This is a genomic window from Streptomyces sp. NPDC050619, from assembly GCF_040654815.1.
Classification (GTDB): domain Bacteria; phylum Actinomycetota; class Actinomycetes; order Streptomycetales; family Streptomycetaceae; genus Streptomyces.
Map to the genome: position 1 here is coordinate 1 of NZ_JBFAIR010000030.1, position 113,758 is coordinate 113,758.

The window sequence follows — 113,758 nt, forward strand, 5'->3', positions numbered from 1 at the left end:
CGGCAACGTGGTCGTCGTCTCCACCCGCGACTGCTCCCTCCAGCGCCGCCACCAAAAACTCGTCGAGGAAGCCCCGGCACCCTTCCTCACCGAGGACCGAGGGCGACTGGTCGTAGATGACGGCGAGTGTGCGCAGGTCGTCCTGGCGGATCGACAGCACCTTGCCGTTGTAGTCACCGCGCTGGGACTGGATCGTCGCCGCATAGCGCTGGAGCGGGCCCGCCTTCTCGGCCGGCACATGGGCCAGCCGCTCCAGGTCCAGGACCAGCTTCGGCGGCGGCTCGGCGGCGCCGCCCGGCGTGGTGCCCGGCAGCAGCTCCTGCACCGGAACGCCGTAGAAATCCGCCAGCTCGGCGAGGCGCTGCACGGTCACGGCACGGTCGCCGCGCTCGTACGAACCGACCACGACGGCCTTCCAGCGCCCCTGGGACTTCTCCTCGACACCGTGGAGGGAAAGGCCCTGCTGGGTGCGGATGGCCCGGAGCTTGGCCCCGAGCTGCTTGGCGTATTCGCTGGACATATAGCTCCCCGGACACTGTGTCGACGCGGCTGGGTCTTTTCCGTGCCGCGCGGCTGGTAACTCACTGTGAGGTTACGCAGCGTTACTCTGCCGCGTCAAGCCGAATGGTCCACACCGGCTCTTCCGTGGTAACGGTGACCGATTGAGCCAAGGGGGTGATGGAGGGTGTCGGGCGGCCTGCTACCGTGGATGGCGCAAATCCGACGTCCTTTAAGGTCCGTCCCGTGAGGCGGAGAAGGAGGTCCGTTTCGTATGGACACTCAAGCGTCCGATGCAAGGCCCGTTCTCGAAGGCCCTGACATCGCGCGGGTACTGACCCGCATCGCCCACGAGATCGTCGAGCGCGCCAAGGGCGCCGACGACGTGGTGCTCCTCGGCATTCCCACCCGGGGTGTCTTCCTGGCCCAGCGGCTCGCCGCCAAGCTGGAGCAGATCACCGAACGCAAGATCCCGGTCGGCTCCCTCGACATCACCATGTACCGCGACGACCTGCGCATGCATCCGCCGCGTGCGCTGGCCCGCACCGACATCCCCGGTGACGGCATCGACGGCAGACTGGTCGTCCTCGTCGACGACGTGCTCTTCTCCGGCCGTACCATCCGCGCCGCTCTCGACGCCCTGAACGACATCGGGCGCCCGCGCGCGGTGCAACTCGCGGTCCTCGTCGACCGCGGCCACCGCGAACTGCCCATCCGCGCCGACTACGTCGGCAAGAACCTCCCCACGTCGCTGCGGGAGACGGTCAAGGTCCTGCTCGCCGAGGAGGACGGTCGCGACACCGTGCTGCTCGGTGCGAAGGCCTCCCCGACGCGCGAGCAGTAGCGGCGCTCAGTCGTACCTCCCTGAGTGCGCCCCTGCACACCCGCGTTCTCCCGACCTGAACTGCCTTACGGAGCCTGACAGATGCACCGTCATCTCATCTCGGCCGCCGACCTCACCCGCGACGACGCCGTCCTGATCCTCGACACCGCCGAGGAGATGGCCCGGGTCGCCGACCGGCCGATCAAGAAGCTGCCGACCCTGCGCGGCCGTACCGTCGTCAATCTCTTCTTCGAGGACTCCACCCGCACCCGGATCTCCTTCGAGGCCGCCGAGAAGCGGCTGTCCGCGGACGTCATCAACTTCTCCGCCAAGGGATCCAGCGTGTCCAAGGGCGAGTCCCTCAAGGACACCGCCCAGACCCTCGAAGCCATGGGCGTCGACGCCGTCGTCATCCGGCACGGTGCCTCCGGAGCGCCGTACCGCCTCGCCAACTCCGGCTGGATCGACGCGGCCGTCATCAACGCCGGCGACGGCACCCACCAGCACCCCACCCAGGCCCTGCTCGACGCCTTCACCATGCGCCGGCGACTGGTCGGCCGGGACGCCGGGATCGGCCAGGACCTCGCAGGCCGGCGCATCACGATCGTCGGCGATGTCCTGCACAGCCGGGTCGCCCGCTCCAACGTCGACCTGCTGCACACCCTCGGCGCCCAGGTCACCCTGGTCGCCCCGCCGACCCTGGTGCCGGTCGGCATCGAGTCCTGGCCCTGCGAGGTGTCGTACGACCTCGACAGCACGCTGCCCAAGTCCGACGCGGTGATGATGCTGCGCGTGCAGCGCGAGCGCATGAACGCGGCCTTCTTCCCGACCGAGCGCGAGTACTCCCGGCGCTACGGCCTCGACGGCGACCGCATGGCGCGGATGCCCGAGCACTCCATCGTGATGCACCCCGGCCCGATGGTCCGCGGTATGGAGATCACCGCCCAGGTCGCCGACTCGGAGCGCTGCACCGCGATCGAGCAGGTCGCCAACGGAGTCTCCATCCGGATGGCCGTGCTCTATCTGCTGCTGGGCGGCAACGAGTCCGCCGTCAGCCACACCCGTACCGAGGAGAAGTAAGACACATGAGCAAGATCCTGATCCGTGGTGCGAAGGTGCTCGGCGGCGATGCGCAGGACGTGCTGATCGACGGTCCGACGATCGCCGAGGTGGGCGCCGGTCTGAGCGCCGAGGGCGCCGAGGTCGTGGAGGCCGACGGCAAGGTGCTGCTGCCGGGCCTCGTCGATCTGCACACCCATCTGCGCGAGCCCGGCCGTGAGGACTCCGAGACCGTCCTGACCGGTACCCGGGCGGCCGCGAGCGGGGGTTACACCGCCGTGTTCGCCATGGCCAACACCTTCCCCGTCGCCGACACCGCCGGAGTCGTCGAGCAGGTCTACCGGCTCGGCCAGGAGCACGGCTACTGCGATGTGCAGCCGATCGGTGCCGTCACCGTCGGCCTGGAGGGCAAGAAGCTCGCCGAACTGGGCGCGATGTACGAATCCGCGGCCGGCGTCACCGTCTTCTCCGACGACGGCAAGTGCGTCGACGACGCCGTGATGATGCGGCGCGCGCTGGAGTACGTGAAGGCCTTCGGCGGGGTCGTCGCCCAGCACGCGCAGGAGCCGCGGCTGACCGAGGGCGCCCAGATGAACGAGGGCGTCGTCTCCGCCGAGCTGGGGCTCGGGGGCTGGCCGGCGGTGGCCGAAGAATCGATCATCGCCCGGGATGTCCTGCTCGCCGAGCATGTCGGCTCCCGCGTCCACATCTGCCACCTGTCGACCGCCGGGTCCGTCGAGATCGTGCGCTGGGCCAAGTCCCGCGGCATCGACGTCACCGCCGAGGTCACCCCGCACCACCTGCTCCTCACCGACGAGCTGGTGCGGACGTACAACCCGGTCTTCAAGGTCAACCCGCCGCTGCGCACCGAACGCGACGTCCTCGCCCTGCGTGAGGCGCTCGCCGACGGCACGATCGACGTCGTCGCCACCGACCACGCCCCGCACCCGCACGAGGACAAGGACTGCGAGTGGGCCGCCGCCGCCATGGGCATGGTCGGCCTGGAGACCGCGCTGTCGGTGATCCAGGCGACGATGGTCGACACCGGGCTGCTCACCTGGGCCGGCGTCGCCGAGCGCATGTCGTTCAAGCCCGCCCAGATCGGACGGGCGAAGGGGCACGGCCGTCCGGTCTCGGCAGGTGAGCCCGCCAACCTCACGCTCCTCGACACGGCATACCGTGGGTCCGTGGACCCCGCGGGCTTCGCCTCGCGCAGCCGCAACACCCCGTACGAGGGCCGCGAGCTGCCGGGCCGTGTCACGCACACGTGGCTGCGGGGCAAGGCCACGCTCGTCGACGGGAAGCTCACGTGACACCTGTAATGCTGCTGGCCGCCGAGAAGGAATCGGCTCAGGTCACCGACTGGGCCGCCCGCATCGGCTGGCTCGTCGGACTCGCCCTCTTCGTCGCGCTCGTCTACTGGCTGATGCGCGAGGGCTGGAAGTGGCGCGGCACGCTCCAGGGCGACCTGCCCCAACTGCCCAGCGTGCCGGACGACCCCGGCCCGGCGAGACTGAGCATGAGCGGCCGCTACCACGGCTCCACCACCGCCGGGCAGTGGCTGGACCGCATCGTGGCGCACGGCCTGGGCACCCGCAGCCGGGTCGAGCTCACTCTGACGGACGCGGGACTGGACGTCGTACGCCCCGGGGCAACCGACTTCTTCGTCCCGGCCGCCGCGCTGCGCGAGGCCCGGCTGGACAAGGGCATCGCGGGCAAGGTCCTGACCGAGGGCGGTCTGCTCGTGGTCACCTGGGCGCACGGCGACCGGCTGATCGACTCCGGGTTCCGCTCCGATCGCGCGGCCGAGCACAGCGAGTGGGTCGACGTCCTCAACTCCATGATCGAAACCAACAGCACGGAAGGCGCCGAACGATGACGACCTCCACCAGGGGAGCCAGCAAGACTCCCGCCGTACTCGTCCTGGAGGACGGCCGGATGTTCCGCGGCCGCGCCTACGGGGCCGTGGGGGTGACCTTCGGCGAGGCCGTGTTCTCCACCGGCATGACCGGCTACCAGGAGACCCTCACCGACCCTTCGTACCACCGCCAGGTGGTCGTGATGACCGCCCCGCACGTCGGCAACACCGGCGTCAACGACGAGGACCCCGAGTCGAAGCGGATCTGGGTCGCGGGTTACGTCGTACGCGACCCCGCACGCGTGCCGTCCAACTGGCGCTCCCGCCGCTCGCTGGACGACGAACTGGCGGGGCAGGGCGTCGTCGGCATCAGCGGCATCGACACCCGCGCCCTGACCCGGCACCTGCGCGAGCGCGGCGCCATGCGGGTCGGCATCTTCTCCGGCAACGCGCTGCCCGACGAGGGCACCATGCTCTCCGAGGTGCGCCAGGCCCCCGAGATGAAGGGCGCGAACCTCTCCGCGGAGGTCGCCACCAAGGAGGCGTACGTCGTCCCGGCGATCGGCGCGAAGAAGTTCACCGTCGCCGCCGTCGACCTCGGCATCAAGGGCATGACCCCGCACCGGATGGCCGAGCGCGGCATCGAGGTGCACGTGCTGCCGGCGACGGCGACCGTCGAGGAGGTGTACGCCGTCCGGCCCGACGGCGTGTTCTTCTCCAACGGACCGGGCGACCCGGCCACCGCCGACCACCCGGTCTCCCTCATGCGGGCGGTCCTGGAGCGCGGCACCCCGCTGTTCGGCATCTGCTTCGGCAACCAGATCCTGGGCCGCGCCCTCGGCTTCGGCACCTACAAGCTGAAGTACGGCCACCGCGGCATCAACCAGCCGGTGCAGGACCGTACGACCGGCAAGGTCGAGGTCACCGCGCACAACCACGGCTTCGCCGTCGACGCCCCGCTCGACAAGGTCTCCGAGACCCCCTACGGCCGCGCCGAGGTCTCCCACGTCTGCCTTAACGACAACGTGGTGGAGGGTCTGCAACTCCTCGACCGCCCGGCCTTCAGCGTCCAGTACCACCCCGAAGCGGCAGCCGGCCCGCACGACGCCGCCTACCTGTTCGACCGCTTCACGTCTTTGATGAGCACCGTCCAGATGGAGGGCCAGCGTGCCTAAGCGCACCGATATCCAGTCCGTCCTGGTCATCGGCTCCGGCCCGATCGTCATCGGCCAGGCCGCCGAGTTCGACTACTCCGGCACCCAGGCGTGCCGGGTCCTCAAGGCCGAGGGCCTGCGGGTCATCCTGGTCAACTCCAACCCGGCGACGATCATGACCGACCCGGAGATCGCCGACGCCACCTACGTCGAGCCCATCACCCCGGAGTTCGTCGAGAAGATCATCGCCAAGGAGCGGCCGGACGCGCTGCTGCCGACGCTCGGCGGCCAGACCGCCCTCAACACCGCGATCTCCATGCACGGGCAGGGTGTGCTGGAGAAGTACGGCGTCGAGCTGATCGGCGCCAACGTCGAAGCCATCAACAAGGGCGAGGACCGCGACCTCTTCAAGGACGTCGTCGAGGCCGTCCGCGAGAAGATCGGGCACGGCGAGTCCGCCCGGTCCTACATCTGCCATTCGATGGACGACGTGCTCAAGGGGGTCGAGCAGCTCGGCGGCTACCCGGTCGTGGTCCGCCCGTCCTTCACCATGGGCGGCGCCGGCTCCGGCTTCGCGCACGACGAGGAGGAGCTGCGCCGGATCGCCGGCCAGGGCCTGACCTTGTCTCCCACCACCGAGGTGCTCCTGGAGGAGTCCATCCTCGGCTGGAAGGAGTACGAGCTGGAGCTGATGCGCGACAAGAACGACAACGTCGTGGTCGTCTGCTCCATCGAGAACTTCGACCCGATGGGCGTGCACACCGGTGACTCGATCACCGTCGCCCCCGCGATGACGCTGACCGACCGCGAGTACCAGCGGCTGCGCGACATCGGCATCGCGATCATCCGCGAGGTCGGCGTCGACACCGGCGGCTGCAACATCCAGTTCGCGGTGAACCCGGTCGACGGCCGCATCATCGTCATCGAGATGAACCCGCGCGTGTCGCGCTCCTCGGCCCTCGCCTCCAAGGCGACCGGCTTCCCGATCGCGAAGATCGCCGCGAAGCTGGCCGTGGGCTACACGCTGGACGAGATCCCGAACGACATCACGGAGAAAACCCCGGCTTCCTTCGAGCCGACGCTCGACTACGTCGTCGTCAAGGCGCCGCGGTTCGCCTTCGAGAAGTTCCCGTCCGCCGACTCCACGCTGACCACGACCATGAAGTCGGTCGGCGAGGCCATGGCGATCGGCCGCAACTTCACCGAGGCGTTCCAGAAGGCGCTGCGCTCGCTGGAGAAGAAGGGCAGCCAGTTCACCTTCGTGGGCGAGGTGGGTGACAAGGACGCTCTCCTCGCCGAATCCGTCCGGCCGACCGACGGCCGGATCAACACCGTCATGCAGGCCATCCGGGCCGGAGCGAGTCAGGAGGAGATCTTCGAGGCGACGAAGATCGACCCGTGGTTCGTCGACCAGCTCTTCCTGATCAAGGAGATCGCGGACGAGCTGGCCGCCGCCGACAAGCTGGAGCCGTCGCTGCTGGCCGAGGCCAAGCGGCACGGTTTCTCCGACCAGCAGATCGGCGAGATCCGGGGGCTGCGCGAGGACGTGGTGCGCGAGGTGCGGCACGCGCTGGGCGTGCGCCCGGTGTACAAGACCGTCGACACCTGCGCCGCCGAGTTCGCCGCGAAGACGCCGTACTTCTACTCCTCCTACGACGAGGAGAGCGAGGTCGCCCCCCGCGAGAAGCCGGCCGTCATCATCCTGGGCTCCGGGCCCAACCGCATCGGCCAGGGCATCGAGTTCGACTACTCCTGCGTCCACGCCTCCTTCGCGCTGAGCGCCGCCGGGTACGAGACCGTGATGGTCAACTGCAACCCCGAGACGGTCTCCACGGACTACGACACCTCCGACCGCCTGTACTTCGAGCCGCTGACGCTGGAGGACGTGCTGGAGATCGTCCACGCGGAGGCGCAGGCCGGTCCGATCGCGGGCGTCATCGTGCAGCTCGGCGGCCAGACCCCGCTGGGCCTGGCACAGGCGCTGAAGGACAACGGCGTGCTGGTCGTCGGTACGCCCCCCGAGGCCATCCACGCCGCCGAGGACCGCGGCGCCTTCGGCCGGGTCCTCAAGGAGGCCGGCCTGCCGGCCCCCAAGCACGGCACCGCCACCACCTTCTCCGAGGCCAAGGCCATCGCCGACGAGATCGGCTACCCGGTCCTGGTGCGGCCGTCGTACGTCCTCGGCGGGCGCGGCATGGAGATCGTGTACGACGAGACCCGGCTGTCGTCCTACATCACCGAGTCCACCGAGATCAGCCCCTCCCGGCCGGTCCTGGTCGACCGCTTCCTCGACGACGCGATCGAGATCGACGTCGACGCCCTCTACGACGGTGAGGAGCTGTACCTCGGCGGTGTCATGGAGCACATCGAGGAGGCCGGTATCCACTCCGGCGACTCGGCGTGCGCGCTGCCCCCGATCACGCTCGGCGGCTTCGACATCAAGCGGCTGCGGGCCTCCACGGAGGCCATCGCCAAGGGCGTCGGGGTGCGCGGCCTGATCAACATCCAGTTCGCTATGGCCGGCGACATCCTCTACGTCCTCGAAGCCAACCCGCGTGCCTCGCGCACCGTCCCCTTCACCTCGAAGGCGACCGCGGTGCCGCTGGCGAAGGCCGCCGCCCGGATCTCCCTGGGCGCGACCGTCGCCGAGCTGCGCGCGGAGGGACTGCTGCCGGCGACCGGCGACGGCGGCGAACTCCCGCTGGACGCGCCGATCTCCGTCAAGGAGGCGGTCATGCCGTGGTCCCGCTTCCGGGACATCCACGGGCGGGGCGTCGACACGATCCTCGGCCCGGAGATGCGCTCCACCGGTGAAGTCATGGGCATCGACTCGGTGTTCGGCACGGCGTACGCCAAGTCGCAGGCCGGCGCGTACGGTCCGCTGCCGACCAAGGGCCGCGCCTTCATCTCGGTCGCCAACCGCGACAAGCGCTCGATGATCTTCCCGGCCCGCGAACTGGTCGCCCACGGCTTCGAGTTGCTCGCCACCTCCGGTACCGCCGAGGTGCTCAAGCGCAACGGCATCAACGCCAAGGTCGTACGCAAGCAGTCCGAGGGCGTCGGCCCGAACGGCGAGAAGACCATCGTCCAGCTCATCCACGACGGCGAGGTCGACCTCATCGTCAACACCCCCTACGGCACCGGCGGCCGCCTCGACGGCTACGACATCCGTACGGCGGCCGTGGCGCGGTCCGTGCCGTGTCTGACGACCGTCCAGGCGCTGGCCGCGGCCGTCCAGGGCATCGACGCCCTCAACCACGGTGACGTGGGCGTCCGTTCGCTCCAGGAACACGCGCGGCACCTGACGGCGGGCCGGGACTGACACCATGTACCGACTGTTCTTCAGTGTGTTCTTCACCCGCATGGACCCGGAGAGCGCCCATCACCTGGCCGTCGGCTGGATTCGTCTCGCGGCCCGCGTCCCGGTGCTGCGTACGTTCGTCGCGGCTGTGCTGGCTCCGCGCTACAAGGAGTTGCGCACCGAGGCCTTCGGGCTGCGGATGCACGGACCCTTCGGGCTCGCCGCCGGCTTCGACAAGAACGCCGTCGCCATCGACGGCATGTCGATGCTCGGCTTCGACCACGTGGAGATCGGCACGGTGACCGGGGAGCCGCAGCCGGGCAACCCCAGGAAGCGGCTGTTCCGGCTCGTGCGGGACCGGGCGCTGATCAACCGCATGGGCTTCAACAACGAGGGCTCACTGGTGGTCGCCGCCCGGCTGGCCTCGCATACGCCCGTCTTCAAGACGGTCGTCGGTGTCAACATCGGCAAGACCAAGGTCGTACCTGAGGAGGAGGCCGTCCGCGACTATGTGAAGTCGACCGAGCGGCTCGCGCCGTACGCCGACTACCTGGTCGTGAACGTGTCGTCGCCGAACACGCCGGGACTGCGCAATCTTCAGGCCACCGAGGCGCTGCGCCCGCTGCTGAGCGCCGTCCGCGAGGCCGCCGACAGCAGGGTGACCTCGCGCCACGTCCCGCTGCTGGTGAAGATCGCGCCCGACCTCGCGGACGAGGACGTCGACGCGGTCGCCGACCTGGCCGTCGAGCTCGGCCTGGACGGGATCATCGCCACCAACACCACGATCGCGCGCGAGGGACTCGGTCTGACATCCGAACCCTTGGTGGTGAAGGAGACCGGCGGGCTCTCCGGAGCTCCGCTCAAGGCACGCTCCCTGGAGGTGCTGCGCCGCCTCTACGCGCGCGTGGGCGACCGGATCACCCTCGTGGGCGTCGGCGGCATCGAGAACGCCGAGGACGCCTGGCAGCGGATCCTGGCGGGTGCCACCCTGGTCCAGGGCTACAGCGCGTTCGTCTACGAGGGGCCCTTCTGGAGCCGCGCCGTCCACAAGGGGCTCGCCGCCCGCCTGCGCACCAGCCCGTACGCCACGCTTGCCGACGCGGTCGGCGCCGACGTCGTGAGGAAGACGGTATGAGCGCCCACCCGTCGCCCGACCACCACCCCTCAACGAAGCCCTCCGGGCCGCAGCGCCTTTCTGGAGAACCCTTCGGCGCGCGCCTGCGTCGCGCCATGGACGAGCGCGGCCCTCTGTGCGTCGGCATCGACCCGCACGCGTCCCTGCTCACCGAGTGGGGCCTCAGCGACGACATCGCCGGCCTGGAGCGGTTCAGCCGCACGGTCGTCGAGGCGATGGCCGACCGGGTCGCCGTCCTCAAGCCGCAGAGCGCCTTCTTCGAGCGCTTCGGGTCGCGCGGCATCGCCGTCCTGGAGAAGTCGGTCGAGGAGGCGCGGGCGGCCGGCGCGCTGGTCGTGATGGACGCCAAGCGCGGCGACATCGGCTCGACCATGGCCGCGTACGCCGAGTCCTTCCTCCGGAAGGACGCCCCGCTGTTCTCGGACGCGCTGACCGTCTCGCCGTATCTCGGCTACGGCTCGCTGAGCCCGGCCGTCGCGCTGGCGCGGGAGAACGGCACAGGGCTGTTCGTGCTGGCGCTGACCTCCAACCCGGAGGGCGCCGAGGTGCAGCAGGCCGTGCGGACGGACGGGCGCGACGTGGGAGCGACGATGCTGGCCCACCTGGCCGCGGAAAACGCGGGAGAGGGGCCCCTGGGCTCCTTCGGGGCGGTCGTGGGCGCCACGCTCGGCGATCTGTCCTCGTACGACCTCGACATCAACGGTCCGATCCTGGCGCCGGGCATCGGCGCCCAGGGGGCCACTCCGGCCGATCTTCGCGGCGTCTTCGGGGCCGCGGTGCGCAATGTCGTCCCGAACGTCAGCAGGGGTGTGCTGCGGCACGGTCCCGACGTCCTCGCACTGCGCGGGGCCGCGGACCGGTTCGCGGAGGAGATCCGGGCCGCGGTGGACGCCGTCTGAGTCGCTCGAGCCACTCGCCCAAGTCCTCCGATGAGTGGTTCGAGGCCCACTTGAGTCTGAATACATTCTCAAATCCAGGGCAGTATGTCTGAAATGTCCGGCCTGACGGAGGCTGACCAGGACTTTTCCGCTGTTCTCGCTGACTCTGGCGGACTTGGCCGCTAGTCTCCGACGAGTGGGGGCACCTCCCACGCTTTTAATGCAGTGGGGGACAACGGGCAAGCGTGTTGCTCGTGGCTCCCCAGGTGTGGGGCGACTAGGTTCCTCACCGGTCCGTATCCGACAGTTCGACATCCGAGGTGACGTAGGCGTGGCTCTTCCGCCCCTTACCCCTGAACAGCGCGCAGCCGCGCTCGAAAAGGCCGCCGCGGCTCGCCGGGAGCGGGCCGAGGTCAAGAATCGACTCAAGCACTCCGGCGCCTCCCTGCACGAGGTCATCAAGCAGGGCCAGGAGAACGACGTCATCGGCAAGATGAAGGTCTCCGCGCTGCTTGAGTCACTGCCTGGCGTGGGCAAGGTCCGCGCCAAGCAGATCATGGAGCGACTCGGCATCTCCGAGAGCCGCCGCGTACGCGGCCTCGGTTCCAACCAGATCGCCTCCTTGGAGCGTGAGTTCGGCAGCACCGGCTCCTGAACCCGGGTACTCCGGGAAGGGAGTCCCGGGCAGTCCGGGATTGCTGGAATAATCGCTGCATGAGTGAACGTCCGCGGCTGACCGTGCTCTCCGGCCCCTCCGGGGTCGGCAAGAGCACGGTCGTCGCCCATATGCGCAAGGAACACCCCGAGGTCTGGCTCTCGGTGTCGGCGACGACCCGCAGGCCCCGCCCCGGCGAGAAGCACGGAGTCCAGTACTTCTTCGTCACCGACGAGGAGATGGACAAGCTGATCGCCAACGGCGAGTTGCTGGAGTGGGCCGAATTCGCCGGCAACCGGTACGGCACGCCTCGTGCGGCCGTGCTGGAGCGCCTGGAGGCGGGTGAGCCCGTCCTCCTGGAGATCGATCTCCAGGGCGCCCGGCAGGTCCGCGAGTCCATGGCGGACGCCCAGCTGGTGTTTCTGGCTCCTCCCTCCTGGGAGGAGCTCGTGCGCAGACTCACCGGACGGGGCACCGAGCCGCCCGAGGTGATCGAGCGCCGTCTGGACGCGGCCAAGGTCGAACTGGAGGCAGAGCCGGAGTTCGATGTGACCTTGGTCAACACCTCCGTCGAGGATGTGGCTCGTGAGCTGCTAGCCTTGATGGATGTTGTGTGATCACGACTGTTGTGATCACAACCGATCTTTTCCCATCCATCGGAAGGTAGAGCGTGTCCTCTTCCATCTCCGCGCCCGAGGGCATCATCAACCCGCCGATCGACGAGCTCCTCGAGGCCACCGACTCGAAGTACAGCCTCGTGATCTACGCGGCCAAGCGTGCCCGCCAGATCAACGCGTACTACTCGCAGCTCGGCGAGGGTCTTCTCGAGTACGTCGGTCCGCTCGTCGACACCCACGTCCACGAGAAGCCGCTCTCGATCGCCCTGCGCGAGATCAACGCGGGTCTGCTGACGTCCGAGGCCGTTGAGGGCCCGGCGCAGTAATATTTTCGGCTTGCAGTTGGCTTTTCCACAGGCCCGGCAGCGCTACTGCCGGGCCTGTGGTGTGTGATGGGGACGTAGGTTTTCCGAGGTCGCAGGTTTTCCGAGGTCGGGGAGAAGCGGTGGACAAGCCGAAGGTCGTTCTGGGCGTCAGTGGTGGCATCGCCGCGTACAAGGCCTGTGAGCTGCTGCGCAGACTGACGGAATCGGGCCACGACGTCCGGGTCGTGCCCACCGCCTCCGCCCTGCACTTCGTCGGCGCCGCCACCTGGTCGGCCCTCTCCGGCCACCCGGTCTCGACCGAGGTCTGGGACGACGTCCACGAGGTCCCGCACGTCCGTATCGGGCAGCACGCCGACCTGGTGATCGTCGCCCCGGCGACCGCAGACACGCTCGCGAAGGCCGCCCACGGCATCGCCGACGACCTCCTCACGAACACCCTGCTCACCGCCCGCTGCCCGGTCGTCTTCGCCCCGGCCATGCACACGGAGATGTGGGAGCACCCGGCCACCCAGGAGAACGTGGCGACGCTGCGCCGCCGCGGCTCGGTCGTCATCGAACCGGCCGTCGGCCGCCTCACCGGCGTCGACACCGGCAAGGGCCGGCTGCCCGAGCCCGCCGAGATCTTCGAGGTCTGTCGCCGTGTCCTGGCTCGGGGCGGCACCGAACCGGACCTCGAGGGCCGGCACGTCGTCGTCAGCGCCGGCGGCACCCGTGAGCCCCTCGACCCCGTCCGCTTCCTCGGCAACCGCTCCTCCGGCAAGCAGGGCTACGCCCTGGCCCGCACCGCCGCCGCGCGGGGCGCCCGGGTCACGCTGGTCGCGGCGAACACCGGCCTGCCGGACCCGGCGGGCGTGGACGTCGTCCCGGTCGGTACCGCCGTGCAACTGCGCGAGGCGGTGCTGAAGGCGGCTGCGGACGCCGACGCGGTCGTGATGGCCGCGGCGGTCGCCGACTTCCGTCCGCAGACCTACGCGGCCGGGAAGATCAAGAAGAAGGACGGCCAGGACCCGGACCCCATCGTCCTGGTACGGAATCCGGACATCCTCGCGGAGATCTCGGCCGACCGCGCCCGCCCCGGCCAAGTGATCGTCGGTTTCGCCGCCGAGACGGACGACGTGCTGGCCAACGGGCGTACGAAGCTGGAACGCAAGGGCTGCGACCTCCTTGTGGTGAACGAGGTGGGGGAGCGCAAGACATTCGGCTCCGAGGAGAACGAGGCCGTGGTGCTGGGCGCCGACGGCAGCGAAACGCCAGTTGCGCACGGCCCGAAGGAGGCCTTGGCCGAAACTGTGTGGGGCCTGGTGGTGGAACGCCTGAGCTGAGTGTTTCCTTCGGCTCAGCGACCGCTCGGCCCTCGCAGATTGAGGCGTGGCGACCCTGGCCAAGGCCACTGTGGATTGGGCAGAATGCCCGTGCCGCAGGTCACAGCGCTCCCAAGAGGCGAGACAGGGGGCCGGTGGCCGAGCGCGACCGATAAACTGTGCACGGACGACGCCGGGCGCAGCCCCCGTCCCGTCCGCCAATGATCAGCCAGCAGCCGCTGCAACCCCAGGGAGCGTTGTGTCCCGTCGCCTGTTCACCTCGGAGTCCGTGACCGAGGGTCACCCCGACAAGATCGCTGACCAGATCAGTGACACCATCCTCGACGCGCTTCTGCGCGAAGACCCGAACTCCCGGGTCGCCGTCGAGACGCTGATCACGACCGGCCTGGTGCATGTGGCCGGTGAGGTCACCACCAAGACCTACGCACCCATCGCGCAGCTCGTGCGCGACAAGATTCTCGAGATCGGCTACGACTCCTCGAAGAAGGGCTTCGACGGCGCCTCCTGCGGCGTGTCGGTGTCGATCGGAGCGCAGTCCCCGGACATCGCCCAGGGCGTCGACACGGCCTATGAGTCGCGGGTCGAGGGTGATGAAGACGAACTGGACCGCCAGGGCGCGGGTGACCAGGGCCTGATGTTCGGTTACGCGACCGACGAGACCCCCACCCTGATGCCGCTGCCGATCTTCCTGGCGCACCGCCTGTCGAAGCGCCTGTCCGAGGTCCGCAAGAACGGCACCATCCCCTACCTGCGCCCGGACGGCAAGACGCAGGTCACCATCGAGTACGACGGCGACAAGGCGGTCCGCCTGGACACGGTCGTGGTCTCCTCGCAGCACGCCTCCGACATCGACCTCGAGTCGCTGCTGGCCCCCGACATCCGCGAGTTCGTCGTGGAGCCGGAGCTGAAGGCCCTCCTGGACGACGGCATCAAGCTCGACACCGAGAGCTACCGCCTCCTGGTGAACCCGACCGGCCGCTTCGAGGTCGGCGGCCCGATGGGCGACGCGGGCCTGACCGGCCGCAAGATCATCATCGACACCTACGGCGGCATGGCCCGCCACGGCGGCGGTGCCTTCTCCGGCAAGGACCCGTCCAAGGTGGACCGCAGCGCCGCCTACGCGATGCGCTGGGTCGCCAAGAACGTCGTCGCCGCGGGCCTGGCCTCCCGCTGCGAGGTCCAGGTCGCGTACGCGATCGGCAAGGCCGAGCCGGTCGGCCTGTTCGTCGAGACCTTCGGCACCGCCCAGGTCGACACCGAGAAGATCGAGAAGGCGATCGACGAGGTCTTCGACCTCCGCCCGGCCGCCATCATCCGCGACCTCGACCTGCTCCGCCCGATCTACGCCCAGACCGCGGCGTACGGCCACTTCGGCCGCGAGATTCCCGACTTCACGTGGGAGCGCACGGACCGCGTGGACGCGCTGCGGAAGGCCGCGGGGCTGTAGGGGCCAATCGCTTGGTGTGAGGCCCGGTTTCCCTCTGGGGGAGCCGGGCCTCGGCACGTTCCGGCCGGCCGACCGCCGTCGGATGTCAGTGGCGTTTGGTAAGAATGCAAGCGTGAGCAGCGAGGACGGGGCGGTGGGCGGCGGGGCCGAAGGGGCGCCGCCCGAGCAGCTTGCGCTTATCCGGGAGAGTGTGCGGGAGGCCAAGGCACCCCGGGCGAAGCCTCGGACGTGGCGGGGGGCCGCGCTGGCCAAGGAACTGCCGGTCGCGCGGGTGCTGGTCGACAAAGGGGTGCTTCATCTCGATCGGTACTTCGACTACGCCGTGCCCGAAGAGCTCGATGCGGACGCGCAGCCCGGGGTGCGGGTGCGGGTGCGGTTCGGGGCCGGGCGGCATCGGGTGCGGGACGGACGCCGGGAGGGCGGGGGGCTGATCGGCGGGTTTCTCGTCGAGCGGCTCGCGGAGTCCGATTACTCCGGGCCGCTGGCCGCGCTGGCCCAGGTCGTCTCGCCCGAGCGGGTGCTCAGTGCGGAGCTGCTGGGGCTGGCTCGGGCCGTCGCCGATCGGTACGCGGGCAGTCTCGCCGATGTGCTTCAGCTTGCCGTGCCGCCGCGCAATGCGCGGGCCGAGCAGCGGCCCTCGCCCGAACCGTTGCCGCCCCCCGGCGCTCCCGAGGTGGGGTCCTGGGGGCGGTACGAGCGCGGGGCCGCGTTTTTGGAGGCGCTGGGCTCAGGGGGTGCGCCGCGTGCGGTGTGGAACGCCTTGCCCGGGCCCGAGTGGAGCGACGAGCTGGCGCGGGCTGTCGGGGCGACCTTGGCCTCCGGCCGAGGTGCGCTGATCGTGCTGCCGGACGGGCGGGCGGTCGCGCGCGTCGACGCCGCGCTGACGGCGCTGCTGGGGGAGGGACGGCATGCGGTGCTCACCGCCGACGCCGGGCCCGAGAAGCGGTATCGGGAGTGGCTGGCTGTGCGGCGGGGGTCCGTACGGGCCGTCATCGGGACGCGGGCCGCCATGTTCGCGCCGGTTCAGGAGCTCGGGCTGGTCGCCATCTGGGACGACGGCGACGACAGCCACAGCGAGCAGCACGCGCCCCAGCCGCATGCGCGGGAGGTGCTGTTGCTGCGGGCCGCCCAGGACAAGTGCGGCTTCCTGCTGGGGAATTGGGGTTGCACCGTCGAGGCCGCGCAGCTGGTGGCGAGCGGGTGGGCCCGGCCGCTCGTCGCCGGACGGGACCAGGTGCGGTCCGCCGCGCCGCTCGTCAGGACCGTCGGGGACCTGGACCTCGCGCGGGACGAGGCGGCGCGGGCCGCCCGCCTGCCGACCCTGGCCTGGCAGGTCGTCAAGGAGGGACTGCGGCACGGGCCGGTGCTCGTCCAGGTGCCCCGGCGTGGGTACGTACCGAGGATGGCCTGTGCCAACTGCCGGGCGCCGGCGCGCTGTCGGCACTGTTCGGGGCCCTTGGAGGCGCAGGATTCAGGGGCCGCCTTGCGGTGCGGGTGGTGCGGGCGTGAGGAGGGTGCCTGGCACTGTCCGGAGTGCGGGGGACACCGGTTGCGGGCGCAGGTCGTGGGGGCGCGGCGGACCGCCGAGGAACTGGGGCGGGCGTTTCCGGCCGTTCCGGTGCGGACGTCGGGGCGCGAGCAGGTCCTGGACACCGTGCCGTCGGCACCCGCGCTCGTGGTGAGCACGCCGGGCGCCGAGCCCGTCGCCGAGGGCGGGTACGCGGCCGCCCTGCTGCTGGACGGCTGGGCCATGCTCGGGCGGCCCGATCTGCGCGCCGGTGAGGACGCGCTGCGGCGGTGGATCGGTGCGGCGGCGCTGGTACGGCCGCAGGGCGCGGGGGGCACGGTCGTGGTCGTCGCCGAGCCCACCCTGCGGCCCGTGCAGGCGCTCGTGCGGTGGGATCCCGTCGGGCATGCGGTGCGGGAGCTCGGTGAGCGGGCCGAGCTGGGGTTTCCGCCGGTGTCGCGGATGGCCGCCGTGTCGGGGGACGCGGAGGCGGTCGCCGAGTTTCTGCGCGCGGTGGAACTGCCTGGGGATGCCGAGCTGCTGGGGCCCGTGCCGTTGCCCGTCACGCCCGTGGGGCGTCCACGTCGGGTGGGGGGGCCGCCTCCGGGCGAGCGCTGGGAGCGGGCGTTGATCCGGGTGCCCCCGGGGAGCGGCGCGGCGTTGGCGTCCGCGCTGAAGGCCGCGCAGGCGGCGCGGATGGCGCGTGGGGGTGGGAGCGGGGGTGGGGAGGCCGCGGTTCGGGTGCGGATTGATCCGCCCGATATCGGGTGAGTGGGGGGCGAGGTGGTTGTGGGTGTGTGTTCGGGGTGGGTGGGGGTGAGGTGGCTGTGTGTGCGCTCCTGCGAGGGACGGGGGTGAGGTGGCCCTGTGTGTGCGCTCGTGTGAGCGGTGGGGTGGGGTGGCCGGCGTGTGCGTGCGGGTGAGGTGATCTGGCCGATGGCGACATGTGTCTGCCCTCCCGGATGCGTGCCGGGAGGGCAGTGCAGGGGCGGGGAAGGTCAGCCGTTGCGGGGGCCGGGGAAGGCCGTCGGCCTGGCCTCGTCGCGGAGTGCCGGGCTGCCCGCCGTCGGCTGGGTCGGCATGGAGCGGGCGGCGGGGACCGTCGGCACCGTGGAGATGCCGGTGCCCACGTTGACCGTGCGGGAGGCCGAGGGGTCCGTCGTCCGCTCGGTTTCGGCGGCCGCCTGGGCGGTGGCGCGGCGGGCGCCGTACCGGCGGTGCACCGCCTGCTTGGTGACTCCGAGGGCTGATCCCACCGCGTCCCACGAGAAGCCGAGTGAGCGGTCGAAGTCCACGGCGGCCGTGACCAGGGTCTCGACACTGTCCCGCAGTTCCTGGGCGAGACGGACCGTCGGGGCGGGGGCGCGTCCGTAGACGACGAAGCCCGTGGACGGGCCGGAGCGGCGCGGGCGGTAGACGTTGCCCAACTGGGCGGTGAGGGTGCGCAGTGCGTCCACCTGCCGGCGGACCCGCTCGATGTCCCGCACCAGCAAGTGCAGGCTGGCCCGAGCCTGGGCGTCGTGGGTTGCGTGGTCGGCCATGAACAAGCCTCTCGAACCGGCGTTGAAAAGGATCGGGCCGCGCGAATGCGGCCCGCTGTGGTCAACTCTGTCTTGACCAACGCGGATTCGCTCCGCGGGTCACGCATGGGGGGCGCGTGGGGATATTTGTGCGCCCCTGTGTTGGGGGTTCGCGCCTCGGCCTTCGGCCTCGGATTTTTTCCCACCCGTGCACCACCCGTTTCCAGTTGGACGAAGAAGTGGACCTCTCCTGTGGGGCTCACTCGCCGTCGGCGGCTTTCCGCTCGTGGTCGTCCGGGGTCATAGACTTGTGCGCTGGCCCGACCAACCCCGCCCGAGAGGCCCGAACCCACCCATGAAGCTCGTCTTCGCCGGTACCCCCGAGGTCGCCGTTCCCGCTCTGGACGCTCTGCTCGCCTCCCGGCGGCACGAGGTGGCCGCCGTCGTCACGCGGCCCGACGCGCCGGCCGGGCGTGGGCGCAGGCTGGTCGCGTCTCCCGTCGCCGAGCGGGCCGAGGAGGCCGGGATCGAGGTGCTGAAGCCCGCCAAGCCGCGGGATCCGGAGTTCCTGGAGCGGCTCAAGGAGATCGCTCCGGACTGCTGTCCCGTCGTCGCCTACGGCGCCCTCCTGCCCAGGGCGGCCCTCGACATCCCCGCCCACGGCTGGGTCAACCTGCACTTCTCGCTGCTGCCCGCCTGGCGCGGGGCCGCGCCCGTGCAGCACGCCATCATGGCGGGAGATGAGATCACCGGGGCCACCACCTTCCTCATCGAGGAAGGGCTCGACTCCGGGCCCGTCTTCGGGACGGTGACCGAGACCATCCGGCCCACCGACACCAGCGGCGACCTGCTGACTCGGCTTGCGTTCGCGGGGTCCGGGTTGCTCGCCGCGACCATGGACGGAATCGAGGACGGCGCGCTGAAGGCCGTACCGCAGCCGGCCGAGGGGATCACCGTCGCCCCGAAGATCACCGTCGAGGACGCCCAGGTGGAGTGGTCCGCGCCCGCGCTGCGCGTGGACCGGGTGGTGCGCGGGTGCACGCCGGCGCCCGGTGCCTGGACCGTCTTCCGGGGCGAGCGGCTCAAGCTCATCCAGGTCCGGGCTGTGCCCGAGCGGACCGACCTCGCCCCCGGCGCGCTAGCCGTCGGCAAGAACGACGTCCACGTCGGCACGGGTTCGCACGCCGTCGAGCTGCTGTGGGTGCAGGCTCAGGGCAAGAAGCCGATGAAGGCCGCCGACTGGGCGCGCGGGGCGCGTATCGGCGACGGCGAGACCCTCGGCGCGTGACGCGGGGGGCCGCGGACTTACGCTTGGTGCGTATCCCATTCTGAAATCCGGAGCACCTTTTTCGTGAGTGATCAGCCCCGTCGGCCCCGCAAGACCGGCAGCACCAACACCGGCAAGACCGGCAAACCCTACCGTCGGCCCCAGAAGGACCCCGTCCGCCTTCTCGCCTTCGAGGCTCTACGCGCCGTGGACGAGCGGGACGCGTACGCCAACCTCGTCCTGCCGCCGTTGCTGCGCAAGGCGCGGGAAAAGGCGGGACCCGGCAAGTTCGACGGGCGGGACGCCGCGCTCGCGACCGAGCTGGTGTACGGGACGCTGCGGTGGCAGGGGACGTACGACGCCGTCATCGCCGCGTGTGTGGACCGGCCGCTGCGAGAGGTCGACCCGCCGGTGCTCGACGTTCTCAGTCTCGGTGCGCATCAGCTGCTCGGGACGCGGATCCCGACGCACGCCGCCGTGTCCGCCTCCGTCGAGCTCGCCCGTGTCGTGCTCGGCGACGGGCGGGCCAAGTTCGTCAACGCAGTGCTGCGCAAGGTCGCCCAGGACGATCTCCAGGGATGGATCGCGAAGGTCGCGCCGCCTTACGACCAGGACCCCGAGGACCATCTCTCCGTCGTGCACTCGCACCCTCGCTGGGTCGTCTCCGCGCTGTGGGACTCGCTCGGCGGCGGGCGGGCCGGTATCGAGGAGCTGCTGGAGGCCGACAACGCGCGGCCCGAGGTGACCCTGGTCGCCCGGCCGGGGCGGGCCACCACGGACGAGCTGCTCCGGGAGGACGCCGCGCTGCCCGGGCAGTGGTCGCCGTACGCCGTGCGGCTGTCCGAGGGCGGCGAGCCCGGTGCCGTCGAGGCCGTACGGGAAGGCCGGGCGGGGGTGCAGGACGAGGGCAGCCAGCTGGTGGCCCTCGCGCTCGCCAACGCGCCCCTCGACGGGCCGGACGAGAAGTGGCTCGACGGATGCGCCGGGCCCGGGGGCAAGGCCGCGCTGCTCGCCGCCCTCGCCGCCCAGCGCGGGGCGATGCTGCTCGCCGCCGAGAAGCAGCCGCACCGGGCGGGGCTGGTGGCCAAGGCCCTCGACGGGAATCCGGGGCCCTATCAGGTCATCGCCGCCGACGGGACCCGGCCGCCGTGGCGGGCCGGCTCCTTCGACCGGGTGCTGATGGACGTGCCGTGCACGGGGCTCGGTGCCCTGCGGCGGCGGCCCGAGGCGCGGTGGCGCAGGCGTCCGGAGGACCTGGAGGGGTTCGCGCCGTTGCAGCGCGGTCTGTTGCGTACGGCCCTCGACTCCGTGCGGGTCGGCGGGGTCGTCGGCTACGCCACCTGTTCGCCGCACCTCGCCGAGACGCGGGCCGTCGTGGACGACGTGCTCAAACATCGTCCCGAGGCCGAACTCATCGACGCCCGCCCGCTCCTTCCCGGCGTACCGGACCTGGGCGACGGTCCCGACGTACAGCTGTGGCCGCACCGGCACGGGACCGACGCCATGTATCTGGCGCTCATTCGGAGGACTGGCTGACCCGTTCCTCGGGCTCGCGGGTCGCCGGCGCCCCGCCGGCCTCCCTGGCCAGCCGGTGCGGCCACCACACCTTCGGGCCCACGTCCAGGAACAGGGACGTGACCAGCACCGACCGCACGATGAAGGTGTCCAGGAGCACGCCGAGCGCCACCGCGAAGCCGAGTTCGGCGAAGGCGACCATCGGGAGGGTGGCGAGAGCCGCGAAGGTGCCCGCGAGGACCAGGCCCGCAGAGGTGATGACCGCACCGGTCGCGGCCAGGCCCGTCACCGCGCCCTTGCGCGTGCCCTGGTGAGCGGCCTCCTCGCGGACGCGTGTGGTCAGGAAGATGTTGTAGTCGATGCCCAGGGCGACCAGGAAGACGAAGACGAACAGCGGGAAGTCCGTCGACTCGCCCGCGTAGTCGAACACGTACCGGAACGCGAGCGCGCTGATGCCGAGCGCGGCGGCGAACGACAGGATCACCGTCCCGATCAGCAGTAGCGGGGCGATCAGCGCGCGCAGCAGCCCGCACAGGATCAGCAGGACGACGACCAGCACCAGCGGGATGATCAGGATGTTGTCATGGGTGGTCGCCTCGTCCATGTCCAGCAGGGTCGCCGTCCCGCCGCCCACCTGGGCGTCGGCGTCCGGCACCGCGTGCGCGGCGTCCCGGACCCGTTCCACGGTCTGTTTCGCGGCCTCGCTGTCGGCGGGGTCGGTCATGGTGGCCTCGAAGAGCACCTTGCCCTCGAAGGACGGTTCGGTGCCCGGTGGCAGGCCCAGCGACTCGGGGACGACCCCCGGGGTGGCGGCGACCGCCTCGCCGACCTGCCGCGCCTGAGCCTGGTTGCTGATGACGACGAGTGGATCGCCGCTGCCCGCCGGGAAGTAGCGCGCCGAGACCTCCTGGCCGACGATCGAGTCCGGTTTCCCGGTGAACGCGTCCGCGTTGCTGATGCCCTCGGCGCGCAGCTGGATCAGGCCGAGCGAGCAGATCGCCAGCACCGCCGCGGTGACGCCCCAGACCATCCGGGGGCGGCGGGCCATACGGCTGCCCATGCGGGCCCAGACCCCTGTGTCGGCCGGGTTGGCCGCGCCGAGGTGCGGGATCACCGGCCAGAAGATCCAGCGGCCGAAGATCACCAGCAGGGCCGGGAACAGCGTCATCATCGCCAGCAGGGCGACCGCGACGCCGATGGCGGCGACCGGGCCGAGACCGCTCGTCGAGTTCATCTCGGCCACCACCAGCACCAGCATGCTCAGGACGACGGTGGCGCCGGAGGCGAGGACCGCCGGGCCCGCGCGGTGCAGGGCCAGCGCCATCGCCTCGTGCCGGTCCTTGTGGCGGCGCAGTTCCTCGCGGTAGCGGGCGACCAGCAGCAGGGCGTAGTCCGTCCCCGCGCCGAACACGAGCACCGTCAGGATTCCGGCGCTCTGCCCGTTGACGGTCAGGCCCGCGTGCTCCGCCAGGAAGTAGATCAGGGCCTGCGCGGTGAACAGGGCGGCGACCACCGAGAGCAGGGGGATCAGGATGAGGGTCGGGCTGCGGTAGGTGATGAGCAGCATCACGATGACGACGGCCATCGCGGAGATCAGCAGCGTCGAGTCGATGCCCTCGAAGGCCTCGGAGAAGTCGGCCGAGGTGCCGCCCGGGCCCGTGATGTGCACGGCGAGCCCGTCGCCGCCCTTGCCGACCTCGTCGCGGATGGAGTCGACCGCGGGCGCGATCCGCTCCCAGCCCTTCTCGTCCATCGTGATCGGCACGAGGATCTGAGCCGCGCGCGGGTCGGTCGGCCGGTCGTAGACCGGGCCCCGGGTCTCGGCGCCGCGGATGCCGTGGTCGGTCAGCTGTTTGAGCTGCCGCACGTCCTCGGAGATCGCCGCCCGGTCCTGTGCCGTCAGGCCGCTCTCGCGCGCGTACACGACGACCGCGGGGATCTGTTCCGGCCTGAAGTCCTCGGAGAGCTCCAGGACTTGGGTCGACTCGGCCGAGCCGGGCAGCCACGAGGCCGCGTCGTTGTCCTGCGCGTCGGTGAGTTTCTGGGCGAAGGGCGCCATCAGGAACAGCGCCGCGAGCCACAGCACCAGCACCAGCCACTTGGCACGCCGCCCGCACACCAGATACGCGATGCCGCGCTGCCTCTGTGGCTTCTCCTGGATCTCCGCCATGGTGTTACCCCCGCAACCGTGCGTCGAGCCGGTCGGCGGCCCAGCATGGCACGCGCGCGCCGGGCGGAACATCCGATGAACGTCCTAGGTCTGGACCGGCGCGAACCCTTGCGTCCCGGCATGGCAGGCTTGGGGCATGGCCGCGCAGATCAATCCCAGCATTCTGTCCGCCGACTTCGCTCGTCTCGCGGACGAGGCGAAGGCGGTGGCGGGAGCCGACTGGCTCCACGTCGACGTCATGGACAACCATTTCGTCCCGAACCTCACGCTCGGTGTGCCGGTCGTAGAGTCTCTGGCCCGTGCGACGGACACCCCGCTGGACTGCCATCTGATGATCGAGGCCCCCGATCGGTGGGCGCCCCAGTACGTCGAAGCGGGGGCCGGTTCCGTCACCTTCCATGTCGAGGCGGCCGCCGCTCCCGTCCGGCTCGCCCGGGAGATCCGGGCCAAGGGCGCCCGCGCCGCGATGGCGCTGAAGCCCGCGACGCCCATCGAGCCGTACGAGGATCTGCTCCCCGAACTCGACATGTTGCTGATCATGACGGTCGAGCCGGGCTTCGGGGGTCAGGCGTTTCTCGACATCATGCTCCCGAAGATTCGCCGCACCCGCGAGTTGATCAAAAAGCACGGCCTCGAACTCTGGCTCCAGGTCGACGGCGGTGTCTCGGCCTCCACCATCGAGCGCTGCGCGGACGCGGGCGCCGATGTCTTCGTCGCCGGATCGGCCGTGTACGGGGCATCCGACCCGGCCGAAGCGGTACGTGCACTACGCACCCAGGCGGAGGCGACGACCGGCAAGGCATCCTGGGCGTGCGACCACTGAGCCACGGGAACGTGAACGACTCCCATCAGGGCTGATCAAGAGCGCCGGATCTGCGAGGATGAACGGCGAATCAAAAGTGTGAACAGCAGTGAGGAGATCGCCGTGTCGGGTATGTCGGCGGGCCGGTCAGCCATGCGGATGGGACCCGCTGAGCTGGTGCAGGCGGCGGCCATGGCCCGCCGCTTCTACCTCGAGGGCAAGTCCAAGATCCAGATCGCCGAGGAGTTCGGCGTCAGCCGCTTCAAGGTGGCCCGGGTCCTGGAAACCGCCCTCGAACGGGATCTCGTACGCATCGAGATCCGAGTGCCGGCCGAACTGGACGCCGAGCGCTCCGACGCGCTCCGCGCCCGGTACGGCCTCAGGCACGCCGTCGTGGTGGAGTCGCCGGCCGAGGCCGAGGAGACTTCCCCCGACCCCGAGAACCTGGGGGAAGTGGCCGCCGACCTGCTCGGCGAACTCGTCAACGAGGGGGACATCCTGGGCCTGGCCTGGGGCCGGTCCACCATCCACATGGCGGCCGCCCTCGACCGGCTGCCGCCGTGCACGGTGGTGCAGCTGACGGGTGTGTACGACGCCGGGACCGCCGAGCGCGGCTCGGTCGAGGCAGTCCGCCGCGCCGCCCAGGTGTCCGGCGGCGACGCCCATCCCATCTACGCCCCGATGCTGCTGCCGGACGCGGCCACCGCGACCGCGCTGCGCCACCAGACCGGGATCGCCCGGGCCTTCGAGTACTTCGACAAGGTCACGGTCGCCTGCGTCTCCATCGGCTCCTGGGAGCCGGGCATCTCGACGGTGCACGACATGCTCAGCGACGAGGAGCGGGCGCACTACGCCTCGCTCGGGGTCGCCGCCGAGATGTCCGCGCACCTCTTCGACACCGACGGCCGCCGGGTCGGGCGGGACCTCGGCGAGCGGTGCATCACCGTCAAGGCCGACCAGCTCCGCCGTATCCCCGAGGTCGTCGCCATCGCGGGCGGGCAGCGCAAGGGGGCCGCGATCGACGCGGTGCTGCGGTCCGGGCTCGTCACCAGCCTCGTCACCGACACCGCGGCGGCGGACTACCTGATGGCGGCGGGGCCGACGCCGAAGCCGGCGCTCAACCGGACCGACCCGGACGGGATCTGACGGCAGGTCATAAGGGGGCGGCCGTGGCGGGATGGCGCGGTTCGTCCCCCGGGTGGTGGTCCGCCTTTTCGCCGTGGTGACGGGCCGCGCGTCGTCACCGGGCGGGGCGGCGAGATCCCCTACACCGACGATCACTACGACTCGTTCAGGGCGGTACTGAGATGACGGAACGCGTGGTCACGCTGGACCTCGACGGGGTCACGGACAAGGCGGGCCTGATGGACCGTTGTGCCCGCGCCCTGGAGCTGCCCGACTGGTTCGGCCGCAACTGGGACGCGCTGGCCGACAGCCTCCGCGACCACACCGTCTGGCCCGAGGGCGCCGTCGAGCAGGGGCTGCTGATCGTCGTACGGAACTGGCGGCCGTACGAGAAGGCGCGGCCGGACGAGTGGGACGTGGCGCGTGAGGTGTTCGCCGAGGCGGCCGGGCGCGAGTCGCGGCTCACCGTGGCGTTGGCGTTGGGCTGAACCCCGCGTCGCAGTCGGCTGATGGGTTATCAACTCCGCTCTGTGGATAGGCTCGTGCCGGATCGAGCAAGGCTGCGAGGCGAAACGGGGTTGGGCGACGCATGGTGTACCAGATTCCGCCGGAGCCGGCGCACTTCGTCGACCGTGACGAGGAACAGGCGCGGGTTCTGCGGGCCGTGGCCCAGGCACAGGAATCGCAGGAGCGGCGGTCCGGCGCACGCCCGCTGTGCTTCGCGCTGAGCGGATACGGCGGCACGGGCAAGTCGGAGCTGGCCTTCCGGCTGGCCCGCGGTGTCGCGGAGCGGTACCCGGACGGCGTGCTCTACGTCGACCTCGACGACGTGCGCCGCGCCGACGGCGGGGTGGACATCGCCGATGTCCTGGGCGATCTGCTGCGGGCCCTGGGGTCGGACTGGATCGCCCCCGTCTTCAAGGAACGGGTGCGCCAGTACTGGTCGTTGACGCACGGCAAGCGGCTCGTCCTCGTCATCGACAACGCCCGCTTCGGCACCGAGGTCGAGCCGCTCCTGCCCACCTCGGGCGCGAGCCTGGCGATCGTCACCAGCCACGGACCGCTCTACGACCTCCAGGCCGGCGCCGCCGTGGAACTGCCCCTGGATCCACTGGGGGAGGCGCACGCACGGGAGCTGCTGGAGCGCGTGACACGCGACGGCGACGAGCGCCTCGCGGCCGAACCGGACCAGACCCGCCGCCTGCTGCGACTGTGCGCCGGCCTGCCCGCCGCGCTGCACGTGGCCGGCCGCCTGCTGCGCCGCCATCCGCAGCGACCGCTGCCCCGCCTGCTGGGGTCTTTGACCGCGGAACTGCACGAGAAGGGAATCCCGACGGTGGAACGAGTGTGGGACGCGGCCTACGGCGGTCTGAGCGGTGAGGCGGCCCGGCTCTACCGGCTGCTCGCCGACTTCCCCGGCCCGTCCTTCACCCCGGCCGCCGCTGCCGCACTCCTCGGCGGTGACGCCGAGGACGCGTTGGACGAGCTGCGCGAGGCGGGGCTCCTGGACCACCGGAGCGGGGAGGACGGCCGCGCGCGCCTTCCCGAGCTGCTGCGTGCTCACGCCCGGCGGCGGGCCGAGGCCGACGGCGACGAGAACGAGCGGGACGCGGCGCGGCGGCGGATCGTGCGCTGGTATCTGCGCCAGGCGCAGCGCGCCGACCTGCTGGCGGCGGGCCGTCGGCTCACGCTCGCCGCAGTTGTGCCGCCGGTGCCCGGCACGCTGGACGTGCTGTTCGAGCGGCCCGGCGACGAGCCGGGGCCGGAGAAACGGCGGGCCTACCAGTGGCTGGAGGCCGAGCGGCACGCGCTGTTCGCCTGTGTCCGCATCGCCCACGCGGCGGGCGCCGAGGGCACGTGGGGCACGGAGGAGGCCTGGGCGCTGTGCGAGCCCCTGTGGACGCACTTCCTGGATCATCCGCACTACGCCGACCACATCGAGGCCTTCCGGACCGGCGTGGCCGCGGCGCAGCGCGCCGGTCACATCCGGGCCGTCGTCCGCATGCGCTGCCAGCTCGCCCGGCCGCTGTGGGAACAAGGGGAGTTGGAGGCGGCCGACCGGGAACTCGGCCAGGCGCTGCGTGCGGTGGAGGCCGCCCTCGGGGATTCCGCGGACGAGCGCAAACTCGCCGCGTCCGCCATGGAGTTCCGCGGGATGCTGCGCGCGGCGCAGGGCGACTGGGCGGCGGCCGCGGCCGAGTTCGAGGCCTCGCGCGCCGTGCACGCCGGGATCGGCAACGCGTACGGCGTCACGCTCCAGACGTACCGTCTGGGCGAAGCCCTCGCTCACCTCGGCGAGTTGGAGCGCGCGGCGGAGTTGCTGACCGGGGCGCGGGAGGAGTTCGCGGCGGACGGGCGGATCCGCCTCGTCGCGCGTGCGGAGTTCGCCCTCGGCGGTGTCCTGGCGCGACTCGGCCGGGCGGACGAGGCACGTGAGCGGTATCTGGCCGCACTGGCCGGAGCGCGGGGACGTGGCGGTGCCCGCGACGAGATCCGGGTCCTGGACGCGCTGGCCGAACTGGCCGCGGGGGAGGGCCGGGAGGCGGAGGCCGAGGAGCATCGGGCGGCGGCTCGGTCGGTCCGGGAGCGGTGCGGGCTGGAGTGACCCGACCGGGTTTCACAGCGGCAGTGCCGCCTCGTCCGGGGACGCGGGAGACAGCCGTACGGCGAACGTGCGCGGGCCGATCGCGCAGGTGAGGGACGTGGGCGCGGGGCCGGTCCGTTCGGCGACGAGCGCGGCGTGCACGGCGGAGAGCACCGGTGCCGGATCGGCGTACGCCAGCCCGTCCGCCTCCCGGCACGGTCCGATGCGGACCGACAGCAGGGGGCCCGAGCGCGGCCGGACCAGGCAGTAGGTGTCCGAGACGATGAGCGCGGCGGTGCGCCTGCCTCCGGGGTGGTCCGCCAGGACCCGGACGGTCCAGTCGGCCGCCGTTCGTATCACCCGGCCGCCGTACGCGTCGGCTTGGCCGGTCCCGCCGGTCCCGCGGCTTCTGCGGTAGAGGAGGGCGGCGCCCTGCGTGTGGCGCACGCTCGCGGTGCCGACCTCGGCCGCGAGGTGATGGACGGGGGCGGGCGGCTCGAAGTGGGCGGGATGACGCGTCACGTGGAGGACACCCGCGGCGCCGTGCCGGATGCGGACCGCGAACGCGTACGGGGTGACGGGCGCCGGTGCCGGGTCGGGGAGCAGGCGGGGGAGGGCCGGGACCGGGGGCGGCTCGACGCCGATGAGTGCGTACAGCTTCGCGCGCAGCCGCTCCAGGACCTGCCCGTGCTCGGCGAACACGGTGTCGGTGAGGGTGCGGACGCCGCCGGGGCGGTGGGCGCGGATCGCGGTCGCTATGCCGCCGGGGTCGTCGAGGACTTCGGGGGTGCGGGGATCGACGGCGGTGAAACGTGGGACGCGGCTCAGCAGGTCGGCCATCGGGCTGTCCGGGAGCAGCTCGGTGCCGCCGTCATAGGCGGCGAGCACGGGGCGGTCGAGGGCGGCCGGGTACAGGGCCGCCGAGCCGTGGTCGGTGATCACGGCGTCCGCGGCGATCATGACGGCGGCCCACTCCTCGTACGCCTCGGGGAGGACGAGGCCGGCGTGGCGGGCCGGGGCGAGGTGCTGTTCGAGCTGGAACTCGCCCAGTCTGACCCGCTCGTTGGGGTGCAGGACGAAGGCGAGTTGGTACTCGTCGTGCGGCAGGACGGCGGCCAGGTCGGCGGGCAGGGAGGGGCGGCGCGCCAGCAGGGACTCCTCGCCCCAGGTGGACGCGATCACGACCAGGGTGCGGGTGCCGGTGCGCAGGGCGGCCCGGTAGCGGTCCCGTCGGTCGGCGGAATCGAGGAAGCGTTCCAGGAGGGGGTCGCCCACGACCGCACAGCGGGCTGCCGCCTGCGGGCTGACCGCGGCCAGGCGGGCGACCTGGCTGGGGTGGGCGAGCGCGTAGAGGTCGGCGAGGAAGGTGCTGTCGGGGAGCAGGAGGTGGGCCGGGTCGAGTCCGGAGGGGGAGTACTCCGTGCCCTCGTGGCGGATGGACTTGCTGAAGCCGGCGCCGTGGGGGAGCAGCGCGCGAGGGCCGTGCAAGGCCTGGAGGTCGCCCTTGGGGCTGGCGGCCAGGATCAGTGCGAAGCGGCGGCGGGTGGCGTGTGCCCAGGGGAGGGACTGTGCGCCGGCCCGTTCTATCGCGGTGAGGGCGTCGGCGGAGAAGTCCGAGCCGGGGACGAGGGTGAAGAGGCGGTCGAAGCGGGGGTCACCCTCGAAGACCGGGAGGGTGTCCAGCAGCCGATGGAGTGCGTTCTGCGAGCGCGCGGCGAAGAGAATCGCCCGTCGCCCGTCGCCCGTCGCCCGTCGCCCGTCGCCCGTCGCCCGTCGCCCGTCGCCCGTCGCCCGTCGCCCGTCGCCCGTCGCCCAAGTGTCTCTCCAGTCTATCTGCCGGGTGTCCGCGGGTCTGGGCGTTTGCGCAGATCGGCGCCTGTTCGCCGGGACCGTCCGGTGCGGCGAGGCGATGGTACCCGCGGGGCGGTCGGCGCCGATGGGTGTCCCCTTCGGCGGCTCTTCGGTGGCCGCTTGATAGGCGCTTGGCCGGGACATGCAGAATGCGCTGCATGAACGAGTGGCTCAGTGTGCTGTCAGCGGCGCTCATCGGCGCCGGTTCCGCTCTCGCCGGAAGTCTGATCACGGGGCGTTCGACCCGAGAGGCCGGAGAACGGCAGGCCGCTGCCGCCGAGCAGACCATGCGCCTGACGCTCGACGAGCAGCGCGCCGCCCGCATCCACGCCCAGCGCCGCGAGGCGTACGTCGGTTTCCTCCAGGCGGTGAACGCCGTCCTCGTCACCCGTAGGACGGGGGAGGCGCAGCCGAGCGACCTCCCCGACCTCGAACGGGCCTACAGCGTCGTACTCCTGGAGGGCCCCGCGGGTCCCGCCGACGCGGCGCGGTCCCTGATGGCGTTGCTGCCCAGGCATCCGTCCCTCGGTGAACTCGACGCGGCACTGGGGGAGTTCATCGAGGCGGCGCGCACCGCGTCGGAGCGTGGGTCGGCTGCGTAGCGGCCGGGCGCCGACCCCGAGCGAACGCGAAGATCATGTACCGGACAGCCCCTAGGATGGCCAACCGCAGCGCTTGTACGCGTGCAGAGTTGCGTTCACCGCAGGGAGAATGCCCATGGGCACCAAAGAGGCCGCACGTACACCGTCCGACAGCGGGGTCTTGGAAGGCCAGTCGGCCGGGCCCATGGTGCCGCGCTTGGCGCTGGGCGCGCGGCTGCGCGGACTGCGGGAGGAGCGGCACATCTCCCGTGAGGCCGCGGGGCGTGTGATCCGGGCCTCCCGGTCCAAGATCAGCCGGATGGAGGGTGGTCGCCACGGGTTCAAACTGCGTGACGTGGCCGATCTGCTCACTCTCTACGGAGTCACGGACGAGGCCGAACGCGCCACCTTGCTGACCCTGGCCGAACAGGCCAACACCCCCGCCTGGTGGCGGTACTACAACGACGTGGTGCCTGCCTGGATGCAGGTCTACCTCGGGGCCGAACAGGCGGCGAGTGTCATCCGCTGCTTCGAGGTCCAGCGTGTTCCCGGCTTGTTGCAGACCCCCGACTATGCGCGTGCGGCCATCCGGATCGCCCACTCGGACGCCTGTGCGGAGGAGATCGACCGGCGAGTCGCACTGCGGATGACACGCCAGCGGATCCTCCACCGGCAGCCGCCGGCGCAGCTCTGGGCCGTGATCGACGAGGCGGCGCTGCGTCGCCCGGTGGGCGGCACCGGCACGATGCGCGCCCAGCTCAGGCATCTCATCGAGATCTGCCGACTTCCGCAGGTCACTGTCCAGATCATGCCGTTCGCCGCCGGCGGCCACGCCGCGGAAGGCGGTCCGGTCACCGTCCTGCGCCTGCCCGGCGGTCAGTTGCCCGACGTGGTCTGCCTCGAACAGCTCACCACCGCCCTCTATCCCGACAAGCCGGCCGAGATCGAGTGCTACTGGGATGTCATGAACCGCCTGGTGGTCGAGGCCGAATCACCGGACGAGACGGCCACGATCCTCCATCGCATCCTTCAGGAGACCTGATCCGAGAGGGTCAGCGCTTGAGGGCGACACCGCCGTACTGATGCACCTCCGCCGGGAGGTCCCAGGCGCCGGCGTCAGGACGCCAGCGCGAGCACGAGGCCACGCCCGGTTCGAGCAGTTCCAGACCGTCGAAGTAGCGCGCGATCTGCTCAGGGCTGCGGAGGATGTACGGGATCGAGCCGCCCTCGTTGTACTGCTGGATGGCCTGGACGTAGGACTCGCTGGTGCTGGTGCTGTCGTACTGCACGAGGTAGCTGCCGGAGGGCAGGGCGTCCACCAGCTGCCGCACGATCGAGCGCGCCTCGTCGTAGTCCTCGATGTGGCCCAGGATGCCCATCAGCATGAGAGCGACGGGCTGGTCGAAGTCCAGCGTCTTGCCGGCTTCCCGCACGATCGTGCTCGGCTCGCGCAGGTCGGCGTCGACATAGTTGGTGACACCTTCCGGGGTGCTGGTGAGCAGCGCGCGGGCGTGTGCCAGCACCAAGGGGTCGTTGTCGACGTAGACGATCCGGCATTCAGGGACCACCCGCTGGGCGATCTGATGGGTGTTGTCCACATTGGGCAGCCCCGTGCCTATGTCCAGGAACTGCCGGATACCCTCCTCGGCGGCCAGATGACGAACGGCGCGGGCGAGGAAGTACCGGGCGGCACGGGCTCCGGTCTCGATGCCGGGGAAGATCTCGCGGAACGCGTCACCGGCCACGCGGTCGACTTCGTAGTTGTCCTTTCCCCCCAACCAGTAGTTCCAGATCCGAGCCGACTGCGGCACGGAGGTATCGATCTTGGCGAGCGCCTCCTGCTCGGAGTTCTCTGCCTCATCAGTCATGGACGCTCCTGCGCGTGCGTAAGTGGGGAAACCACGAAACCGTCGAACACCAGTCGTGGACGTCCACGTTATTCCCCACGGCTCGACTCAGGTGAATCATTGGCCCAACCTGCCTTGTCCGGCTGTCCGTTGACCTGTTGGCAAGACCGCCGCGCCCAGCGCACGACCAGCCCCGGGCTCGCAGGCCCTACGAGCGCTCGGGTAACGTTTTGTCGTAAGGCAGGTTCCTGCCCGGCACGGGAGCCCCCGCCACCTCCTTGTACCTCCTTGGAGGATTACCTGATCGCGGGGGTGTATCGCTGTGTCTTCGTGGGAGTGACCTGCGACATCTCGCGTGAAAATGTGGGTCTATGCGTTTCCTCGAGGCCAGCACCGGTCGCCACGTAGAAAATTCTCCGGTTCCCTACGACCTGACGTACGACGACGTGTTCATGGTCCCGAACCGCAGCGCGGTCGGCTCCCGGCAGGGCGTGGACCTCGGCTCCCCGGACGGCTCGGGCACCACCATCCCGCTGGTCGTCGCCAACATGACCGCCATCGCGGGGCGCCGCATGGCGGAGACCGTGGCCCGGCGCGGCGGGCTCGTGGTCATTCCGCAGGACATCCCGATCGACGTCGTCAGCGAGGTCGTCACCTGGGTGAAGGGCCGCCACCACGTCCTGGACACCCCGATCGTGCTGGCCCCGCACCAGACCGTCGCCGACGCGCTGTCCCTGCTGCCGAAGCGCGCGCACAACGCCGGTGTGGTCGTCGACGAGGAGCAGCGGCCGGTCGGTGTCGTCACCGACCGGGACCTGACCGGCGTGGACCGCTTCACCCAGCTCGAAGTGGTCATGTCCAAGGACCTGGTGCTGCTCGACGCGGACATCGACCCGCGCGAGGCCTTCAACCGGCTGGACCACGCCAACCGCCGCTACGCCCCCGCCGTCGACGAGGACGGCCGCCTCGCGGGCATCCTCACCCGCAAGGGCGCCCTGCGCGCCACGCTCTACACCCCGGCCACCGACGCGAACGGCAGGCTGCGCATCGCCGCCGCCGTCGGCATCAACGGCGACGCCGTGGTCAGGGCCAAGCAGCTGCTGGACGCGGGCGTCGACACGATCGTCATCGACACGGCACACGGCCACCAGGAGTCGATGCTCAGCACGATCAAGCTGGTGCGCGGCCTCGACCCGCGGGTCCCGATCGTCGCGGGCAACGTCGTCGCCGCGGAAGGTGTCAGGGACCTCATCGAGGCCGGTGCCGACATCGTCAAGGTAGGCGTCGGACCGGGCGCCATGTGCACCACCCGCATGATGACCGGCGTGGGCCGGCCGCAGTTCTCCGCCGTCATGGAGTGCGCGGCCGAGGCGAAGAAGTACGGCAAGCACGTGTGGGCCGACGGCGGTGTCCGGCACCCGCGCGATGTGGCCATGGCGCTGGCCGCGGGCGCGTCCAACGTGATGATCGGGTCCTGGTTCGCGGGCACCTACGAGTCCCCTGGCGACCTCCAGCAGGACGCGAGCGGGCGCCTGTACAAGGAGTCCTTCGGCATGGCGTCCGCGCGGGCCGTGGCCAACCGTACGTCGGACGAGTCGGCGTACGACCGGGCCCGCAAGGCGCTGTTCGAGGAGGGCATCTCCACCTCCCGGATGTTCCTCGACCCGGCCCGCCCGGGCGTGGAGGACCTGATCGACTCGATCATCGCGGGCGTCCGCTCCGCCTGCACCTACGCGGGTGCCGGCTCCATGGAGGAGTTCGCCGAGAAGGCCGTCGTCGGCATCCAGAGCGCGGCCGGCTACGCGGAGGGCAAGCCGCTGCACGCCAGCTGGAACTGAGTCGACTCGCGCGGCTTGTGCGCCGTCGGGCTCGTGTTCTACTTCGGGTACGGCCGTCGCCGCTCCCGATTCGCACCACCAGAAGCGAAGTGAACCACCCGCAGTGCTGAATGATCTCGACGAACGCATCGTGCACGCCCTCGCCGAGGACGCCCGCCGTTCCTACGCGGACATCGGGCAGTTGGTCGGTCTGTCCGCGCCCGCCGTGAAACGGCGCGTGGACCGGCTGCGCGCCACCGGAGCCATCACCGGCTTCACCGTCAGGGTGGACCCGGCGGCCCTCGGCTGGAAGACGGAGGGCTTCGTCGAGATCTACTGCCGGGGCAACACCTCGCCGCAGGCCATCCAGCGCGGCCTGGAGCGCTACCAGGAGGTCGTGGCCGCGTCGACCGTCACCGGCGCCGCGGACGCGATCGTCCAGGTCTTCGCCTCCGACATGAGGCACTTCGAACGGGTCCTGGAGCGGATCGCGGGGGAGCCGTTCGTGGAGCGGACGAAGTCCGTGCTCGTCCTGTCCCCGCTACTGCGCCGCTTCTCGTCGGGCTCGCCGACCTGAGCGGTCGCAAGGACCCCTTCAGCCGGCCGCCTTGCGGGCCAGCGCGTTGTTCCCCGTCGAGTTGTGCACGCTGAAGCTCACCGCGTCGGAGCGGTAGCGGTCGTCCGACCATTCCACCGGGCGGCCCTCAGGTGTCGTCGTCACCCGGCGCACCCGCAGCAGCGGACTCGTCCGGCGGACGCCGAGCAGTTCGGCGTCCCGGGCGCCCGCCGCGACCGCGTCGATGACGTGCTCGCCGTACGCGAAGACCAGGCCCGTGTCGTCGTACAGGCGCTGGGTGACGGACGGGCAGCCCGGCTCGATCGACTCGACCGCGGGGGAGATCCAGTCGGCGTACACGGTCCGCTCCAGCAGGACCGGCTCGCCGTCCAGGCCGCGCAGCCGCAGGACGTGCAACACCGGGGTTTCCTCGCGCAGTTGGAGGCGTACGGCGTCCTCGGCGGTCGCCGGGCGGTACTCCTGCGCCACCACCCGGCCGGTCGCCTCGCGGCCCATCGCGCGCGCCCACTGGGCGAAGCTGCGCAGCTCGGCGAAGCTCTGGCTGCGGCGGTTGGCGAGCACCACGCGGCGGGCGCCCTGGCGTGAGCCGATGAGTCCCTCGGCGGTCAGCGCCGCGACGGCCTGGCGGACCGTGCCGCGCGAGACGCCGTAGTGGGCCGCGAGGTCCGTCTCGGCGGGCAGCAGGCTGCCGACGGTGTACTCCTCGCGGTCGATCGCCCTGCGCAGTTCGTCGGCGATCTCTTCGTGTCGTGCCGCCATGCTCCCCCCTTGGAGTCAGCCGCTGTGCACAGCGTGACCAGCGTAGTCGAGATCCAACGGTGATCCGGGCAGGCCGGGATTGTGCAGGAACTCAGGGGTCAGCGTTTCGCCAGTGTTTACGAGCACGACACCAGCGGCAGACCTACTGAGGCCAACTTGTTCAGACAAGTTATCTCTGTTTGGCTCCTGCACCCTTGCGCGTCCCCTGGAGAAGCCGTGACCGTGTCCCTGCCGAGAACAGCCGTCCGTGGCGGCGCCCTAGCCGTCGTCGCCGCGCTCGCCCTGAGCGCCTGCGGCGCCGCCCCCGAGTCCACGTCGACCACCGCCGACGGCAAGAGCGCCGCGGACGCGACCTCGGTCGCCGACTTCGGAGGCATGTCGCAGCTGGTCGCCGCGGCGAAGAAGGAGGGCACGCTGAACGCCATCGCGCTGCCCCGCGACTGGGCCAACTACGGTGCCCTCATCGACGGCTTCGAGGAGAAGTACGGCATCAAGGTCGCCGTCGACAACCCGGACGGCTCCAGCCAGGACGAGATCAACGCCGTCACCACCAGGAAGGGCCAGAGCCGGGCGCCGGACGTCCTCGACCTCGGCAGCTCCTTCACGCTGAGCGCCGCCCAGCAGGGGCTCCTCGCGCCCTACAAGGTGGCGGCCTTCGCCGACATCCCCGAGGGCCAGAAGGACCCGAAGGGCCAGTGGTTCAACGACTACGGCGGCTACATCTCCATCGGTTGCGACGCCAAGCGCGTGACCACGTGTCCGACCACCTTCGCCGACCTGCTCAAGCCGCAGTACAAGGGCCAGGTCGCCCTCAACGGCAACCCCACCAAGTCCGGTTCGGCCTTCGGCGGCGTCTGGGCGGCCTCCCTCGCCAACGGCGGCTCCTTCGACGACATCCAGCCCGGCCTCGACTTCTTCGCCAAGCTGAAGAAGAGCGGCAACTACACGCCCGTCGAGTCGACCCCGGCCACCGTCCAGAAGGGCGAGACGCCCATCAGCATCGACTGGGACTACCTCAACGCCGGGTACGCCGACGAGTTCAAGTCCAAGGGTGTCGACTGGAAGGTGTCGGTGCCCAGCGACGGCAAGTTCTCCCAGTACTACTCCCAGGCCGTCAACAAGGACGCCCCGCACCCGGCCGCCGCCCGCCTGTGGGAGGAGTACCTCTACAGCGCCGAGGGCCAGAACCTGTGGCTCAAGGGATACGCCCGGCCCGCCCTGATGCCCGCCATGGAGAAGGCCGGCACCCTCGACAAGACGGCCGCGGCCAAGCTGCCCGAGGTCTCCGGTACGCCCTCCTTCCCGACCGAGGCCCAGCAGGACAAGGCCAAGACGGTCCTCGCACAGGGCTGGGCGAAGGCCGTCTCCGGATGACCGCGACTGTCGAACGGGTCGACGTGGCGAGTGCCGCTGTGGTGAAGCGGCGGCGCCGTCCCCTCGGCTGGCTCGCCGTCGTCCCGCTGCTCGCCTTCACCGCGGTCGCCTTCGGGCTGCCCGCCCTGGCCGTGCTCGACGGCGCCTTCACCGTCAAGGACCAGGCCACGGGCGCCAGTTCGTACTCCACCGAGAATCTGACCGCCTCACTCGAGGGCGCCTATCTGACGGCCCTGCTCGGCAGCGTCAAGCTGTCCGCCGTCTCCGCCTGCCTCGCGGCCGTGCTCGGGCTGCCGCTCGCCCAGGCCGTGGTGACCTCCCGCTTCCGCGCGCTGCGCGAGGCCGTGCTCACCGCGTCCGGGGTGCTCGCCAACTTCGGCGGGGTCCCGCTGGCCTTCGCCTTCGTCGCCACGCTCGGCAACGCCGGTGTGCTGACCCGGCATCTGGGCCTGCGGGACAAGGGCTGGGACCTCTACAGCTTCTGGGGTCTGGTGATCGTCTACCTGTATTTCCTGATCCCGCTGATGGTGCTCACCATCACCCCGGCCCTGGACGGGCTGCGCTCCCAGTGGCGCGAGGCCGCGCGCAACAACGGCGCCACCCCCGCGCAGTACTGGCGGCACGTCGCCCTGCCCGTCCTCGCGCCCTCCCTCCTCGGCGGTCTCGTGCTGCTGTTCGGCAGCGCCTTCGCCGCGTACGCCACCGCCGCCGCCATGGTGGGCAGTTCGATCCCGCTGGTCACCCTGCAGATCGCCGACGCCCTGTCCGGCAACGTGCTGGTCGGCCAGGAGAACGTGGCGCTCGCCCTCAGCCTCGACATGGTCCTGGTCGCCGGACTGGTCATGGCCGTGTACCTGCCCCTGCAACGCCGGAGCGCGCGATGGCTCGCCTGAACCTGTGGCGGTGGGGCGTGCTCGGCCTCGCCGCGCTGTACTTCCTGCTGCCGCTGGCCGCGTCCGTGGTCTTCACGGTCGACGTGCCCGGGCAGGGCATCACCTTCGACGCCTACTCACAGATCGTCTCCGCCGCCGGCTTCACCTCCGGCCTGCTGCTCTCGCTGGAGCTGGCCGCCGCCACCATCGCCGTCGTACTGCTGCTGATGGTGCCCGCCATGGTCGCCCTGCGGCTCGGGGCGCCCCGGCTCGGGCCGGTCGTCGAGGTGGTGTGCTCGCTGCCGCTGGTCGTGCCGCCGATCGCGTTCGTCGCCGGCCTCAGCACCATTTTGAAGTGGGGCCCGGAGCACCTCTCGCGGACGCCGCTGTTCCAGACGTTCGTGGCGATCCAGAACCCCGACTTCCCCGTCGTCCTCGTCCTGGCCTACGTCGTGATGGCGCTGCCGTTCGTGTACCGCGCCCTGGACGCCGGGCTGCGCGCCGTCGACGTACGCACCCTCGTCGAGGCCGCCCGCAGCTGCGGGGCCGGCTGGCCGCAGACGCTGGTGCGGGTCGTCCTGCCCAACCTGCGCGGCGCGCTGCTCAACGCGTCCTTCCTCACGCTGGCCCTGGTGCTCGGCGAGTACACCGTGGCACAACTGCTCGGCTTCCAGCCCTTCGCCGTGTGGATCGTGAACGTCAGCGGCTCGCAGGCGCAGTTGTCCGTCGCCGTGTCCGTGCTCAGTCTGCTCCTGACCTGGGCCCTGCTTCTCGTCCTCGCCGGCCTCGGCGGACGCCGGTCCGCCCCCCGTACCGTCTCCCAGGGATGACCCATGACCACCACGCTCGTCGAGAAGTCCGCCGCGACCGAGGCCGCCACCGTCGAATTCCGAGGCCTGCGAAGGGAGTTCGGGCCGACCGTCGCCCTCGACGGCCTGGACCTGACCGTCCGCCCCGGTGAACTCCTCGCCCTGCTCGGCCCGTCCGGCTGCGGCAAGACCACCGCGCTGCGCATGCTCGCCGGGTTCGAACACCCCGACTCCGGCGAGGTGCTGGTCGACGGCGAGGACGTCACCCGGGTACCGGCCCACCGGCGCGACGCCGGGATGGTCTTCCAGTCGTACAGCCTCTTCCCGCATCTGCACGCGCTCGACAACGTGGCCTTCGGGCTGCGGATGCGCAAGGTGCGTACCGCCGAACGACGGGCGCGCGCCGCCGAGTTGCTGGAGCTGGTCGGCCTCGCGGACAAGGGCGAGCGGTACCCGCACCAGCTCTCCGGCGGCCAGCAGCAGCGCGTCGCGCTCGCCCGGGCCCTCGCCCTGCGCCCGCGCGTGCTGCTGCTCGACGAACCCCTGTCGGCACTCGACGCCAAGGTGCGGCTGACGCTCCGCGAGGAGATCCGGCGCCTCCAGCAGGAGCTCGGCATCACCACGCTGTTCGTGACCCACGACCAGGAGGAGGCGCTGTCCATGGCGGACCGGGTCGCCGTGATGCACGCCGGACGGCTCGAACAGTGCGCTGCCCCGGCCGAGTTGTACGGCCGGCCGACCACCGCCTTCGTCGCCGAGTTCGTGGGCACCATGAGCCGCGTTCCCGGACGGCTGTCCGACGGCACCGTGGAGGTGCTGGGACAGCGGCTGCCGGTCGACGGCCAGGCCCCGGCGGCGACCGACGTGGACGTCCTGGTGCGGCCCGAGGCGGTCGGGGTACGGGCCGACGGCGGAGGTGACGCGCGGGTCGTCGCCACGGCGTTCCTCGGCGCGGCCACCCGGCTCACCGTACGGCTCGCCGACGGTACGGAGGTCAAGGCCGACCTGCCCACGCACGAGGCCGCCGTGCTCGGCGCGGGCGCCCCGGTGAGCGTGTCGCTGCCGGAGCGGCCGGTGCTGGTGGCGGAACGCACCCGCTGAACTCCCCCCACGTAGGAAAGAGACAACCGTGACTCAACTCCCGCTCCAAGCCGTCCTGTTCGACATGGACGGCACGCTCGTCGACACCGAGCGCCTGTGGTGGGAGGCGGTGGAACGCGTCGCCGGCCGGTCCCTGACGGAGGCCGACCAGCCGGAGGTGCTCGGCCGTCCCGTCGAGCACACGGCCGCCTGGCTGTCCGCGGCCACCGGCCTGCCCGTCGCGGATCTCGCCGCCGCGCTCCACCGGGAGTTCGCGGCCCGCGTCCGCACCGGCATCGTGCCGCGCCCCGGCGCGCTCGACCTGCTCGACGCCCTCGCCCGCGACGGCGTCCCCACGGCTCTGGTGACCGCGTCCCCCAGAGCCGTCGCCGACACCGTGCTGGAAGCGCTCGGCGCGAGCCGCTTCGCGGTCTCGGTCACCGCCGACGACACCGAGCACACCAAGCCCGCCCCCGACCCCTACCTCGCCGCCTGCCGCGCCCTCGGCGTCGACCCGGCGGCCTGCGTCGCCGTCGAGGACACCCAGACCGGCGTCAGCTCCGCCGAGGCGGCCGGCTGCACGGTCCTCGCGGTGCCCTCGCTCGCCCCGATCGAGGCCGCCCCCGGACGGACCGTCCTGGCCGCCCTGGAGGGCGTCACCCCGGACCGGCTGCGCTCCCTGCTGCCGTACGAGCTGCGCGTCATGACCTGGAACCTCTGGCACGGCGGCACCAAGGTGCACGACCACCGGGCCAAGCAGCTCAAGGTCATCACGGAGACGGACGTGGACGTGGTCGGCCTCCAGGAGACGTACGGCACGGCCGCCGAGGAACTCGCCGACGCCCTCGGCTGGCACCACCACCGGGCCGGGGAGAACCTCGGCGTCATCAGCCGCCACCCGATCACGCAGCGTTTCGGCGACCCCGACGTCGGCTTCTACGGAGCCGCCGGCGTCCGGATCAGAACCGGCGACGGGCGGGAGGCGGACGTCTGGACGGCCCACCTCGACTACACGCCGTACGGGCCCTACGAGTCCGCCTTCGACGGGCTGGCCGCACCCGAACTGATCGCTCACGAGGAGGTGCGGCTCGCGCAGATGCGAGACACCCTGCGCCGGATCGCCGAGGTGGCCGACGAGGCAGTGCCCGTCGTCCTGGTGGGCGACTTCAACAGCCCCTCCCACCTGGACCGGCCGGCGGTCGCGTGGCCGGTGACCAGGGCGGCCGAGGAGGCGGGCCTGCGCGACTCCTACCGCGAGGCGCGTCCCGACCCCGCCCGGGATCCCGGCCACACCTGGTCCCCGGTCCACGCCGAGCACGAGGACGGCAGCGGCCGGCCGGAGCCGCAGGACCGGATCGACTTCGTCCTCCACCGGGGCCTGCGCGTCCTCGACTCCCGCACGTACGTCAGCGGCCGCCCCCGGCGCTGGCCGGACGTCGAGGACAACGACTGGCCGTCCGACCACGCGGCGGTGATCACCACCTTCGCGCCGGGCCGCCCGGACGGGCCGCCGGCCTGATCCCGTCAAAGCAGTCAAACCACTCGGCCGCACGCCCGTCTCTGGCTACCATCGATGTCATGACCCGACGACATTGATTCACCGCCCGCAACCTCGATGCCACCGGCGTGCGCCGACTGTCGGCCACGCTGTACGGCTACGCGTTCCTCGACGACTTCGTCCTGCTCTACCCGGTGTACGCGCTCCTGTTCAGCGACACCGGCCTGTCCCTGTGGCAGATCTCCTCCCTGTTCGCCCTCTGGTCGCTCACCGGCGTACTGCTGGAGATCCCCTCCGGCGCCTGGGCCGACGCCGTCTCCCGACGGACGCTGCTGTGGCTCGGCCCCCTGCTCACCGCCGTCGGCTTCGCCCTGTGGGTGATCGTCCCGTCGTACTGGGCGTTCGCGCTCGGCTTCGTCCTGTGGGGCGCCGGGGGAGCGCTCGGCTCCGGCGCCCTGGAGGCGCTGGTGTACGACGAGCTGGACCGGCTCGGCGCGGCCCACCGGTACGCGCGTGTGATGGGCCGGTCCCGGGCGGCCCGCGTGCTGGCCACGATGGCGTCGGTGGGACTCGCCGCCCCGGTCTTCGCGCTCGGCGGCTACCCGGCCGTGGGCGCGGCGAGCGTCCTGGCCTGTCTGCTGGCCGCGGCGACGGCGACCCGGTTCCCGGAGCACCGGCTGCCGCCGAAGGACGGAGGCGGGGACGGGGACGACGGCTGGGGCTGGGTGACGACCCTGCGGGCAGGTCTCGCCGAAGCCCACGGGGACCGTTCCGTACGCGGTGCCCTCCTGCTCGTCCCCGCCGTCGCCGCGGTGTGGGGCGCGCTCGACGAGTACACCCCGCTCCTGATCCGCGCCACCGGCGTGGCGGACGGGACGGTGCCTTACCTGATCCTGCTGATCTGGGCGGGAGCCACGGTCGGCAGCCTGCTGGCCGGAGCGGCCGAACGCCTGAACACGACCGGATTCGCCGTAGTGCTGGCGGGCGCCGCACTCGCCCTGGCCGCAGGAGCCCTGACCCGCACCCCGGCCGGCATCGCGCTCGTGGCCCTCGCCTTCGGCGGCTTCCAGCTGGCCGAGGTGCTCGCCGACGCCCGCCTCCAGCAACGGATCGACAGCACCGGCCGGGCCACCCTGACCTCGGTCGCGGGCCTGGGCACCGAGCTGGTCACCCTCGCGGTGTACGGCGGGTACGCGACGCTCGGTACGACGATGGCGCACAGCACCGTCTTCGCGCTGTTCGCGGTGCCGTATCTGCTGACGGCGCTGCTGGCGGCGGCTAGAACCTGGGCTGCCAAGGCACGACCGTGAAGTCACCCGTGCCCTTCTCGACCTTCTCGTAGGGTGCGGAGCTCACACATCTCGGCAGGTCCGCGGGGCCCATGTCCTCGGTCGCCGCCCAGCTGTAGCCGACCCGGTCGGCGTCGCCGGTGTCGTGGACGGTGACGCCGACGCGGTGGCCCTTGATCTCGTCCAGGTTGGTGTCCGTGACCACTCCGGAGACGACGGCCACCTTGCCGCCGGTGACGAGACAGTCGACCTCGGCCTTCGCCCAGGCGCCGGTGCCGTTCAGGTAGTGGCTGAACTCGAAGGTGCCGGTGGCCCGGGACGGGTCGTCGCGGTCCTTCACCGCGAGGTGCGCGTCGAACGAGAACATCAGGTCCTCCCCGGCATCCGGCCGCTGCATCCTGGCGGAGCCGGTGAGCGCGGCGGCCTCCCGCCGCTTCTCCTCGGAGGCGGCGGCGGAGGCGGAGGCCGCCGCGGTCGCGGTCAGCAGCAGCGTGGCACCGAGCACGGCGGTCTTCGTACGACGGTTCATGACGGCCCTTTCAGCGGGTGAAGCGGACGGTCATCACTCTTCCGGCGCCCGCCTCCCGCCACATCGACCCGAAGACGTCACCCCTCCTCCGCCGCCCGGCGGAGCACCCGGCCCCCACCTGCGCCTCCAGGCGGAGCCGCACTACGACTCGCGGCGTGCAACGAATCGCCGCCGAACCGCCGACATGCGCAACGAACCGTTCACGGACGCGCAACGGCTCCTCCTTGTCCACCGAAACCCGCCGCCCGTACCGTCTACGTGGCCCCCGCAACCACCCCTTTCGCCCCGGTGAGGAACACTCATGCGCACCGCCCTGCTCCAGAGCTCCGGCCGCCCCGGCTCGACCGTCGAGAACCTCAAGGTCCTCGACGAGGCCGCGGGCCGGGCCGCCGCAGCGGGCGCCGGGCTCCTTGCCGCGCCGGAGATGTTCCTCACCGGATACGCGATCGGCGACGACATCGGCCGCCTCGCCGAGCCCGCCGACGGTGACTCGGCGGACGCGGTCGCCGAGATCGCCACCCGAAACGGCCTCGCGATCGTCTACGGCTATCCCGAGCGCGCCGCCGACCAGGTCTTCAACTCCGCCCAGCTGATCTCCGCCGACGGCACCCGCCTCGCCGACTACCGCAAGACCCACCTCTTCGGCCGCTTCGAGCGCGACCACTTCACCCCGGGCGACCAGCCGGTCGTCCAGGCCGAACTGAACGGCCTCCGCGTCGGGATCATGATCTGCTACGACGTCGAGTTCCCGGAGAACGTCCGGGCCCACGCCCTCGCCGGTACCGACCTCCTGCTGGTGCCGACCGCGCAGATGCACCCGTTCCAGTTCGTCGCCGAGTCCGTCGTGCCGGTGCGGGCCTTCGAGAACCAGATGTACGTGGCCTACGTCAACCGGATCGGCCAGGAGGGCGAGTTCGACTTCGTCGGGCTCTCCACCCTCGCCGGACCCGACGGAGTCGCCCGCACCCGCGCCGGCCGCGGCGAGGAGCTTCTGCTCGCGGACGTCGACCCCGCGTTCCTCGCCGCGTCCCGCGAGGCGAACCCGTATCTGAAGGACCGCCGCCCGGGCCTCTACGGGTCCCTGGCCTGAACCCTCTCTGTTCTTCGTGTGCAAGGAGTCCCTACCCCATGACGTCCACCGTGCCCAACGCCGCCGAGCACGCAGACGAACGGCAGCCGCCGATCACCATGTTCGGCCCGGACTTCCCCTACGCCTACGACGACTTCCTCGCCCACCCGGCGGGCCTGGGCCGGATACCCGCCACCGAGCACGGCACCGAGGTCGCGGTCATCGGCGGGGGCCTGTCCGGCATCGTCGCCGCGTACGAGCTGATGAAGATGGGCCTCAAGCCCGTCGTCTACGAGGCCGACCGGATCGGCGGCCGGCTGCGGACCGTCGGCTTCGAGGGCTGCGACCCGTCCCTCACCGCCGAGCTGGGCGCGATGCGCTTCCCGCCGTCCTCCACGGCTCTCCAGCACTACATCGACCTCGTGGGACTCGAGACCCGGCCGTTCCCCAACCCCCTCGCGGCAGCGACCCCTTCGACGGTCGTCGACCTCAAGGGCGAGTCGCACTACGCCGAGACAGCCGCCGACCTGCCGCAGATCTACCGGGACGTGGCGCACGCCTGGAGCCGGTGTCTGGAGGAGGGCGCCGACTTCTCCGACATGAACCGGGCCATGCGCGAGCGGGACATCCCGCGCATCCGCGAGATCTGGGCGAAGCTCGTCGAGAAGCTCGACGACCAGACCTTCTACGGCTTCCTCTGCGACTCCGATGCCTTCAAGTCCTTCCGGCACCGCGAGATCTTCGGCCAGGTCGGCTTCGGAACGGGCGGCTGGGACACGGACTTCCCCAACTCCATCCTCGAAATCCTCCGCGTCGTCTACACCGAGGCCGACGACCACCACCGCGGCATCGTCGGCGGCTCCCAGCAGCTGCCGCTGCGCCTGTGGGAGCGGGAGCCGGAGAAGATCGTGCACTGGCCCTACGGGACGTCTCTGAAGTCCCTGCACACCGGCGGCGAGCCGCGCCCGGCGGTGACCCGCCTGCACCGCACGGCCGGCGACCGGATCACCGTGACCGACGCCGGCGGCGACATCCGCACCTACCGGACGGCGATCTTCACCGCCCAGTCCTGGATGCTGCTGTCCAAGATCGCCTGCGACGACTCGCTGTTCCCGATCGACCACTGGACGGCGATCGAGCGGACTCACTACATGGAGTCCAGCAAGCTCTTCGTGCCCGTCGACCGGCCGTTCTGGCTGGACAAGGCGGTCGACGACAGAGGAAATCCGACCGGCCGTGACGTCATGTCGATGACGCTCACCGACCGCATGACGCGCGGCACCTACCTCCTCGACGACGGCCCGGACAAGCCCGCCGTCATCTGCCTCTCCTACACCTGGTGCGACGACAGTCTGAAGTGGCTGCCGCTGTCCGCGAACGAGCGGATGGACGTCATGCTGAAGTCGCTCGGCGAGATCTATCCGAAGGTCGACATCAGGAAGCACATCATCGGCAACCCGGTGACCGTCTCCTGGGAGAACGAGCCCTGCTTCATGGGCGCCTTCAAGGCCAACCTGCCCGGCCACTACCGCTATCAGCGGCGCCTGTTCACCCACTTCATGCAGGACCGGCTGCCCGCCGACAAGCGGGGCGTCTTCCTCGCCGGAGACGACATCTCCTGGACGGCGGGCTGGGCCGAGGGCGCCGTCCAGACCGCGCTGAACGCGGTCTGGGGCGTCATGCACCACTTCGGCGGGACGACCGACCCGGCGAACCCCGGCCCGGGTGACCTCTACGACGAGATCGCGCCGGTCGAACTTCCGGAGGATTAGGTCTAGCTCAACGGTCGCGCAGGGGCGTGAGCAGCATGCGCCCCGCGAGTCCCACCGCCGCGTCCAACCCCTCGGTGAACTCCTCGGCGACATCGGGCAGTCCGCGCAGTGCCCACAGGGCCCGGGCCGCGGTCCAGGTGGCGTCCCGGGCCCGCTCCAGGCTCCACGCGCCGAGCAGATGGGTGAGCGGGTCGGCGATCTGGAGGAGGTCGGGGCCCGGCATCAGTTCTTCGCGGATGCGCTCCTCCAGCGAGACGAGGAGATCGCCCACGCGGTCGAACTCGTCCTCCACATCGGCGGGTTCGCAGCCGAGCGTACGACAGGTGTCCACGACGGCGAGCGCGAGGTCGTGGCCGATATGCGCATTGATGCCCGCGAGCGCGAACTGAAGCGGTCGTACGCCGGGATGGCGGCGGAGCTGGAACAGGGGTCGCCAGCAGGCCGGCGGTCGCCGCTCGCCGGACGCCGCGTCGACGGCCGCCAAGTAGCGCTCCGCGAACCGTACGTCCAGCGTGATCGCGGCTCGCGGGTCCCCGAACCTCCCGGCGTCGATGCGCTGGTCGACCGCCTCGGTGACGGCGAGGTAGACGCGGTTGAAGACGGCGACTCCGTCCCCGGCCGGCAAGGTCGAGTCGAGCGCGCGCATACGGGAGATGACCCCGTCGACGGGGGTGGTGAATTGTTCGCATTGCACCATGAGGGCAGAGTCGCAGCTTTAGGCTGGCCCGGGTACCGGCGGGCCCGACGCTTCCCCAGAACGGGGGAACGCGCCCGTCGCGGGGGAGGGGGAGCGGCACCGTGTCAGGCACACGTGCCCAGCGCCTGGCCGCGCGCCGGGCCGAGCGCAGGCGGGCTGCCCGGCGTGGCGCCATGGTCGCCGCCGCCTCGGTCGTGGTCGCGGTCGGCACCGTGACCGGGATGCTGTCCGCGCTCGACGAAGGGCGTGGCTCCGACGAGGCGGCCAGGCCCGAGGTGACCAGCTCGCCGTATCTGGCGCCTGTGCCCGCCGCATCCACGCCGTTCGCCTCTCCCGGCGCGAGTGAGTCCGCCTCGCCTTCCCAGAAGTCCCAGAAGTCCCCGAAGTCCCCGAAGTCCCCGAACACCTCGAACTCCCCGAAGAAGAAGGCCAGTTCCTCGCCGTCCCCGACGAAGACGGAGCAGCGGGAGAAGCAGCGGCCCGCACCCGCGTCCGCCCGGCTCTACCGCCATCCCGACTCCCAGGTGCTCGACTGGGTGCGCGCCCACGGCGGCGACCCGCGTCACGCGGTCATCGCCTCCCGCATAGCCGACCGGCCGGCGGCCGTCTGGTTCGCCGACTTCACGCCGTCGACCATCACCGCCCGGGTCCGCGCGGTCACCTCGGCAGGCGCGGCACAGGGCCGGGTGCCGGTGCTCGTGCCGTACGCGATACCCGGCCGCGACTGCGGCGGCGCCTCACAGGGCGGGGCGCCCGGCCTCGCCGCCTACGACGCCTGGATCGACGACTTCGCCGCCGGGCTGGGCTCCGGGAAGGTCGTCGTCGTCCTGGAGCCCGACTCGGTCGCCCAGGCCGAGTGTCTTTCGACGGGCGAACGATCCCGCCGCTTCGCCTCGCTGGCCCGCGCGGGCCGCGTCCTCAAGGCCGCCAACCCCGAGGCACGCGTCTACTACGACGCCGGCCACTCCGGCTGGAACGCGGCCGCGAAACAGGCGGGTTGGCTGCGGCAGGCCGGCGCCGCCTCGGCCGCCTCCTCCGACGGCATCTTCAGCAACGTCTCCAACTTCCACCGCACGGCCGACGAGATCGCCTACGACCGCCGGGTCCTCGACGCCCTGGGCGGCCCGGCGAACCTGGGCGCCGTCATCGACACCAGCCGCAACGGCAACGGCGCCCCGGCCGACGGCGAGTGGTGCGACCCGGCCGGACGGAAGCTCGGCCGGGCGCCCACGCTGAACACCGGGGAGCCGCGGATCGACGGCTACCTGTGGGTGAAGCTGCCGGGGGAGTCGGACGGCTGCAAGGGCGCGCCGGGGACGTTCACGCCGTCGTACGCCTACGAGTTGGCGCGCTGAGTTCAGGGCCGTGGGTCGGCAACCGCCGCGGCCCGCCGACCGACCTTCGGCCGGTCGCGGTCGCCCGCGCGCAGTACGCCCGCGAAGGCCACGATCCCGCACGCCAGCACCGTCACCAGACCGAACGACACCGTCAGGCTGGTCACCTCGGCCAGACCGCCGATGGCGCTCGGCGCGATCAGACCCGAGGTGTACGTGATGGTCGCGACACCCGCGATGGCCAGGCTGGGGTTCGGCCCGCTGCGGCCCGCCGCGGCGAAGCACAGCGGTACGACGACGGCGATGCCCAGCCCCATGAGCGCGAACCCGCCCATCGCCACCGCCGGATGGTCCGCCACGACGATGAGCAGGCCGCCCAGGACGGCGAGGAAGCCCCCGGCACGGACCGTGCGCACGGAGCCGAACCGGTCCACGACCTTGTCGCCGGCGAACCGGGCGATCGCCATGGTGAGCGTGAAGCCCGTCGTGCAGGCGGCCGCGAGGCCGGCCGAGGACTCCAGCCGATCGCGCAGATAGACCGCCGACCAGTCCAGGCTCGCGCCCTCCGCGAACACCGCGCAGAACCCGACCGCGCCGATGAGCAGCGCCGACTTGGGCGGCAGCGCGAAACGGGGCGGCGGTTCCTCGTCCTGCGCGGGTTGCAGATCGAGCACCCACGCGCACATGGCCACGCCGAGAACGGTGAGAACGCCGGCCGCCAGCGCGTGGTGCAGCCGGGCGTCCGCGCCCAGGTGCGCGGCGAGCGTGCCGGCCGCCGAGCCGATCAGGGCGCCCGCGCTCCACATGCCGTGCAGCCCGGACATGATCGACCGGCCCAGGCGGTTCTCGATCTCGACGCCCAGCGCGTTCATCGCCACGTCCGCCATGCCCGCCGTGGCGCCGTAGACGAACAGCGCCAGGCAGAGGGTGAGGAGGTTCGGGGCGAGCGAGGGCAGGATCAGCGACAGCGTCCACAGGGCGATCAGGCCGCGCAGGGCGTTGCGGGCGCCGAAGCGGTGGCTGATGCGGCCCGCGAGCGGCATCGCCACGGACGCGCCGAGCGCGGGGAAGGCGAGGGCGAGCCCCAGCTGCCCGGCGCTCACCGAGGCGTGGTCCTGGATCCACGGCACGCGGGTCGCGAACGAGCCGGTCACGGCGCCGTGCACGGCGAACACGGCGGCCACGGCGTACCTGGCCTGCCTCACCTCGCGCTGTTCGTAGAGCACGCCACTCATTCTCCGGTCCCTCCCGGTCATGCCGCCTCGCTGAAGCCGCCGCGTAAACTATCAGGGTCCCTTCCTGATAGATAGGGGATTTACGGCCGTGCCATCCGTACGGCTCAGCCGATCTGGGAGGATCCCGGCATGCCCGCATCCCCGAGCACCGCCCGGGCCATCAACGACGGGCTCGCCCTGCGCCTGCTCCAGCAGGAGGGCCCGTTGACGGCAGGTCAGCTGAAACAGCTGACCGGCCTGTCCCGGCCGACCGTCGCCGACCTCGTCGAACGCCTCACCGCCGCCGGCCTCATCGCGGTCGTCGGGGAGTCGGGCGAGCAGCGACGCGGGCCGAACGCGAAGCTGTACGGCATCGTGGCCGACCGGGCCCAACTGGCCGCGCTGGACGTCCGGACCCAGGGCGTCTCGGTCCTCGTGTCCGACCTGCTCGGGCAGGTGCTCGCCGAGGCGTCCGTGCCGATCGGCGACGACGCGGGGACGGGGCCCGCGGTGGAGCAGGCGGTCACGCTGGTCGAGCGCGTGGCGAAGGAGGCGGGGGCCGACCGGCTGCACACCCTCGGCATCGGCGCGCCCGGCCTGATCGACCCGGCGAGCGGTGAACTCCGCGACTCGTCGGGCCTGCCCGAGTGGCACCGGCGACTGGTGGCCGCCCTCCAGGAAAGGTTCCCTCAGGCCCGGGTCAGCGTCGAGAACGAGACCAACCTCGCGGCGCTGGCGGAACAGCGTGACGGTGCGGCCCGGGACCGGGACACGTTCGTGCTGCTGTGGCTGGGCCTCGGCATCGGCGCCGCAGTCGTCCTCGACGGCACGCTGCGCCGGGGCGTCTCCGGCGGCGCGGGCGAGATCGGCTTCCTGCCGGTGCCGGGCACCACACGGCTGCCCTCCGCCACCGACTGCGACGGCGGTTTCCACTCCCTCGCCGGAGCCGGGGCGGTGGCCGGCCTGGCCGTGGCGCACGGTATGACGGCGGCGCCCGCCGCGCCCGAGCCGTACGCGACGGCGCTGGTCCGCGAGGCGGTCGGCCGGGCCGGCCGGGACCCGTCCGCCGACCGTTTCCTCGACGCCCTCGCCGACCGCGTCGCCCTGGGCGCCGCCGCGGTCGTCTCCGTGCTGGATCCCGGCTGCGTGGTCCTGGCCGGCGAGATCGGCCGCGCCGGCGGCGACACCCTCGCCACCCGCGTCCATCACCGGCTCGCCCGGATGTCCCCCCTGCCCACGGAGGTGCGCCCCAGCACGCTGGGCGGCGGCGCGGTGCTGCGAGGGGCACTGCTGACGGCCCGCGACCGGGCACAGGAGGAACTCTTCGCACCCCGGAAGCCCGGGTAGCCGCACTGGTTGCGGGGCTTGCGTCGGGGTTCCTTTCCGGATGAGGGGCCCGGCGGCGGGCAAGGGCCGTCGTCACCGCCGCCGGACCGGTCTGGAGTGGCCAAAAGGACTAGACCATGCGGATCAAGACTCCAGCAGGCGGGCCGACTTGAGAAGTCCAGCGGCACTTCCTGTGAGTCACCCCACACCGTTCGCCCGCATGGGCGTCGATCCGGCGTGGCACACTTGCCGTGTACCAGAAGCAGCGCACTCCGGGGTCGGTGAAAGTCCGAACCGGCGGTTACAGTCCGCGACCCGGTCGCTTCCAGCGGCCGGTTGACTAGGTGAAATTCCTGGACCGACGGTTAAAGTCCGGATGGGAGGCAGTGCGCGGCGGGCGGGCATTCGTGCGCGCCGCCGTATCGGTTCGTCCCTTGGGCGGGCTCCGTCCGGCGTCGCCCCCGGTGTTCCCGTTCGTACATTCTGTCGTCATCGACAGCCCCGGAGTCCGTGCCCGAAGAGGCAGGAGGACCCGGGAAGTGTTCACCGGAATCGTCGAAGAGCTGGGTGAGGTCACCGCCGTCGAGAATCTCGGCGACGCCTCCCGCTTCCGGCTGCGTGGCCCCGCCGTCACCGAGGGTGCGAAGCACGGCGACTCCATCGCCGTCAACGGCGTCTGTCTGACCGTCGTCGATCACGAGGGCGACGAGTTCACCGCCGATGTGATGGCCGAAACCCTGAACCGCTCCAGCCTGGGCGTCCTCGCCGTCGGCTCCCGCGTCAACCTCGAACGTCCCACCGCCGTCGGCGCCCGCCTCGGCGGGCACATCGTGCAGGGGCACGTCGACGGCACCGGGCAGGTGCTGGAGCGCAAGCTGTCCGAGCACTGGGAGATCGTCAAGGTCTCGCTCCCGGCGGACCTCGCGCGCTATGTCGTCGAGAAGGGCTCCATCACCGTCGACGGCATCAGCCTCACCGTCGTCGACGCCGGCCCCGACTACTTCACCGTCAGCCTCATCCCCACCACCCTCGCCCTGACCACGCTCGGCCTCAAGCAGCCCGGCGACCCGGTCAACCTCGAGGTCGACATCATCGCCAAGTACGTCGAGCGACTGCTGGGCACCCCGGGGGCCGCGCGGTGAACTCCCTCAACTCCGAGGCATTCGTCCTGTTCGACCAGCACATCCTCTGGTCGGACATGATCGGCAACATCCTCGGTCTGATCACCCTCGCCCTCGGCTGGCGCCGCTCCCTGTGGACCTGGCCGGTGCAGTTCCTCTCCGGCCTCGTCCTCTTCGGCGCCTTCTTCGGCCACCTCACCGGGAGCGCCGGCAAGCAGGCCGTCGTCATGGTCGTCGCCCTGTACGGCTGGTGGCAGTGGAACCGCCGCAAGGGCGAGTCCCAGGACGGCCAGATCACCCCGCGCTTCGCCACCTGGCGCGAGCGCGCGGCGATGGTCGCCGCCGCCGCCCTCGGCACGGTCGCGGTGGCGCTGCTCTTCAAGGCGTACCCGACCCTGTCCTGGGACCCCTGGCCGGACGCCTACATCTTCGTCGGCACCGTCGTCGCCATGTACGCCCAGGCGCGCGGCATGGTCGAGTTCTGGTTCGCCTGGCTGCTCGTCGACCTGGTCGGCGTCCCCCTGAACTTCGCCAACGGCTATGCCTTCTCCGGCTTCGTCTACGTCATCTACGGCGCAATCGTCCTGTGGGGCATGCGCGACTGGTGGCTGCGCTCCCGCAAGGCCTCGCAGCCCGTCCTGGAAGGAGCGCCGGCATGACTGCCCGCCCGTCACCCACCACCGCCCTGAACGAGGCTCCCCCAGAGCCGAAAGCCTGGGGGGACCCCCATCGCGCCACTCCTCTTGTCCCACCGATCCTGTACAGCACCGACGGCATCGAGGACTTCGCGCTCGACCCGATCGAGCAGGCCATCGCGGACATCGCGGCCGGCCGCCCGATCGTGGTCGTCGACGACGAGGACCGCGAGAACGAGGGCGACCTCGTCGTAGCCGCCGAGAAGGCGACCCCCGAGATCGTCGCCTTCATGATGAGCGAGTGCCGCGGCCTGATCTGCGCGCCCATGGAGGGCCCGGAACTGGACCGGCTCCGGCTCCCGCAGATGGTCGAGGACAACACCGAGTCGATGAAGACCGCGTTCACCGTCTCCGTGGACGCCTCGGCCGCCCACGGCGTGAGCACCGGGATCTCGGCCTCCGACCGCGCGACCACGCTCCAGCTCCTCGCGAGCGGTACGGCGCAGCCCGCGGACCTGGTCCGCCCCGGCCACGTCTTCCCGCTCCGCGCCAGGCCCGGCGGTGTCCTCGTCCGCAACGGCCACACCGAGGCCGCCGTCGACCTCGCGCGCCTGGCGGGCCTGCGGCCGGCCGGCGCGATCGTCGAGATCGCCGGCGAGGACGGCCGCATGCTGCGCCTGCCCGAGCTGATCCCGTTCGCCCGCAAGCACGGCCTGACGATCATCTCCATCGAGGACCTGATCGCCTACCGCCGCACCTCCGAGCCCACGGTCCGCCGCGAGGCCGAGGTCCACCTGCCCACCGCCCACGGCACGTTCACGGCGTACGGCTACCGCTCCACCGTCGACGGCGTCGAGCACGTCGCCCTCGTGCACGGCGAGATCGGCGACGGCGAGGACGTCGTCGTCCGCGTCCACTCCGAGTGCCTCACCGGCGACGTGTTCCACTCCCTGCGCTGCGACTGCGGCCCCCAGCTGGACGCCTCTTTGGAGCGCATCCAGGCGGAGGGCAGGGGAGTGGTGGTCTACCTGCGCGGACACGAGGGGCGCGGCATCGGTCTGCTGTCCAAACTCCGGGCGTACGAGCTCCAGGAGCAGGGCCACGACACCCTCGACGCCAACCTGGAGCTCGGCCTGCCCGCCGACGCCCGGGATTACGGCGCCGGCGCGCAGATCCTGAAGGACCTCGGCGTCCACAGCGTGCGCCTGATGACCAACAACCCCGACAAGACCGACGCGCTCGTCCGCCACGGCCTCAAGGTCACCGGCCGCGAGCCGATGCCCGTGAAGGCGGGCGAGCACAACCTCCGCTACCTGCGCACCAAGCGGGACCGGATGGGGCACGACCTGCCCTGGCTGGAGACGACCCCCGTCTCCACCTGCGGCAACCAGTAAGAAACCACCAAGGAGAGACGTGAGCGGCAAGGGTGCACCGGAACTGTCCGTACGCAAGGTCGGGGACCTTCGGGTCGCCGTCATCGCGGCGCAGTGGCACGAGAAGGTGATGGAAGGTCTGGTGGACGGCGCCCTGCGCGCCCTGCACGACCTGGGAATCGACGAGCCGACCGTGCTCAGGGTCCCCGGCAGCTGGGAACTCCCGGTCGTCGCCAAGGTCCTCGCGGGCCGCGGCTACGACGCGATCGTCGCCCTCGGTGTCGTCATCCGCGGCGGCACCCCGCACTTCGAGTACGTGTGCCAGGGCGTCACCCAGGGCCTGACCCAGGTCTCGGTCGACACCGGCGTCCCCGTCGGCATGGGAGTCCTCACCTGCGACACCGAGGAGCAGGCCCTGGACCGGGCGGGCATCGAGGGCTCCAGCGAGGACAAGGGGCACGAGGCGGTGACGGCGGCGGTGGCGACCGCGGCCCTCATCCGCTCAGTATCCGAACCGTGGCGTCAGGCGGGCCGGCTCAACGCGTAAAGTGAGCGCCACCATGTCCAATAAGACGTTCGAGGAGCTCTTCACCGAGCTCCAGCACAAGGCCGCAAACGGCGACCCCGCGACTTCCCGCACCGCGGAGCTGGTCGGCAAGGGCGTCCATGCCATCGGCAAGAAGGTCGTCGAAGAGGCCGCCGAGGTCTGGATGGCCGCAGAGTACGAGGGCAAGGAGGCGGCCGCCGAGGAGATCTCGCAGCTGCTGTACCACGTCCAGGTGATGATGGTCGCCCGCGGCATCTCCCTGGACGACGTCTACGCCCACCTCTGAGCCGTACCCCGCACACATCCCCGTACAGAACGAACAAAGGAAGCCGACCTCATGCTGCGCATCGCCGTCCCCAACAAGGGTTCCCTGTCAGGCCCTGCGGCGGAGATGCTGCATGAGGCCGGCTACCAGCAGCGCCGCGAGGCCAAGGAGCTGCGGATCGTCGACCCGGAGAACGAGGTCGAGTTCTTCTACCTCCGCCCCCGCGACATCGCGATCTACGTCTCCTCCGGCAAGCTCGACATCGGCATCACCGGCCGCGACCTGCTGATCGACTCGGGCGCCAACGCCGAGGAGATCCTCCCGCTCGGCTTCGCCCGCTCCACCTTCCGCTACGCCACCAAGCCGGGCACGGCAGGCGGCGTGCAGGACCTCAACGGCATGACGGTCGCGACCTCCTACGAGGGCATCGTCGCCAAGCACCTCGCCGACCAGGGCATCGACGCCTCCGTCGTCCACCTCGACGGCGCCGTCGAGACCGCCATCGAGCTCGGCGTCGCCGAGGTCATCGCGGACGTCGTCGAGACGGGCACCTCGCTGCGCAACGCGGGCCTGGAGGTCATCGGCGAGCCGATCATGAAGTCCGAGGCCGTCGTGATCCGCCGTACCGGCGAGAACGGCGAAGAGTCCAAGGTGCAGCAGTTCCTGCGCCGCCTCCAGGGCGTCCTGGTGGCCCGGACGTACGTGATGATGGACTACGACTGCCGCGTCGAGCAGCTGGAGAAGGCCGTCGCGCTCACTCCCGGTCTGGAGTCCCCGACCGTCTCCCCGCTGCACAACGAGGGCTGGGTCGCCGTCCGGGCGATGGTTCCGGCCAAGGAAGCCCAGCGGATCATGGACGACCTGTACGACATCGGCGCCCGGGCCATCCTGACGACGGCCATCCACGCCTGCCGTCTCTGAGGGATACAGGGAAATAGGGATACAGGGATACAGGGATACCGCGAGATGTCCGAACTGCCCGCCCTCCCCGTCACGTTCCGGCCGGGCCGCACCCGTGTCGTCCTGCTGACCGCCGGCGTCGCGATCTTCGTGGTCATCACCACGGTCGCGATGCTGCTGGAGCAGCTCAGCCCGGGCGAGCGCCTCAGCTTCGTCTTCACCGGGGCGCTCCTGTTCGGCGTGCTGCTGGTGCTGTCCCGGCCGAAGGTCGTCGCCGACGAGTCCGGTGTGACCGTCGTCAACATCGCCAGCAGGCGCCGTCTGGCCTGGGCCGAAATCATCCAGGTGAACCTCCGCCCGGGTGACCCGTGGGTGTTCCTCAACCTCAGCGACGGCACCAGCCTGCCCGCGCTCGGCATCCAGCCCGGCATCGCCAAACAGCGCGCCATCGCCGACGCACGGACGCTGCGAGCGCTCGCCGAGGCCCGTTCCACCGCGGACCCCGAGGCACCTCAGGGCTGACTTCGGGCGGATTCAGGGCGGAATCAGGGCGGAGTCGGGGCTGTTCACCCTGCCGCATCGGCCCCTGTCTTGATTAATCTGTTCGCGGAGGCTTATTCGCTGCGCCTCCGCCCCTGCGCGCCACCCGGCGCACAGGGGTTCCTGCTACGCGAGGAGTGACCCTCTCCGGCGATGGACGGATCGTCCTGTAGTACCTGCGCCGCCCCCTGCCGACATACCGCGGACCGCGACCTCGCAGTCCGCGTGTACGCGGAGGCGGCGGCATCATGACCATCCCCTTGCTGCTCCTCGGAGCGGCCTTCCTGCTGATTCTCGCCAACGGATTCTTCGTGGCGGCCGAGTTCGGCCTGGTGACGGTCGAGGCGACGGACGCCGAGAAGGCCGCCGCCGAGGGCGACCGACGGGCCCGTACGGTCGTCGAATCCCTCAAGGAGCTGTCCTTCCAGCTCTCCGGCACCCAGCTCGGCATCACCATCACCTCCCTCGTCGTCGGCATGCTCGCCGAACCGGCGCTGGCGGAGCTGCTGCACGGCCCCATCACCGCGACCGGCATCCCCGAGGGAGCCGTCCCCGGTGTCGCCGTGACCGTCGGCATGCTGCTGGCCTCGGCCGTGCAGATGGTGATCGGCGAACTGGTGCCCAAGAACTGGGCCGTGTCCAAGCCGATGCAGGTCGCGCGCTTCGTCGCGGGCCCGCAGCACGCGTTCGCGCGTCTGTTCCACCCGGTGATCGCCGGTCTGAACGCGGTCGCCAACCGTCTGGTCCGCGCGATGGGCGTCGAACCCGCCGAGGAGCTGGCCTCCGCCCGCACCCCCGGCGAACTCGTCTCCCTGGCCCGGCACTCCGCACGGGCCGGCGCCCTGGAGCAGGACACCGCGGACCTCTTCGTCCGGACACTGTCCCTGGGCGGGCTGACCGCGCAGCACGTCATGACCCCGCGCGTGAAGGTCAGCGCGCTCCAGTCGTCGGCCACCGCCGAGGACGTGGTCAACCTGACCCGCGCCACCGGTCTGTCCCGCTTCCCCGTCTACCGCGACAGGATCGACGAGGTCGTCGGCATGGTGCACCTCAAGGACGCCCTGGCCGTACCCGTGCGCGACCGGCTGCGCACTCCCGTGGGGCGCATCGCGCGTCCGGCGCTGCTCGTGCCCGAGACGCTCCCGGTGCAGCCCCTGCTCGCCCGGCTGCGCAGCGAGCAGCCCATCGCGGTCGTCGTCGACGAGTACGGCGGCACGGCCGGCGTCGTCACCCTGGAGGACATCGTCGAGGAGATCGTCGGCGAGGTCCGCGACGAACACGACGGCCATGACCTCCCCGAACTCGCCGCCGCCCCGCCGGAGGACGGCAGGCCCACCTGGGAGGCCGACGGCAGCTGCCGGGTCGACGTCCTGCGACGCATAGGCCTCGAGGTGCCCGAGGGGCCGTACGAGACCGTCGCCGGACTGATCGCCGATCTCCTCGGCCGCATCCCGGCCGTCGGCGACAGGGCCGAGCTGCCGGGCTGGCGGCTGTCCGTGCGCCAGATCGGGCACTATCGCGCGGAGCGGGTACGACTCGTGCGCACGGCCCCCGTCGCAGAGGCCGCTGTGTCCACCGTGTCCGCAGTGCCCGCCACCTCTGTCGTGGAGGCCGGCCGATGACCGTGCTCCAACTTCTGTTCGCCGGGCTGCTCGTGCTCGCCAACGGCTTCTTCGTCGGTGCCGAGTTCGCGCTCGTCTCCGTGCGTCGCAGCCAGATCGAACCGCTCGGCACCGCCCGGGCCCGGCAGGTCCTGTACGGCCTGGAGCGGCTGCCGCAGATGATGGCCGCCGCCCAGTTCGGCATCACCGTCTGCTCGCTGACCCTGGGCGCGGTCGCGGAGCCGACCGTGGCACATGTGCTGGAGCCGGTCTTCGAGTGGATCCACCTGCCGCACGAGATGATCCACCCCCTCGGGTACGTGATCGCGCTCGTCTCGGTGATCTTCTTCCACCTCGTCATCGGCGAGATGGTCCCGAAGAACCTCGCGATGGCGGCCCCGGAGAAGGCCGCGCTGTGGCTCAGCCCCGGACTGGTCGCCTTCGCCCGCCTGTGCCGGCCCATCACGGTGGCCCTCGGCGCCTGCGCCCGGGGCATCCTGCGGCTCTTCCACGTCGAGCCCAAGGACGAGATCGAGGCGGTCTTCACCAGCGAACAGCTCAATCGGCTCGTGGAGGACTCCGGCCAGGCCGGTCTGCTCGGCCCCGAGGAGCAGGAACGCCTGGAGGACGCGCTGGAGCTGGGCTCCCGCCCGGTGACGGACGTGCTCCTGAAGCGCGAGTCGCTGATCACGGTCAGCCCCTCGGTCACCCCGGGGCAGATCGTCGAGCTCACCGCCCGCACCGGCTACTCCCGCTTCCCGGTCGCCGCGGAGAACGGCGCCTTCATGGGCTACCTGCACGTGAAGGACGTACTGGACGCGGAGGACTCCGAGCGGGCGGTGCCGCAGCAGATCTGGCGGCCGATGACGACGCTCAGGTCCGAACTGCCGCTGGACGACGCGCTCACGGTGATGCGCCGGGCCGCCACGCACCTGGCGCAGGTGGCCGACGCGTCCGGCAAGGTGCTGGGCCTGGTCGCGCTGGAGGACGTACTGGAGCTGCTGGTGGGCGAGGTACGGGATCCCGCACACCGGGAGGTGCCGGAGGTCCGGGTCGCCGAGCCGCGGGTGAGCGGGGAGCCGGAGGGGGCGCTGGCGAGCTGACCACGGGTGGGGGCTCGGGATCCGTCACATCGTCGACGGATCCTGCGGCCCCCGCCCCGACAGCACCTCGCCGTACGCCTGCATCAGGTCGGGCAGCCGGAGCGTCGACAGGTCGTCCCTGGTCAGCGCCCCCGGATACGTCGACAGCCGCAGATCCCGGTACGCACAGCTCTTCTCGTACAGCGTCCGCAGGAACCGCCCGTTGCCCAGCTCGTCGATCCACCCCTGGTCCACCACATGCCCGGCGATCGAACGCAGCTCGTCGAGGGCCTCCTCGTCCCACACGTCGCCGTTCTCCGTGGCCAGCACCTCGCCGATCGACGTGAGTTCGAGCGGGCGGTACGACGGGAAGTCGACGCGCGTCGTGAAGCGGGACGACAGCCCGGGGTTGGCGGTCAGGAGGCGGTCCATGCCCTCGGGATAGCCGGCCAGGATCACCACCAGGTGGTCGCGGTTGTCCTCCGCGCGCTTCAGCAGCACCTGAAGTGCCTCGTCGCCGTAGGCGTCGCCCTTGCCGTAGCCGGAGTTGGAGAGGGAGTAGGCCTCGTCGACGAAGAGGACGCCGCCGAGCGCGGAGTCGATCAGTTCGTTGGCCTTCACGGCGGTCTGGCCGAGGTACTCGCCGACCAGGTCGGCGCGCTGGGCCTCGACGAGATGGTCGCCGCCGAGCAGCCCGAGGGCGTAGAAGACGCGGCCCAGGATGCGGGCCACCGTGGTCTTGCCGGTGCCCGAGGGGCCGGAGAAGACGAAGTGCCGCTTGGGCGGCTGGACCGGCAGGCCCTGCCCGGCGCGCAGCCGGGCCATGTTCAACTGCGCGGACAACGCCTTGACCTGGCGCTTGACCGGCTCCAGGCCCACCATGCGCTCCAGCTCGGCGAGCGCCTCCTCGAGCAACGCGGGATCGGTGGGTCCGGCGGGCAGCGACGGCGAGGGTTGGTCCTTCTCGCGCACCGCGGGATCACTGGCCGACGGCAGAGGTCCGGAGGCCGGCGTCTCGGGCTCGGTCAGCTTCAGCTCGCGGCCTTCGGTGCCGAAGAGCGGGTCGAGCCCGTCGGGGCCGTCCAGGGCGTCCTGCCCGGCACCGGTGAGCGTGATCGCCGCGAGGTCGGCGGAGTCGTCGTAGCCGTCGCCCTCGGAGATCGCGGCCAGCCGGGCCGAGGTGTCCATGAAGGCCGGGTCGACGCGGTGCACGGCCCGGTACAGGGGGAGGGCGGCCGCGGACCGGCCCGTGCCCTCGTGGGCCCGCGCCAGCCAGTAGCGCAGTTCCTTGCGCTGCGGCTGCTCGCTGCGGCAGCGCATCAGGGCCGACGACAGGAGCGGTTCCGCCTGCCCGTACATCTCCAGCCGGACCCGGGCCATGCCGCCGAACAGGCCCGCCTCGATGCCCAGCATGGGGTCGTTGATCAGCGGGTCGGTGTGCCGGACCAGCTGTTCCCAGTCCTTGACGAGATAGGCGCGGCACGCGTGCAGAAAACGCACCTGTGCGTCGGTGTCCACCGGCGGCAGGCCCGCCAGGGCCCGGTCCAGTTCCGGGACGTGCCGACCGTCCAGCCAGTGCGAGGCGTGCGCGAGGAGCAGATCGCGCGGGCTCTCCAGCACCGGTTGTACCCACCAGCCCAGCCAGTACCAGGAGTTGAGGGTGCGGCGGTGGCGGGCGCGCTGTTCGCCGAAGCGGTCCCGGTGCCGGAACATCCTGAGCAGCGCGGTCGTGGTGTCCACGCGCAGCGCGTGCAGTCCGAGCCAGCCGTCGGCCATCCCGGGATCGATCCGCACCGCGGTGCGGAACTCCTCCTCCGCCTGTGGATAGGCGCCCATGGTGTAGGCGTCCACGCCTCGCAGCCAGGCGAGGTCGGCCGGGGCCTCGGGGCCCCGCGTGCCGAAGTCCATCACGTCCCCCACAAACCGTGCCCCCGTTTGGTTCGCCGGCGGGCCGGTGCCCGTCGGCCGCCTTGGTCCAACCGCTGTGCCGCGGACCGGAGTTGCAACGGTGCGCAGAACAGCCGTCCGTAGGTCGCACCGAGGGCATCGTACCTGCGCGGGTGTCGCCCACCGAAGGGTGCCGCACAGGCCGTTTGACGAGGTGGGGGCAGATGCGCGGGCTCCGCATGGTGACCGAGGGTGAGCGAATGGTGTCGCCCGGCGCCCGAAAAGAGCGCTCAGGGCAGAACGAAGCCCCCGATCACGGGGGAACAACCGGGGGCTTCGCGTCTGCGGGCGACCTCGAAAGGCCGCACATTCAGAACGTAAGACCTGTACGGCCCCTCGGTCAAGCCGAGTTGAAGCACTACGGGAACTTCTCCCGCAAGGCTCTTCACGAGTTCAGCACATTGCGGATGGTCCGTCACCGTGGGTGACGTGCTGGTCCGGTCCAGTGGCCTCAGCAGGCCCCGGAAGCACCTCATATCCCTTCTCGCACTGCCGTACCAATAGGTCGGCGAAGGGCCGGGAGGGGTCGTCGGCGAAGTGCCGTTGTTCCGCCGAGACCCACCCGGCCCAGAACTCCCGCTGCTCCTCGCCGTCCCTGAGGCGTCCCCGGGTCCATGCCTCCTCGCGTGGCACCTCCAGCCACAGCAGGTGGGCCAGATGCGGGCGCAGGGCGCGGCGGCCCGCGCCGACTCCCTCCAGGAGGACCAGCGGTGCGGGCGGCAGCGTGCGCGGCGCCTCGAAGCGGCGGGCGTGCCAGTCGTAGGGGGAGTAGTGCGCGGGCTCGCCGCGCCCGAGCGGTTCGATCACCTCGGTCAGCAGCCGTCCCGTCCAGTCGAACAGCTCCTCGTGGCTGGCGATGTCGTCGAGGCGCAGCACCGGCGCCCCGTCCAGCGCCCGGGCCAAGTGCCCGGCGAACGTGGACTTTCCGGAGCCGGCGTGTCCGTCGATCCCGATCAGGCGGACCGGACCGCAGGACAGGGGCAGGCGGCGGAGCCGGGAGGCGAGGTCGTGGATGGCTGTTCCCGAGGTGGACGGGGTGGACGGGGTGGAGGAGAGGTGAGGAGAGGTGCGGATGTCGCCCGAGCATTCTAGGGACCGGGTCATGCCACTGGACGAGACCGATATTTCCGGGCGCGGCACGGTCCGAAGTGCTGGCAGGAGCATGCCGCCTGCTCCATAGTTGCCCCACAACCGTGCATTGGACCTGCCCCGACTCGGACACCTGGGGGTCTTTCCGCCCATGAGCAGAGCCGAACAGCCGTCCCGCAGAATCCTCCTGACAGCCTCAGTCGCCACGGTCGCCGCAGCCGTCGCCGGCAGCGCGGGCCCGGCGGCCGCGGACACCGCGAGCGGCACCGTGACCGACGCCGACCCTGCCGAGGCCCCGAGCCGCTCGGTCGACAACCGGGCATGGACCAGTTACCGCGACTGGCGCGGGGGTGCCGCGAAGGGCACCCGGGCCGTCGCGGGCCTGCGCCCGGGCATCGCGATCGGTGCCCCCGCGGGCACCGCCGACTACACCGACCCGCACACCGGTACGACCGCAGCCTGGGAGTACGCGACCTGGACGTCCCCCGTCCATGACCTCGCCGTCCCCGCCACCGAGGCGATCGCCTCCTGGAACGCGCACACCCCGGCCGGCACCTGGCTCCAGGTCGAGCTCAAGGGGACGTACTCCGACGGCACCGACACCCCCTGGTACGTGATGGGCCGCTGGGCGGCCGGCGACCAGGACATCAAGCGGACCTCGGTCGACGACCAGAGCGACGGCAAGAGCAGCATCTGGACGGACACCTTCGCGATCGACGACTCGTCCACGGGGCTGCGCCTGGCCTCGTACCGCCTCCGGCTGACCCTGTACCGCAAGCCCGGCACGAAGACCACGCCCACCGTCTGGCGGCTCGGCGCGATGGGCTCCGACGTCCCGGACCGCTTCACGGTCCCGGCCTCCGCTCCCGGTCTCGCCCAGGAACTGCTCGTCCCGCGCTACTCGCAGGAGACCCACGTCGGCCAGTACCCCGAGTACGACAACGGCGGCGAGGCCTGGTGCAGCCCCACCTCCTCGCAGATGATCATCGAGTACTGGGGCGGCCGGCTCACTCCCGAGCAGCTGGCCTGGGTCGACCCGGCCTACGCCGATCCGCAGGTGTGCCACGCGGCGCGGTTCACGTACGACTACCAGTACGCGGGCTGCGGCAACTGGCCGTTCAACGCCGCCTACGCGGCCACCTTCAAGGGCCTCCAGGGCGTGGTGACCCGGCTCGGCTCCCTCACCGACCTGGAGACGCTGATCGCGGCCGGCATCCCGGCCATAACGTCCCAGTCCTTCCTCGAGAAGGAGCTCACGGGGGCGGGGTACGGCACCGCCGGCCACCTGATGACGGTCATCGGGTTCACCGCCGCCGGCGACGTGATCGCCAACGACCCGAACTCACTGAGCAACGAGGCGGTGCGGCGCGTCTACAGGCGGCGTGAGTGGGAGAACATCTGGCTGCGGACCAAGCGGTACAACGCCAGTGGCAAGGTCGTCTCCGGCACCGGCGGAGTCTGCTACCTGTACTTCCCGGCGCACCCGACACCGCGCCAGCGCCGGGCGCTCGCGGCGGTGGGCGTGCGCTGAGCCGCCCGCGAACGGCTCCCGGCAGGCCGCCGGGGGCCGTTCGCATGTGACCAAGGTCTCCGCCGCGCAGGCCGCCGACGATGGCAGGGTGGACGGATTCGCAGGGGGAGTCCACCTGGGAGTCCACCGCACGTCCGACATCAGCGAGACACCATGACCGCATCAGCAGCCACCGCCGCCCGTTCCCGTACCGGCGGCCCTCAGGACGACGGCCCCAAGGTCCTGGAACACGTCATGGGCTGGACCCTCGTCGTGGTGATCGCGATGCTCGTCACCCAGCTCGGCCTGCTGTGACCTGACGCATACCCGACCTGACATACTGCGGGTGTCCCGCCGCCCGTTGAAACCAGGGTCGAAATTGAATATTAGTCAACAGCGCGACGCCGTCCGCCCCCGGGCGCGCGGCACCGAGCGCTCGGTCGCACGCCGTGCCGAGCTCATCACCATCGGGCGGAAGCTGTTCGCCGACACGTCGTACGACGCGCTCTCGATGGACGACATCGCCCGCCAGGCGCATGTCGCCAAGGGGCTGATCTACTACTACTTCCAGTCCAAGCGCGGCTATTACCTGGCCATCATCAAGGACTCCGTCGCGGACCTGGTCACGTACGCGGCGAGCGGCCTCGAACTGGGGCCGGTGGACCGGGTCCACCGCACCATCGACAGCTATCTGCGCTACGCCGAGCACAACCAGGCCGCCTACCGCACGATCGTCAGCGGCGGTGTCGGCTTCGACACCGAGGTGCACGCCATCCGCGACGGCGTGCGCGAGGCGATCCTCGCGACCATCGCCGAAGGGGCGTACGGCCGCGGCGATGTCGCGCCACTGGCCCGCATGGGCCTGCTCGCCTGGTTGTGCAGCGTCGAGGGCGCCGCCCTCGACTGGATCGACCACCCCCAGCTGTCCCGCGACACGCTGTGCGAACTGCTGGTGAAGACGCTCGGCGGCGCCATGCGCGCGATCGAGGAGATGGACCCCGCGTACCCGGCCCCGAAGCCGGCCCGCCGGGACGGCGGCTGAGGCTGACGGCTGGCGGCCGGCGGCGTAGGATTCTTGAAGTGAGCGGTCGTTAACCGGTGACGCTATGCCCGCAATCGGGCATACTCACAGCGCACAGCCGCTGGTCAGCAGCTTCCGCGACCCGGAAGTGCGAGCATCGGCCGGCAGCCACTGAGACCGGGCGGCGCTGCCCCCACCCACGGGCCCGTCCGCCACTGCCCGACAGGGAGGAGAGCGTCGCCATGCCCGACCGCGCCCCGCAGCCGGTGGACCGGCAACTGCCCACGGATGAGGCCCGGGACCTGATCTCGCTCGTCCGCGACATCGCGCAGCACGAGATCGCCCCGAAGGCGGCCGAGGAGGAGGACGCCGGACGCTTCCCGCGCGAGGTCTTCACCCTGCTCTCGGAATCGGGACTGCTCGGCCTGCCGTACGACTCCGCACACGGCGGCGGCGACCAGCCCTACGAGGTCTACCTCCAGGTCCTCGAAGAACTCGCGGCGGCCCGCCTCACCGTCGGCCTCGGCGTCAGCGTGCACACCCTGGCCTCCTACGCGCTCGCCGCCTACGGCACCAAGGAACAGCAGGTCGAGCACCTGCCCGCGATGCTGGGCGGGGGCCTGCTGGGCGCGTACTGCCTCTCCGAGCCGTCCTCCGGTTCGGACGCGGCCTCGCTGCGGACGAAGGCGGTGCGCGAGGATGGGGGCCCCTCCCGCTCGAGCGGAGCCGAGAGCGGGGGAGACTGGGTGATCACCGGAACCAAGGCCTGGATCACGCACGGCGGCATCGCCGACTTCTACACGGTCATGGCGCGCACGGGCGAAGCGGGCCCGCGCGGGATCACCGCGTTCCTGGTGCCGGGTGACGCGGAGGGGCTGAGCGCCGCGCCGCCGGAGAAGAAGATGGGCATGAAGGGCTCGCCGACCGCGCAGGTCAACCTCGACGGGGTCCGGGTCCCGGACGACCGGCGCATCGGCGACGAGGGCCAGGGCTTCGCGATCGCCCTGTCCGCGCTCGACTCCGGGCGGCTCGGCATCGCGGCCTGCGCCATCGGCGTCGCCCAGGCGGCGCTCGACGAGGCGGTGGGGTACGCGACCGGGCGGCGGCAGTTCGGCCGGCCGATCGCCGACTTCCAGGGCCTGCGCTTCATGCTCGCCGACATGGCGACCCAGATCGAGGCCGGCCGGGCGCTGTACCTGGCTGCCGCGCGGCTGCGGGACGCCGGCCTGCCCTTCGCCAAGCAGGCGGCCATGGCCAAGCTGCACTGCACCGACGCGGCGATGAAGGTGACCACCGACGCCGTCCAGATCCTCGGCGGGTACGGCTACACCGCGGACTTCCCGGCGGAGCGGTACATGCGCGAGGCCAAGGTCCTGCAGATCGTCGAGGGCACCAACCAGATCCAGCGCATGGTCATCGCCCGTCACCTCGCGGGTCCCGAGACCCGCTGAACTGACCGCGCATCACCTGGGGCGCCGCGAGTCTTGCCCACTCCGGGTCGTGGCGCCCCGGCAGGGTGCGGCCGCGGTCGGCCCAAGTGCGCAGCAGCTCCCGGTAGATGGGCGGATCCTGGGCCTGTGGCGGGGCAGGCGGAACCGATTCTGCGGATGCCGGGACATAGAGGCGGCGCTGACGCCCGGTCACGGTGAAGGTGGGGGTCATACCAGGGCAACGCGGAGATTGGCGGACAGGTCACCGGTCGCCGGAATCGGGCGTGAGTTCGCGGACATCCGGGCCGCTGTTCGTCCGGCTCGTCTCCGATGCGCCGCAGTTGCCTGACGCGCCGTCGCTTCCGCTCCGGTCGTCCGGCTCGCTCGGCTGCGCCACAGCTGTCTGACGTGCCCTCGCTTGCGCGCCGGCCGCACCGGACCCGTACCACGGCAGCCTGCGAGTGGCGGTACGGGTCAGGTGCGGGGGCGGAGCTACGAAGACGGAGCGAGAGCGCTCAGGCGGCGTGGCGCCGCATGACCGGCACCCGGATGGGGCGGGAGCCCGGGCCGCCGACGTGCGAGAAGGGCTGCGTCCGCCAGTCGAGTCCCTGAGGGAGCGTCAACAGGAGGGCGGTGTCCTGCTCCTGGGGCTCGACCGACTCGTCCGCCGGCCGGGCGTCGGACGCGCCTCGGCCGGTACCGGCGCAGACCGTGAGTCCGAACGGGTTCCACGGCGAGGCACACAGCGCGTGCTCCGGCAGGACCTCCTCGTCCGCCAGCAGGGCGATGGGCTGTGCGCAGTCCGGGCAGATCACCCGGTACATCTCGAAGGTGTCGTAGGCGTCGAGTTCGTCGTCGAGGTCGTCCGGTTCGACGCCCTCCGGTTCGGGCTCGACCACCAGGTGCGGTCGCTTGGGTGCGGTACGACCAGGGCGCTTAAGACTCTGCATGGAATTCTCCCCCTCGGGCTGGGCCGTGAAGGCGCTGCGGCCTCGACCACAGCAAGCACTTCCCGTCCCGTCTCGGCGGTAATCACGGGGACATCACGGAGCCTGTTCGGTGGGTGTGGTGTTCGTCACATGCCGTGCGCAGGTGCCCCGCGCTGCCGCCCTGGTCCCCAGCTGGTTCACCAGCGGCTCTCGGCAACATCACGAACCGGGTATGACCTGCGCCGCTCAGGTATCCGAGGAGATCAGGCGCACTGTAAGTTCTTGCGCCATGGAGGAGCTCGACCGGCAAATCGTGCAGCTGCTCGTCAAGGACGGGCGGATGAGCTACACAGACCTGGGCAAGGCCACGGGCCTGTCCACGTCGGCCGTGCACCAGCGGGTGCGCCGGCTCGAACAGCGGGGCGTCATCCGCGGGTACGCCGCGGTCGTCGACCCGGAGGCCGTCGGGCTGCCGCTGACCGCGTTCATCTCGGTGAAACCCTTCGACCCCAGCGCCCCCGACGACATCGCGGACCGCCTCTCCGGCGTCCCCGAACTCGAGGCCTGTCACAGCGTCGCGGGTGACGAGAACTACATCCTCAAGGTGCGTGTGGCCACGCCGCACGAACTGGAGGAGCTGCTGGCACGGGTGCGGACGCTGGCGGGGGTGTCGACGCGGACGACGGTGGTGCTGTCGACGCCGTACGAGGCGCGGCCGCCGCGGATCTGACCCACCGGCGCACGGGTCGGTGCGCGCCGGGCCGACCTGCGTGCCGGGTCGCTCGTGCGAGGCGCGAAACTGTCCCTCATGAGTGAACGCACCGCCGAACCCAGCACCGTCCTTCTCCGCCGCGGCGAGGTCCACAGCCCCGCCGACCCGTTCGCGACAGCGATGGTCGTGGAGCGCGGGCAAGTCGCCTGGGTCGGCTCCGAAGGCGCCGCCGACGCCTTCGCGGACGGTGTCGACGAGGTGATCGACCTCGACGGCGCCCTCGTCACGCCCGCGTTCACCGACGCGCACGTGCACACCACCGCCACGGGCCTCGCCCTCACCGGCCTCGACCTGTCCGCCGCCCCCTCCCTGGACGCGGCCCTCGCCCTCGTACGCGACTTCGCCGCCGCCCGCCCGAACGACCGCGTCCTGCTCGGCCACGGCTGGGACGCCTCCCGCTGGCCCGACGGCCGCCCGCCGACACGCGCCGAACTCGACCGGGCCACCGGCGGACGTCCTCTCTACCTCAGCCGGATCGACGTGCACTCGGCGGTCGTCACGACGTCCCTGCTGGACATGACCCCCGGTCTCGACGCGACGGACGCCCCGCTCACCGCCGACGCGCACCACGCCGTACGCGCCACCGCCTTGGCCGCTGTGACGCCTCAGCAGCGCACCGAGGCCCAGCGCGCCGCCCTCGTCCGTGCCGCCTCCCTCGGTATCGGCAGCGTCCACGAATGCGCCGGCCCGGAGATCTCCTCCGAGGAGGATTTCACCGGACTGCTCCGGCTCGCCGCCGAGGAACCCGGCCCGCGCGTCGTCGGCTACTGGGCGGAACGGGATGTCGACAAAGCGCGGGAACTGGGCGCGATCGGCGCGGCCGGCGACCTGTTCGTCGACGGCGCCCTCGGCTCGCACACGGCCTGTCTGCACAAGCCGTACGCCGACGCCGGCCACACCGGCACCGCCTACCTGGACGCGACCGCCGTGGCCGCCCATGTCGCCGCCTGCACCGAGGCGGGCCTCCAGGCCGGGTTCCACGCCATCGGCGACGCCGCCGTGACCGCCGTCGTCGAGGGCGTGCGGGCCGCCGCGGAGAAGCTCGGCCTGGCCCGCGTCCGCGCCGCCCGCCACCGCGTCGAGCACGCCGAGATGCTCACACCCGAGACGATCGCGGCCCTCGCCGAGTTCGGCCTGACCGCGTCCGTCCAGCCCGCCTTCGACGCGCTGTGGGGCGGCGAGGACGGCATGTACGCCCAGCGCCTCGGCGCCGGCCGGGCCCGCGCACTGAACCCCTTCGCGGCCCTGCTGAGGGCCGGCGTCCCGCTCGCCTTCGGCTCCGACAGCCCGGTCACGCCCCTCGATCCCTGGGGCACCGTCCGCGCGGCCGCCTTCCACCACACGCCCGAGCACCGCGTCTCCGTGCGCGCCGCGTTCACCGCGCATACGCGCGGCGGCTGGCGGGCGATCGGCCGGGACGACGCGGGTGTCCTGGTACCGGGCGCGCCCGCGGACTACGCCGTGTGGCGCACCGACGCGCTCGTCGTCCAGGCCCCGGACGACCGGGTCGCACGCTGGTCGACCGACCCGCGCTCCGGGACACCGGGTCTGCCCGACCTGACCCCTGGCCACGACCTTCCCGTCTGTCTGCGCACCGTGGTGGGCGGACGGACGGTGTTCGTACGGCCGGGCGAGTGATCTCCCGGGGTGGCGCGGTGCCGATCGGCCTTCTCGGCGCGCGGCGCGACCTGCGCATCCTCCGCGCTGACCAGGGCATTGGCGGAAGATCCGCAGGTCGAACCGCTGTTGACAGCCGATGGCGGCGGGCCGATAGGTTCGGCCGAGTCCACCACCGGACGCCCGACCGGGGAACGTCCGCGCACTCGTCGCGGCGCCGCTGGGTCAGGGACGGTGTGCCGCACTGGGGCACCGCCACTGGGAGCCAGGCTCAGCGCCCGCGCCACGGCGAGGAACGTTTCGGCCGGTCGGGGAGGTGTGACCCGGGTGGGGCCCGGGCGCTCAGTAGACAACGGCTTTCGGTCGACTCGCAGCCAGCGGGTCCCAGGTCGGCCCGAAGGGCGCCGGGCCCCCATCCGCAGCACGCGCGACGGCCGGAAAACGCCCTCTTACCCCGCTCATGTGGAATCGACACCACCATACGAACGTATCGTCACGTCATCGCAGGCCGCGGCCATTATGGTGGACCTCTGCGTACGAACACGAAGGGGCAGCAGTGAACGACGGCGACGGGAACCCCGCGGCACCGGACCGGGGGAGACAGTTCGGTCCGCTCGGCACGGCGTTGGTGATCATTCCGACCTACAACGAGGCGGAGAACATCAAGGCGATCGTCGGCCGGGTGCGCAAGGCCGTCCCCGAGGCGCACGTGCTCGTGGCCGACGACAACAGCCCGGACGGCACGGGCAAGTTCGCCGACGAACTGGCCGCCACCGACGACCACGTCCAGGTGCTGCACCGCAAGGGCAAGGAGGGCCTCGGCGCCGCCTACCTCGCGGGCTTCCGCTGGGGCCTGGAGAAGGGGTACGGCGTCCTCGTCGAGATGGACGCCGACGGCTCCCACCAGCCCGAGGAACTGCCCCGTCTGCTGACCGCCCTCAAGGGCGCCGACCTGGTCCTCGGCTCCCGCTGGGTGCCCGGCGGCCGGGTCGTGAACTGGCCGAAGTCCCGCGAGGTCATCTCCCGCGGCGGCAGCCTCTACTCCCGCGTCGCCCTGGACCTGCCGCTGCGCGACGTCACCGGCGGCTACCGCGCGTTCCGCCGCGAGACCCTCGAAGGCCTCGGCCTCGAAGAGGTCGCCTCCCAGGGCTACTGCTTCCAGGTCGACCTCGCCCGCCGCGCGGTCAAGGCCGGCTACCACGTCGTCGAGGTGCCCATCACCTTCGTCGAGCGCGAACTCGGGGACTCCAAGATGAGCCGCGACATCCTCGTGGAGGCTCTGTGGCGGGTCACGACCTGGGGTGTGGGCGAGCGGGTGGGCAAGATCGTGGGCCGGGGCAAGCCCTCGAAGCCGTAGCCGTACGACCGCACAGCCACGGCTTATGGTCCGCACAGCAACGGCTGATCGTCCCCTTATCCCGTGCTGAGCCATGCCCAGGCACACTGGAGGCATGACGACTGGCGCTCCGACCCCCACGTACCCCGCCCGGCCCCGGCGCTCCCGGCTGCGCACGTTCCTGCCGCTGGGCATCGCCGCCTGGCTCGTGCTGGAGATCTGGCTGCTGACCGTGGTCGCCGGCGCGGCGAGCGGATTCACAGTGTTCCTGCTGCTCCTCGCGGGCTTCGTCCTCGGTTCGGTGGTGATCAAGCGGGCGGGCAGGCGCGCCTTCCAGAACCTGAACGAGGCGGTGCAGCGAGGCGGAGCCCCGTCCAGTTCGAAGGGCGGCGGCAACGGCCTGATGATGCTGGGCGGCCTGCTCCTGATGCTCCCCGGTCTGGTCTCGGACGCGGTGGGGCTGCTCCTGCTGATCCCGCCGCTCCAGAAGGCCCTCAGCCGCTACGCGGAGCGCACCGTCGAGCGCAAGCTGCGCGAGGCCGCCCCGGGCACCCTGGGCGACGCCTTCCAGCAGGCCCGTATGCACCGCCCCGACGGCAGGGTGGTCCAGGGCGAGGTCATCAAGGACGAGCCGGGCAGCACGGGGGACACCACGCAGGATCCCCGCCCGCCGCTGACCCGCTGAGCCCGTGCCGGCCCGAAGGGGCCCGGCAACGCAAAACCGCGGGCGCCGTACGTGAAATTTCACGTACGGCGCCCGCGGTTTTGCGTGGTGCTTGGTAGATCCGCCCAAGCCCCGCAGGGACTACGCCGACTTCCGGCTGTCCCTGGGGTGGATCGCGATGTTCATCGCGCCGGAGCGGAGAACGGCAAGACGCTCCTCGAGGACCTCTTCGAGTTCCTCGCGGGTGCGCCGTTCCATCAGCATGTCCCAATGTGTACGCGCGGGCTTGGCCTTCTTTTCCTCAGGGCCATCGCCGTCGACGAGGAGTGCCTGGGCCCCGCAGACCTTGCACTCCCACTCCGGCGGGATCTCCGCCTCGACCGAGAAGGGCATCTCAAAGCGATGTCCCTTCTCGCATGCGTACTCCACGGCCTGGCGTGGGGCCAGGTCGATACCGCGGTCCGTCTCGTAGCTGGTCACCACGAGGCGCGTGCCGCGAAGAGCTCGCTCACTCATGAATCGTGCCTCCCGGGCTTGTCGCCCACAGGACAGGTGTCGCTGTCGTCGTCATCCGGTCAACGTCCGGTCGGCGGTAAAGATTCCCGTTCCGAGTCCCGTTCCGGGTCGTGCGTCGCCGTCGTAGCCGCCCCTTGTTGTACCCACCAGTGCCCGGTTTGTCACATCTGCTAGCAGATGTCACCCAGCGTTTCAACATCTTTGACGCGCAGTAACGGTACGCCTGGCAGGCCAAACGCGTACACTACAGCGCTTTCGCCTTGAACGCTAAATCCTCTCGGGAATCGGGTTGCCCGCGTCGCCGATCGCCCGCAGCACCGGAACCCGTGCGAGCAGCACGAACCCGATGACGAAGAAGGCCACCAGCGAGATGATCGCGTCCCGATAACTTCCGGTCAGCTGGTAGGTGATCCCGAACAGCAGCGGGCCCAGCCAGCTCATGCCGCGGTCGCTCATCTCGTACGCCGAGAAGTACTCGGCCTCCTTGCCGGGCGGGACGAGATGCGAGAACAGCGACCGGGACAGCGCCTGGCTGCCGCCGAGGACCAGCCCGATCCCGGAGGCCAGGACGAAGAACCACACGGGCGCGCCCGCGGGCAGGAAGTACCCGGCGCTCAGGATCACGGTCCACGCGACCAGTGAGCCCAGGATCGTGCGCTTGGCGCCGTAGGTCCGGGCCAGCCGGCCCATCGCCAGGGCGCCGGCCACCGCGAGCACCTGGACCAGCAGCACGGCCACGATGAGCGTCGACTGCCCGAGGCCGAGCTCCTCGGAGCCGTAGACCGACGCCTGGGAGATCACGGTCTGGATGCCGTCGTTGTAGATGAGGTAGGCCAGTAGGAAGGCCAGCGTGAGCGGGTGGCGGCGCATGCCGCGGACGGTCGCCGCGAGCTGGCGGAAACCGGGAGCGGTCGTCTCCCCGGTGGGTTTCGAGTCGGCGTGGCGGTCGCGCAGGCGGCGTAGCGGCACCAGGGCGAAGGCGCCCCACCACAGGCCTGCGGAGGCCAGGCAGATGCGCACCGCCGCGCTCTCTGAAAGGCCGAAGGAGTCGTGGCCGGTGTAGAGGACGAGGTTCGCGATCAGGACGAGCGCGCCCGCCGCGTACCCGAAGGCCCACCCCCGGGAGGAGACCGCGTCGCGCTCCTCGGGCGGGGCGATCTGCGGCAGGTAGGAGTTGTAGAGCATCATCGCCACGGACTGCGCCGCGTTGGCGACGATCAGCAGGAAGCCGCCCAGGAGATAGCGGTCGCCGTCGAGGAAGAACATGCCCGTCGTCGCCGCGGCCCCGGTGTACGCGGCGGCCGCCAGGAGGGGCTTCTTGCGGCCGGTGCGGTCGGCGGCGGCTCCCACCAGGGGCATCACCAGCACGGCCACGATCACCGACAGGGACACCGAGTACGCGAAGAAGGATCCGGCGCGGACCGGGATCCCCAAGGGGTGGACGAAGCCGTCCGGGTCCGCCGCCGACTCGGCGACCGACGTCAGGTAGGGGCCCAGGAAGACGGTGAGCACGCTGGTCGAGTAGACGGAGCACGCCCAGTCGTAGAAATACCAGCCGCGCTGTTCCCGCCGCCGCTCGGCGGCCTCGTCGGCCGGTCCCGTCCGCACGGTGTCGGTGCCCACCCGTGCCCCTCGCTTCCCCGTGAAGGTGCCGCGCGAGGGCGGCGGACGGGGCGGCCGGGCGGTGTCAGACCCAGACGCCTCGGTCCTCCATGACCTTGCGCAGTGTGTCGATGTGATCGGTCATGATGCCATCGACTCCCAGGTCGAGGAGCCGGTGCATGCGCTCCGGCTCGTTGATCGTCCACACGTGCACCTGCAACCCGCGCGCGTGGGCGGTGCGCAGGAAGCGGTGGTCCACCACCTGGATGCCGGACTGGGCCTCGGGCACCTGCGCGGCGACGGCGGAGCGGCGCACCGCGGCCGGCATCCCCCACGAGCGCAGCCGCAGGTTGAGTACGCCCCGGGTGCCGTACGAGGTCGCCAGGCGCGGCCCGGCCAGTCGCTGGGCGCGGACCACGCGCGCCTCGGCGAAGGAGCCGACGCAGATCCGGTCCCAGGAGTTCGTGCGTTCGATCAGCTCCAGGAGGGGCAGGAGCGCGGACTCCGCCTTGACGTCGATGTTCCAGCGCGCGTCGGGGAAGGTCTCCAGGAGCTCTTCGAAGAGGGGCACCGGCTCCTTGCCCGCCACGCGCGCGTGCCGTACGTCCCTCCAGGGCAGGTCCGCGATCCGGCCCGCCCCGTCGGTCACCCGGTCCAGCGTCGCGTCGTGGAAGGCGACGAGTCTGTCGTCCGCGGTGGCGTGCACGTCGGTCTCCAGGTAGCGGTAGCCCGCCTCGACCGCGCGCCGGAACTGGTACTCGGTGTTCTCCAGACCGTCCCCCGCTCCGCCGCGGTGGGCGAAGGCGATCGGGCCGGGATGGTCGAGGTAGGGGTGGCGTATCCGCGTGCTCACCGTCGCAGTATCGCCCTGCGGGGTGGCCCGGTGGCAACGACCGTGCTGCCGCCGGATGCCGACGGCACGGCGAACACGCGCAGGAAGAGCTGGGCGAGCGGGCCGATCGACAGCGCGTACAGCAGGGTGCCGATGCCGAGGGTGCCGCCCAGAGTGAATCCGGCCACCACGACGGCCACTTCGACGGCGGTCCGCATCAGACGCAGCGAGCGGCCGGTGCGCTGGTGCAGGCCGGTCATCAGCCCGTCCCGGGGGCCAGGCCCGAACCGGGCGGCGATGTAGAGGCCGGTGGCCGCGCCGTTGAGCACGATGCCGGCGAGCAGAAGGGGAATCCGTACGGCCAGGCCGTGCACCTCGGGGACCAGGGCAAGAGTTGCGTCCATGGCGATGCCGACCACGAAGACGTTGGAGACGGTGCCGAGGCCCGGGCGCTGGCGCAGCGGGATCCACAGGAGCAGCACCGCCGCGCCGACGATGATCGACACCACGCCGATCGTCAGTCCGGTGAGCTCGGCCAGGCCCTGGTGGAGCACGTTCCAGGGTTCGAGCCCCAGGCCCGCCTCGACGAGGAGCGCCGAACTCGCCCCGTAGAGCGCGAGACCGACGTACAGCTGGATCAACCGTCGCCCGAGACGGCCCGGACTCAGTGTGGACAAGAGGTCCCCCTGTGGTGGTAGTGGCCTGACTCGTGACACCCTGAATCTTGGGTGGAAACGTCATCCATGGCCAATTCTGGGAAGGTGGACTGATTTCCATGGCGCAGTGGACCTCGGCGGTGGGTGCGGCGCAGCTCGCCCGGCTGCTCAACTCCCAGCAGGACCGCCCCGCGGGCCCCGGCACGCGCCGTCCGCCCGCCTACCGGGCGCTGGCCGACGGCATCCGGCTGCTGGTGCTCGAAGGACGGGTGCCGGTGGCCGCGCGGCTGCCCGCCGAACGGGAACTGGCCCTGTCCCTGTCCGTCAGCCGCACCACGGTCGCCGCCGCCTACGAGGCGTTGCGCGCCGAAGGGTTCCTGGAATCGAGACGCGGGTCCGGCAGTTGGACGGCGGTACCGGCCGGAAACCCGCTGCCGGCTCGCGGTCTCGAACCCCTGCCCCCGGAGGCCCTCGGCTCCGTGATCGACCTGGGCACCGCGGCCCTCCCCGCGCCCGAGCCGTGGCTGACCCGTGCCGTCCAGGGCGCCCTGGAGGAACTGCCGCCGTACGCCCACACACACGGCGACTATCCGGCCGGGCTGCCCGCGCTGCGCTCGATGATCGCCGAACGGTACACCGCGCGCGGGATCCCGACGATGCCCGAGCAGATCATGGTGACGACCGGTGCGATGGGCGCGATCGACGCGATCTGCCATCTGTTCGCGGGCCGTGGTGAGCGCATCGCGGTGGAGTCGCCGTCCTACGCCAACATCCTCCAGCTGATGCGGGAGGCGGGCGCGCGGCTCGTGCCCGTCGCCATGGCCGAAGGGCTCACCGGCTGGGACGTGGACCGCTGGCGTCAGGTACTGCGGGACGCCGCGCCCCGGATCGCATACGTCGTCGCCGACTTCCACAACCCGACCGGCGCGCTCGCCGACGACGACCAGCGGCGGCAGTTGGTGGAGGCCGCCCGGTCGGCGGGGACCGTGCTGGTCGCCGACGAGACGATGAGCGAGCTGTGGCTGGACCCGGACATCGGGGGCGCCGCCATGCCGCGCCTCGTGTGCGCCTTCGATCCGGCCGGCTCCACCGTCGTCACCGTCGGATCGGCCAGCAAGGCGTTCTGGGCCGGGATGCGCATCGGGTGGGTGCGGGCGGCACCGGATGTCATCCGCAGCCTGGTCGCCGCGCGCGCGTACGCCGATCTGGGCACGCCCGTGGTGGAACAGCTGGCCGTGAACTGGCTGTTCAGCACGGGGGGTTGGGCCCAGGCCGTGGATGTGCGGCGGGAGCAGGCGCGGGACAACCGGGACGCGTTGGTGGCGGCGCTGCGGAGGGAGCTGCCGACGTGGGAGTTCGAGGTGCCGAAGGGCGGACTCACCCTGTGGGTGCGGGCGGGCGGACTGTCCGGTTCGCGGCTCGCGGAGATGGGCGAGCGGGTGGGAGTACGCGTGCCCTCCGGGCCGCGGTTCGGGGTCGACGGCGCCTTCGAGGGGTACGTGCGGTTGCCGTTCACCGTGGGAGGTGCGGTGGCCGACGAGGCGGCGCTGCGGCTGGCCGCGGCGGCGCGGTTGGTGGAGAGCGGGGGAGCCGGAGGAGGGGAGACGCCGCGTACGTTCGTGGCGTGAGCGCCCGCGGTCAGGTGGTCGTACTCTCCGCGACCACTGCTTTCGGCGGTACCGCTTCCGGCAGGTTCTCGGTGTCGGTCGCTACCGTTTTTGGCAGGTTCTCGGTGTCGGTCGCGACCGCTTCCGGCAGGTCTTCGGTGTCGGTCGCAATCGCTTCCGGCAGGTTCTCGGTGTCGGCCGCTACCGCTTCCGGCAGGTCCTCGGCGCAGGCCGCTACCGCCTCCGGCAGGTTCTCCCCGTCCGCCGGCGTGGTCCGCTCCGGCAGCAGGGCCAGCACGGCCTGGCGGTCCGCGTCGCTCGTCGCGTCGTCGTACGGGTCCGGGGTCGACGGGACCTGGAAGCGGTGGACCGGGCCGGTGCCGAGGCGGGCGTAGCCGCGGCCGGGCGGGACGTGGGCGACCGGGGTGGTGTGCGGGGGAGCGCCCAGGACGGTCGTCAGCTGCTCGGCCGTGGCGGGGCCGAGGACGACACGCGCGCGCGTGTGCTGGCGTACCGCGTCGCTCAGGGCGTCCGCGCTGTCGAACTGGTCGGCCACCACCACGGTCACGTTCGCCGCGCGGCCGTGCCTCAGCGGTACCTGGAGCAGGGACTGGGGGTCCTTGCGGCCGTCGGCGACGGCCAGGTGGGCGAAGGCGGTGGGGCGGTCCAGGAGGATCCACAGGGGGCGCTTGGTGTCCTCGGGCGGCGGCGCGCCCGCCTGCCGGGCGCGGTTGACCGCGATCAGCCGGCGCTCGGTCTCGGTGGCCGCCCACTCCAGGCTGGCCAGTGTCCCGGCCAGCGCGCACTCGACCGCCAGCACGCCGTCCCGGCCGGTGAGGCACGCGTACTCGCCGGTGCCGCCGCCCTCGACGATCAGGACGTCGCCGTACTGAAGGGCCTGGAGGGCGATGGAGCGCAGCAGCGTGGAGGTGCCGCTGCCCGGCTGGCCCATGACCAGCAGGTGCGGCTCGGTGGAGCGGATGCCCGTGCGCCAGACGACCGGCGGCACGTCGCGCTGTTCCTCACCGTAGGCGAGGGGGAGCGTCCGCCGGACCTGGGTGGGGTCGGTGAAGCCGAGCACCGTCTCGCCGGGGGACGTGACGAAACGCTGCGCGGCGATGTCGGTGGGCAGGGGCGCGAGGACGGTCAGTGTGAGCTCGTTGATCTCCTCCTCCCAGGTGAAGTGGTACTCGCGGTCGCGACCCGACTTGGCATACAGCAGCTGCTCGATCCGGGTGCGGGACTCGGCCTCGCCGTCGGTGAAGTACGCCGGGTAGCGGATCAGCAGGTGCGTGATGCGGCCGGTGCCGTCGAAGTTGTACGCGGGGAAGGCCTTGTCCCACTCGCCGCCGTGGGCGTACAGCGGGTCCGGGTCCTCGGCGGCCGAGAAGTACGGGACCAGGGCCTCGTAGAGGGACTGGAGGCGCTGTGTCTGGGACTCGTCCGGCCCGTCGGGCTGCGCCGGTCCGCGGTCCCGGCCCTGCCAGGCTGCCGCCGCCATCAGCGTGATGACGGCGAGCAGCGGGCCGTACGGGACGAGCGCCACGACCAGGATCATCGAGGCCACCAGGAACAGCAGCGGCCCGCGCCTGTCCTTGGGGGCGTCGGCCCACTTGCGCCGCCCGGCCGATGCCAGCCGGCGCAGCCCGCGAGTGATCGTGATCAGCGGGTGGAGGACGTCGGTGGCGCTGTCGGCCGCCGTCCGGGCCAGCTCCCGGCTCCGGGCGATCTGCGCGCTGCCTGTGCTCAGGATGCGGGGAAGGGGGCGCCGGGCCACTGCTGTCTCCTGGAGATGCGTACGGGAGTGGGGCGTCAGAACTTGATTCCGCCGAGGAGGCTCGCGAGGCTCTCGCCGCCGGCCTTGATGCTCGGGGCGATGGCCGTGCTCGCGAGATAGAAGCCGAACAAGGTGGCGATCAGGGCGTGCGACGCCTTCAGTCCGTCCTTGCGGAAGAAGAGGAAGACGATGACGCCGAGCAGGACGACGCCTGAGATGGACAGGATCATTTCGGTTCTCCTGGTTCGTGGGGGACAGTCACCATGAGTACTTCCAGGATCACAGCATGTATCCATACGATAAAAGGTGCAACTAGGTGAATTTCGCCTGATTTCACCCTGGTGGCAGAGCCGTCGGAAGCCAGTACCCTGGCGACTCATCCGAACGGTTACCTGGAGAGGCGGTCCGGCCGATGAGTGAAGCCCCTGACCCCGAGGTCGTGGAGCTGGCGACCAAGATCTTCGATCTGGCCCGGCAGGGGCAGACCGAGGCGCTCGTGGCGTACGTCGACGCGGGTGTCCCGGCAAGCCTCACCAACGACCGCGGCGACTCCCTGGTGATGCTCGCCGCCTACCACGGTCACGCCGAGGCGGTACGCGCCCTGCTCGCCCGGGGCGCCGAGGCGGACCGGATCAACGACCGGGGGCAGACCCCGCTCGCCGGGGCCGTCTTCAAGGGCGAGGAAGAGGTGATCCGGGCCCTCCTGGAGGCCGGCGCCGACCCGGCCTCAGGGACCCCGTCGGCCGTCGACACGGCCCGGATGTTCGGCAAGACGCACCTGCTCGAATTGTTCGGCGCACGTTGACACTCATGCCCTGACCAGCGGCAACACAGAAAACGGGGGAGGCGGTAACCGGCCGCCGAAATTTCGGTCGCGGCGGATGGAACTGCCGAGTCATCATGACGTCGTGGTTCACGGACGTGATGGCCGGGCAGGTGATGCCGCACCGCGCGGACCGTGATGCGGCCGGTATGGGCCACCGACGAGAGGCAGAGGAAGATGGCTTACAGCAAGCAGGAAACGGCGGGCGCCCCGACGTGTTGTCACGTGGCCAGGTAATGCACGTCCCCCGGTTGCGTCGACGCTTGATGTGAGGCTGTTTCCCATGTTCGATCCGGTCATAGCGCCCAGCGGCACGCTGCTCGGCCTGCTCCAGCGGGGCCGCGGCGACGGCACACTGCACGCGCTCACCGCACCGCGCCCCGAAGCGCTCGCGGCGTTGAACCAGTGCGTGCTGCGCGATCCCCGCCACGACTGGCAGGTGGAGAACCGCTCCCTGTACTACGCCCGTCTCTACCTCGACCTGAACGGCGAGCTGGACGAGATCGAGGCACACCTCTTCGACGTCGAGGACGTCTTCGACACCGAGGAGTCGCGCACCGGGCTCGCCCTCGCCGTCCTGGGCCACCTCGCCTCGTACGGCCGGCGGGACGCGCTCGAACTGCTGCGCAGGTACGCCGCCTCCGGCGCCAACTGGGCCTGGGCCCTGGACGAACTGGCGCTGCGCGACGACGACGCCGGCCTCCGGGCCCTCGCGGCGCCCGTCCTGGCGCGGTTCGCGACCGACGCCGAGGGAGAGGCCGAGCTGGCCGCCGCGCTGCGCGACGCCTTCGAGCCCCGGCCGTGGCGGCTGTGGGCCGAGGATCCGCGCGAATCGATCGCCACGCGTGTGCGTGCCGCTCAGGAGGCCGGCTGTTTCGACCGCTGGCAGCGGCAGCTGGACTCCACCGGGCCGCGCCCGGGATGGAGCGTGCGAGCCGTCTTCGAGTGGGCCCAGCAGGGCTTCGACCGCGGTGCCGCGCTCCATGTCCCCGCCGCCCGCTGCCTCGCCGCCGTGGCCGGCCCCGAGGACCGGCCGGAGATCGTCCAGGCCGCCGAGGACGGCACCGACGGCGCTCGGTGCACCGCCCTGCGCTATCTCGCCGACAGCAATGATCCGGACGCGCTCGAGCTGATCGAGGCCGCCGTGGCCATCGGCTCCTCGGCCGTCGTGGAGGCCGCGGTGGACGCCTTCGAACGCATGCGCAGTGTCGCCGCCGTCGACCGGGCGCGCGGCTGGGCCCGGCGTCCCGACCCCCTCGGCGCCGCCGCCGGACGCATGCTCGCCTGCCGGGGCGCGGCGCAGGACAGCGACCTCGTCCTCGCGGCGCTCAGGGAGGCAGTGCGGGGCGAGGGCCCCGACGCGCCGACCCTGTGGACCCTCGTCGACGGCACGGGACGGCTCGGCATCGCCTGCGCCGCACCGGTGCTCCGGCACATTTACCGCGAAACCGCCTCCTCCCATCTGCGCGGCCGGGCGGCCCGGGCCCTCGCCGCCACCGATCCCTCCTTCGCCACCGGGTTCGCCGTCGAGTGCCTCTGGGACTGCGAGGAGACCACCCGCGAGATCGCCGCCCGGCACGCCGAGACCGGTGACGCCCGGGTCGTGGAGCGGCTGCGCAGGCTCGCCGCCGATCCGGCCGAGGAGGACGAGGTCCAGACAGCCGTACGCAGCCGGATCGGACCCGACGCGCCCGCTGTGTGAACTCGGGGTGACCCGCGGGTCAGCCGGGAATGGACACCGTCTGGCCTGCTCGGGTGTGCAGCGCAACGCTCATGGGACGTTTGTCGTCCGGAAAGATCCACGTTGACGTGGCCACGTCCGGTGCGGCGACAACACCGGTATGCGTGTCGTCATAGTGACCGAATCCTTTCCCCCCGATGTGAACGGCGTGGCCCACTGCGCGCTCCAGACCGCCCGGCACCTCGTAGATCGCGGTCACCTTCCGCTCGTCGTCGCGCCGGCCACCGCCGCCGGTAGCGGGCCCGACGCCCTCGCGCCGTGCCCTGTCATCCGTGTCCCCTCCCTACCGCTCCCCGGCTACTCCCAGGTCCGCGTCGCCCTCCCCAGCCGACGCGTGGCCGCGGCGATCGTCGAGCACCGCGCCGACGTCGTCCACCTGGCCAGCCCCTTCATCCTCGGCGTGCGCGGCATGGCGGCCGCCGCCCGGCTCGGCATCCCCGCCGTGGCCGTCTACCAGACCGACCTCGCCGGATACGCCCGTACCTACGTGCACGCGGGCGAGGCCGCCGCCTGGCGTCGCATCCGCTCCGTCCACGCCGCCGCCGACATCACCCTCGCCCCCTCCAGCGCCGCCCTGCACGACCTGGAGGCGCACGGCGTGCCCCGGGTCAGGCTCTGGCCGCGGGGCGTGGACACCGTCCGCTTCCGCCCCGACCTCCGGGACGAGGCACTGCGCCGCGAACTCGCCCCGAACGGCGAGCTGATCGTCGGCTACGTCGGCCGGCTCGCCCCCGAGAAGCAGGTCGAACTGCTGGCCGGCGCCTGCGGTCTGCCGGGGGTGCGCGTCGTGGTCGTCGGCGACGGCCCGAGCCGGCCGAGCCTGGACCAGGCACTGCCGGGCGCGGTCTTCCTGGGCCGCCGAACCGGCGACGAACTCGCCCGGATCTTCGCCTCCCTGGACGTCTTCGCGCACACCGGGCCCTTCGAGACCTTCTGCCAGACCGTGCAGGAGGCCATGGCCAGCGGCGTGCCCGTCGTCGCGCCCGCCGTCGGCGGCCCGCTGGACCTGGTCGCCCACGGGCGCACGGGCCTGCTGGTCCCGCCGCGCGACGCGGACGCCGTACGGGACGCGGTGTGGTCCCTGGCCGCCGACCCCGCCCTGCGGACCGCGTTCGGCACCGCCGCGCGCGCGACCGTCGAGGGACGCACCTGGGCCGCCGTCGGCGACCAGTTGATCGGGCACTACGCGAACGTGCTCGACGCGCGGCAGACGGTGGTGGCGGCATGAGCTCCTTGCGGATAGTGCGGCTGGCGAACTTCGTCGCGCCGGCGTCCGGCGGTCTGCGCACCGCCCTGCGCGAGCTGGGCAAGGGCTTCAAGTCGGCCGGACACGACCCCGTGCTCATCGTGCCGGGCGAGCGCGCGAGCGACCGCGAGACCGAGCAGGGGCGGGTGATCACCCTGCCCGGGCCGCTGCTGCCGGGTACGGGCGGGTACCGCGTGCTCACCGACAAGGGGCGGGTGGCCCGGCTCCTGGAGGAGCTGGCCCCCGACCGGCTGGAGGTCTCCGACCGTACGACGCTGCGGTGGACCGGCAAGTGGGCGCGACGGGCGCGGGTGCCCGCCGTGATGGTCTCCCACGAGAGTGCCGACGGCGTGCTCCGCACCTGGGGCATGCCGGAAGGGGCGGCCCGGCGTACCGCCGACGCCCTCAACGTCCGTACGGCCCACACGTACGCGCGCGTGGTGTGCACCACGGAGTTCGCCGAGCGGGAGTTCGTGCGGATCGGCGCGCGGAATGTCGTCCGGGCGCCGCTGGGCGTCGACCTCGTGCAGCGGCACCCCGCCCTGCGTGACCCCGGGCTGCGTGACCGGCACGCGCGCGGGGACGAGGTGCTGCTGGTGACCTGCACCCGCCTGTCCGTGGAGAAACGGCCCGGCACCGCGCTCGACGCCCTGGAGGCGCTGGTACGGCGCGGGCGGCGGGCGGTGCTCGTGGTGGCCGGGGACGGACCGCTGCGCGCGCGGCTCGAACAGCGGGCGCGGGAGCGCGGGCTGCCGGTGACCTTCCTCGGGCATGTCTCCGACCGCCGTCTGCTCGGGGCGCTCCAGGCGTCCGCCGACGTGTGCCTGGCGCCGGGGCCCGCCGAGACCTTCGGGCTGGCCGCACTGGAGGCCATGGCCTGCGGCACGCCCGTCGTGGCCAGTGCCTCGTCCGCGCTGCCGGAGGTGATCGGCTCGGCCGGGGCCTTCGCGGCGGACCACGGGGGCGCCTTCGCGGACGCCGTGGAGAGGCTCCTCGAACGGCCCGTGCAGGAGCGGCGGGAGGCCGCACGCGCGCGTGCGGAGTGCTTCGGGTGGGGCACGGCGGTCGCGGCGTTCCTCGAAGCCCACGACGCGGCGGTGTCCGTACGGCGGCCCTTCGCGCCCGGGGGCGTGACATGAGACCGCTGCGTTTCGTGGCCCTCGGCGACTCGCTGACCGAAGGGGTCGGTGATCCCGTCGGCGACGGATGGCGCGGCTGGGCCGCGTTGCTCGCCGGGGGGATCGGCGGGGGGCCGTCTGTGAAGTCCGTGGAGTCCGTGGAGTTCACGAACCTCGCGGTGAGCGGGTCGCAGACGCGTGACGTGCTGGAACGGCAGCTGCCTGCCGCGCTGGCCCTGCGGCCCGACATCGCCTCCGTCGTCATCGGCGTCAACGACACCCTGCGCTGCACCTTCGACATCCAGGCCGTGGCCGCGCGCCTCGACACGGTGTACTCGGCCTTCACCGAACAGGGCGCGGTCCTGCTCACGGCCTGCCTCCCGGACCCCGGCGCGATGCTCGGGCTGCCAGGCGCCCTGGCCCGCCCGCTGGCCCGGCGGCAACGGGCGGTCAACGCCGTGGTCCACGCGCTGTCCGAGCGGTACGGGGCCGTGCATCTGCACGCCGCCGAGGAGGCGTGGCTCACCGACCGTGCGATGTGGAGCGCGGACCGGCTGCACCCCGGCGAGCGGGGGCATCGGCAGCTGGCCGTGCGCTTCCACGCGCTGCTGGCCGAGCAGGGCCTCGCGACGGGGAGCGCGCCCTCGCCCGAGCCCGAGTTCCCCGAGCCCACCAAGTCGGCGAGCCTGTGGTGGCTGGCCACCGCCGGCACCGGCTGGGTGGCCCGGCGGTGTACCGACCTGCTGCCGCAGCTCATGACGCTCGCCGTCGACGAGATGCGGCACCGCGTGCGCGGGACGAGCGCCCGGCTCGACCTGCGCACGGCGCACGCGGTGTCGGCGGCGCTGGCGGCGCTGTCGGCGGGGGAGCAGCAGCCGGACGCCGCCTGAGGCCGCCTCACCGGGCGGTCAGCGGCGGCGTACGGCCACGAAGCGCACCGGCGTGCCGGGCACGGCCTGTGCGACGGCCGACAGGTCGGCCGGGCGGACGACCGCGATCACCGGGTAGCCCCCGGTGGTCGGATGGTCGGCCAGGAAGACCACCGGTCTGCCGTCGGGCGGGACCTGGACGGCGCCCAGCACCATGCCCTCGCTGGGGAGTTCGCCGGACCGGGCCCGCTTGAGGGCGGGTCCCTCCGTGCGCAGCCCGATGCGGTTGCTCGCGGAGGACACCCGGTAGGTGCGGGAGGTGAAGGCGCGTACGGCTTCCGGCGTGAACCAGTCGTCGCGGGGGCCCAGGGTCACGTGGAGGACGAGTTCGGCCGGGGGCGCCGGCTGCGGGGCGACGTCCACGCGCGCGTGGGGCGATTCAGGACTCCCCAGGGGCAGCACCGCGCCGTCCGTGAGGGGCGGCGGGCCGAGCCCCGACAGCAGGTCCGTGGAGCGGCTCCCGAGGACCGGCTCGACGGCGATGCCGCCGGAGACGGCCACGTAGCCACGTACTCCGGAGAGGGCCGCTCCGACGTCCAGGAGCGCACCGGCGGGCACGCGCACCGGCGCGCCCCAGGCGACCGGGCGTCCGTCCAGGGTGACCGGGCAGGGCGCACCTCCCACCGCCACCGTGACCGTGGAACGGGGCCGCACCGCGCAGCCGTTGAGGGTGGTCTCCAGCACCGCCGCCTCGGGCCGGTTGCCGACCAGCCGGTTGACGAGGGCCGCCGCCGGTCCGTCCAGCGCCCCGGAGCGGGGCACGCCGAGATGGGCGTACCCGGGGCGCCCCAGGTCCTGCACGGTGGTCAGCGCTCCGGCGCGTACGACGCAGAGCGCGCGGTCCGTCATGAGCGCCCCGTCGGCACGAAACGCACGCGCGTGCCCGGCGACAGCAGGGCGGCCGGTACGCGCGCGTGGTCCCACAGCACGGCGTCCGTGGTGCCGATCAGCTGCCAGCCGCCCGGCGACGAGCGCGGGTACACGCCCGTGTACGGGCCCGCCAGCGCCACCGACCCCGGCGGGACGGCCGTACGGGGGGTGGCCCGGCGCGGGACGTCGTAGCGGGCCGGCAGTCCGGTGAGGTAGCCGAAGCCGGGGGCGAACCCGCAGAAGGCGACGCGGAATTCGGTGCCCGCGTGGATGCGGGCCACCTCCCGCTCACCGACGCCCCAGTGGGCGGCGACCTCGGCCAGGTCCGGGCCGTCGTAGCGCACCGGGAGCTCGATCACCTCACGCGCGCGTGGGGGAGCGGTCGGCACCTCGGAGGTGGTCAGTTCGGATGCCAGGCGGGCCGGGTCGGTGAGGCCGTCGAGGAGGACCGTGCGGGCCGCGGGGACGATCTCGCGGACCGACAGCGAGCCCTCCGCGCGGCGCCGCACGAGTTCGGCGTGCAGGGCCTGGGCCTCGTCGCCCGAGGCCACCTCGACGAGCAGGGCGCCGTCACCGACGGGCAGGACCCTCATACGAAGGCCTCGACCCGGACGCCCGACGTCTCCAGCCGTTCCCGGACCCGGCGGGCCAGCTCCACCGCGCCGGGCGTGTCCCCGTGCAGGCACAGGGAACGCGCGCGCACCTCGATGCGCGCCCCGGAGCGGGAGACGACGGAACCGGAGCGGGCCATGCCCACCGAGCGCTCCACCACGGCCTCCGGGTCGGTGATCACAGCGCCGTCCTGCCCGCGCGGGACGAGCGTGCCCTCTTCGGTGTACGCGCGGTCCGCGAACGCCTCCGTGACGGCCGGCAGGCCCGCCTTCTGGGCCAGCTCCAGCAGGCGCGAGCCGGGCAGGCCCAGCACGGGCAGTGTGGCGTCCGCGATGAGCACACCGTCGACGACCGCGCCGGCCTGCTCCTCGTCGTGCACGACCCGGTTGTAGAGCGCGCCGTGCGGCTTGACGTACGACACGCGCGAGCCCGCCGCGCGGGCGAACACCTCCAGGGCGCCGATCTGGTACGCCACCTCGGCCGCCAGTTCGGCGGACGGCACGTCCATCGCGCGCCGCCCGAACCCCGCCAGGTCCCGGTACGAGACCTGGGCGCCGATCCGTACCCCGCGCCCGGCCGCCAGCTCGCACACCCGCCGCATGGTGGCCGCGTCCCCGGCGTGGAAGCCGCAGGCCACATTGGCGCTGGTGACGACGGTCAGCAGCTGCTCGTCGTCGGTGAGCTGCCAGCGGCCGAAACCCTCGCCGAGGTCGGCGTTCAGATCGATCGAGGCCATGGGGGTCTCGTGTCTCCTTTCAGGCGACTTTCGGTTGTTATTGGTCGGTACCGGTCGGTCTCGATCGGTACCAGTCGGTCTCGGTTGGTTCGCGGTCGGCTTTCGGTTCGGCTGTGACGTCGCTTCAGACCACGCGGTACTTCTCGTCGCGGGCGTCGGTGAGGAACATCTGGCCCGGTGCGTGGGTGATGGCGAACGGCGGGCGGGAGGCCATCACCGCGGCCTGCGGGGTCACGCCGCAGGCCCAGAACACCGGGATGTCGTCCGGCTCGGCGTCCACCGGGTCCCCGAAGTCGGGATGGCCGAGGTCGTCGATGCCCAGCCCCGAGGGATCGCCGCAGTGTACGGGGCCGCCGTGCACCGCCGGCAGCAGACTGCTCTCCCGGATGGCGGTCGCCAGGTGCTCCGGCGGCACCGGGCGCATGGACACCACCAGCGGGCCGTGCACCCGACCCGCCGGACGGCACTGCCAACTCGTCATGTACATCGGTACGTTGCGGCCCTGCTCGATGTGGCGGATCGGGACACCCGCCCCGGACAGCGCCCACTCGAAGGTGAAGCTGCATCCGATCAGGAACGACACCAGGTCACCGCGCCAGTGCGCGCGCACGTCCGTCGGCTCGTCCACCAGCTCGCCGTCCTGCCACACCCGGTAGCGCGGCAGGTCGGTGCGCAGGTCGGCGCCGTCCGCGAGAGGGGTGGTCCATGAGCCGGCGTCCGTGACGTCCAGCACCGGACACGGCTTCGGGTTGCGCTGGCAGAACAGCAGCATGTCGTACGCCCAGTCGGCGGGCACCGAGATCAGGTTGGCCTGGGTGTGGCCGGCCGCGATCCCGGCGGTGGGGCCGGTCAGACCCGCGCGGAAGCGGGTGCGGGCGTCGTTGGGGCTCCACGCGTGCGCGTGCTCGTCGACGAGGGTCAGGGGACGGTCCTCCGTGCGGTTCATGTGAGCTCCTTGCCTCGGGTCTCCGGCAGCCCCAGCAGCGCCAGGGCCGCGATGCCGTAGCCGATCGCGCCGAAGACCAGCGCGCCGCCCACGCCCCAGCTGTCGGCCAGGAAGCCGACGGTGGTGGGGAAGACGGCGCCCACGGCACGGCCGGTGTTGTACGTGAAGCCCTGTCCCGTGCCGCGCACGGCCGTCGGATACAACTCGCTCAGGTAGGACCCGAAGCCGCTGAAGATCGCCGACATGCAGAACCCGAGCGGGAAACCGAGCACCAGGAGCAGGGTGTTGGAGCCGCTCGGGATGTTCGCGTACGCCAGGATGCAGACGGCCGACAGCAGGGCGAAGAGCCAGATGTTGCGCTTGCGGCCCAGCAGGTCGGTGAGATACCCGCCGGTCAGATAGCCGAGGAAGGCGCCGGAGATGAGGAACGTCAGATAGCCGCCGGTGCCGACGACGGACAGGCCGCGATCCGTCTTCAGATAGGTCGGCACCCAGGTGGCGAGGGTGTAGTAGCCGCCCTGGACGCCGGTGGAGAGCAGAACCGCGAAGATCGTGGTGCGCAGCAGGCCGGGCTTGAAGATCGCCGTGAACGAGCCCTTCTCGGAGCTCTGTTCGCGCACCGCCACCGCTTCGGGGGCGTCCTGCACGCGGCGTCGCATCCACACGACCAGCAGAGCGGGCAGCGCGCCGGTCCAGAACATGATCCGCCACGCCAAGTCGTCGCCGACGAACGAGAACACCAACGTGTACATGATCGCGGCGAGCGCCCAGCCCACGGCCCAGGAACTCTGGATCGCGCCGAGCGTGCGGCCGCGGTGCTTCGCGCTCGCGTACTCGGCGACCAGGATCGCGCCGACCGCCCACTCGCCGCCGAAACCGAGTCCTTGGAGGGCGCGGAAGACCAGCAGGGTCTCGTAGTTGGGCGCGAAACCGCAGGCGACCGTGAAGACCGCGTAGGTGATCACCGTGATCATCAGCGCCTTGACGCGGCCGACGCGGTCCGCGAACACCCCCGCGAGCGCGCCGCCGACGGCGGAGACCACGAGGGTGACGGTCGTGAAGAGGCCGGTCTGGCCGCTGTCCAGGCCGAAGTACGCGGCCAGCGCGACCATGCTCAGCGGCAGCGTGAAGTAGTCGTACGAGTCGAGGGCGTAGCCGCCGAACGCGCCGGCGAAGGCGCGGCGGCCGCGCGGACCGAGGGCGTGCAGCCAGCCCAACGCCCCGTCGTCGGCGGGGCGTTCGGCCGTGGTGGGCGGTGTGTCGGTGGGCAGGGCCTGCGGTGGAGGGGTCGTGCTCATGGGCACCTCGCTATGGGAGGACGGAGGGTGCTGGGGACCGAGCCGGGCCGTGCGGAAGCAGTGGCGGCGTCGCGAGCGGGGCGGCGCCGTTCGTAGAAAGGTAGAGGATCGTTGAACGATCCCTCAATACCCACGTTGTTTCGTTCTTGTATCTGCGATTGAATTCCGGGCATGGCAGAGCAGCTGACCGGACTGGCCGACGACCGCGCCCTCCTGGGCCGTACCAGCACCGCCGAACGGGTTTCGGACATCCTCAGGAGCCGTATCGCCGAGGGCTACTTCCCGCCCGGCACCCGCCTGTCGGAGGACAGCATCGGCGGCGCGCTCGGCGTCTCCCGCAACACGCTGCGCGAGGCGTTCCGGCTGCTCACGCACGAACGCCTGCTCGTCCACGAGCTCAACCGGGGCGTCTTCGTCCGGGTCCTGTCCGTCGAGGACGTCGAGGACATCTACCGCACCCGCGGCCTGGTCGAGTGCGCCGTCGTACGGGGGCTCGGCAAGCCGCCGTACGCCCTGGACGGCCTCGCGGAGGCCGTGGCGGAAGGCCGGCGGGCGGCGCGCGAAGGTGACTGGAAAGTGCTGGGCACGGCCAATATCCACTTCCACCGGGAGTTGGTCGCGCTCGCGGGGAGCGACCGCACGGACGAGCTGATGCGCAGCGTCTTCGCCGAACTGCGCCTCGCCTTTCACGTGGTGGACGACCCGCGCCGACTGCACGAGCCCTACCTCGCGCGCAACCAGCAGATCCTCGAGGCGCTCCAGGCCGGAGACAAGGGCGGGGCCGAGAAGCTGCTCGCGGTGTACCTCGGCGACTCGCTGGAGCGCGTGGTCGAGGTCTACCGGCGGCGGGTCGGCGAGGAGGGTTAGGGCCCTTCGCAGGTGTGACCGCCGCGACGCCGGGTCGCTTCTGCGTCGTTTGGGCCGTTGTCAGACCGAGGACCTAGTCTGTGCAGCGTGACTTCGCCTGCATCGACGGACAGCGTTCCGCCCCAGTTCAGCGCGGGGCCGCGCCCCGCACCGGGCCCGGCCGCCGACGAGGGACTGGCGCGGCGGCTGCGCGCGCTCGCCTGTACCGCGCCGCTGCACGACCTCGACGCGCGCAAGGCCAACCTCGCGGGCGAGTACTCGGTGTACGGCATGGCGGAGGTGGCCCTCGCCGCCATCGACCTGGTCACGCTGAACATGGACTTCGACACCGGCGCCGACCACGACCAGATAGTGGCCCGGCTCATCCCGCGCATTGCCGCCCAGGCCCCGCGGCGCCCCGTCGCCGAGCACGAGCGGGTGGCCCGCTGGGTCCTGGAGAACCTGATCAATGTCGGCAGCGTCGACCGCGGCTTCCGCGCCGTGTACGGCACGTTCGCCCCGGACGGCACCTATGTCCGCCGTGACTACGACTTCAAGCTGATCGAGGAGGTGCCCGGCCCCGGCGGCTCCGTGTATCTGCGTACGACGGACGAGGCGGTCAACGTCCTGGTCGGCGCCCTCGATACGGACGTCACCAGCGCGCAGATCGCCGCCGAGGTCAAGCTGGAGGTGCTGATCAGCCGCGGCCGCCTGGCCGACGCCCAACTGGCGGCCGAGCAGGCCCGATACCGGACCGTCCAGTACTCCGAGACCCTGCGCAGGGCGCTGGACGCGACGCGGCGCAACGTCCGGGCGGTGGACTGGCTCAGCACCGTGCCCGACATGATCGCCGAGGCCCTCGACCACGTCGCCGACCGCTACCGCCACGAGAACGCGATCCTCACGAACATCCGCAAGGCGCGTGACGAGTCCGAGGACCCGGAGCACAAGCGGCGCGCCGCCGAGCTGGTGGACATCGTGAAGGACTGCATCCGGCGGCACACACAGTTGCAGTCCCGGCTGCTGGAAGCCGGCCCGCTCTTCCGCGCGGAACAGGACCGGCAGGCCTTCGCCACGCCCATGACGACGTCCGGGATCGACCTGTACGGGCATCTTGTCGCGCCTGTCCTGCCGTTGGCCCTGGACCGGGCGGTCCGGGTCACCGACGCGTTCTTCGCGCACGGGACCGGGCTGCGTACGCCGGTGTCGGTGCGGGTGGGTGACCTCGTCGACATACTGCTGACGCCGCCGATGGAGCGGGAGCATCTGGGCGCGGAGATGCCGGAGCCGGACCTCATCGCCACGCCGGACGACAGCCGGTTCAGTGAGGAGCAGTTGGCTGCGGCGATGGAGCTGCTGGATCTGCCGGCGGACGCGCCGCGGCGGTTGTCGGGGTTGCTTGCCGAGGCTCGGCGTCAGGATGGCGATCTGCCGTATCTCGTCGCGTTGTTGGCGGTTCATGCGGCCAGTCCGCCCGTTGGTACGGCTTATCGGCAGGGCGAGGAGAAGTTGTTGTTCGCTGTGGACGACGGGGTGGAGTTGGACGATCCGGAGTTCGGTGGGGCCGATTTGATTGTGGGGACGGCTTTGTTGGGTGCGGCGGTGCGGACGGAGGCGGCGTGATGTTGTTTTTCGGCTGCGGGCCGGTTGTGGCTGGTCGCGCCCACGCGGCGGAGCCGCAAATGTCACAGCCCCGCGCCCCTAGGTGGGCAATCTGCACCCCTGTCTTCAAGCCCGAGGAGTCCCAGTCGTGAGCGAGCACGTCGAGTGGAGTGAGTCGGAAGCCGGGCCTGCGCCTGCGGCGGCCGTCACTCCCGCCGACGCCGCCGATGCCGCGCGGCTCGTCGCGTTCGGGTTGCAGCCCAAGCTGGCGCCCGCGCGTGACCAGGAGTACGCGGAGCTGCTGCGGCGCTATCGCGAGGATCCGGCGTTCGCGCGGCTCGCCGATGCCGTGGCCGCCGGGCTCGGGCTCGTCGTGCTGGAGGTGTCCCCGCGCGCGGGGATGGCCGTGACCGCGGCCGAGGACTCGGTGTTCGCCGTGCGCATGGGCGACTACGCGCGCCGGACGTCCGCCGACTCCGGGGACCGGTTCCTGCACGGGCTGGCGCATCTCGCCGTCGCCGCCATGGCGTTCCCGCGGCCCGAGGACCTCGCCGACGACGGGTACATCGGGCGGGTCTCGGTCAACGGCGTCGACGCGTTCGTGCGGCAGGCCTGCCGACGGCTGGAGGAGCGCGCCGAGGAGCAGGGCGAGAACACCGACCCGGCGACCGACGCGCCTGGTCTGGAGGCGGCATGGCGGATCTGGGCGAGACGCAGCGCGGCCGGAGCCACCAAGGACGCGCGCCGGCTGGCCGGTTCGACGACCGGCATCGTCGGCAAGGCCGTCGTCTTCCTCACCGACTCCGGCTTTCTGCAGCGCACGGGTGACGACAACGGCGGTACGTATCGCACGACGGCCCGCTATCAGCTCCAGGTGCGCGACATGGCGGGCAGTGCCGCCATGGCCGAGCTCCTCGAGCTGGGCGTCGTCCCGGTGACCGACGGGACACCGACCCTGCTGCCCGCCGAGGAGAGAGACGACCTGGAGCTGGTGGCCGACGCCGGGCTGCCCTTCCACGCTCCCTCCCAGTCCTGAAATTCCAGCCCTGAACTTTCCAGTCCCGAATTTCCCAGCCCTGAACTTCCCTGATCTGACGAAGACTTACGAGAGTCCGCCATGTACGAGCTGTCCCGGGTCCGCCTCTACTCCATCGGGCCCGCCGGTGCGCGCTACGCCGACACCGTGCTTGACCTGCGCGGTGTGGGCGAGACCGTGCCCGACCCCGCGCCCACCCAGGCGGAGTTCTTCGAGGAGGAGCCCGTCGGCCCGCCGCGCCGGCCCGCGCCCGCCGGTGTGCTCTTCCTGGAGAACGGCGGTGGCAAGTCCGTCCTCCTGAAGCTGATCTTCTCCGTGATGCTGCCGGGCCACCGCAACACCCTCGGCGGCGCCAGCTCCGGTGTGCTGCGGAAGTTCCTCCTCGCGGACGACTGCGGGCATGTGGCGCTGGAGTGGCAGCACGTACTGACCGGCGAGTGCGTGGTCGTCGGCAAGGTCAGCGAGTGGCGCGGACGCCAGGTCTCCAACGATCCGCGGAAGTTCGCCGAGGCCTGGTACTCCTTCCGGCCCGGGCCCGGCCTCAGCCTGGACAACCTTCCCGTCGCCGAGTCCACCGCGGTACGGCCGTCCGTCGAGGGCCAGTCGGGCGCACAGGGGCGTCGGCGGACCATGAAGGGCTTCAGGGACGCCATCACCGAGGCGGGCAAGGCGTATCCGCATCTGGAGGTGCACTGGGAGGAGATCCACGACCGGTGGATCGAGCACCTCGGCGATCTCGGCCTGGACCCCGAACTCTTCCGCTACCAGCGGGAGATGAACGCCGACGAGGGCGAGGCCGCAGGCCTCTTCGCCGTCAAGAAGGACTCCGACTTCACCGACCTGCTGCTGCGCGCGGTCACCGACACCCGCGACACCGACGGGCTCGCCGACCTGGTCAGCGGCTTCGGCAACAAGCTGGGGCGGCGCGCCGAGCTGATCGCCGAACGAGAGTTCACCGCCGGGTCGGTGGACCTCCTCGGGCGGATCGTCGAGGCAGCGGAAGCCCGCTCCCGCGCGCGTGACATCCACGCCGGGGCCGAGCGCCGTACGCGGACCCTGGCGCGGCGGCTGTCCGCGCGCGGGGCCCGGGAGCGCGTCCGGGCCGGCGATCTCGCCCAGCAGGTGACCGCCGCCGCGTACACCGTCACGCACTCCGAGTCGGCGCGGGAGCGCAGCGCGCTGATCGCCGCCGAACTCGCCTACCGGCACGCCTCGTTGGCGCTCGCCGCCGCCGAGAAGTCGGCCGCCGCGCAGAAGCGCGAGCTGGCCGACGCGCGCACGCTGCACTCCGCCTGGCAGGCCGCCGAGGCCGTGCTGCGCCACCGGGCCGCCGCCGACCGGGTCGCGCGCGTGGCCGCCGCGATCCAGGAGGCCGAGCGGGACGCGGCCCCCGCGCTGGCCGCCCGCGCCAAGGCCGCCACCGATCTCGTCCGGGCCCTGCACACGGCCGCGGAGAGAGCCGAGACCCTTGCCAACGAGGAGGAGGAGCGGTCCGCCGCCCTCCAGGAGGTCGGCGAGTCCGCCCACCGGGACGCCACCTCCGCCGCCACTCAGGCACAGCGCGCCCGCAGTGAGACCGGGCATCTGCGGCAGCGGCTGACCGAGGTCGAGCAGGAGACCGCCGAGGCGGTGCGCGCGGGCTGGCTCGACGACAGCGCACCCGACGCCGACCCGGCGCGCGCGGCCCTCGCGGCGAGCGACGCCGAGAAGACGGCCGTCGCCGCCTGGGACACCGCGCGCGAGGCCTCGAGCCGGGCCGCCGAGCACGCGCGCGAGGCGGCGGCGACCGAGTCCCGTGCCGAGTTGACGGCGGCTCGCGCGGAGGACGCGGCGAGCGCCGCGGAGCGGGCCCATGAGGCGGAGCGCCGCCTTGCCGAGGGCCTGGCGGCGGAGGAGCGTCTCGCCGAGTTGCTGAGCCTGCCCGGCGCGTCCGGCGCGGGACGAGGCGGCGTGCCGGCCCCCCGCGCGGGCACCGACGGCGCAGGTGACGGCGGTGCAGGTAACGGCGGTGCGGCGCGACAGCGGGCCGCCGAGACCGACCCTGCCGGTTCCGCGGGCGCCGGCAGCCCGCTCAGCCCGGAGGAACTCGACCGCTTCGCCGACGAGTTGCGCGAACTCCTCGACGACGCCGTCTCCGCCGCCGAACGGCAGCTCTTCGAACTGCGTACGGCCGCCGCCGACGACTCCCGGATCCTCGGCGCGCTCGGTGACGGCGGGCTGCTGCCGCCCGGCCCGGACGTGCTGGCCACCGTCGAGTTCCTGGGCGAGCAGGGCATCCCCGCGCTGCCCGGCTGGCGCTATCTCGCGCAGGCCGTCGACCCCGCCGACCACGCGCGCGTACTGGCCGCCCGGCCCGAACTGGTCGACGGCGTGATCATCACCGACCCCGCCACGCACGCGCGTGCCCGCGAGGCGCTGAGCGACGCGGCGCTGCTGCCCCGGTCCGCCGTGGCGGTCGGCACGGCCGCCGCCCTGCTCGCCCCCACACCCGCGCCCCACACGGAAAGCGGTGACGTCTTCCTCGTACCGCCGAACCCGGCCATGCACGACGAGCACGCCGCCGACGAGGAACGGCAGGCGCTGCGCGCGCGGGCCACCGAGCGGGACGAGGAGATCCGCGGCCTCGCGGCCCGGCTCGGCAAGGACCGGGAGCTGGCGGCACGGCTCGCCTCCTGGCGCACCGGCTGCCCGGCCGGCCGGCTCCTCGAGCTGGCCCAGGCCGCGCGCACCGCGCGGGTGTTCGCCGAGGAGTCCGAGGCCGAGCTGGCCGAGGCACGGACCGTGCGGGCCGAGGCCGACGAAGCCGCCGCCGAGGCCGCGCAGGTCCGGGACGAGCGGCAGGAAGCCGCCCAGAAGGCCCGGCGTGCCGCCGACGCCCTCGCCGGGCTGGCGTTCCGGCTGCGCGAGCGGGCCGGCTGGCAGGTCAAGCTGCGCGAACTCGCCGACGAGGCGGCCGAATCGGAGGTCCACGCCCAGATCTGCCTGGACCGTGCCCGGGCCGCCGACGAGGACCGGCGTGCCGCCCAGCGCGCCGCCGACGACGCCCGCCGCACGGCCCGTACCCTGCGCGCCGAGCGCTCGGAGATCGCGGGCGCCCCCGACGACGTACCGGAGAGCGACGCGAGCGCTTCGAAGTCGTCCCTGCCCGCCCTCCGCGAGGCTTATCGGGCCGCTTCTCAGCTGTACGAGAAGGTCGGTGTCGGCGCCGACCTGCGGGCCGAGCAGGCCCGTGCCGAGAGCGACGAGAGCGCGGCGCGCGCCGATCTGGACCGGCTGAGCAACAAGGTCCGCACGCGCGCGGGACAGCTGCTCCAGTCGCCGGACGGCTCCGACGGGCCCTCCCGGCAGGCCGCCGTCGCCCGGGCCGAGGAGCTGGTGCAGCTCCTGGAGACCCGGATGTCCAGCGCGAGCGAGCAGCTCGGACGCCTGCGCGGCGAGGCCGAGCGGCACGCGCCCGAGGACGGCGAGGCACACACCGAGCTGCCCGAGGAGCTTCTCCCGCGCGACGCCGAGCACGCGCAGGCCCTGCTGCGCACGGCGACCACCGAACTGGCCGCACGCACCGACGCGTTGACGCAGGCCCGGGAGGCGCACGCCGAACTGCTCGACGCACACCGCGCCGCCGAGGACGCGGCCGGCGGCTTCGACGAGATCGCCGCGATGCTCCGCGACCTGCTGCGCGAACACGCCTCGGAGGAGGAGCAGGAGGAGTCCGAGCCGTATCCCGGCAGCCCGGAGGAGGCCCGGCAGTCCGCCGCCGAGGCCCGCCGGTCCCTGCGCGGCTGCGCCGCCGACCTGTCGGCCGCCGAGGCCGCCGTGCGCGAGGCGAGCGACGTCCTCGTCCGGCACGCCAACTCCACGCGCTACGAACAGGTCCGCACCCCCGCCCGGCAGCAGATCCGCGAACTGCCCGCCTCCGCGCTGCCCGAGCACGCTCAGAAGTGGGCCGACGCCTTCGCACCCCGACTGCGCGTCCTCACCGACGAGTTGGAGCAGCTGGAACGCAACCGGGACTCGATCGTGGACCGCCTCAGAGGGCTCGTGGAGTCGGCGCTGGCCACGCTCAGGTCCGCCCAGCGGCTCTCCCGGCTGCCGGAGGGCCTCGGCGAGTGGTCCGGGCAGGAATTCCTGCGCATCCGCTTCGAGGAGCCCGACCAGGCCACCCTCACCGAGCGGCTCGGCGAGGTCATCGACGAGGCGACCCGGGCCGCCGTCAAGAAGAACTCCGACCTGCGGCGCGACGGTATGTCCCTGCTGCTGCGCGGTGTTGGAGCCGCTCTCCAGCCCAAGGGCGTAGCCGTCGAGATCCTCAAGCCGGACGCCGTACTGCGCGCCGAGCGCGTGCCCGTCGGGCAGATGGGCGATGTGTTCTCCGGCGGTCAGCTCCTCACCGCGGCCATCGCCCTGTACTGCACGATGGCCGCGCTCAGAAGCAACGACCGGGGCCGCGACAAGCACCGGCACGCCGGCACGCTCTTCCTCGACAACCCCATCGGCCGCGCCAACGCCACCTACCTGCTGGAGCTCCAGCGAGCCGTCTCGGACGCGCTCGGTGTCCAGCTCCTCTACACCACCGGCCTGTTCGACACGACCGCGCTCGCCGAGTTCCCCCTGGTCATCAGGCTGCGCAACGACGCCGACCTGCGTGCCGGCCTGAAGTACATCAGCGTGGAGGAACACCTCCGGCCGGGACTGCCGCAGCAGGCCGCGGCCGGGGAGGGTGAAGCCGTGCACAGCGAGATCACGGCGACGCGGATGTTCAGACGGCCCGCGCCACAGGGCACGTAGAGCCCCAGGATCTACGAGAACCAGCCCTGGGGAACGGGATTGGTATTGCGCCAGATGTGCTTCGGCTCCTGGTACTCCGCCAGGCCCGTCGGGCCGAGTTCGCGGCCGAAGCCGGACTGCTTGAAGCCGCCCCACTCCGCCTGCGGAACATACGGGTGGTAGTCGTTGATCCAGATGGTGCCGATGCGCAGCTTGGAGACGACACGCTGCGCGCGTGCCTGGTCGGAGGTCCAGACGGCTCCGGCCAGCCCGTAGATGGTGTCGTTCGCGAGGCGGATCGCGTCGGCCTCGTCGGTGAAGCGCTCCACCGTGAGGACCGGGCCGAAGGACTCCTCCTGGATGACGGACATGTCGGCGCGGCACTCGTCGAGGACGGTGGGGAGGTAGAAGAAGCCGTTCTTAAGGGCCGGGTCGCCGGTGGGGCGGGCGCCGCCGCAGCGCAGCACCGCTCCCTCCGTGAGCCCCGCCGCGACATACGCCTCGACCTTGCCGAGATGCTGGGCGGAGATCAGCGCGCCGGTCTGGGCGTTCTCGTCGAAGGGCCCGCCGAGCCGGATCAGTTGGGCCCTGCGGACGACCTCGTCCACGAACCGGTCGTGCAACGAGTCCTCCACCAGGAGCCGGGCACCCGCCGAGCAGACCTGCCCGGAGTGCAGGAAGACGGCGGTGAGCGCCATGTCGACGGCCGTCTCGAAGTCGGCGTCGGCGAAGACGATGTTCGGGTTCTTGCCGCCCAGCTCCAGCGCGACCTTCTTCACGGTGGCGGCGGCCGTGGCCATCAGCCGGCGGCCGGTGTGGATACCGCCGGTGAAGGAGACCAGGTCCACGTCCGGATGGTCGGCGAGGGGCGCGCCCGCCTCGGGACCGGCGCCCAGGATCAGGTTCGCTACCCCGGCCGGAAGTCCGGCCTCCTCCAGGAGGCGAACGAGGTGGATCGCGGTGTGCGGGGTCAGCTCGCTCGGCTTGAGGACGAAGGTGTTGCCCGCGGCGAGGGCCGGGGCGACCTTCCAGGCCGTCTGGAGGAGCGGGTAGTTCCACGGGGTGATCAGGGCGCAGACGCCGACCGGTTCGTACACGACCCGGCTGTCGGCCTCCGGATTGCCGGTGTCGATGACCCGTCCGGCGTCGGCGGCGGCGAGGCGGCCGTAGTAGCGGAAGCAGGCGGTGACGTCGTCGATGTCGTACGCGCTCTCCACCAGGCGCTTCCCGGTGTCCAGGGACTCGGCGCGGGCCATCGCCTCCTTGTCCCGCTGGAGCAGATCCGCCACCCGCAGGAGCAGGGCACCGCGCTCCGCGGCGGGAACGGTCGGCCAGGGACCCTCGTCGAAGGCGTGCCGGGCGGCGGCGATCGCCTCCACGGTGTCCTTGCCGCCGGCCTCGTCGACGACCGCGACCAGCGTGCCGTCGGCGGGGCAGCGGATCTCGCGGGTCCGCTCGTCGAGAGCGGACCTCCAGGTTCCGCCGATGAAGAGCTCGGGCATCGTGCTTCCTCCTGGAAGGGGCTGATCGAGGGCTGTGTTGCCTGGGGACGGGATTCAGGGATTCACCCCGGCCGCGCCCCGCCCCTCGGTGGTGGGGCGGGGCGCGCGGTGTGCCGTCGTTGTGCTGCCAGGCCTGATCCGCGGGGGACCGGCGCTGTCGGCGCTATGGCCTTATGCCGGCAGCCAGGCCTTCACGACGTCGGGGTTGGCGTCGACCCACTTCTTCGCCGCCGCCTCCGGGGACATCTTGTCCTGGGCGATCATCTTGGCGACCTCGTTCTGCTGCTCCGCGCTCCACTTGAAGTTCTTGAGGAACTCGGCGGCCTTCCCGCCGTCCTTGGCGAAGTCGGCGTTGAGGTACTTCTGCAGCGGGGTGTTCGGGTAGGCGCAGGCGACCTTCTTCGGGTCGGCGTCGCAGCCCTCCTTGTACGCCGGCAGCTTCACCTCGACCATCTCCACCTCGGCGTTGAGCCACTGCGGGGTCCACCAGTAGGTGAGGAAGGGCTTCTTGCTCTTGGCGTTCTGCTGGATCTGGGTGATCTGGGCGGCCTCGGAGCCCGCGTAGACCGTCTTCAGGTCCAGGTCCAGGTTTTTGATGATGGCGTCGTCGAAGGTGACGTAGTCCGGGGAACCTTCGAGCAGCTGGCCCTTGCCGCCGCTCTCCGAGGTCTTGAGGTCGGCCGTGTACTTGGAGAGGTTCTTGTAGTCGGTGACCTCGGGGTTCGCGTCGGCCCAGTACTTGGGGACGAACCAGCCGATGTGGCCGGTGACTCCGAGATCGCCCGCCGCGACGACGGACTTCTGCTGCTCGACGTACTGCTTCTCCTGCTCGGGGTGACCCCAGTCCTCCAGGACGGCGTCGATGGTCCCCTTGCCGAGGGCGTCCCAGGCGATGACCTCGCCCATCTGCTTGGTGGTGACCTTGTAGTCGAGGTCGTTCTCCAGCACGTACTGGGCGACGGCCGTGTTGGCCTCCGCGCCCACCCAGGAAGGCTTGGTGAGGGTGATGGTGCCGCCGCTGCCCGCGGATTCGGACTTGCCGGTGTCGGCCGCGCCGCAGCCGGCGACCGCGGTCAGGCCGAGGCCGGCGATGACCGCGAGGGCGGTGCGAAGTGTGCGGCGCTGTCTGTTCTGCACGATGTGATCATCCTTCATAGCTTGCTGGGGCCCGATTACTTGCGGATATGCGTGGTTGCCTGGTGGCTCCTAGCCGTCCTTCCTCCGGGCCGGAGCGGGCTGGGTCACCCGGTCCAGGACCAGACCGAGGCAGACGATCGCCGCGCCCGCCACCAGGCCGACTCCGAGGTCGCCGCGGGAGAGGCCGAACAGGACGTCGTAGCCGAGGCCTCCGCCGCCGACGAGGGCGCCGACGATGACGACGGCCAGCACCAGGACCACACCCTGGTTGACGGCGAGCAGCAGCGCGGGCCTGGCCAGCGGCAGCTGGACCTGGCGCAGTTGCTGCATTCCGGTGGCGCCCAGCGAGCGGGCGGCCTCCAGCGCGGCCGGGTCGGTCTTCTTCAGACCCTGGGTGGTGATGCGGACCACGGCGGGCAGGGCGTACGCGACGGCCGCGGTGATCGCGGCGGCACGCCCCACGCCGAACAGCGCGACGACCGGGATGAGGTAGACGAACTGCGGCATGGTCTGAAGTACGTCCAGCACCGGCCGCAGTGTGCGTTCCACCCAGGAGACCTGGGCGGCGAGGATACCGACGGCGACCCCCAGCACCAGGGTCAGCACCAGCGCGGCCAGGACCTGCGACAGCGTGTCCAGCGTTTCCGGCCAGACGCCGAGGACGCCCGTGGCCGCCAGCGCCACGGCCGCGCCGAGCGCGGTGCGCCAGGTGCCGGCCACCAGGGCCAGGCCCGCGACCAGCAGGAGCAGCGACCACCACGGCGCGCCCTGGAGGACGTCACGGAGCGGGTTCAGCGCCCAGGAGGTGAAGTTGGACGCCCAGACCTCGGTTCCGCCGAGGACGGGGACACCCGCGTGCAGGTGGTCGACCATCCACTCCTGGAAGGAGTTGACGGAGCTGGAGATGTCGTACGTCAAGGCGTCCGGCCATTCCGCGGCCCCGGCCAGCTTGCCCGCCACGACCGCCACCACGGTGCCCGCGGCGGCCAGCGCCCAGGCCGGCCCGCCGCGCAGCAGGCGAGGACCGTCGGTGGCCGGGGGCGCGCCGAGCTGCTCGCCCGCGGCCTCGGTCGTGCGGTCCAGCCAAACGGCGATCAGCACGATCGGGATGCCCGCGGCGAGCGCGGCTCCGACGTCGACGGTGGACAGCGCGGAGTACACCTCGTCGCCGAGGCCGCCGGCGCCGATCACGGACGCGATGACCACCATGGACAGCGCCATCATGATCGTCTGGTTGAGTCCGAGCAGGAGTTCCTTGCGGGCCAGCGGCAGCCGCGCCGTGCGCAGCCGCTGCCAGCCGCTCGCGCCGAGCGAGGCCGACGCCTCGAGGACGGACGGGTCGGCGCCGCGCAGACCGAGCGAGGTGAGGCGGGCCATCGGGGGCGCGGCGTAGATCACGGTGGCGAGCAGGGCGGCCGGTGAGCCGGTGCCGAAGATCAGCACGAAGGGGAGCAGGTACGCGAAGGCCGGGAGCACCTGCATGGTGTCCAGGACGGGGCGCAGGGCCCGGTCGACGCGGTCCCAGAGACCGCACGCGAGACCGAGCAGGAAACCGACCAGGGCGGAGACGGCGACCGCGACGATCATGAGGGCCAGCGTCACCATCGCCGGGTCCCACATGCCGAGCAGGCCGCAGCCGGCGAAGGCGAGCAGCGCGGTCGCGGCGACCTTGAGTCCGGTCCGGCCCGCTCCGCCGGCCCGCCAGGCGAGCAGTACGGCCGCGGCGGTGACGCCGGGCCAGCCGAGGAAGTCCAGCAGCTGGTAGACGCCGTCGACCGCGTCCACCGAGGTGTTGCTGATGTGCAGCAGGAAGTACAGGAAGATCGGGCTGCTGTCGCGGTTGTCGACGATCCACTGGCTGACGTCGCCCAGCGGCCCGGAGACGTCCACGCCCAGCGCGCCCGGCCAGCCGCCACTGCCCCACAGGACGGCGACGAGGGGCACCAGCACCACGGCGAGGGCGGCGAGGCCGGTCAGCCGGCGGCTCGCGCCGGACAGCACGGACAGCCGCAGCCGCAGCCGGGACCAGACGCCCTGGTCGCCCGGCTCGCCCGGCGGTGACGCGGTTTTCTCCGGATTGTCCGGTCTGGCGGGGATCAGTGTGCTCATCGGCTGCTCACCGCCGGTCTCCGGTGAGCCTGTGCGCCCCGGCCGTCGGCAAGCGACGTACGGGATGTGCAGAAAGTGCGGGAAGTCGTGCGGGAATGTGCGATCACGCGGCCGCACCCGCCTTCGGCGACGTGCTGTCGATCCCCGCCACGACGGCGAGCAGCGCCGCGTGGTCGACGACACCGAGCAACTTGCCGTCGTCCATCACCCGGGCCGGCACGCCCTCGCGGGCGACGGCCTCGATGGCGGTGGCGACCGTGGACACCGCGGTGACCTCGGGGCCGCTCTCCGCCTCGCCCTCGCGCGCCGGGCGCATGGCGGTGCGGGCGGTGATGACCTGCTCGCGGGGTACGTCGCGGACGAAGTCCCGTACATAGTCATTGGCCGGGGCAGCGACGATGTCCTCCGGGGTGCCGCACTGCACGATCTCTCCGTCGCGCATCAGCGCGATCCGGTCGCCGAGCCGCAGGGCCTCGTTCAGATCGTGGGTGATGAAGACCATCGTGCGGCCCTCCTCGCGGTGCAGGCGTATGACTTCCTCCTGCATGTCGCGCCGGATCAGCGGGTCCAGGGCGCTGAACGGCTCGTCGAACAGCAGGACTTCGGGGTCGACGGCGAGAGCGCGGGCCAGGCCGACGCGCTGCTGCTGGCCGCCGGAGAGCTGGGTGGGGCGGCGGTGTTCCATGCCGTCCAGACCGACCTTGGCGATCACCTTCATGGCCTGGGCGCGGCGTTCGAGCTTGCCCACGCCCTGGATCTCGAGGCCGTAGGCGACGTTGTCGAGGACCGTGCGGTGCGGCAGCAGTCCGAAGTGCTGGAAGACCATCGCCGCGCGGTGCCGGCGCAGCTCGCGCAACCGGGCCTTGTCCATGGCGAGGACGTCCTCGCCGTCGATCTCCAGCGCGCCGGAGGTGGGTTCGATGAGCCGGGTCAGACAGCGTACGAGGGTGGACTTGCCCGAACCGGACAGGCCCATCACGACGAACACCTCGCCCTGCCGCACGTCGAAGGACACATCGCGCACGGCGACCGTGCAGCCGGTGCGGCGGCGCAGCTCGTCGGCGGGCAGATCGGCCAGCTCGCTGCCGGGGACGCGTTCGGCCCTGGGGCCGAAGACCTTCCACAGATCGCGTACGGAGAACACCGTGGCGGTGGCGGCCTGCTCCGTCTCTTCTTTTGTCTGTTTCGTCATGGACGTCGACATCAGGCATCGTCTCCGGGGGTGGTGGTCCGGGTGAGCAGATCGGCGCACTTCTCGCCGACCATGAAGACCCCGATCATCGGGTTGACGGCGGGGATGGTCGGGAAGACGGAGGCGTCGGCGATACGCAGACCGCTCAGGCCGCGCACGGTCAGATCCGGGCCGACCACGGCGAGCGGGTCGTCGACGGCGCCGATGCGGCAGGTTCCGGCCGGGTGATAGACGGTGTGCGCCACCTTGCGGGCGTACTCGCCGAGCTCCTCGTCGCCGGTGAGCTCCGGTCCCGGGCACACCTCCCGCTTCAGCCAGGAGGCCAGCGGCTGAGTCCGTGCGATCTCGCGGGCGATACGGATGCCGTCCACCAGGGTGCGTCCGTCGTAGTCGTCCTCGTCGGTGAAGTACCGGAAGTCGAGGGCGGGTTTGACGGCCGGGTCCGAGCTGGTGAGGTAAAGACGGCCGCGGCTCTTCGGCTTGGGGATGTTGGGCGTCATCGACACTCCGTAGCGGGGCTTTTCGTAGCCGAGGCGCTCGGGGTTGTCGGTGAAGGGTATTTGGTAGAAGTGGAACATCAGGTCCGGGCCCTTTGCCGCCGGATCCCGGCGCACGAACAGACCCGCGTCGGAGTCCATCGCGGAGTTGTCCGGTAGGGGGCCGTGGGTCTCCCACACGATCACCGACTCCGGATGGTCGAGCAGGTTCTCACCGACTCCGGGCAGATCGTGGACGACCGGGATACCGAGCGCCTCCAGGTCCCGCTCGGGCCCGATACCGGAGAGCAGCAGCAGCCGCGGGGTGTCCACCGCCCCCGCGCAGACGATGACTTCGCGGCCTGCGGTGACGGTCGTCTCCGTACCGTCCTGGGCGCGGACGCGCACCCCCGTGGCCCGGCCGCCGTCCGTCTCGAGACGCAACGCCCAGGTCTCCAGCATCAGATGGAGGTTGGGGCGGTCCAGGAACGGGTGGAGGTACGCGACCGAGGCGGAGGACCGCTTGTTGTTCTCCGGGTGGTACGCGAGGTCGAAGAAGCCGACGCCTTCGTGGAAGGGCTCCTTGTTGAAGCCCTCGACGCGCGGCACGTCCACGGCCGTCTGCGCGGCCTCGACGAAGTCGCGGGCGATGGCGTTGCGGTCCTTCTCGTCCACCGGGACGATGTTGTTCAGCAGCCGGTCGTAGTACGGGTCCATGGAGGCGGCGTCCCAGCCCTCGGCACCCGCGTCCGCCCACTCGTCCCAGTCGGACGGCAGGGGCTTGAAACTGATCAGGGTGTTGTGGGACGAGCAGCCGCCGAGCACCCGGGCGCGGCTGTGCCGGATGTGAGAGTTCCCACGCGGCTGGGGCGTCGTCGGATAGTCGTAGTCGAGGTCGCCGCCGAGCAGGCCGAGCCAGCGGCGCAGGGTCAGCACCTCCGGCCGGTCCACGTCGGACGGACCGCCTTCGATGACGGCGACACGGACCGCCGGGTCCTCGGTGAGGCGGGAGGCCACGACCGAGCCAGCGGTGCCGCCGCCGACGACCACGTAGTCGTAGTCGTGGCCAGGGTCGTACCCGGGTCTCTCAGGCTGGGACATGTGGTTCGTGCTCCTTGTCGTGCTTGCCTTCGGCTTCTGAAGTGATCCACGATCAAGGCCGGATATGGCGTTGCTCACGTGAGCACGGGATTGTCCGTGTTTCTTGGGGTTCTTGGGGTTCTTCGGGGTTCTACGGAATCTCTGCGTTCTCGGCGCTGAGCCGCCGCGTCAGCCAGTGATGGAACGCGCTGATGTGGTGCTCACTGGGCACCAGCACGCCGCCTGTGCGATAGACCCGCGAGGCCATGGCAGGTTGAGTACGCTCGCAAGCATCGAAGTCCTGAACGTTAACACGGTGAAACAGTTCGACGGATTTCGAGACATCTTGCCCGGAATCGACGATCTCGGGCGCGTACAGCCAGTCGCACTCGACGACGGTGCGGTCTTCTGCCATGGGGAACATCCTGTGCATGATCACGTGGTCGGGCACCAGGTTGATGAAGACTTGCGGCCGAACCGTGATCGCGTAGTAGCGGCGGTCCTGATCCTCGGCGATGCCGTCGAGCCGGCCGAAGCCCTCGCTGCCGTCGACCGTGAAGCCCTTGACGTCCTCGCCGAACTCGGCGCCGTGGCCCACGTAGTACTGGGCGGCGTAACCGTCCGCGAACTCCGGGAGCACATCGGTGAGTTCGGGGTGGATCGTCGCGCAGTGGTAGCACTCCATGAAGTTCTCGACGATCAGCTTCCAGTTGGCCTTCACGTCGTAGGTGACCCGCTTGCCCAGGGCCAGACCCTCGGTGCGGTAGCGCTCGATGGAGGCCACGTCGCCGAGGCGCTCGATCGCGGCGCCCATGACCGTTTCCTCGAAGGAGGGCGGCTCGTCCGCCAGGCAGACCCAGGCGTAGCCGAGCCACTCCCGCAGAGCCACCGTGACCAGGCCGTATGCCGTGCGGTCGATGTCCGGCATCCGCACCAGGTTGGGCGCGGCGATGAGCTTGCCGTCGAGGTCGTAGGTCCAGGCGTGGTACGGGCACTGGAGATTGCGCCGCACCTCGCCGGACTCCTCGGTGCACAGCCGCGCACCCCGGTGCCGGCAGACGTTCAGGAAGGCGCGCAGCTCTCCGGTGCGGGAGCGGGTGACGAGAACGCTCTCGCGGCCGATCTGGACAGTGCGGAAAGCCCCTGGTTTCACCAGATCCGCGGCGCGCACGGCGCAGAACCACATCGACTCGAAGAGGTGTTCCTGCTCCTGCCGGAAGATCTCCGGGTCGGTGTAGTAGTGCCCGGGAAGGGTGGCGATCAGGCTGTCGGAAACCTGGGGCGCCGATACGGGGGTCTCGGGGGCGGGGATCGTCGTCACGGGCGTGCTCCTCAGGCGGGCGCGGCGGCGAGGCGGGTGGGATCGAACAGGCCGATGGGGTGCTCGGTGGTGCCGGTCAGGGCCAGGTCGGCGAGGATCTCGCCGACGACGGGCACGAACTTGAAGCCGTGCCCGGAGAACCCGCAGGCCACGGTGACCGATTCCGGGTGCGCGGGGTGGCGGGCGATGACGAAGTGCTCGTCCGGGGTGTTGGAGTACATGCAGGTGGCGGCCTTGAGGAAGGTGCCGGGGAGGTCCGGGATGCAGTCGGACATGTGGTCCGCCATCGCCTTGATCTCGTCCTCGTGGACCGTCCGGTCGATCGTCTCGGGGGTGGTCACCTCGCCCTTGCGGAAGAAGGCGACCTTGGCACCGAGCTCGGGGCCGTCGATGGAGGGGAAGCCGTAGACCTGGACGCCGTCCGCGTTCTCCCAGATGTAGATCGGATGGTTGTCGGGGAGGAAGGACTGGACGCCGCCGGTCGGCTGGAACCAGTACATGACCTGCCGTTCGATGGTGAACGGCACCCCGAGGTCGGTGAGCAGCCGCGGCGCCCACGCGCCCGGGCAGATCACCAACTGGGCGGCGGTGTAGGTGTCCTCCGCGGTGTGGACGCGTACGCCGTCCCGGTACGGCTCCCAGCGGGTCATGGGTTCCTCGAAGTGCAGCTCGGCACCCTGCCGCGTGGCCAGCTGGAGATGGGCGGCGACCGTGTTCTCGGGCCGGACGAGACCCGCCTTGGGTTCGTACAGCGCCACCTCGTCGTCCCTTGGCGTGAGCGTCGGGAAGCGGCGGCGGATCTCCTTCGCGTCCAGCATCTCGTGCGGCAGGTTCCACTCCTGGGCCGAGCGCAGCGAGCCGGAGACGGTCCGGGAGTCGGGCCGGCCGACCATCACGCCACCCTTGAGGATGGCGATCTCCCGGCCGGTGGCCCGCTGGAGCTCGTCGTACAGCTCGTAGGCGCGCAGCAGCAGCGGTACGTAGGCCGGGTCCTCGAAGTACGACTGCCGGGTGATCCGCGAACCGCCGTGGCTGGAGCCGCGGTTGTGCACCGGGCCGAACTTCTCCAGGCCCAGTACCCGGGCGCCGCGCGCGGAGAGGTGGTGGGCCGCGGCGCTGCCCATGCCGCCGAGACCGATGACGATCACGTCGTAGGTGGGGGACATTGCATGCCTCCTGAGGGTGTGTCCGCGCTCGTCAAAGGCTCGTCATTGGCTCGTGACTGGCTCGTGACCGGCTCGTCATTGGCTTTCGTCAACGGCGGATGCGCGTCATCTTCGGGTCGAAGAGGGGCTCGTCGGCGACCGTCGCGGGGACCTTCTCGCCGAGGTACTCGATGTGCACGCCGGTGCCGGTGGTGAGGCCGGCCGGCAGCCAGGCGTACGCCACGCAGCGGCCGAGCGTGTAGCCGTACGACGCGCTGGTCACGTAACCGGCGGGGGCGCCGTCGACGTACACCGGCTCCTTGCCGAGGACCACGGCGGCCGGATCGTCCAGGAGGAGGGGAGTGAGTTTGCGGGTGAGGGGCTCGTCGGTGAGCGCCTCGCGCCCCACGAACTCCTTGTCCATGCGGACCGCGAAGCCGACGCCCGCCTCGAACGGGCTGTGCTCGTCGGTCATGTCGGTGCCCCAGGCCCGGTAGCCCTTCTCCAGGCGCAGGGAGTTGAAGGCCGAGCGGCCGGCCGCGATGACACCGAGGTCCCGGCCCGCCTCCCACAGCGTGTCCCACAGGCGCAGGCCCAGGTCGGCGGTGGTGTACAGCTCCCAGCCGAGCTCACCGACGTACGACAGGCGCATGGCGGTGACCGGCACGTGGCCGAGATACGTCTCCTTCGCGCGGAAGTAGCCGAAGGCCTCGTGTGAGAAGTCGTCGCGGGTCAGGGGCTGGACGAGATCGCGGGCGAGGGGCCCCCAGACGCCGATGCAGCAGGTGCCGGAGGTGATGTCCTTGATGTGGACGTCGTCCGGTGCGTACCGGGTGAGCCAGTCCAGGTCGGCGGGGGAGTTCGCGCCGACCTGGAAGCGGTCGGGGGCGAGGCGGGCGACGGTGAGGTCGGAGCGGACGCCGCCCGTCTCGTCGAGCAGGAGGGTGTAGGTGACCGCGCCGGGCTTCTTGCGGAGGTTGTTGGTGGTCATGCGGTTCAGGAAGTCGAGGGCTCCGGGGCCGGTGACTTCGAGGCGCCGCAGGGGCGTCATGTCGTAGAGGGCGACCTTCTCGCGGGTGGCCTTCGCCTCGGCGGCCGCGATGGGGGACCAGTAGCGGGCCGACCAGGCGTCCCGCTCCGGCAGCCGCAGTCCATGGGTGAGGGGCGCGTTCGCCTCGTACCAGTGGGGGCGCTCCCAGCCGCCGCCCTCCAGGAAGTACGCGCCGAGCTGCTGCTGGCGGGCGTAGAAGGGGCTGACGCGCAGGGGACGCGGCTGCTCCATCGGCTGGAGCGGGTGGAGGACGTCGTACACCTCGACGAACTGCTGTGAACCGCGCTCACGGACGTACGACGGTGAACGCTGCGCCTCCTCGAAACGCGTGAGGTCGCACTCGTGCAGGTCGAGGGAGGGCCGCCCGTCGACCATCCACTCGGCGACGGCCTTGGCGACACCCGCGGAGTGCGTGACCCAGACGGCCTCGGCCAGCCAGAAGCCGCGCAGCTGCCGCGACTCGCCCAGGACCGGCATGCCGTCCGGGGTGAAGGAGAAGACGCCGTTGAAGCCTTCCTCGATGTCGGCGTCCCGCAGGGCCGGGATCAGCCAGCGGCAGTCGTCCCAACTCGGGGCCCAGTCCTCCTCGGTGAAGGGGAAGGAGGAGGGCATGTCCATGTTCTGGGCGCGGGCCTCGTCGTACGGCAGGACCGCGAGCGGGTCGACGGGCAGGGGCTTGTGGGCGTAGCTGCCGATGCCGATGCGGTCGGTGTGCTCGCGGAAGTAGAGGTCGCGGTCCTGGAGGCGGAGGATGGGCCTGGAGGCCTCCGCCGTGTGCTCCTCGAGTGCGGGGAGCGGCTTCGTCTTCGCGTACTGGTGTGCGAGAGGTTGCAGGGGTACGTCGATGCCGGCCATGCGGCCGATGACCGGGCCCCAGAAGCCGGCCGCGGAGACGACGTGGTCGGCGGGGAAGGTGCCCCGGTCGGTGACTACGGCGGTGACCTTGCCGTCTTCCTGCTCGATCCCGGTGACCGTGTGGCGTTCCAGGAAGCGGGCGCCCTTTGCGGTGGCCCGTTCCAGCTGGGCGCGGGCGGCGAGCAGGGCGCGGGCCAGGCCGTCGTCGGGGGTGTGGAAGCCGCCGAGGACCACCGACTCGTCGAGGAGCGGCCACAGTTCCTTGCAGCGGGCGGTGCTGACGACCTCGCCGCGGATGCCCCAGGCGGCGGCGTAACCGGCCCTGCGGTGCAGTTCCGCGAGGCGCTCCGGGGTGGTGGCGAGTTCCAGACCGCCGACCTGGTTGAAGCAGGAGACGCCGTCCACGTCGAGCGAACCGAACTTCTCGACCGTGTACTTGGCGAACTCGGCGAGGGTCTTCGACGGGCTGGTCTGGAAGACGAGGCCGGGCGCGTGCGAGGTGGAGCCGCCGGGCGCGGGCAGCGGACCCTGTTCGAGGACGGTGACGTCGGTCCAGCCACGGGCGGTCAACTCGTCGGCGAGGGAGCAGCCGACGATGCCGGCGCCGACGATGACCACCCGGGGACCCTGGGGCCGGTTTTCGGGCGTGGAACCCTTTTCGGGCGTGCTGGACATGCCCCTCCTTGCCGGGGACGAGGGTGAACGGGCTTGAGCGGAGCTCAGAGGGCGGGCACGTTGGGCCGCTCGGCGGCGATCGTCGTGTCCTGGCCGTGCCCGGTGCGGACGACGGTGTCGCCGGGCAGGGTGAGGAGCCGGTCGCGGAGCGAGGCCTCGATGGTGGGACGGTCGGAGTACGACCGGCCGGTGGCGCCGGGGCCGCCGTGGAAGAGGGTGTCCCCGGTGAAGACCGTGTTCAGGAACGGCGCGTAGAAGGAGCAACTGCCCCAGGTGTGGCCGGGGGTGTGGATCACCTGGACCTCGATGCCGGCGACCGTGAGAATCCGGCCGTCGGTCAGTTCGCCGTCCGGCTTGCGGGCCGGGTGGGTGTGGGACCACAACTCGTGGTCGCCGGGGTGCAGGAGTACGGGCGCCCCGGTGAGCCTGGACAGTTCGGCCGCCGCGTCGACGTGGTCGTCATGGGCGTGGGTGCAGGCGATGGCGGTCACATGGCGGCCGGCGACCGCATCGAGGATGGCGCGGGCGTCGTGGGGCGCGTCGACGATCAGCACCTCTTCGTCGTCGCCGATCAGCCAGACGTTGTTGTCGACGTCGAAGGTGTCGCCGTCGAGGCTGAAGGTGCCCTTCGTGACGACCCGGTCTGTCCGTACCGCGTGGTCTGTGCCTGTGCCTGCGTCTGCGTCTGTGCCTGTGCCTGTGCCCTGGCCTGTGCCGCTCACAGGACCACCACCGAGCGCAGTACCTCGCCCCGGTGCATCTTGGCGAAGGCCTCCTCGACCTGGTCCAGGGCGATGGTCTCCGTGACGAAGGCGTTGAGGTCCAGCAGCCCGTACAGGTACTGGTCGATCAGGAACGGGAAGTCGCGGCTCGGCAGGCAGTCGCCGTACCAGGACGACTTGATGGCGCCCCCGCGCGCGAACACGTCGATCAGCGGGAGCTCGACCTTCATCTCGGGGGAGGGGACGCCGACCTGGACCAGCAGGCCCGCGTGGTCGCGCATGTAGAAGGCCTGCTTGAAGGTCTCCGGGCGTCCCACCGCGTCGATCGCGATGTCGACGCCGAAGCCGTCGGTGAGGGCGCGCACCGCCTCGACCGGGTCCGTGCCACGGGAGTTGACGGTGTGGGTGGCGCCGAACTTCTCGGCCTGGTCGAGCTTCTTGTCGTCGATGTCGACGGCGATGACCTTCATCGCGCCGTTGAGGCAGGCACCCGCGATGGCCGCGTTGCCGACGCCGCCGCAGCCGATGACGGCGACCGAGTCGCCGCGACCGACCTGGCCGGTGTTGACCGCGGCCCCGTAACCGGCCATCACGCCGCAGCCGATCAGGCCCGCGGCCTCGGGGCGGGCGGCCGGGTTGATCTTCACCGCCTGGCCCGCCGCGACCAGTGTCTTCTCGGCGAAGGCACCGATACCGAGGGCGTTGCTGAGCGGAGTGCCGTCCAGCAGGGTCATCGGCTGGGTGGCGTTGCGCGAGTCGAAGCAGTACCAGGGGCGGCCCCGGCGACAGGAACGGCAGGAACCGCAGGGCGCGCGCCACGCCAGCACCACGTAGTCACCGGGCTTGAGGTCGGTGACACCGTCGCCGACCGCCTCGATCGTGCCGGCCGCCTCATGGCCCAGCAGAAACGGGAAGTCGTCCGTGATCGCGCCGTCCCGGTAGTGCAGATCCGTGTGGCAGACCCCGCAGGCCTGCACAGCGACGAGTACCTCTCCGGGACCCGGATCGGGGACGACGATCGTCTGCACCTCGACGGGTGCGCCCTTTTTCCCAGCGATGACGGCACGGACCTCGTGTGGCACGACCAGGCTCCTCTGCTGTTGCGCAATGCACGATGGGTTGCGCTATGAGGAACATAGTGGGAATGCCATGGAGCAGCCGTCAAGAGGTGTGGGTTAACCCTTGGCAAACGGAACGGGCGGGGCGAAACGTGTCGGACACACGACGGCGCGGGACCAGGAAGATCCCGGTCCCGCGCCGCGGGAAAGTGCCCTTCGGGGCCGTGTGGACGTACGCGGGGTTACGTCAGAAGCCGTAGCCCATCCGGCGCGACAGTTCGGCCCCGGCCGCCACGGTGCGCTTGGCCACCTCCGGCAGCCGTTCGCCGTTGAGCCGGTACATCGGCCCCGAGGTGCTGATGGCGGCGATGACTCTGCCGTCGTGCGCGCGGATCGGGGCGGCCACGGCGGTCAGGCCCAGCTCCAGTTCCTCGCTGGCGACGGCGTACCCCTGCTCCACCACGGCCTCCAGCTCGCCCCGCAGCACGGAGGTGCCGGTGATGGTGCGCTCCGTCAGGCGGGGCAGGGAGCGCGCGAGCAGGCCTTCGCGCAAGGTGGGCGGCATGTAGGCGAGCAGCACTTTTCCGCTGGAGGTCGCGTGCAGCGGGGTGCGCCGGCCCAGCCAGTTCTGCGCCGTCACGGACGCGGTGCCGCGGGCCTGCATGATGTTGACGGCCGCGTCGTCGTCCAGGACGGCGATGTTCACCGTCTCGCCCAGCTCGTCGGCGGTCTCCCGGCAGACCGGGACGCCCTCCTGGGAGATGTCCAGCCGTACTGCCGCCGCCCCCGCCAGGCGCAGTACGCCGGCGCCCAGGTAGTACTTGCCGCGGTCCTTGGCCTGGGCCACCAGGCCGCGGTTCTCCAGGACGCCGAGCAGCCGGAACGCGGTGGACTTGTGCACGTCCAGCTCGTCGGCGATGTCGGTGACGCCCGCCTCGCCGTGCCGGGCGAGGATCTCCAGCACACTCACAGCACGGTCCACCGACTGGACGGCGCTGGCTGCTCCTCTGCCGTTGTTCTTCTCCGAGTTCGCGGCCTTCTCCTCGCTATCGTCGAGCTGTTTCTGGGTGCGGGTCATGGCTCAACTCTCACCACCTGTCGGCCCGGTTCGGGCCGCATCTGCGGGAACCCCTTGACGGGACGGTCATCCCGCCCGGATTCTGTTGCGCATAGCGCTCGCTCGTGCGCCATGTGGAACATCATGTTACCGAAGCGTCCGGATCCCGGAAGGGTGTCCAACCCGTACGGGTCCGGACCAGCCGCACCAGCTGGACCAATGGCGGTCCGCTACCTGCCTGAAACTCCCTGAACTTCCTGACTACGTGGACCAAACAGGTCCCGGACCGTGCGTCCCGGACCGAGAGGGGGGCCCATGATTCCCGTCTGCCGCCTCGAAGACCTCCCCGAGGGTGAGTCCGTCCGCATCGAGACGACACCACCCATCGCCGTGTTCCGTACCGACGAAGGCGAGCTGTACGCCATCGACGACACCTGCACCCACCAGGACGCCTCCCTGTCCGAGGGCTGGCTGGAGGGTTGTCTGGTCGAATGCCCGCTGCACGCCGCTTCATTCGATCTCCGCACGGGGCAGCCGACCTGCCTTCCGGCCCGCCGCTCCGTGCGCACCCACCGCGTCACGGTCGACGAGGGCATGATCCACGTCCACCACGCCGCGGAGGAGGAAACCGCCGCATGAACGCCTGCCAGGTGTTGTGCACGGTCTCCTGCGCGGTAGTAGTCGTGCAGAGGAGCCGCACCGCATGAGGACCGTGACCGTCGTCGGCGCCTCCCTCTCCGGCCTGTACGCGGCCCGGGAGCTGCGCGCCCAGGGCTTCGACGGACGACTGGTGGTCGTCGGCGACGAACCCCACCGCCCTTACGACCGGCCTCCCCTGTCCAAGGACTTCCTCACCGGCCGCGCCGCCGAGGACCAACTCGCTCTCAGTGACGCCGAGGAGATCTCCGAACTCGACGCCGAGTGGCTCCTCGGTACCCGCGCCCGGGGTCTCGACGCCCGCGGTCGCACCGTGCTGCTCGACGACGGCCGTACCGTGTCGACCGATGGCGTCGTCATCGCCACCGGCGCCTCGGCCCGGCGTCTGCCGGGCGACAGCCTCGCCGGCGTCCACACCTTGCGCAGCCTCGACGACGCCCGCGCCCTGCGCGACGAACTCACCCGTGGTCCGCGGCAGGTCGTCGTCATCGGCGGCGGCTTCATCGGTGCCGAAACCGCCTCCTCCTGCGCCGGCCTCGGGCACACCGTCACCGTCGTCGAGGCCGCCCCGCTCCCGCTCGTGCCCCACCTCGGTGCCGAGATGGCCGCGGTGTGCGCCGCCCTGCACCGCCGGGGCGGGGTGGATCTGGTCACGGGCACCGGGGTGGCCGGACTGCGCGGCACGGTCGCTGTTACGGGCGTCGAACTCTCCGACGGCCGTACCCTTCCCGCCGATGTCGTGATCGTCGGCATCGGTGCCACCCCCAACACCGCCTGGCTGGCGGGCTCGACGCTCGCCCTGCACGACGGCGTGCTCTGTGACGACGGCTGTATGACGGCGCTGCCGCAGGTGGTCGCCGTCGGTGACGTGGCCCGCGTCGGCGGAGCCCGGGCCGAGCACTGGACCTCCGCGACCGAGCAACCCCGGGTGGCCGTGACCAACCTGCTCGCCGGGCGCACGCTTCAGACCGCGCGGTCGCTGCCCTACTTCTGGTCGGACCAGTACGGCGCACGCATCCAGTTCGCCGGCCGCCGACAGGACGGGGACAGCGTCCGCATCGCCGAGGGTGAACTCACCGACGGCGCACCGGCCGACGGCGGGTTCCTCGCCCTGTACGAGCGGGACGGCCGTACGACCGCGGTGCTCTCCGTGAACCGCCCACGCCCCTTCATGCGGGCGCGACGCGAACTCGCACAGGACGAACTCGCACGGGAGGAGAGCCGAGTGGAACCGGCCGCACTCTGAGAGACCTGTGGGCCCGCTCGCCCGGCCCCTGCCCGCAGGGCCTCAGGAGTGCGACAGCTGCCCGGCGCCACTCCGCCTGCGTATCCGCTCCTGGGCACGCTCGGTGGCCCGCGCCCGGCGCCTGGCCCTGCGCCGCTCGCGCCGCAGGGCACGCGCGGTGCTGCTGGGCGTCGACACCACGCCGTTGCGCTGATTCCACACCTGGCGGGTCACCCAGACGTCGAGCGCGCCCCAGGTGGCCACCACCGTGCTCGCCACACTGCTCAGCACCATCGGGAACGCCAGCCAGGAGCCGGCCAGGGTGCACAGGAAGGCCACCATCGCCTGGACCAGTGTCACGGCGATGATCAGCACGGCCCGCACCGCCGACGTCCGTACCGGATCCGGCAACCGGCGCCGCCGCGCGGGCTCCTCGATCCACAACGGCCGGTAATACGGCTTTTCCCGCGCCGCACCGCGCCGATCGGCCTTCGGCGCGTTCTCGTACGCCGCCGTCCCGTCCTCCGGGGCCGCCGCGCGCTCGCGCGCGCCCGCCGCTCCGCGCCCGTCTGCCCGAATGTCGCGATCCGGTGCCTCGGGCTCTCGCTGCACGGTCACGCGCGCCACTCCGCCCTTCGGCGGCGCTTCGCGCCGCTCCGCCGTGTCCATCAACGTGTCACTCCCCATCGCCAGCAGACC

General features: G+C 71.5%; 98 protein-coding genes, 2 pseudogenes and 1 riboswitch. Of the genes and pseudogenes, 64 read left to right on the forward strand and 36 right to left on the reverse strand.

What is annotated here, in order from left to right; all coding sequences use genetic code 11:
- Positions 1-7: 7 nt before the first annotated feature.
- Positions 8-58: pseudogene (locus tag AB0I77_RS37505) on the forward strand (hypothetical protein); the annotation flags it as partial.
- Positions 59-82: 24 nt separating this feature from the next.
- On the opposite strand, the pseudogene bldD reads toward AB0I77_RS37505, so the two are convergent.
- Positions 83-520 (reverse strand): annotated as a pseudogene (gene bldD, locus AB0I77_RS37510) (transcriptional regulator BldD); the annotation flags it as partial.
- 252 nt (positions 521-772) lie between these two features.
- Here bldD and pyrR point away from each other — a divergent pair.
- The 14 genes from pyrR to AB0I77_RS37580 all read left to right on the forward strand — a co-directional run bounded on the left by pyrR (position 773) and on the right by AB0I77_RS37580 (position 17,351).
- Entirely contained in the window at positions 773-1,342 is a 570-nt protein-coding gene (gene pyrR, locus AB0I77_RS37515) for a bifunctional pyr operon transcriptional regulator/uracil phosphoribosyltransferase PyrR (protein ID WP_363287268.1), read from the forward strand.
- Between the two features lie 81 nt (positions 1,343-1,423).
- Positions 1,424-2,401 (forward strand): aspartate carbamoyltransferase catalytic subunit, encoded by a 978-nt coding sequence (locus AB0I77_RS37520; protein ID WP_363287269.1) that lies wholly within the window; start codon positions 1,424-1,426, stop codon positions 2,399-2,401.
- 5 nt (positions 2,402-2,406) lie between these two features.
- Positions 2,407-3,693 (forward strand): dihydroorotase, encoded by a 1,287-nt coding sequence (locus AB0I77_RS37525; RefSeq protein ID WP_363287270.1) that lies wholly within the window; start codon positions 2,407-2,409, stop codon positions 3,691-3,693.
- Entirely contained in the window at positions 3,690-4,259 is a 570-nt protein-coding gene (locus tag AB0I77_RS37530) for a hypothetical protein (protein ID WP_363287271.1), read from the forward strand. Before AB0I77_RS37525 ends, AB0I77_RS37530 begins: the two co-directional genes overlap by 4 nt.
- Positions 4,256-5,413: a glutamine-hydrolyzing carbamoyl-phosphate synthase small subunit gene (gene carA, locus AB0I77_RS37535; protein ID WP_363287272.1), complete on the forward strand. Its 1,158-nt coding sequence runs from the start codon at positions 4,256-4,258 to the stop codon at positions 5,411-5,413. Before AB0I77_RS37530 ends, carA begins: the two co-directional genes overlap by 4 nt.
- Positions 5,406-8,714 carry a carbamoyl-phosphate synthase large subunit gene (gene carB, locus AB0I77_RS37540; protein WP_363287273.1) on the forward strand — a complete coding sequence of 1,103 codons (3,309 nt, stop codon included), beginning with the start codon at positions 5,406-5,408 and terminating at the stop codon, positions 8,712-8,714. Before carA ends, carB begins: the two co-directional genes overlap by 8 nt.
- A gap of 4 nt (positions 8,715-8,718) precedes the next feature.
- A complete protein-coding gene (locus tag AB0I77_RS37545; protein ID WP_363287274.1) occupies positions 8,719-9,828 on the forward strand; it encodes a quinone-dependent dihydroorotate dehydrogenase in 1,110 nt (369 codons plus the stop codon).
- Positions 9,825-10,727, forward strand: a complete 903-nt coding sequence (gene pyrF / locus AB0I77_RS37550; protein WP_363287275.1) for an orotidine-5'-phosphate decarboxylase — start codon at positions 9,825-9,827, stop codon at positions 10,725-10,727. Before AB0I77_RS37545 ends, pyrF begins: the two co-directional genes overlap by 4 nt.
- Before the next feature lie 310 nt (positions 10,728-11,037).
- Complete coding sequence (locus AB0I77_RS37555) at positions 11,038-11,361, forward strand: integration host factor (protein WP_003977346.1); 324 nt, start codon at positions 11,038-11,040, stop codon at positions 11,359-11,361.
- Positions 11,362-11,420: 59 nt separating this feature from the next.
- Positions 11,421-11,978: a guanylate kinase gene (gmk, locus tag AB0I77_RS37560; protein WP_363287276.1), complete on the forward strand. Its 558-nt coding sequence runs from the start codon at positions 11,421-11,423 to the stop codon at positions 11,976-11,978.
- Between the two features lie 53 nt (positions 11,979-12,031).
- On the forward strand, positions 12,032-12,304 hold the full coding sequence (gene rpoZ, locus AB0I77_RS37565; RefSeq protein WP_003988945.1) for a DNA-directed RNA polymerase subunit omega: 273 nt from the start codon (positions 12,032-12,034) through the stop codon (positions 12,302-12,304).
- A 119-nt stretch (positions 12,305-12,423) separates the two neighbouring features.
- On the forward strand, positions 12,424-13,626 hold the full coding sequence (gene coaBC / locus AB0I77_RS37570) for a bifunctional phosphopantothenoylcysteine decarboxylase/phosphopantothenate--cysteine ligase CoaBC (RefSeq protein ID WP_363287277.1): 1,203 nt from the start codon (positions 12,424-12,426) through the stop codon (positions 13,624-13,626).
- Positions 13,627-13,864: 238 nt separating this feature from the next.
- Positions 13,865-15,073 carry a methionine adenosyltransferase gene (gene metK, locus AB0I77_RS37575; RefSeq protein WP_363287278.1) on the forward strand — a complete coding sequence of 403 codons (1,209 nt, stop codon included), beginning with the start codon at positions 13,865-13,867 and terminating at the stop codon, positions 15,071-15,073.
- Between the two features lie 112 nt (positions 15,074-15,185).
- Positions 15,186-17,351, forward strand: coding sequence for a primosomal protein N' (locus tag AB0I77_RS37580; RefSeq protein ID WP_363287279.1), 2,166 nt, complete (start codon positions 15,186-15,188; stop codon positions 17,349-17,351).
- A gap of 227 nt (positions 17,352-17,578) precedes the next feature.
- Here AB0I77_RS37580 and AB0I77_RS37585 read toward each other — a convergent pair whose 3' ends face one another.
- Positions 17,579-18,121 (reverse strand): hypothetical protein, encoded by a 543-nt coding sequence (locus AB0I77_RS37585; protein ID WP_363287280.1) that lies wholly within the window; start codon positions 18,119-18,121, stop codon positions 17,579-17,581.
- A gap of 334 nt (positions 18,122-18,455) precedes the next feature.
- Here AB0I77_RS37585 and fmt point away from each other — a divergent pair, with 334 nt between their 5' ends.
- Entirely contained in the window at positions 18,456-19,388 is a 933-nt protein-coding gene (fmt, locus tag AB0I77_RS37590; RefSeq protein WP_363287281.1) for a methionyl-tRNA formyltransferase, read from the forward strand.
- 63 nt (positions 19,389-19,451) lie between these two features.
- Positions 19,452-20,903 carry a transcription antitermination factor NusB gene (locus AB0I77_RS37595; RefSeq protein WP_363287282.1) on the forward strand — a complete coding sequence of 484 codons (1,452 nt, stop codon included), beginning with the start codon at positions 19,452-19,454 and terminating at the stop codon, positions 20,901-20,903.
- Here AB0I77_RS37595 and AB0I77_RS37600 read toward each other — a convergent pair.
- Positions 20,884-23,052: an MMPL family transporter gene (locus tag AB0I77_RS37600; RefSeq protein WP_363287283.1), complete on the reverse strand. Its 2,169-nt coding sequence runs from the start codon at positions 23,050-23,052 to the stop codon at positions 20,884-20,886. The genes AB0I77_RS37595 and AB0I77_RS37600 overlap by 20 nt on opposite strands.
- Before the next feature lie 136 nt (positions 23,053-23,188).
- On the opposite strand from AB0I77_RS37600, the gene rpe reads away from it, so the two are divergent.
- From rpe to AB0I77_RS37620, 4 genes are all read left to right on the forward strand, one after another.
- A complete protein-coding gene (gene rpe / locus AB0I77_RS37605; RefSeq protein ID WP_363287284.1) occupies positions 23,189-23,875 on the forward strand; it encodes a ribulose-phosphate 3-epimerase in 687 nt (228 codons plus the stop codon).
- Between the two features lie 78 nt (positions 23,876-23,953).
- A complete protein-coding gene (locus tag AB0I77_RS37610; RefSeq protein WP_363287285.1) occupies positions 23,954-25,000 on the forward strand; it encodes a sugar-binding domain-containing protein in 1,047 nt (348 codons plus the stop codon).
- 161 nt (positions 25,001-25,161) lie between these two features.
- On the forward strand, positions 25,162-25,467 hold the full coding sequence (locus AB0I77_RS37615) for a barstar family protein (RefSeq protein WP_363287286.1): 306 nt from the start codon (positions 25,162-25,164) through the stop codon (positions 25,465-25,467).
- 101 nt (positions 25,468-25,568) lie between these two features.
- A complete protein-coding gene (locus tag AB0I77_RS37620; RefSeq protein ID WP_363287287.1) occupies positions 25,569-27,584 on the forward strand; it encodes an ATP-binding protein in 2,016 nt (671 codons plus the stop codon).
- A gap of 12 nt (positions 27,585-27,596) precedes the next feature.
- Here the strand turns inward: AB0I77_RS37620 and AB0I77_RS37625 are convergent, their stop codons facing one another.
- Positions 27,597-29,558 (reverse strand): translation initiation factor 2, encoded by a 1,962-nt coding sequence (locus tag AB0I77_RS37625; protein ID WP_363287288.1) that lies wholly within the window; start codon positions 29,556-29,558, stop codon positions 27,597-27,599.
- 14 nt (positions 29,559-29,572) lie between these two features.
- Between AB0I77_RS37625 and AB0I77_RS37630 the strand changes: the two genes are divergently transcribed.
- Complete coding sequence (locus tag AB0I77_RS37630; protein WP_363287289.1) at positions 29,573-30,016, forward strand: hypothetical protein; 444 nt, start codon at positions 29,573-29,575, stop codon at positions 30,014-30,016.
- A gap of 115 nt (positions 30,017-30,131) precedes the next feature.
- Positions 30,132-31,037, forward strand: coding sequence for a helix-turn-helix transcriptional regulator (locus AB0I77_RS37635; protein WP_363287290.1), 906 nt, complete (start codon positions 30,132-30,134; stop codon positions 31,035-31,037).
- 10 nt (positions 31,038-31,047) lie between these two features.
- Here the strand turns inward: AB0I77_RS37635 and AB0I77_RS37640 are convergent, their stop codons facing one another.
- Positions 31,048-31,863, reverse strand: coding sequence for an SAM-dependent methyltransferase (locus AB0I77_RS37640; protein WP_363287291.1), 816 nt, complete (start codon positions 31,861-31,863; stop codon positions 31,048-31,050).
- A 350-nt stretch (positions 31,864-32,213) separates the two neighbouring features.
- On the opposite strand from AB0I77_RS37640, the gene AB0I77_RS37645 reads away from it, so the two are divergent.
- Together AB0I77_RS37645 and AB0I77_RS37650 are read left to right on the forward strand one after the other, a co-directional pair.
- Positions 32,214-33,680, forward strand: coding sequence for a GuaB1 family IMP dehydrogenase-related protein (locus AB0I77_RS37645; RefSeq protein WP_363287292.1), 1,467 nt, complete (start codon positions 32,214-32,216; stop codon positions 33,678-33,680).
- A 103-nt stretch (positions 33,681-33,783) separates the two neighbouring features.
- Positions 33,784-34,236: an Lrp/AsnC family transcriptional regulator gene (locus tag AB0I77_RS37650; RefSeq protein ID WP_363287293.1), complete on the forward strand. Its 453-nt coding sequence runs from the start codon at positions 33,784-33,786 to the stop codon at positions 34,234-34,236.
- Between the two features lie 18 nt (positions 34,237-34,254).
- Here AB0I77_RS37650 and AB0I77_RS37655 read toward each other — a convergent pair whose 3' ends face one another.
- On the reverse strand, positions 34,255-34,995 hold the full coding sequence (locus AB0I77_RS37655) for a GntR family transcriptional regulator (RefSeq protein WP_363287294.1): 741 nt from the start codon (positions 34,993-34,995) through the stop codon (positions 34,255-34,257).
- A 216-nt stretch (positions 34,996-35,211) separates the two neighbouring features.
- On the opposite strand from AB0I77_RS37655, the gene AB0I77_RS37660 reads away from it, so the two are divergent.
- The 6 genes from AB0I77_RS37660 (at position 35,212) to AB0I77_RS37685 (ending at position 41,938) form a co-directional block, all read left to right on the forward strand.
- Complete coding sequence (locus tag AB0I77_RS37660) at positions 35,212-36,369, forward strand: extracellular solute-binding protein (protein WP_363287295.1); 1,158 nt, start codon at positions 35,212-35,214, stop codon at positions 36,367-36,369.
- Positions 36,366-37,262 carry an ABC transporter permease subunit gene (locus AB0I77_RS37665; protein WP_363287296.1) on the forward strand — a complete coding sequence of 299 codons (897 nt, stop codon included), beginning with the start codon at positions 36,366-36,368 and terminating at the stop codon, positions 37,260-37,262. Before AB0I77_RS37660 ends, AB0I77_RS37665 begins: the two co-directional genes overlap by 4 nt.
- The gene (locus AB0I77_RS37670) at positions 37,250-38,071 is read left to right on the forward strand and encodes an ABC transporter permease subunit (protein ID WP_363287297.1); all 822 of its coding nucleotides are present in this window, start codon (positions 37,250-37,252) and stop codon (positions 38,069-38,071) included. Before AB0I77_RS37665 ends, AB0I77_RS37670 begins: the two co-directional genes overlap by 13 nt.
- A gap of 3 nt (positions 38,072-38,074) precedes the next feature.
- Positions 38,075-39,151 (forward strand): ABC transporter ATP-binding protein, encoded by a 1,077-nt coding sequence (locus AB0I77_RS37675; protein WP_363287298.1) that lies wholly within the window; start codon positions 38,075-38,077, stop codon positions 39,149-39,151.
- A 28-nt stretch (positions 39,152-39,179) separates the two neighbouring features.
- Entirely contained in the window at positions 39,180-40,649 is a 1,470-nt protein-coding gene (locus AB0I77_RS37680; protein ID WP_363287299.1) for an HAD-IA family hydrolase, read from the forward strand.
- A gap of 107 nt (positions 40,650-40,756) precedes the next feature.
- Positions 40,757-41,938 carry an MFS transporter gene (locus AB0I77_RS37685; protein ID WP_363287300.1) on the forward strand — a complete coding sequence of 394 codons (1,182 nt, stop codon included), beginning with the start codon at positions 40,757-40,759 and terminating at the stop codon, positions 41,936-41,938.
- Here the strand turns inward: AB0I77_RS37685 and AB0I77_RS37690 are convergent.
- Positions 41,907-42,446, reverse strand: a complete 540-nt coding sequence (locus AB0I77_RS37690; protein WP_363287301.1) for a Repetin — start codon at positions 42,444-42,446, stop codon at positions 41,907-41,909. The two genes, AB0I77_RS37685 and AB0I77_RS37690, sit on opposite strands and share 32 nt — an antisense overlap.
- A 301-nt stretch (positions 42,447-42,747) precedes the next feature.
- Here AB0I77_RS37690 and AB0I77_RS37695 point away from each other — a divergent pair, with 301 nt between their 5' ends.
- Together AB0I77_RS37695 and AB0I77_RS37700 are read left to right on the forward strand one after the other, a co-directional pair.
- Entirely contained in the window at positions 42,748-43,536 is a 789-nt protein-coding gene (locus AB0I77_RS37695; RefSeq protein ID WP_363287302.1) for a carbon-nitrogen hydrolase family protein, read from the forward strand.
- Positions 43,537-43,574: 38 nt separating this feature from the next.
- Entirely contained in the window at positions 43,575-45,287 is a 1,713-nt protein-coding gene (locus AB0I77_RS37700; protein WP_363287303.1) for an NAD(P)/FAD-dependent oxidoreductase, read from the forward strand.
- 7 nt (positions 45,288-45,294) lie between these two features.
- Here AB0I77_RS37700 and AB0I77_RS37705 read toward each other — a convergent pair whose 3' ends face one another.
- Entirely contained in the window at positions 45,295-45,984 is a 690-nt protein-coding gene (locus AB0I77_RS37705) for a DUF5995 family protein (RefSeq protein ID WP_363287304.1), read from the reverse strand.
- 173 nt (positions 45,985-46,157) lie between these two features.
- On the opposite strand from AB0I77_RS37705, the gene AB0I77_RS37710 reads away from it, so the two are divergent.
- Positions 46,158-47,339, forward strand: a complete 1,182-nt coding sequence (locus AB0I77_RS37710; RefSeq protein ID WP_363287382.1) for a glycoside hydrolase family 6 protein — start codon at positions 46,158-46,160, stop codon at positions 47,337-47,339.
- A gap of 2 nt (positions 47,340-47,341) precedes the next feature.
- Here AB0I77_RS37710 and AB0I77_RS37715 read toward each other — a convergent pair whose 3' ends face one another.
- Positions 47,342-48,553, reverse strand: a complete 1,212-nt coding sequence (locus AB0I77_RS37715) for an MFS transporter (RefSeq protein ID WP_363287305.1) — start codon at positions 48,551-48,553, stop codon at positions 47,342-47,344.
- A 129-nt stretch (positions 48,554-48,682) separates the two neighbouring features.
- On the opposite strand from AB0I77_RS37715, the gene AB0I77_RS37720 reads away from it, so the two are divergent.
- From AB0I77_RS37720 to AB0I77_RS37765, 10 genes are all read left to right on the forward strand, one after another.
- Positions 48,683-49,879 carry an ROK family transcriptional regulator gene (locus AB0I77_RS37720; RefSeq protein ID WP_363287306.1) on the forward strand — a complete coding sequence of 399 codons (1,197 nt, stop codon included), beginning with the start codon at positions 48,683-48,685 and terminating at the stop codon, positions 49,877-49,879.
- Positions 49,880-50,121: 242 nt separating this feature from the next.
- A riboswitch (FMN riboswitch) is annotated at positions 50,122-50,252 on the forward strand.
- A 145-nt stretch (positions 50,253-50,397) separates the two neighbouring features.
- Positions 50,398-51,000: a riboflavin synthase gene (locus tag AB0I77_RS37725; RefSeq protein WP_363287307.1), complete on the forward strand. Its 603-nt coding sequence runs from the start codon at positions 50,398-50,400 to the stop codon at positions 50,998-51,000.
- A complete protein-coding gene (locus AB0I77_RS37730; RefSeq protein WP_363287308.1) occupies positions 50,997-51,638 on the forward strand; it encodes a nicotinamide mononucleotide transporter family protein in 642 nt (213 codons plus the stop codon). The genes AB0I77_RS37725 and AB0I77_RS37730 overlap by 4 nt, the downstream gene beginning before the upstream one ends.
- A complete protein-coding gene (locus AB0I77_RS37735) occupies positions 51,635-53,008 on the forward strand; it encodes a bifunctional 3,4-dihydroxy-2-butanone-4-phosphate synthase/GTP cyclohydrolase II (protein WP_363287309.1) in 1,374 nt (457 codons plus the stop codon). The genes AB0I77_RS37730 and AB0I77_RS37735 overlap by 4 nt, the downstream gene beginning before the upstream one ends.
- A 19-nt stretch (positions 53,009-53,027) precedes the next feature.
- Positions 53,028-53,534, forward strand: coding sequence for a 6,7-dimethyl-8-ribityllumazine synthase (gene ribH / locus AB0I77_RS37740; RefSeq protein WP_363287310.1), 507 nt, complete (start codon positions 53,028-53,030; stop codon positions 53,532-53,534).
- A 13-nt stretch (positions 53,535-53,547) separates the two neighbouring features.
- Positions 53,548-53,820 (forward strand): phosphoribosyl-ATP diphosphatase, encoded by a 273-nt coding sequence (locus tag AB0I77_RS37745; protein ID WP_020117406.1) that lies wholly within the window; start codon positions 53,548-53,550, stop codon positions 53,818-53,820.
- A 51-nt stretch (positions 53,821-53,871) separates the two neighbouring features.
- Positions 53,872-54,720 carry an ATP phosphoribosyltransferase gene (gene hisG, locus AB0I77_RS37750; RefSeq protein ID WP_363287311.1) on the forward strand — a complete coding sequence of 283 codons (849 nt, stop codon included), beginning with the start codon at positions 53,872-53,874 and terminating at the stop codon, positions 54,718-54,720.
- Between the two features lie 45 nt (positions 54,721-54,765).
- Positions 54,766-55,221: a PH domain-containing protein gene (locus AB0I77_RS37755; protein WP_363287312.1), complete on the forward strand. Its 456-nt coding sequence runs from the start codon at positions 54,766-54,768 to the stop codon at positions 55,219-55,221.
- A gap of 266 nt (positions 55,222-55,487) precedes the next feature.
- On the forward strand, positions 55,488-56,861 hold the full coding sequence (locus AB0I77_RS37760; RefSeq protein WP_363287313.1) for a hemolysin family protein: 1,374 nt from the start codon (positions 55,488-55,490) through the stop codon (positions 56,859-56,861).
- Positions 56,858-57,943 carry a hemolysin family protein gene (locus tag AB0I77_RS37765; protein WP_363287314.1) on the forward strand — a complete coding sequence of 362 codons (1,086 nt, stop codon included), beginning with the start codon at positions 56,858-56,860 and terminating at the stop codon, positions 57,941-57,943. Before AB0I77_RS37760 ends, AB0I77_RS37765 begins: the two co-directional genes overlap by 4 nt.
- A gap of 24 nt (positions 57,944-57,967) precedes the next feature.
- Here the strand turns inward: AB0I77_RS37765 and AB0I77_RS37770 are convergent, their stop codons facing one another.
- Positions 57,968-59,830, reverse strand: coding sequence for an AAA family ATPase (locus AB0I77_RS37770; protein WP_363287315.1), 1,863 nt, complete (start codon positions 59,828-59,830; stop codon positions 57,968-57,970).
- A gap of 432 nt (positions 59,831-60,262) precedes the next feature.
- A complete protein-coding gene (locus AB0I77_RS37775) occupies positions 60,263-60,883 on the reverse strand; it encodes a hypothetical protein (RefSeq protein ID WP_363287383.1) in 621 nt (206 codons plus the stop codon).
- 226 nt (positions 60,884-61,109) lie between these two features.
- Here AB0I77_RS37775 and AB0I77_RS37780 point away from each other — a divergent pair, with 226 nt between their 5' ends.
- The 4 genes from AB0I77_RS37780 to AB0I77_RS37795 all read left to right on the forward strand — a co-directional run bounded on the left by AB0I77_RS37780 (position 61,110) and on the right by AB0I77_RS37795 (position 64,940).
- On the forward strand, positions 61,110-62,489 hold the full coding sequence (locus AB0I77_RS37780) for a peptidase C39 family protein (protein WP_363287316.1): 1,380 nt from the start codon (positions 61,110-61,112) through the stop codon (positions 62,487-62,489).
- Between the two features lie 153 nt (positions 62,490-62,642).
- A complete protein-coding gene (locus AB0I77_RS37785) occupies positions 62,643-62,783 on the forward strand; it encodes an SCO1431 family membrane protein (RefSeq protein ID WP_363287317.1) in 141 nt (46 codons plus the stop codon).
- Between the two features lie 64 nt (positions 62,784-62,847).
- Positions 62,848-63,510 carry a TetR/AcrR family transcriptional regulator gene (locus AB0I77_RS37790; protein WP_363287318.1) on the forward strand — a complete coding sequence of 221 codons (663 nt, stop codon included), beginning with the start codon at positions 62,848-62,850 and terminating at the stop codon, positions 63,508-63,510.
- A 221-nt stretch (positions 63,511-63,731) separates the two neighbouring features.
- The gene (locus AB0I77_RS37795; protein WP_363287319.1) at positions 63,732-64,940 is read left to right on the forward strand and encodes an acyl-CoA dehydrogenase family protein; all 1,209 of its coding nucleotides are present in this window, start codon (positions 63,732-63,734) and stop codon (positions 64,938-64,940) included.
- Here AB0I77_RS37795 and AB0I77_RS37800 read toward each other — a convergent pair.
- Positions 64,903-65,151 (reverse strand): hypothetical protein, encoded by a 249-nt coding sequence (locus tag AB0I77_RS37800; protein WP_363287320.1) that lies wholly within the window; start codon positions 65,149-65,151, stop codon positions 64,903-64,905. The genes AB0I77_RS37795 and AB0I77_RS37800 overlap by 38 nt on opposite strands.
- A 283-nt stretch (positions 65,152-65,434) precedes the next feature.
- A complete protein-coding gene (locus tag AB0I77_RS37805) occupies positions 65,435-65,869 on the reverse strand; it encodes a hypothetical protein (RefSeq protein ID WP_363287321.1) in 435 nt (144 codons plus the stop codon).
- A gap of 268 nt (positions 65,870-66,137) precedes the next feature.
- Here AB0I77_RS37805 and AB0I77_RS37810 point away from each other — a divergent pair, with 268 nt between their 5' ends.
- From AB0I77_RS37810 to fxsA, 4 genes are all read left to right on the forward strand, one after another.
- A complete protein-coding gene (locus tag AB0I77_RS37810) occupies positions 66,138-66,578 on the forward strand; it encodes an Lrp/AsnC family transcriptional regulator (RefSeq protein WP_363287322.1) in 441 nt (146 codons plus the stop codon).
- Between the two features lie 78 nt (positions 66,579-66,656).
- On the forward strand, positions 66,657-68,258 hold the full coding sequence (locus tag AB0I77_RS37815; protein ID WP_363287323.1) for an amidohydrolase: 1,602 nt from the start codon (positions 66,657-66,659) through the stop codon (positions 68,256-68,258).
- Positions 68,259-68,793: 535 nt separating this feature from the next.
- Complete coding sequence (locus tag AB0I77_RS37820; RefSeq protein WP_363287324.1) at positions 68,794-69,594, forward strand: polyprenol monophosphomannose synthase; 801 nt, start codon at positions 68,794-68,796, stop codon at positions 69,592-69,594.
- Between the two features lie 94 nt (positions 69,595-69,688).
- Entirely contained in the window at positions 69,689-70,258 is a 570-nt protein-coding gene (gene fxsA / locus AB0I77_RS37825) for an FxsA family membrane protein (protein ID WP_363287325.1), read from the forward strand.
- A 120-nt stretch (positions 70,259-70,378) separates the two neighbouring features.
- Here the strand turns inward: fxsA and AB0I77_RS37830 are convergent, their stop codons facing one another.
- The 4 genes from AB0I77_RS37830 to AB0I77_RS37845 all read right to left on the reverse strand — a co-directional run bounded on the left by AB0I77_RS37830 (position 70,379) and on the right by AB0I77_RS37845 (position 73,864).
- On the reverse strand, positions 70,379-70,753 hold the full coding sequence (locus AB0I77_RS37830; RefSeq protein ID WP_010046329.1) for an RNA polymerase-binding protein RbpA: 375 nt from the start codon (positions 70,751-70,753) through the stop codon (positions 70,379-70,381).
- Positions 70,754-71,020: 267 nt separating this feature from the next.
- Positions 71,021-72,376, reverse strand: coding sequence for an MFS transporter (locus AB0I77_RS37835; RefSeq protein WP_363287326.1), 1,356 nt, complete (start codon positions 72,374-72,376; stop codon positions 71,021-71,023).
- Positions 72,377-72,440: 64 nt separating this feature from the next.
- Positions 72,441-73,208 (reverse strand): glycerophosphodiester phosphodiesterase, encoded by a 768-nt coding sequence (locus tag AB0I77_RS37840; protein WP_363287327.1) that lies wholly within the window; start codon positions 73,206-73,208, stop codon positions 72,441-72,443.
- Positions 73,205-73,864 (reverse strand): hypothetical protein, encoded by a 660-nt coding sequence (locus AB0I77_RS37845; RefSeq protein WP_363287328.1) that lies wholly within the window; start codon positions 73,862-73,864, stop codon positions 73,205-73,207. The genes AB0I77_RS37840 and AB0I77_RS37845 overlap by 4 nt, the downstream gene beginning before the upstream one ends.
- 98 nt (positions 73,865-73,962) lie before the next feature.
- Between AB0I77_RS37845 and AB0I77_RS37850 the strand changes: the two genes are divergently transcribed.
- A complete protein-coding gene (locus AB0I77_RS37850; protein ID WP_363287329.1) occupies positions 73,963-75,471 on the forward strand; it encodes a PLP-dependent aminotransferase family protein in 1,509 nt (502 codons plus the stop codon).
- A 10-nt stretch (positions 75,472-75,481) separates the two neighbouring features.
- Here the strand turns inward: AB0I77_RS37850 and AB0I77_RS37855 are convergent, their stop codons facing one another.
- Both AB0I77_RS37855 and AB0I77_RS37860 read right to left on the reverse strand, forming a co-directional pair.
- The gene (locus AB0I77_RS37855; protein ID WP_363287330.1) at positions 75,482-77,227 is read right to left on the reverse strand and encodes a hypothetical protein; all 1,746 of its coding nucleotides are present in this window, start codon (positions 77,225-77,227) and stop codon (positions 75,482-75,484) included.
- Positions 77,228-77,262: 35 nt separating this feature from the next.
- Positions 77,263-77,457, reverse strand: a complete 195-nt coding sequence (locus AB0I77_RS37860; RefSeq protein ID WP_363287331.1) for a hypothetical protein — start codon at positions 77,455-77,457, stop codon at positions 77,263-77,265.
- Between the two features lie 182 nt (positions 77,458-77,639).
- Between AB0I77_RS37860 and AB0I77_RS37865 the strand changes: the two genes are divergently transcribed.
- The 5 genes from AB0I77_RS37865 to AB0I77_RS37885 all read left to right on the forward strand — a co-directional run bounded on the left by AB0I77_RS37865 (position 77,640) and on the right by AB0I77_RS37885 (position 83,045).
- Positions 77,640-78,032 carry an ankyrin repeat domain-containing protein gene (locus AB0I77_RS37865; RefSeq protein WP_363287332.1) on the forward strand — a complete coding sequence of 131 codons (393 nt, stop codon included), beginning with the start codon at positions 77,640-77,642 and terminating at the stop codon, positions 78,030-78,032.
- A gap of 301 nt (positions 78,033-78,333) precedes the next feature.
- Positions 78,334-79,752 carry a HEAT repeat domain-containing protein gene (locus AB0I77_RS37870; protein WP_363287333.1) on the forward strand — a complete coding sequence of 473 codons (1,419 nt, stop codon included), beginning with the start codon at positions 78,334-78,336 and terminating at the stop codon, positions 79,750-79,752.
- A 139-nt stretch (positions 79,753-79,891) separates the two neighbouring features.
- Entirely contained in the window at positions 79,892-81,019 is a 1,128-nt protein-coding gene (locus tag AB0I77_RS37875) for a glycosyltransferase family 1 protein (RefSeq protein ID WP_363287334.1), read from the forward strand.
- Entirely contained in the window at positions 81,016-82,176 is a 1,161-nt protein-coding gene (locus AB0I77_RS37880) for a glycosyltransferase (RefSeq protein ID WP_363287335.1), read from the forward strand. Before AB0I77_RS37875 ends, AB0I77_RS37880 begins: the two co-directional genes overlap by 4 nt.
- The gene (locus tag AB0I77_RS37885) at positions 82,173-83,045 is read left to right on the forward strand and encodes an SGNH/GDSL hydrolase family protein (RefSeq protein WP_363287336.1); all 873 of its coding nucleotides are present in this window, start codon (positions 82,173-82,175) and stop codon (positions 83,043-83,045) included. Before AB0I77_RS37880 ends, AB0I77_RS37885 begins: the two co-directional genes overlap by 4 nt.
- 18 nt (positions 83,046-83,063) lie before the next feature.
- Here the strand turns inward: AB0I77_RS37885 and AB0I77_RS37890 are convergent, their stop codons facing one another.
- From AB0I77_RS37890 to AB0I77_RS37910, 5 genes are all read right to left on the reverse strand, one after another.
- On the reverse strand, positions 83,064-83,933 hold the full coding sequence (locus AB0I77_RS37890; protein WP_363287337.1) for a biotin-dependent carboxyltransferase family protein: 870 nt from the start codon (positions 83,931-83,933) through the stop codon (positions 83,064-83,066).
- Entirely contained in the window at positions 83,930-84,547 is a 618-nt protein-coding gene (locus tag AB0I77_RS37895; RefSeq protein ID WP_363287338.1) for an allophanate hydrolase subunit 1, read from the reverse strand. Before AB0I77_RS37895 ends, AB0I77_RS37890 begins: the two co-directional genes overlap by 4 nt.
- Complete coding sequence (locus AB0I77_RS37900; protein WP_363287339.1) at positions 84,544-85,302, reverse strand: 5-oxoprolinase subunit PxpA; 759 nt, start codon at positions 85,300-85,302, stop codon at positions 84,544-84,546. Before AB0I77_RS37900 ends, AB0I77_RS37895 begins: the two co-directional genes overlap by 4 nt.
- A 124-nt stretch (positions 85,303-85,426) precedes the next feature.
- On the reverse strand, positions 85,427-86,248 hold the full coding sequence (locus AB0I77_RS37905) for a putative hydro-lyase (RefSeq protein WP_363287340.1): 822 nt from the start codon (positions 86,246-86,248) through the stop codon (positions 85,427-85,429).
- Positions 86,245-87,546: an MFS transporter gene (locus tag AB0I77_RS37910; protein ID WP_363287341.1), complete on the reverse strand. Its 1,302-nt coding sequence runs from the start codon at positions 87,544-87,546 to the stop codon at positions 86,245-86,247. The genes AB0I77_RS37905 and AB0I77_RS37910 overlap by 4 nt, the downstream gene beginning before the upstream one ends.
- Positions 87,547-87,717: 171 nt before the next feature.
- On the opposite strand from AB0I77_RS37910, the gene AB0I77_RS37915 reads away from it, so the two are divergent.
- The 4 genes from AB0I77_RS37915 to AB0I77_RS37930 all read left to right on the forward strand — a co-directional run bounded on the left by AB0I77_RS37915 (position 87,718) and on the right by AB0I77_RS37930 (position 95,818).
- Positions 87,718-88,413 carry a GntR family transcriptional regulator gene (locus tag AB0I77_RS37915; RefSeq protein ID WP_363287342.1) on the forward strand — a complete coding sequence of 232 codons (696 nt, stop codon included), beginning with the start codon at positions 87,718-87,720 and terminating at the stop codon, positions 88,411-88,413.
- 87 nt (positions 88,414-88,500) lie between these two features.
- Positions 88,501-90,015: a hypothetical protein gene (locus AB0I77_RS37920; RefSeq protein WP_363287343.1), complete on the forward strand. Its 1,515-nt coding sequence runs from the start codon at positions 88,501-88,503 to the stop codon at positions 90,013-90,015.
- Positions 90,016-90,142: 127 nt separating this feature from the next.
- A complete protein-coding gene (locus AB0I77_RS37925; RefSeq protein WP_363287344.1) occupies positions 90,143-91,030 on the forward strand; it encodes a hypothetical protein in 888 nt (295 codons plus the stop codon).
- A gap of 81 nt (positions 91,031-91,111) precedes the next feature.
- Positions 91,112-95,818, forward strand: coding sequence for a hypothetical protein (locus tag AB0I77_RS37930; RefSeq protein ID WP_363287345.1), 4,707 nt, complete (start codon positions 91,112-91,114; stop codon positions 95,816-95,818).
- 11 nt (positions 95,819-95,829) lie between these two features.
- On the opposite strand, the gene AB0I77_RS37935 is transcribed toward AB0I77_RS37930, so the two are convergent.
- From AB0I77_RS37935 to AB0I77_RS37985, 11 genes are all read right to left on the reverse strand, one after another.
- Entirely contained in the window at positions 95,830-97,299 is a 1,470-nt protein-coding gene (locus AB0I77_RS37935) for an aldehyde dehydrogenase family protein (RefSeq protein ID WP_363287346.1), read from the reverse strand.
- Between the two features lie 171 nt (positions 97,300-97,470).
- Complete coding sequence (locus AB0I77_RS37940) at positions 97,471-98,436, reverse strand: ABC transporter substrate-binding protein (RefSeq protein ID WP_363287347.1); 966 nt, start codon at positions 98,434-98,436, stop codon at positions 97,471-97,473.
- Positions 98,437-98,505: 69 nt separating this feature from the next.
- Positions 98,506-100,545, reverse strand: a complete 2,040-nt coding sequence (locus AB0I77_RS37945; RefSeq protein WP_363287348.1) for an ABC transporter permease subunit — start codon at positions 100,543-100,545, stop codon at positions 98,506-98,508.
- A gap of 103 nt (positions 100,546-100,648) precedes the next feature.
- A complete protein-coding gene (locus tag AB0I77_RS37950) occupies positions 100,649-101,737 on the reverse strand; it encodes a glycine betaine/L-proline ABC transporter ATP-binding protein (RefSeq protein WP_363287349.1) in 1,089 nt (362 codons plus the stop codon).
- A gap of 11 nt (positions 101,738-101,748) precedes the next feature.
- A complete protein-coding gene (locus tag AB0I77_RS37955; protein ID WP_363287350.1) occupies positions 101,749-103,314 on the reverse strand; it encodes a GMC family oxidoreductase N-terminal domain-containing protein in 1,566 nt (521 codons plus the stop codon).
- A 130-nt stretch (positions 103,315-103,444) separates the two neighbouring features.
- Complete coding sequence (locus AB0I77_RS37960; protein ID WP_363287351.1) at positions 103,445-104,614, reverse strand: aromatic ring-hydroxylating dioxygenase subunit alpha; 1,170 nt, start codon at positions 104,612-104,614, stop codon at positions 103,445-103,447.
- An 11-nt stretch (positions 104,615-104,625) separates the two neighbouring features.
- On the reverse strand, positions 104,626-105,780 hold the full coding sequence (solA, locus tag AB0I77_RS37965; RefSeq protein ID WP_363287352.1) for an N-methyl-L-tryptophan oxidase: 1,155 nt from the start codon (positions 105,778-105,780) through the stop codon (positions 104,626-104,628).
- 88 nt (positions 105,781-105,868) lie between these two features.
- Positions 105,869-108,340 (reverse strand): FAD-dependent oxidoreductase, encoded by a 2,472-nt coding sequence (locus AB0I77_RS37970; protein WP_363287353.1) that lies wholly within the window; start codon positions 108,338-108,340, stop codon positions 105,869-105,871.
- A gap of 44 nt (positions 108,341-108,384) precedes the next feature.
- On the reverse strand, positions 108,385-109,062 hold the full coding sequence (locus AB0I77_RS37975; protein ID WP_363287354.1) for an MBL fold metallo-hydrolase: 678 nt from the start codon (positions 109,060-109,062) through the stop codon (positions 108,385-108,387).
- A complete protein-coding gene (locus tag AB0I77_RS37980) occupies positions 109,059-110,144 on the reverse strand; it encodes an S-(hydroxymethyl)mycothiol dehydrogenase (RefSeq protein WP_363287355.1) in 1,086 nt (361 codons plus the stop codon). Before AB0I77_RS37980 ends, AB0I77_RS37975 begins: the two co-directional genes overlap by 4 nt.
- 223 nt (positions 110,145-110,367) lie before the next feature.
- Positions 110,368-111,198 (reverse strand): IclR family transcriptional regulator, encoded by an 831-nt coding sequence (locus AB0I77_RS37985; RefSeq protein WP_363287356.1) that lies wholly within the window; start codon positions 111,196-111,198, stop codon positions 110,368-110,370.
- Between the two features lie 294 nt (positions 111,199-111,492).
- On the opposite strand from AB0I77_RS37985, the gene AB0I77_RS37990 reads away from it, so the two are divergent.
- Positions 111,493-111,816, forward strand: a complete 324-nt coding sequence (locus AB0I77_RS37990) for a bifunctional 3-phenylpropionate/cinnamic acid dioxygenase ferredoxin subunit (RefSeq protein WP_363287357.1) — start codon at positions 111,493-111,495, stop codon at positions 111,814-111,816.
- Positions 111,817-111,880: 64 nt separating this feature from the next.
- A complete protein-coding gene (locus AB0I77_RS37995) occupies positions 111,881-113,080 on the forward strand; it encodes an FAD-dependent oxidoreductase (protein WP_363287358.1) in 1,200 nt (399 codons plus the stop codon).
- Positions 113,081-113,122: 42 nt separating this feature from the next.
- On the opposite strand, the gene AB0I77_RS38000 is transcribed toward AB0I77_RS37995, so the two are convergent.
- On the reverse strand, positions 113,123-113,728 hold the full coding sequence (locus tag AB0I77_RS38000; protein ID WP_363287359.1) for a hypothetical protein: 606 nt from the start codon (positions 113,726-113,728) through the stop codon (positions 113,123-113,125).
- Positions 113,729-113,758: the final 30 nt, after the last annotated feature.

What these genes read in the sequence shown, in the direction of transcription:
- pyrR (WP_363287268.1), top strand. Translation starts at nt 773, where the DNA reads ATGGACACTCAAGCGTCCGATGCAAGGCCCGTTCTCGAAGGCCCTGAC.
- AB0I77_RS37520 (WP_363287269.1), top strand. Translation starts at nt 1,424, where the DNA reads ATGCACCGTCATCTCATCTCGGCCGCCGACCTCACCCGCGACGACGCC.
- AB0I77_RS37525 (WP_363287270.1), top strand. Translation starts at nt 2,407, where the DNA reads ATGAGCAAGATCCTGATCCGTGGTGCGAAGGTGCTCGGCGGCGATGCG.
- carA (WP_363287272.1), top strand. Translation starts at nt 4,256, where the DNA reads ATGACGACCTCCACCAGGGGAGCCAGCAAGACTCCCGCCGTACTCGTC.
- AB0I77_RS37545 (WP_363287274.1), top strand. Translation starts at nt 8,719, where the DNA reads ATGTACCGACTGTTCTTCAGTGTGTTCTTCACCCGCATGGACCCGGAG.
- pyrF (WP_363287275.1), top strand. Translation starts at nt 9,825, where the DNA reads ATGAGCGCCCACCCGTCGCCCGACCACCACCCCTCAACGAAGCCCTCC.
- gmk (WP_363287276.1), top strand. Translation starts at nt 11,421, where the DNA reads ATGAGTGAACGTCCGCGGCTGACCGTGCTCTCCGGCCCCTCCGGGGTC.
- AB0I77_RS37585 (WP_363287280.1), bottom strand. Translation starts at nt 18,121, where the DNA reads ATGGCCGACCACGCAACCCACGACGCCCAGGCTCGGGCCAGCCTGCAC.
- fmt (WP_363287281.1), top strand. Translation starts at nt 18,456, where the DNA reads ATGAAGCTCGTCTTCGCCGGTACCCCCGAGGTCGCCGTTCCCGCTCTG.
- AB0I77_RS37600 (WP_363287283.1), bottom strand. Translation starts at nt 23,052, where the DNA reads ATGGCGGAGATCCAGGAGAAGCCACAGAGGCAGCGCGGCATCGCGTAT.
- rpe (WP_363287284.1), top strand. Translation starts at nt 23,189, where the DNA reads ATGGCCGCGCAGATCAATCCCAGCATTCTGTCCGCCGACTTCGCTCGT.
- AB0I77_RS37615 (WP_363287286.1), top strand. Translation starts at nt 25,162, where the DNA reads ATGACGGAACGCGTGGTCACGCTGGACCTCGACGGGGTCACGGACAAG.
- AB0I77_RS37620 (WP_363287287.1), top strand. Translation starts at nt 25,569, where the DNA reads ATGGTGTACCAGATTCCGCCGGAGCCGGCGCACTTCGTCGACCGTGAC.
- AB0I77_RS37625 (WP_363287288.1), bottom strand. Translation starts at nt 29,558, where the DNA reads ATGTCCCGGCCAAGCGCCTATCAAGCGGCCACCGAAGAGCCGCCGAAG.
- AB0I77_RS37630 (WP_363287289.1), top strand. Translation starts at nt 29,573, where the DNA reads ATGAACGAGTGGCTCAGTGTGCTGTCAGCGGCGCTCATCGGCGCCGGT.
- AB0I77_RS37635 (WP_363287290.1), top strand. Translation starts at nt 30,132, where the DNA reads ATGGGCACCAAAGAGGCCGCACGTACACCGTCCGACAGCGGGGTCTTG.
- AB0I77_RS37640 (WP_363287291.1), bottom strand. Translation starts at nt 31,863, where the DNA reads ATGACTGATGAGGCAGAGAACTCCGAGCAGGAGGCGCTCGCCAAGATC.
- AB0I77_RS37645 (WP_363287292.1), top strand. Translation starts at nt 32,214, where the DNA reads ATGCGTTTCCTCGAGGCCAGCACCGGTCGCCACGTAGAAAATTCTCCG.
- AB0I77_RS37655 (WP_363287294.1), bottom strand. Translation starts at nt 34,995, where the DNA reads ATGGCGGCACGACACGAAGAGATCGCCGACGAACTGCGCAGGGCGATC.
- AB0I77_RS37665 (WP_363287296.1), top strand. Translation starts at nt 36,366, where the DNA reads ATGACCGCGACTGTCGAACGGGTCGACGTGGCGAGTGCCGCTGTGGTG.
- AB0I77_RS37670 (WP_363287297.1), top strand. Translation starts at nt 37,250, where the DNA reads ATGGCTCGCCTGAACCTGTGGCGGTGGGGCGTGCTCGGCCTCGCCGCG.
- AB0I77_RS37675 (WP_363287298.1), top strand. Translation starts at nt 38,075, where the DNA reads ATGACCACCACGCTCGTCGAGAAGTCCGCCGCGACCGAGGCCGCCACC.
- AB0I77_RS37690 (WP_363287301.1), bottom strand. Translation starts at nt 42,446, where the DNA reads ATGAACCGTCGTACGAAGACCGCCGTGCTCGGTGCCACGCTGCTGCTG.
- AB0I77_RS37695 (WP_363287302.1), top strand. Translation starts at nt 42,748, where the DNA reads ATGCGCACCGCCCTGCTCCAGAGCTCCGGCCGCCCCGGCTCGACCGTC.
- AB0I77_RS37700 (WP_363287303.1), top strand. Translation starts at nt 43,575, where the DNA reads ATGACGTCCACCGTGCCCAACGCCGCCGAGCACGCAGACGAACGGCAG.
- AB0I77_RS37705 (WP_363287304.1), bottom strand. Translation starts at nt 45,984, where the DNA reads ATGGTGCAATGCGAACAATTCACCACCCCCGTCGACGGGGTCATCTCC.
- AB0I77_RS37710 (WP_363287382.1), top strand. Translation starts at nt 46,158, where the DNA reads ATGGTCGCCGCCGCCTCGGTCGTGGTCGCGGTCGGCACCGTGACCGGG.
- AB0I77_RS37715 (WP_363287305.1), bottom strand. Translation starts at nt 48,553, where the DNA reads ATGAGTGGCGTGCTCTACGAACAGCGCGAGGTGAGGCAGGCCAGGTAC.
- AB0I77_RS37720 (WP_363287306.1), top strand. Translation starts at nt 48,683, where the DNA reads ATGCCCGCATCCCCGAGCACCGCCCGGGCCATCAACGACGGGCTCGCC.
- AB0I77_RS37735 (WP_363287309.1), top strand. Translation starts at nt 51,635, where the DNA reads ATGACTGCCCGCCCGTCACCCACCACCGCCCTGAACGAGGCTCCCCCA.
- AB0I77_RS37745 (WP_020117406.1), top strand. Translation starts at nt 53,548, where the DNA reads ATGTCCAATAAGACGTTCGAGGAGCTCTTCACCGAGCTCCAGCACAAG.
- hisG (WP_363287311.1), top strand. Translation starts at nt 53,872, where the DNA reads ATGCTGCGCATCGCCGTCCCCAACAAGGGTTCCCTGTCAGGCCCTGCG.
- AB0I77_RS37755 (WP_363287312.1), top strand. Translation starts at nt 54,766, where the DNA reads ATGTCCGAACTGCCCGCCCTCCCCGTCACGTTCCGGCCGGGCCGCACC.
- AB0I77_RS37760 (WP_363287313.1), top strand. Translation starts at nt 55,488, where the DNA reads ATGACCATCCCCTTGCTGCTCCTCGGAGCGGCCTTCCTGCTGATTCTC.
- AB0I77_RS37765 (WP_363287314.1), top strand. Translation starts at nt 56,858, where the DNA reads ATGACCGTGCTCCAACTTCTGTTCGCCGGGCTGCTCGTGCTCGCCAAC.
- AB0I77_RS37770 (WP_363287315.1), bottom strand. Translation starts at nt 59,830, where the DNA reads ATGGACTTCGGCACGCGGGGCCCCGAGGCCCCGGCCGACCTCGCCTGG.
- AB0I77_RS37780 (WP_363287316.1), top strand. Translation starts at nt 61,110, where the DNA reads ATGAGCAGAGCCGAACAGCCGTCCCGCAGAATCCTCCTGACAGCCTCA.
- AB0I77_RS37785 (WP_363287317.1), top strand. Translation starts at nt 62,643, where the DNA reads ATGACCGCATCAGCAGCCACCGCCGCCCGTTCCCGTACCGGCGGCCCT.
- AB0I77_RS37795 (WP_363287319.1), top strand. Translation starts at nt 63,732, where the DNA reads ATGCCCGACCGCGCCCCGCAGCCGGTGGACCGGCAACTGCCCACGGAT.
- AB0I77_RS37800 (WP_363287320.1), bottom strand. Translation starts at nt 65,151, where the DNA reads ATGACCCCCACCTTCACCGTGACCGGGCGTCAGCGCCGCCTCTATGTC.
- AB0I77_RS37805 (WP_363287321.1), bottom strand. Translation starts at nt 65,869, where the DNA reads ATGCAGAGTCTTAAGCGCCCTGGTCGTACCGCACCCAAGCGACCGCAC.
- AB0I77_RS37810 (WP_363287322.1), top strand. Translation starts at nt 66,138, where the DNA reads ATGGAGGAGCTCGACCGGCAAATCGTGCAGCTGCTCGTCAAGGACGGG.
- AB0I77_RS37815 (WP_363287323.1), top strand. Translation starts at nt 66,657, where the DNA reads ATGAGTGAACGCACCGCCGAACCCAGCACCGTCCTTCTCCGCCGCGGC.
- fxsA (WP_363287325.1), top strand. Translation starts at nt 69,689, where the DNA reads ATGACGACTGGCGCTCCGACCCCCACGTACCCCGCCCGGCCCCGGCGC.
- AB0I77_RS37830 (WP_010046329.1), bottom strand. Translation starts at nt 70,753, where the DNA reads ATGAGTGAGCGAGCTCTTCGCGGCACGCGCCTCGTGGTGACCAGCTAC.
- AB0I77_RS37850 (WP_363287329.1), top strand. Translation starts at nt 73,963, where the DNA reads ATGGCGCAGTGGACCTCGGCGGTGGGTGCGGCGCAGCTCGCCCGGCTG.
- AB0I77_RS37860 (WP_363287331.1), bottom strand. Translation starts at nt 77,457, where the DNA reads ATGATCCTGTCCATCTCAGGCGTCGTCCTGCTCGGCGTCATCGTCTTC.
- AB0I77_RS37865 (WP_363287332.1), top strand. Translation starts at nt 77,640, where the DNA reads ATGAGTGAAGCCCCTGACCCCGAGGTCGTGGAGCTGGCGACCAAGATC.
- AB0I77_RS37870 (WP_363287333.1), top strand. Translation starts at nt 78,334, where the DNA reads ATGTTCGATCCGGTCATAGCGCCCAGCGGCACGCTGCTCGGCCTGCTC.
- AB0I77_RS37875 (WP_363287334.1), top strand. Translation starts at nt 79,892, where the DNA reads ATGCGTGTCGTCATAGTGACCGAATCCTTTCCCCCCGATGTGAACGGC.
- AB0I77_RS37880 (WP_363287335.1), top strand. Translation starts at nt 81,016, where the DNA reads ATGAGCTCCTTGCGGATAGTGCGGCTGGCGAACTTCGTCGCGCCGGCG.
- AB0I77_RS37885 (WP_363287336.1), top strand. Translation starts at nt 82,173, where the DNA reads ATGAGACCGCTGCGTTTCGTGGCCCTCGGCGACTCGCTGACCGAAGGG.
- AB0I77_RS37890 (WP_363287337.1), bottom strand. Translation starts at nt 83,933, where the DNA reads ATGACGGACCGCGCGCTCTGCGTCGTACGCGCCGGAGCGCTGACCACC.
- AB0I77_RS37895 (WP_363287338.1), bottom strand. Translation starts at nt 84,547, where the DNA reads ATGAGGGTCCTGCCCGTCGGTGACGGCGCCCTGCTCGTCGAGGTGGCC.
- AB0I77_RS37900 (WP_363287339.1), bottom strand. Translation starts at nt 85,302, where the DNA reads ATGGCCTCGATCGATCTGAACGCCGACCTCGGCGAGGGTTTCGGCCGC.
- AB0I77_RS37905 (WP_363287340.1), bottom strand. Translation starts at nt 86,248, where the DNA reads ATGAACCGCACGGAGGACCGTCCCCTGACCCTCGTCGACGAGCACGCG.
- AB0I77_RS37910 (WP_363287341.1), bottom strand. Translation starts at nt 87,546, where the DNA reads ATGAGCACGACCCCTCCACCGCAGGCCCTGCCCACCGACACACCGCCC.
- AB0I77_RS37915 (WP_363287342.1), top strand. Translation starts at nt 87,718, where the DNA reads ATGGCAGAGCAGCTGACCGGACTGGCCGACGACCGCGCCCTCCTGGGC.
- AB0I77_RS37930 (WP_363287345.1), top strand. Translation starts at nt 91,112, where the DNA reads ATGTACGAGCTGTCCCGGGTCCGCCTCTACTCCATCGGGCCCGCCGGT.
- AB0I77_RS37935 (WP_363287346.1), bottom strand. Translation starts at nt 97,299, where the DNA reads ATGCCCGAGCTCTTCATCGGCGGAACCTGGAGGTCCGCTCTCGACGAG.
- AB0I77_RS37945 (WP_363287348.1), bottom strand. Translation starts at nt 100,545, where the DNA reads ATGAGCACACTGATCCCCGCCAGACCGGACAATCCGGAGAAAACCGCG.
- AB0I77_RS37950 (WP_363287349.1), bottom strand. Translation starts at nt 101,737, where the DNA reads ATGACGAAACAGACAAAAGAAGAGACGGAGCAGGCCGCCACCGCCACG.
- AB0I77_RS37955 (WP_363287350.1), bottom strand. Translation starts at nt 103,314, where the DNA reads ATGTCCCAGCCTGAGAGACCCGGGTACGACCCTGGCCACGACTACGAC.
- solA (WP_363287352.1), bottom strand. Translation starts at nt 105,780, where the DNA reads ATGTCCCCCACCTACGACGTGATCGTCATCGGTCTCGGCGGCATGGGC.
- AB0I77_RS37970 (WP_363287353.1), bottom strand. Translation starts at nt 108,340, where the DNA reads ATGTCCAGCACGCCCGAAAAGGGTTCCACGCCCGAAAACCGGCCCCAG.
- AB0I77_RS37985 (WP_363287356.1), bottom strand. Translation starts at nt 111,198, where the DNA reads ATGACCCGCACCCAGAAACAGCTCGACGATAGCGAGGAGAAGGCCGCG.
- AB0I77_RS37990 (WP_363287357.1), top strand. Translation starts at nt 111,493, where the DNA reads ATGATTCCCGTCTGCCGCCTCGAAGACCTCCCCGAGGGTGAGTCCGTC.
- AB0I77_RS37995 (WP_363287358.1), top strand. Translation starts at nt 111,881, where the DNA reads ATGAGGACCGTGACCGTCGTCGGCGCCTCCCTCTCCGGCCTGTACGCG.
- AB0I77_RS38000 (WP_363287359.1), bottom strand. Translation starts at nt 113,728, where the DNA reads ATGGACACGGCGGAGCGGCGCGAAGCGCCGCCGAAGGGCGGAGTGGCG.